This is a genomic window from Microbacterium resistens, from assembly GCF_021172025.1.
Taxonomy (GTDB): Bacteria; Actinomycetota; Actinomycetes; order Actinomycetales; family Microbacteriaceae; genus Microbacterium; species Microbacterium resistens.
Window position 1 is genome coordinate 2,883,322 of record NZ_CP082781.1, and the last position, 111,840, is coordinate 2,995,161.

Below are 111,840 nucleotides of genomic sequence, written 5' to 3' on the forward strand. Positions count from 1 at the left end.
CGTTCTTCTTCGTCGTCCCGGAGGCACGGCGCGCGGGCATCGCCCGGGGGTTGATGACCCGGGCACTGCAGTGGCTGCGCGAGCAGGGCGTCTCCCGCGTCTTCTTCTCGTCGTACACGCCGAACTACTTCCTCCCGGGACTCGACGAGGAGCGGTACCCCGAGGCGGCCGCCTTCCTCCGCACGATGGGCTTCGAGACCCAGTACCGCGCCGTCGCCATGGACCGGACGCTCAACGACTACGCGATGCCGGAGAGCGTGCGGGAGCGGATCGAGCGCCTGCGCGGCGAGGGGTGGCGGTTCTTCTCGCCCGAGGGCGACGACCTCGTCGACCTCATCGACATCGCCGGCTCCCGATTCAACGCCGACTGGTCGCGCGGCATCCGCGAGGGCGTCCTCGGCGGACAGGCCCTCGAACGGATCATGGTGTGCCGCGATCCCGAGGGCACGATGCTCGGCTGGGCCATGCACGGCACCTACGAGAACGTCCTCGAGCGTTTCGGGCCGTTCGGGGTGCTCCCGGAGAGCCGGGGGAACGGTCTCGGCGAGATCCTCCTGCACCTGACGCTGGAGCGCATGCGCGCGCTCGGCGCACACAGCGCGTGGTTCCTCTGGACCGACGAGGAATCCCCGGCCGGTCGCCTCTACCTCAAGACCGGATTCTCCGTGACCCGGACGTTCACGATCATGCACACGACCCTGGACGCCTGAGTCCCCCGCACTGCACCCCTGAGAGGAATACCCATGAAGACGAAGGCCTTTCGCCGGCTCGGACGAACGACGAAGACCGTCGCGATCGTCGGTGCGGCGGCCGTGGCGCTCGCCGGATGCACCGGCGCGGGCGGGGGAGACTCCGCCGACGGCGTCGTGAAGCTCACGTTCCTGAGCCACTACGGCAGCGAGCCGTTCAAGAGCGGCATCGGAGCGCTCATCGACCAGTGGAACGAGGAGAACCCGAAGATCCAGGTCGTCTCGCAGGCGGTGAACTTCGACGAGCTGCTCACGACGCTCAACGTCCGCCAGACCGGCGGCCGCGGGGCGGACGTCTTCAGCTCCTACTCGCTGTGGGGAGGCCAGCTGGCGAAGAACAACGTGCTCGCGGAGCCCCCGGCGGACGTGGCGAAGGACATCGAGACGAACTACAGCCAGGCCGCCCTGGACTCCGTCACGACCGGCGACGGCGAGATCCTCGGCTATCCGACGGAGTTCAACACATACGCGCTCTTCTACAATAAGAAGCTCCTGCAGGAGGCCGGCTACGACGCGCCTCCGGCGTCCTGGGACGAGCTGAAGGCGGCGGCCGAGGCCACCACCAAGAAGGACGGGTCCGGCAACGTGACGGTCCAGGGGCTCTCGGTGATCCAGGACGGTGACAACCACACCGTGCATCCCTTCCTCTCGCTGCTGGACGCGGCCGGAGGGGAGTTCCTCGCGGCCGACGGCTCCTCGGCCATGGACGACACCGCCGAGCAGACGATGGCCCTCGAGGCGGAGCTGGCCGCGTCGGGCGCCACGGACACGTCGATCATGCCGACGAAGGCCTTCCCGACCGGCGGCGTGGCGATGGCGATCCAGGCGGGATGGTGGATCGGAAGCCTCAAGAACTCCATGGGCGACGACTACGCCAACGTCGGGGTCGCTCCCGTGCCCGGGCCGAAGGCCGGCGACACCGGCTCCCTCGCCTACAGCTTCTTCACCGGCGTGAACTCCGGCAGCAAGCACCAGAAGGAGGCGTGGGAGTTCCTGTCCTGGCTGAACTCGCACCAGACCGACGCCGGCGTCACCGGGCTCGGGACATTCCTCGCCGACCAGGGCCTGATCCCGCCGCGCAAGGACGACGCGGCCACCCTCGGGCCGGAGTTCCTCGCGAAGGACCCGAACCTGAAGGCCGTGTACGACGCGGCCGACTACGCGATGGCCGAGTCCAACGCGCCGAACGCGTACGAGGCGAAGACGTCGACCAACGTGGCCCTCAACGAGATCCTCGTGAACGGAGCCGATGCGGCGAAGACCTTCTCGAAGCTCGTCGCGGAGATCGACGCGCAGGTCAAGTGACCCCTCGGTGGCGGGGGCAGCGGCCCCCGCCACCGGCACGACCCACGGAGAGACCCGATGGCCAACACCACCCTGATGGTGCCGACGCCGGCGGCGGCTGAGCGCGAGCTCGCCGGGCCCGGCGGCGCACCTTCCCGCCGCTCTCGGCGGTTCCGGCGGGAGGCGCGCGCCGGCTACCTGTTCCTGGCGCCCTCCCTGCTGTTCTTCACCGTCTTCCTGATCCTGCCGACGTTCTTCGCGATCTTCCTGTCGGTGTCGAACTGGGGCGGGTTCGACCTCACGACGATCGAGTTCATCGGGCTCCAGAACTACGCCGACATCCTGAACCTCGACGGCACGTTCGTGATGCCGATCCTCGTCAACACGTTCGTGTTCGCGTTCCTCGCCGTGATCCTGGCCGTGGGCGGCTCCCTCGTCGTGGCCCAGTTGATCGAACGGCTCAAGCTCCAGGGGTTCTGGCGGTTCCTCTACTTCCTCCCGGTCGTGGCGACCGTCGTCGCGATCGGCAACGTCTGGAAGATGCTGTACCAGCCGGCCGGGCTCATCAACGCGGTGCTCAACGCCCTCGGCGTCAACTCGATCGGCTTCCTGTCGGATCCGTCGATCGCCCTTCCCGCCGTGGCGGTCGTGCAGGCGTGGGCCTCGATCGGATCGGCCGTGCTGATCCTCACCGCCGGCATCAAGGCGATCGACCGCAACATGTACGAGGCCGCCGAGCTCGACGGCGCGGGCAGCTGGCGGACGTTCTGGAGCATCACCCTGCCGCTGCTGCGGCCCTCGCTGGTGTTCGTGTTCATCACGCAGTGCATCGCGGGGCTCCAGTCCTTCGCGCTCATCATCGTGATGACCAAGGACGGCGGACCGGCCAACGCCACCAACGTCGCCGCGTTCGAGATGTACCAGCAGGCGTTCAAGTTCGGCGCCTGGGGGACGGCCAGCGCCATGGCGATGGTGCTGTTCCTCATCATCTTCATCATCACGCTGCTCCAGCTCTGGATCAGCCGTCGCGGCGGAGGAGACGACGAATGAGCCGATCGCGCAGCAGGCGGCACCCGTTCCCCTGGATCTCGTACCTCGTCGTCGCCATCGGCGGCGTGCTCATGGTCATCCCGTTCCTGGACACGGTGTTCAGCTCGCTCAAGGGGCCGGGTGAGTACGGGATCTTCCCCTACCGCTTCCTCCCGGAGGTCTGGACGTGGGACAACTACGCCAGCGCGGTGGAGCAGCTCCAGCTCGGCAAGCTCTTCCTCAACAGCGTCGTGGTGACGCTGGTGGTCACCGTCTCCGTGCTCATCACCTCGGCGATGGCCGGCTACGCCCTCGCCAAGCTGCGCTTCCGCGGGCGGGACGTCATCTTCCGGTTCGTGCTGGCGACGATGATGCTGCCGCCGTTCCTCCTGCTGATCCCGGACTTCCTCATCATGCTGAACTGGCCGCTCGTCGGCGGGAACAACATCCTCGGGCAGGGCGGCGAGGGCGGCATGACGAACAACATCGTCTCCCTGATGCTGCCGTTCCTCGTCAGCGGCTTCGGCATCTTCCTCATGCGCCAGTTCATGCTGAGCGTGCCCAACGAGATGCTGGAGGCGGCCCGGATCGACGGCGCGGGGGAGTGGCGGCTGTTCGCGAGCATCATCCTGCCGCAGACGAAGCCGGTCGCGATCACGCTCGGCCTCATCACGTTCGTCGGCCAGTGGAACGAGTACATCTGGTCCTCGCTGATCGCGTCGAGCAACCCGGACCTGATGACGCTCCCGGTCGGCATCCAGATGCTGCAGAGCTTCATCGACCCGAACCGGACGATGCCCATCGTGATGGCGGGCATCGTGATCAGCACCCTCCCGGTGCTGGTGGTGTTCCTCTTCCTGCAGAAGTACTACGTCCGCGGCATCATGCTCAGCGGCCTGAAGTGACGACCCCCGACCACGGAGAAACGGAGCAGAACATGGGCAGGACGGTGCTGGCGATCGGCGGGCACATCGGCGACATGGACCTGACGGCGGGACCCACCCTCGCCAAGATGGTCCAGGAGGGGGATCGGGCGATCATCCTGGCGTGCACGTACGGAGAGCGCGGGCACCCGACCGTCGCCCCGGAGGAGTATCGGACGCAAAAGGTCGCCGAGGGCGAGGCGTTCGCGGCCGGCATCGGCGCGGAGTTCCGGGTCCTGGACTACTCGGACGGGTTCCTCCCCGACGACGACAGCGCCGCCGAGCAGATCGCCGACATCATCCGTCAGGAGAAGCCGGAGATCGTCATCACGCACTGGAAGCACTCGATCCACCGCGACCACGAGCGCGCGGCGATCCTCGCCGAGCGCGCCCGGTTCCTGGCCTCGCTCCCGGTGGGGAGCCCCTACGGCCGGCACGGGGTGTCGCAGATCCTGCACGCCGACAACTGGGAGGACGCCGAGGGGTTCGTCCCGAACCTGTACGTCGACATCCCGGACGCGGCCTACGAGGCGTGGCGCGCGGCGATCCAGGGCCAGGCCTTCGCGCGGGGCGAGACCTACGGGTTCCGCTACATCGACTACTACAGCGCGCTGATGCTCGCGAAGGGGTGCCTGGCGGGGACGACCCGTGCCTGCGGTTTCGTCCGCGCGAACGACCACGCGGAGCTGGCCGGGCCCTGACCCCCGCCGAACGCCGAAGGGTCCCGTCTCCACGGAGACGGGACCCTTCGGACGTGGCGGCCCGGAGGCCGACGCGGATCAGGCCAGGAAGTCGGCCAGGTCCTTCTCCAGCGCGAACTTCGGCTTCGCGCCGATGATGGTCGTCTTGACCTCGCCGCCGTGGAAGACCTTCATCGCCGGGATCGAGGTGATCTGGTACTTCATCGCCAGCTCCGGGTTCTCGTCCACGTTGAGCTTGAGGATGGTGATCTTCTCGGGGTTCTCGGCCTGGATCTCGTCGAGGACGGGCGCGACCATGCGGCACGGCCCGCACCACGCGGCCCAGAAGTCGACGAGGACGGGGCCTTCGGCCTGAAGCACGTCCTGCTCCCAGGTCGCCTGGCTGGTTGCCTTGGCACTCATGGTTTCTCCTTGTTCGAGGTTCGCTCGGTTGCTGAGTCCTGTCGAAAGATCCCAACAGCCGTCGGGGGGAACTTGTTCCCCGGGGTCAGGCGACGATGATCTCCGCGGCCTCGGCGGCGGGCACCTCGACCGAGGCGTCGTCCAGGTCGGCGAGGAAGTGCTCGGCGTCCAGCGCGGAGACCGTCCCCGAGCCGGCGGCGGTGGCCGCCTGGCGGTAGGTGGGGTCGATCACGTCGCCGGCCGCGAAGACACCGGGAACGGACGTGCGCGAGGAGCGTCCGTCCACCCAGATCGTCCCCTCGGGGGTGAGCTCGAGCTTGCCGTGCACGAGGTGCGTGCGGGGGTCGTTGCCGATCGCGATGAACAGGCCGTCCAGCTCCAGCTCGCTCGTGGTGCCGTCGACCGTGTTGCGCAGCCGCACCCCGGTGGTCTCCGTCTCGCCGAGGATCTGCTCGACCTCGCTGTTCCAGATGAACTCGATCTTCTCGTTCGCGAACGCGCGCTCCTGCATGATCTTCGAGGCGCGCAGGGTGTCCTTGCGGTGGATCACGTAGACCTTGTCGGCGAAGCGGGTGAGGAACGTCGCCTCCTCCATCGCCGAGTCGCCGCCGCCGACCACGGCGATGGTCTTCTGGCGGAAGAAGAAGCCGTCGCAGGTGGCGCACCAGGACACACCGTGCCCGGACAGGCGCTCCTCGCCCTCGACGCCGAGCTTGCGGTAGGCGGATCCGGTCGCGTAGATGACGGTGCGGGCCTCGTGCGTCGTGCCGCTGCCGAGCACGACCTTCTTCACCGGGCCGTCCAGCTCCAGCTCCACGACGTCGTCGTAGACGACCTCGGTGCCGAACTTCTCCGCCTGCTCCTGCAGCTTGGCCATCAGGTCCGGACCCTGGATCCCCTCGGGGAAGCCGGGGAAGTTCTCGACCTCGGTGGTCTTCATCAGCTCGCCGCCGACCTCGACGGTGCTGGCGATCAGCAGGGGCTTCAGATCCGCCCTCGCGGCGTAGATGGCGGCCGTGAACCCGGCGGGGCCGGAGCCGATGATGATGACCTGGCGCATTGCTTCTCCTCGTGTTCACTGAGCCTGAACACATGGTAGCCGCGCGGCATTCCAGACCGCTGTGGACGCCGGGCGCGTACCCGAGCAGAGGGGCCGGCGGGGCTCAGCCGGCGGGGACGTCGACCACCCGGTCCTCGCCGAGCACGGGGGTCAGGGCGCCCGCCGAGGCGGCGGCGAGGTCGGCGGCGAGCAGCCCCAGGTGCTCCGGCGGCACCCACAGCTCGAAGCGGGCCGCCGCGGCGTAGGCGGGGTCGGCGAGGGCGGCGCCGTGCGCGCCCGCCCAGTCCCGGAGCAGGTTGTCGATCCGGCCCGCATCGGCGTGCGGGACCTCGATCACCGCCTGGCGGAGGAGCCGGCGATGGACCAGGCGCGCCTCGTCGAGCGCAGCCGAGACCGCGGACGAGTAGGCGCGCACGAGTCCGCCCGCCCCGAGCTTGACCCCGCCGAAGTACCGGGTGACGATCGCCACCACGTCGGTCAGGCCGCGGCGACGGAGCACCTCCATCATCGGCACCCCGGCCGTGCCCGAGGGCTCGCCGTCGTCCGTCGAGCGGGCCTGGTCGCCGAGCACGCCGATCACCATCGCGACGCAGTGGTGACGAGCGTCCCAGTGGCGACGGCGGACGCCGGCGATCACCTCCTCCGCCTCCGGCACGGAGCCGATCGGCGCGACGTGGGCGAGGAAGCGCGACTTCCTCTCCACCAGCTCGCGGGTCACCGGAGCCGCGATGGTGTCGGGGTAGGCGCGATCGGACATCGCCGATCAGCGACCGGGGAGGAACCGCGAGACGAGACCGCGGGCGGCGGCCAGTTCCGGGGCGCGCATCACGGCGAGGACGACGACGTAGACCGCGAGGACGACGATGCCCACGATCCCCGCGCCGATGGCGCCGAGAAGCTTCTCCGCGGTCGTCCAGCCGTCGGCGCCGCCGAGGGCGAGGAAGACCCCCCACCCTGCGGCCGCGGCGGGGACGGCGGCGAGGAGGAATCGCAGGAGCGCAAGCATCCAATTCGCGGTGCCGACACCGCCGAGGCGGCGATGCAACAGCCACGTCGCCACGATCGTCTGCAGTGTTCCCGCAACGGACTGGCCCAGCGCGATCGTCGCGGCCAAGGCGGACAGCGGGATAATGCCCGTCTCGTACAGCAGCTGCGCACCGAAGGCCGTTCCCACGATCAGCACGCACTGGAAGAGGGTGAAGAAGAACGGCGTCCTGGTGTCGCCGTAGGCATAGAACGTGCGCTGGATGATGAACAGCACGGCGAGGGAGAGCAGTCCGGCGAGATAGCCGACGAGCACGAGGGCGGCGGCCCGTGCCTCGCCGGCGGAGTTCGTGAAGATCCGCGACGCCGGGATGGCCGCGGCGAGGACGGCGGCGAGGGCGCCGACGAGGAAGAACCCGAGGGTGCGGATGCTGCGGGTGATGTCCGCCCGAACGTCGGCGTCTCGCCCCTGGTGCGCATGCTCGCTCAACTGCGTGAAGTAGGGCGTCCCGATCGAGTGCACGATCACCGAGTACGGGAGCATGAAGATGAGCCAGGCGTTCATCATGACGGTGATCGACGGGTCGTCTCCAGACGCGTCGATCGCGATCCGGTGCTGGTAGAAGCCCGCCGCCAGGCTGGTGATCGCCATGAGCAGGGTCCATCCGGCGAGGCGCCCGATGTTGCCCAGCCCGACGCCGCGCCAGCGGAAGTCCGGGCGCAGGGCGAGACGGGTCTTGGGCCAGAAGACCAGGAGCACGAGCGCCTGTACGACGATCCCCAGGGTGGCGACGCCTCCGAGCCACGCCACACGATCCGGCGTCCAGTCGGAGATCTCGGTCAACGAGCCGCCGAACATGGCGCCGATGAGGAGGAATCCGGCGATCGAGATGATGTTGTTCGCGACCGGGGCCCAGGTGAACGGACCGAAGATCCGGCGGGCGTTCAGCGTCTCGCCGATCAACGCGTAGAGGCCGTAGAAGAAGATCTGCGGCAGGCACCAGTATGCGAAGGCCACGGCAAGCGCCTGCTGGGCCGGGGACTTGTCACCGGCGATCAGCCATACCAGCCACGGCGCGACGAGCATGGCCGCGGCGGTCGCGGCAAGCAGCACCACGGTGCCGGCGGTGAACAGCTTGGACAGGAACTCGCTGCCGCCGTCCTTGTGGGCGGCGGCTTGGACGATCTGGGGGACGAGGACGGCCGTGAGAACCCCGACCGAGATCAGGGAGAAGACGTCGTTGGGTAGCTGGTTCGCGATCGAGAAGGCGTCGGGTGCCTTGCCGATCGCGCCGATGACGCCGACGAGGACGATGGTGCGCAGCAGCCCCGTGACGCGCGACACGATCGTGCCCGCGGCCAGGACGGCGCTCGCGCGGCCGAGGCTACTCATTGTTCTCCGTGTCGTCCTTCTCCGTGTCGTCCTTCTCGTTCTCCGGGGCTTCGGCCTGCGGGACGCCGTCCGGGCCGTCCGATCCGGTGCCCCCCTCGGCCGCGTCCTCCGAGGAGGCGACCGCGGCCTTGCGTCGCCGCAGCACGGTGCGGACGATCCCGCCGCCGATGAGCAGCACGGCGACGGCGCCGAGGATCACGAGGCCGATGTTCTCCCACTCGGCGCGCACCGTGAGCCGGGCCACCTGGGCGTCGCCGATCGGGACCCCGGTCGGGCTCGTCAGCGTCATCCGGAGGTCGACCTCGCCGCTCGCCACCCGCGCCTCGACGGGGATGGTGAGCCGGGTCGTCCCGTCGGGCTGGCCGGTCACGTCCGTGAAGCGCTGCACGTCGAGGCGGGCGTCGCTGGGCTCGGCCTCCAAGCGGACCGACACGGGGTACGGCAGGTCGTTGCGCAGCCACACGGGGACGTCGACGGCGGCGCTGATGAGGATGGGGTTGGACGGCTGCAGCCCGACCGCGTCGAGGGTGTCCCGGGTGTCGTCGCGCTGGGCGGCCAGGGCGTCGGCGAAGTCGGCCTCGCCGCGGTTCCTGCCGACGGCGAGCAGGCGCAGCACTGAGATCCGCTGCCGGACCGTGAGCTGGCGGGGATCCTCCAGCACGGTGGCGAACGCCGCGACGCGCTCCTCGTCCTCCAGCAGGGTGCTCACCGCGCCGGCGCGGTCGGCGGCCGGGGCGGAGACGACGGTCAGCGCCGCGGCGGGACTCGCGAGCAGTTCTCCCAGCGACGCCGGGCGCCCGCCGGACAGGGTCGTCACCGCGTCGCGCAGGCCCTCGGCAGATCGCCGGTCCGCCCGGTCCAGGCCCGCGAGCACCGGCGAGGCCGGGTCCGCGAACCAGAGCAGCGCGACGGCCTCGGTGAGCGGCGCATCGCGGCGGAGGGCATCCGCCTCGCCCGCGGCGCGGCTCAGGGCGTCCGCGACGGCGGCGTCCGACACCAGGACGGGGGCGCCGTCCACCTCGCCACGGGCGGGGACGGGGGCCTGCGCCTCCCCCTGCCCGAACGAGGTGGACGGAAGGATGCTGACGGTCGGGTCATCGGTCGCCGCCGCGGAGGTCCGGTACCGCGACAGCGTCGCCACGTCCGCGGCGGAGACCTCGCCGCGGGGCCAGAGCAGGTCGTCGCGGGTCGCGCCCACGTCGACGAGCTCCGCGAGGTCGGGCAGCTCCGGCGTCGCGGCGGTCGGGGTGGGGTCCGGCGTGGGCGACGGGGTCGGGGTCGGGGTGGCGGTGGCGTCCGTCCCGGGGCCGGTGGGCGCGAAGTCCTGGGGGCGGAGGAGGGGCTCGAGCGTGTCGACGCCGAGCGGGGCCTCCAGCCCCGCGGAGGCCTGCGCCGCGGTGTCCGCATCCCCGAACCGGAGCGGGAAGCGCTCGTTGGGCAGTGTCTCCAGGCGCGTCAGCCACGCCGTCGCGGTGGCCGGCGCGGTCGAGCCGAGGGCGCGGATCGAGGCCGGGATCGCGGGATCCACCGCGAGGATCGCCGAGGTGCCGGCGACCCCGTCCAGGAGCGTGGACAGCGCGCCGTCCGGAGCCGTGAGGGCGGTCAGCTCCTCCGCGTTCAGCAGCGCGCCCCGGGCCGAGGCGGTGACCGGCACGGCGACCGCGACGGAGGGGGCGGGGCCGCGTGGGACGACGAGGACGCTGACGGCCGACACCGGAGCGGGAGAGGGGGCGTCCGCCGCTGCGGCCGGTGCGGAGAACGTGGCGCGGATGGGGTACACGCCGGGTGCCAGGGCGCCGACGTCGGCGGCCGGGACGACGACCGTGACCGTGCTCGTCTCCTCGGCGTCCACCGGGGTGGTGGCGCCCTCGCCGAGCGGCGAGAGCGCCGCCGCGGCGTCCTCGCCGGACAGCCAGGACTGCACGGCGGACCGATCGCCGAGCGCGGTGCGCCCGATCTCCAGGCGGACGCGTCCGGCGCCGAGCGCCGTGTCGTCGGCGTTGTCGATCGCGATCGTCGCGCCCAACGGCGCCCCGGGTCCGTACGTGCCGTGCGCCTCGGGGACGAGCGTGATGCCCAGGCCGGCGGGCTCGGGCGTCGGGGTGGGCGTCGGCGTCGCGAACGCCGCATCGGGCGCGGTCACGGCGACGGCCGCTCCGACGATCAGGGCCACCGCCGTCGCCACGGCGCGGGTCGCCCGGCGCACCCGTGACGCCGGCATGGCGCGCGGGGGCGTCGGGGAGGGTGTGGAGGTCATGGGGTGTCCGTCGGGCGTCCGGGGAGGACGCGGTGAGTCCTGGCCCTGTGATTCTAGGCGGCGAGGCGGAGCGATCCCTGGAACCGGTGATCGCCGGGAGCGCCCGACCCGATCCGCACACCCGGTCCCGTTCTGCACAGGTCCTCGGCGGATTCGTGTGCGGATCGGGGCGACGTGTGCGGATCGGGGTCATCGGGTCCCACCGACCACCCGGGACCATCCGCGTAGAGTGACGCCGTGCCTCCCCACCTCGACCCGCGACCCGACGCCCGGCTGTGCGCGGCGCTCGCCGCCGACCTCGACGCCGCCGACCTGCGCTCCGAGTCCCTCCGGGCCGCCTGGGGCGACGACGCCGACGACGCCCTGGCCCGTGGCATCCGATCCCCGCTGCTGCACGCGATCGCGCACCGGAAGGATCCGCTCGCCACCCTCGGGCGCCTCTTCGTCGTCGGTCTGCCGCAGCCCGTCGCGGACGTGGCAGCGGCCCTCCCGACGGTCGGGATCGAGGGGATCGAGGCGCTCGGGCTCGCCGCCCGCGACGGCGACGTCGTCGCACCGGCGGCCCTGATCCGACCCCAGTCCTTCGTCGACGCCGACGGCGTGGGGGAGTGGTGGATCGCGAGCGACCTGGACGAGGTCGCGCTGGGCGGGCCCCTTCCGCCCGACCACGTGCTGGGGGTCGGCGGGGCGTCCCGGACGCTCGCGGCGCTCGTCATGCCGGAGCAGGTCGACCGTGCGCTCGACCTCGGCACGGGCTGCGGGATCCAGGCCCTTCTCGTATCGCGCCACGCCGGGCACGTCGTCGCCACGGACATCTCCGCGCGGGCGCTGGCCTACGCGGAGCTGAACGCCCGGCTGGCGGGCGTCGAGAACATCGAGTTCCGCTTCGGCAGCATGTTCGCCCCGGTCGCCGGGGAGTCCTTCGGGCTCATCGTCTCGAACCCGCCGTTCGTCATCACGCCCCGGGCCGAGGGCGTCCCCGCCTACGAGTACCGGGACGGCGGGCTCGTCGGCGACGCGCTGGTGGAGGGCTTCATCCGTGAGGCGCCGGCCCATCTGGCCCCCGGCGGCGCGGCGCAGCTCCTCGGGAACTGGGAGACCCGCTCCGGCGTGGACGGCCTCGAGCGTGTCCGCTCCTGGATCCCCGACGACCTCGACGCGTGGGTGATCGAGCGCGAGCGGCTGACGCCCCTCGGCTACGCCGAGCTGTGGATCCGAGACGGCGGCACCACCCCGCGCGATGCCGGGTTCGAGCCGCTGCTGGAGGCGTGGCTGGACGACTTCGCCGGGCGCGACGTCACGGCGGTGGGCTTCGGCTACGTCCTGCTCCGCCGGCCGTCCGGGCTCGATCTGCCGACCCCGGAGCGGGAGTCGTCCGGCGCCGGGGTTCCGCGCGGGGAGCCGGATCCGGAGTCGACCCGCACGGCGTCGACCGTCGCGGAACGCGGTGGCGAGGGGAGTGACGATGGCGGCGGCCGGCTGCGCCGGTTCGAGCGGATCGAGCAGGCGGTCTCGGGCGTCGGCACGGCGCTGCGGCAGGGCCTGCGCGCCCACGACCTCCTGGCCGGCGGGATCCCGCCCCGGCTCGTCGCGGCGCCCGACGTCACCGAGGCGCGCCACCATCTTCCGGGGCAGGAGGCGCCCAGCGTCATCGAGCTGCGCCAGGGCGGCGGCTTCGGGCGGACCGTGGCGGTGGACCCCGCGCTCGCGGGATTCGTCGGGGCGTGCGACGGAGAGCTGACGGTCGGTCAGATCGTCCAGGCGCTCGCGGACCTCTTCGAGGTGCCGCTGGACGCCCTGTGGGCCGACATGCGCCCCCGCATCCGCGACCTCGTCGTCGACGGCTTCCTCATCCCCGCCCTCACCTGACCCTCACCCGGTTTCGCCCGGTTTCGGGGCCCCTCGCCGGGTTCGGGGCCCGTCGCCGGGTTTCGGGGTCCGTTCTGGGGAGATCCGGCCCCACCGACCGCCCCAATCCCCCGGACCCCGCCCCAATCCCGGGGGCAAGGGGGAGAGGGGGAATGCGGGGGTGGATCCATACGTTCGCATAGATCATGAAGGCTTTCGGATTCCTCTCGTTCGGGCACTACGCGAACGTGCCCGGATCGGTCACCCGCACGGCCGGCGAGATGCTGAAGCAGACCATCGAGATCGCGCAGGGGGCCGACGAGATCGGCGTCAACGGGGCCTACGTCCGCGTGCATCACTTCGCGCGACAGGCGGCGTCCCCGATGCCGCTGCTGTCGGCCATGGCCGCGACGACTTCACGCATCGAGGTCGGCACGGGGGTCATCGACATGCGCTACGAGAACCCGCTGCAGTTCGCGGAGGAGGCGGCGGCGCTGGACCTCATCGCCGACGGGCGGATCGCGCTGGGGGTCAGCCGGGGGTCACCCGAGACCGCGCTGCGCGGCTACGAGGCGTTCGGCTACACCGGGGCGGAGGACCCGCGTGGAGCGGATCTGGCGCGCGAGAAGTTCGACCTGTTCGTGGAGGCGATCGACGGCGCCGGTGTGGCTCCGGGTGATCCGCGCATGGTGGGCGAGGGGCGGTACCTGCCGGTCGAGCCGCGATCGGCGACGCTCCGGGACCACATCTGGTGGGGATCGGGATCCCGCGCCACCGCGGAGGACACCGGCCGACGCGGCCTGAACATGATGAGCTCGACCCTCCTGACCGAGGCGACCGGCGTGCCGTTCCACGAGCTGCAGCGCGAGCAGATCGACCTGTTCCGCGCGGCGTATCGCGAGGCCGGGCACACCGGCGCGCCGCGGGTGTCGGTGAGCCGCAGCGTCTTCCCGCTCGTGGACGACCGCGACCGCGCCTACTTCGGCCTGCGGTCGGAGGAGAACCACGATCAGATCGGGATCATCGACGGCTATCGGTCGACCTTCGGAAAGACCTACGCGGCCGAGCCGGACGTCCTGATCTCGCAGCTGAAGCAGGACGAGGCCGTGATGTCCGCGGACACGCTGATGCTCACGATCCCGAACCAGCTCGGTCCCGAGTACAACCTGCACGTGCTGCAGGCCTTCGCCGAGCACGTCGCGCCGGCACTGGGCTGGAAGCCGAACACCGAGGGTCCGGTCCAGGGCGACCCGATCACCTGACGCACACCGATTCGGGGCTCATTTCGCGCGTTCGGGGCGCGTCCCGGAGGCCGTAAGCCCCGGAACGCGCCCCGAACCGTGGAGCTGTCGGATCAGCGGGCGCCGGTGCGGCGGCGGACGGCCACCAGGACCAGGCCGCCGAGCAGGAGCAGCGCGCCGACGGCGAGGAACGGCGTGCTGTCTGCGCCGGTGGCGGGCAGACCGGTCGACGGCCGGGATCCGGATCCCGTGCCGCCGGACGATCCGCCCGACGCGGTGGCGGATGCTCCCGTGCCGGAGCCCGAGCCAGATGCATCGGATCCGGTGCCGACGTTCGCGGACGCCGAGCCCGTCGCCGCCGCGTCCGCGTTGGACGAAGCGGCGGCGCCTGCGCTCGCCGAGGCGGCGGACCCCGCGCTTGCGTCCGCCGTGCCCGCGGCTGAGGCGGATCCGGCCGATCCCGCGTCGGCCGTGGCGCCGGCGTCGGCCGTTCCCGTGGCCCCCGTGTCGGCGGTGCCCGTGGCGTCGGAGTCCGCCGTGCCCGTGGCGCCGGAGTCGGCCGTGCCGGTCGCCCCCGCGTCCGCGGATCCGGTCGAGCCGGCATCGGAAGTGCTGGACGAGTCGGCACTGGACCCCGCGTCCGCCGTACCCGAGGCACTCGCCCCCGCGTCCGCCGTGCCGGACGACCCGGCGTCGGCGGTCCCGGCAGCCCCCGCGTCCGCCGTGCCCGTGGCGCCGGAGTCGGCCGTGCCGCTCGCCCCCGCGTCGGCCGTTCCCGAAGCGTCGGCTGTACCCGCCGCGCCCGAGTCCGCGGTGCCCGAGGCGTCGGACCCGGCGTCCGGACCGGTCTCCGCCGGGGTGACGGTCAGGTCTGCGGACACCTGCGTGCCGTCCGCGCGCACCGCGACGAGCGCGTGCGTCCCGGGCGTCACGTCAGCGGGGATCGTCACCTCGGCGTCGAAGGCCCCGTCGGCGTCGGCGGTCACCGTGCCCAGCGGGATCGGGTCGGAGTGCAGTTCGAGCGCGAGCTGCTCGTTCGCCGCGAACCCGGTGCCCCGCAGCGCGAGGACGGATCCGGCCGCCGCCTCCGAGGTGATCGGGGCGAGCGCGGGCGGGTCCGCCGGGATCGGCGGCTCCATGCCCGCCTCGGTGACCCACTTCTCGCCCGCATCGGTCTTCGTGACCGTGAACTCGTCGTACACGGCGCCGACGGGGAGGTCGGTGGTGGCCGATCCCGTCTTCTCCGCGAGGTAGGACCGGTAGACGAGCGCGTCGTGGGTGACGTCGATGACCTGGTAGGTCGTCACCCCCTGGCCGCGCAGGACCTGGGTGGCGCCGTTGCGCGTCCATACGTTGTCGTCGGCGGGGGCGAGGTCGTAGTGTTTGGCCCCGGAGTTCGAGACGACGTAGACCGGCCCGGTCGTCAGGCCCGGGGTGTCCGTGGCGTCCGTGTTCACGTATCCGCGGGAGTACACGTGGTCGTGGCCCATGAGGACCAGGTCGATGTCGTTGTCCTGGAAGACCGGCAGCCACTCGGAGCGCAGGACCGGTTCGTCCCGCCCGGAGGAGGCCGAGAACACCGGCTGGTGGAAGGTCACGACGTTCCACTTCGACGGGCTGTCCTTCAGCACGAGGTCGAGCCAGGCGGCCTGGAACTTGGTCCAGATCCGGTCCACCTGCAGGCTCGGGCAGTCCGTGCCGACGCACAGCGGCAGACCGGACGGCGTGAGGAAGGTGGTGTCGCGGGTCGCGTTCAGGGTGATGAAGCGCACGTCCTGGTAGTCGGTGAAGTACACCGTCTCCTGGGCGAACCGCGCCCAGTGGTCGAAGTACGCCCGGTACTGTCGCGCGACCTGGTCGTCGCCCTGCGCGAGCGCGGCGAGCTCGCCGATCGTGTCGTCGGTCGGGTTGTTGTGCGGGTACTCGAAGTTCGCCTTCCATGCCGCGAGGAGCTTGTCCCCGGAGTACTCGTGGTTGCCCGGCGCGGCCATGACGTTCGTGCGCACGGCGGCGTCCTTCATGCCCTTGAACCAGTTCAGCCACTCATTCTCGTTCGACGAGGTGTTGATGAGGTCGCCGGCGTGCACCGATCCGATCGATCGGGGTGCCTTCTGCTCCGCCTGCGCGACGACGGACGGCCAGGTGGTGTCCAGGCCGATCTGCGCGTCGCCGTAGTACACGAACTGGAAGTCGGTGGCGCCCGGATCCTCGGTGCGGAACTCGAACCAGTCGCTCCAGCTCCCGGGGAGCCCCACGCGGTACCGGTAGTCGGTGGCGGGGGAGAGCCCGTCCACGGTGGCGGAGAAGTGGTGGTTCGGGTTTCCGTTGACGACCCCGGCGTCGTATGCGTCGACGACGCGGGTGTCGGAACCGCCGACGGTGCCGATCTCGACCTGGCCGACGGTGTGCGAGGCGTCTCCGGCGAGCCAGGAGAACGACTGCGACGTCGAGGGCGTCTCGGTCGGGGTGAGGATCACGCGGGTCGGCGGGGCGACGACGGGACCGGATCCGTCGGAGGCCGGGATGAGCCGCAGCTCCGGCATGTCGAAGAAGATGTCCGAGCTGGACGCGCGGTCCTGGTAGAGGGCGACGGCGATGGTGTTCTCGCCGTCCCGGAGCACGGCGCCCTCGGCGCTGAAGCTGCTGGTGAGCGGGTCGCCGTTGCTGTCGCCGGCGTACTCCAGGTTGGTCGTGCCGGTGATCCGACCGTCGACGAAGCTCGCCGCCTTGGTCCCGTTGATCCAGACGACCAGCGCGTCGTCGTACGTCACCGTGCTGGTCAGCGACGAGACCTGCTCGGCGACGCCCTCGTCGAGCGTGAACGTGGTGCGGAAGAAGTACGTGGGGATCGCGGTCTGCGTGCCCTCGACGTAGTGGGTGAGGAGGGTCCGCGGGGTCTGCGGGCCCACGGGGGCGAGCGCGCCGCGCTTGGCGCCGAAGGATCCGGTCGCCGTCTTCCAGTCCGCGTCGTCGTACGTCGGGGCGGTCCAGGCGCGCAGGTCCTCGGCGCCGCGGGCCGGGTCGGTGTTGTCGTCGAGGTAGCGCCAGGTGGTGTCGGTCGTGATGAGCGGCGCGGTCGGGACGTCGGGCGCGTCGTTCGCCGCGGCGAGAGCGGGCGCGGTGAAGACGCCGCCGAGCAGGGCGAGCACCGCGGCGGAGACGATTCCGCCGCGTCGCCACCGCGTCACACGGGTGGGGGAGGTCATGTGATTCCTTCGGTCGGGGACGGGTGCGCCCAGGGCGGCGCCCTCCCAGACCAGCAACCCCGGATGACCGGCTGCTGTCGTGCGGGCGACGCCGGGGTGAACGCCCGGTCGACCGACCGCGTGAGAACAGGCGAACGCGCGAGCTCAGGCAATCTCATGTGCTTTCTGCCTGAACTCGCGCGTCCGCCTGATCTGGCGACCCGGACCCGCGTCCGGACCGGGGTCAGCCGGCGTCGTCCTCCCCGGGGGGACCGAACAGTCCGCGCCCGTGCTTGTGCAGCAGGTTGTACGCGTCCATGAAGGTCTGCGGCGCCTCGTCGTCCGGCAGGCCGTACCGGGCCAGGAGCAGGCCGAGCAGCCCGTGCGCCGGCGGCGTCAGGGGCTTGTCCTTGTGGGCGTGCGCGGGGTGCGGCGGCGTCTCCTCCGGGTTCGGAGGGGTGAACGACGGACGGGTCTCCGGCCAGTCCGCCGGATGCCGGGGCTTGTCCAGATTGATGACGCTGAACAGGTCGTTCGCCGTCGCGTCGCGACGGGTCAGGGGCTTGAGCCCGTGCAGGCGATTGAGCGTGGCGATCACCGAGCCGTGGTGCATCTCGTCGTTGATGACCGTGCCGCGACGCGTGTAGGCCGAGACCGCGATCGCGGGCACGCGGCAGCCGAGCCGGTCGAACTCGAATCCCATCTCGCCCTTGCCGGAGTCGTCCGGCGGCGTGGCGGTCGGCGGGGCGACGTGGTCATAGGTACCGCCGTGCTCGTCGAACGTGATGAGCAGGAGGGTGTTGACGGCGTTGGATCCGTTCGGGGTCTTGCTCTCTTTGATCGCCGTGTAGATGTCGTGGATGAGCTCGTCCCCGGCGCGCACGTCCGAGTGCGCGCTGTTGATGATCTCCGACCCGTCGACCTCGCTCGCGTGCAGGTGGCCGAACGGCGGGTGGAAGTCGTTGTGGTTGTAGACCATCCGCGGCTCGATGAACGCGTAGGCGGGCAGCTCCCCGTGCTCGGCGTCGGCGTAGAAGTCGTCCATGGTCCCGAAGTGCTCGGTGCGCCAGAACTTCTCCAGGACCGGCGCGTGCAGCACGCCCGTGAACGAGACCATCTGCAGTTCGTCGAAGTAGATCTTCCAGCTGATCCCGGCGTCCTCCAGCCGGTTGAAGATCGTCGGTGCGGGATGGGCGTCGAGCCACTTGTTGTAGCCGCCGCCGTGCTTGTTCGTCACGAAGCCGTGCGAGGTCGATGCGTGGAAGAAGGAGCGGTTGCAGAACGTCTGGGAGGGCACCGCGCAGAACCAGGCGTCGAACACCGCGAACTCGCGCGCGAGGGTCGACAGGGTGGGGAGCATCTCGGGGGAGAAGGACCCCATGATGCGGGACACCTCCTCCAGAGACGGCGCCTTGCCCTTCTTCAGCCGCATGAAGTTGACGAGGTAGTCGGTGACGAAGCCGCTCATGGTCGGCTGCTGGCCGGCGTCGGGCGCGTTGTACGGCGCCTGCATGCTCTCGACGTACAGCTCCGCGTTGCCCGCGGGGTTGATCGTGTTGAAGATCTGCGTGTTGACGTGGGGGAACTCCTCGCCCGGATCCGGATCCGGGTAGGTCATGATGGTGTCCGTGGGCCCCTCGTAGACGTGCGCGTCGATGCGCTGCCCGTCGAGCTCGTTGTAGTACTCGCCGAACGCGAGGCCGTCGAACTGCTGCCCCTCGGGAAGGTTCTCTTTGGAGTAGAGGTAGCCGAGGAGGTTGTCGAACGAACGGTTCTCGCCCATCACCACGACGATGTGGTCGAAGCCGGGCGCATGCCGCGGAGCGAGGGCGCCGTAGTCGTTCGCCGCCTCCGCGAAGCCCTCCTTCTGCCCGAGGGCGAACCCGATGGATGCGCCGGCGCCGCCGCCGAGGATCGCGCCGGCGGCGGCGGTTCCGCCCAGGCGCAGGAAGTCGCGTCGGGAGGTCCGGGACCCGGACGCCTCCGACGCCCCGTCCGCGTCCCCGTCGCCGGTGCCCTCCGGATCGCTCCGCTTCCCGCCCCTGCGCGCCGATTCACCGGTATTTCGCCTCACCATGCCCTGATCCTAATGACGGTCGCGGCCACCGTTCGGTGATGCGCGACCGGGCCGGTCCCGCCCCCGGGGCCCGGCCGCGTCGCGGACCGGTGATCTACGGGGAATCCCCTAGGAGAAAGGCCGTACGAGCACGTCCGTAGCCCTGCACGGCGGAGCGCTCATAGAATCGCGGGAACCGCTGGGGGGCGGAAGGGGAACGAAGGGATGGATCGCGCCGTTCACGTGATCGACGCACTCCAGCGGATCGGGCGACCGGTCGCACCGCACGTCGCGGGGGCCATGGCCGAGCTCGGTGAGATGTCGGCGGGCGATGCCGCCGAGATGTCCGATGCGCTGACGCCGGGACAGCTGACGGGCATGGAGGCTCTACCGCTCGTGCTGCCCGCCCCCGCATCGGTGCGGGCACGGTATGCGCCGATGCTCGAGGCCGTGGGCGCGGCGGGACGACACCTGCTGCTGACGGCCGCGCTGTCCACGACGGATCGGATCGAGGTCGTCCTGGGGGCGTCGGGCATCGACGCCTCGGTGATGCTGGCACCGGGGATGAGCCGGCTCCTGGAATGGGACGACGGGCGGATGCGGTTCACCTCCGCCGGGGCGCGCGCCGCGGTGCTCGGCGTGGCACCGAACGCCGCAGAGGTCCACGCCGCCCTCGCTCGAGCGCTGCGACAGCGCGGCGAGCGGGGCCGGGCGGCCTGGCACGCGTGCCACTCGTCCTCCGCCGACGAGTCCACACAGCGCGAGCTCGCCCGCTTCGGCGAGCAGCTGCTCGCCGCGGGGTCGGTGCACGGCGCCCTGGAGTGCGGACGGCTGCTGACCCGACGCGGCGCCGGCGCCCTGCGTGCCCGGGGTCACCACCTCTTCGCGCGGGCGGCGCTGGCCCTCGGCTGCTTCGCGGACGCCCGCTCCGGTTTCGCCCGCGTTCTGCAAGATCCGTCCGCCGCGCCGCTGCACGCGGAGGCGACGGCGGGGCGCGCGGCCGCGGAGGACTTCCTGCACGGCGTCCGCGCGGACCCGCCGGTGCTCGCCCAGATCGGCGCCCAGGTGGTGGGCTTGCGCGCGGCCTCGGTCACCGCGTCCGACCACGTCATCATCTCCGGGATCGAGGAGATCGTCGCGGCCTGGACGACCGACCGCGACGAGGTCGACGCGATCCACACGCGGCTCATGCTCGCGGCGATGGGATCCCGCCCGGCCTGGCCGTGGCGGGTCGAGCCGGGTCCGTTGTCCCCGCTCGTGGACGCGTACCTGAGGGGGCAGCACACGGGGTTCCTGCTGCACACGGGCGACTTCGCCGGCGCCGCGGCGGCTCTGCGCGAGTCGCTCCGCCGCCTGCCGATGACCCATCTGGCGGGCGGCATCACGGCCAGCGCCGTCCGGCTGCTGCGGGATCACGCCCCGGATCTGTCGTCCGGCTTCGCCGAGGTGCTCGGCGAAGTGCGTCCCGCCACGGTCCTGGACTTCTCGATCCAGGACGACCTCCCTGGTCCGCGGACGAGTGCGGTGGCACGCAAGGAGCTGCTGATCCCGACGACCCCGTCGCTGCGGAGCGCCCTCACCCCGCGGCAGTGGGACGTGGCCGTCCTCGTGGCGGAAGGACGGACCAACCGCGCGATCGGTGACGCGCTGGGCATCTCGGACCGGACGGTGGAGGTGCACCTCGGGCGGGTGTACAACTCCCTCGGCGTGCGCTCCCGCGCCGAACTGGTCGCGCTTCTCCTGTCGCGCCGGACCCGCGAGAGCGTGTGATGCCCGTGGCCGCGGGACCTGTGGCGGACGGGACGGATCCGGCGGGGATCGGGCGACGCGCGTTCCTCTCCGCCACGGTCTCCGCCGCCGCGATGCTCGCCGCCGGGTGCGCACCGCGTCCGGTCCGTGCGACCCCGCCCGCGCCTGTCGACTCTTCGGCCCCGCCGTCACCCCAGCCGCCGGCGCCCCCGGTTCCCGCCCCGCCGCCCGCCCCGTCGGCTCCCGTGCTCGACCGCGTCCCGGCGCCGCACGAGGCCTTCACCGCGCTGCCCGGAGAGGGGAGTCTCCTCGCCTGGACGGTGGACGACGGATCCGACTCCGCGGTGGTGCGCGCCTACGCCGAGTTCGCTGCGACCACCGGCACCCGGCTCACCCTGTTCGTGACCGGTTCCTACGCGTCCTGGGCCGACAACGTCGACGTCCTCGCGCCCTTGGTGGGCACCGGCCAGGTGCAGCTGGCGAACCACACCTGGAGTCACCCCGACCTGCAGACCCTCTCCGATCAGGGCATCCGCGATGAGCTGCAACGCACGCACGACCGCATCGGCGAGCTGTACGGGGTGGACGCCCGCCCGTTCTACCGGCCGCCGTACGGCTTCCACGACGCGCGTGTCCGTGCGGCGGCGGCCTCGATCGGGTACACCGCTCCCGCCCTCTGGTACGGCTCCCTCGCGGACTCGGGGCTGATCCCGGCGGAGGAGATCGTCCGGCTCGCACACGAGTGGTTCCTGCCGCAGCACATCGTGATCGGCCACCTCAACCACGCGCCGGTGACGACCGTGTTCCCCCAGCTCGCGCAGGTCATCGCGGATCGAGGCCTCACGACCGTGACGCTGCACGACGTGTTCCACAGCGAGCAGCACCCCTGAGACCCGGCTCTCGTCGTCCGCGCGCCGGATCGATAGCCTGGGACGCATGACGGGCCCCACCGACTACTCCACCCAGGCGCGCGTGCAGCGGATCAACGAGGACTTCGCCCGCCGGCGGTCCCGGTTCTTCCTCGGCTTCGCGATCGTCGAAGGACTGCTGCTCGCCGCCGCGGTCGTGGTGGTGTACGTGCTGGAGGTCGTCGACCCGGATCAGGGGTTCTGGATCATCGCGGCGGTCGCGGCGCTCGGCGGCATGGTGATGGCGGGGTGGATCGTCTCCTCGACCCGCGCGCAGCAGCAGGCGATCCGCGACGTCGGGGGGACGATCGGGCCGCCCGCCGCCTAGTCCCCGCACCGGGGGCCGGGTCCCGCCCCGGTACCCTGGAACCCATGCTCAACATGGCCGAGGGACTCGCACGACTGGGCGCGCTCGCCGAGGATCCGGTCGTCCGCACCCTCGCCGCCGCGTTCGACGAGGCGGGCTTCGCGCTCGCCGTCGTGGGCGGTCCCGTGCGCGACGCGCTGCTCGGACGGGACACCCACGATCTGGACTTCACCACCGACGCACGACCGGACGAGATCCTGCGCATCGTCACCCCCGTCTCCACCGCGCAGTGGGACATCGGCCGCGAGTTCGGCACCATCGGCGCGCGGGTGCAGGGCGAGCAGGTGGAGATCACCACCTACCGCGCCGACAGCTACGACGGGGCCACGCGCAAGCCCGCCGTGGAGTTCGGCGACACGATCGAGGGCGACCTGGTCCGGCGCGACTTCACGGTGAACGCCATGGCCCTGCGCGTGCCGGCGGTCACGCTGGTCGATCCGACCGGAGGCGTCGAGGACCTCGTGGCCGGGGTTCTGCGCACGCCCAGCGATCCCGAGGTGAGCTTCGGCGACGATCCGCTCCGCATGCTCCGCGCGGCGCGGTTCTGCGCTCAGCTGGGCTTCGACATCGAGGAGGGCACGCTCGCCGCCGTCGCGCGGCTGCGGGAGAGCCTGCGCATCGTGAGCCCCGAGCGGATCCAGAGCGAGCTCATGCGCCTGCTGCAGACGGATGATCCCGTCCGCGGCATCCGTGTGCTCGTCGACACCGGGCTGATCGAGGAGTTCCTCCCGGAGGTGCCCGCGCTGCGGCTCGAGGTGGACGAGCACCACCACCACAAGGACGTCTACGAGCACTCGCTGACGGCGTTGAACCAGGCGATCGCCCTGGAGCGCTCGCGGCACCCGGGCGCGCCGGCCGACGCGACGCTGCGCCTGGCGGTGCTGCTGCACGACATCGGCAAGCCCCGCACGCGCAAGCTCGAGCCCGGCGGCGCCGTCACCTTCCACCACCACGACGTGGTCGGCGCGCGGATGGCGCGCAAGCGGCTCCAGGCGCTCCGCTTCGACAAGGAGACGACCGACGCGGTCGCTGCGCTCATCGAACTGCACCTGCGGTTCTTCGGGTACGCGGAGGGCGCGTGGACCGACTCGGCCGTGCGCCGCTACGTCCGCGACGCGGGCGCGCAGCTCGAGCGTCTGCACATCCTCACCCGCGCCGACGTGACCACGCGCAATCGGCGCAAGGCCGCCCGGCTCGCCGCCGCCTACGACGACATCGAGGCGCGGATCGTGGCCCTGCGCGAGCAGGAGGAGCTCGACGCCATCCGCCCCGAGCTCGACGGCAACGACATCCAACGCATCCTCGGCATCGCGCCGGGCCGTGAGGTGGGGGAGGCGTACCGCTTCCTCCTCGATCTGCGGCTGGACGAGGGTGTCGTCGGTCCCGAAGAGGCCGAGAGGCGCCTGCGCGAGTGGTGGGCTGCCCGGGGCTGATCCGCCGGGCCTCCGCTCAGCCCCGGCCGCTGCCGCCCCCTGCCGGCCGCTCCCCGGCGACCGGCCGGTCGGGGGCGAGGATCTCCACGTGCTCGGAGACGAGGGCGAAGTCGCGCGGATTGAGGGTCAGAAGGGCTGCCCCCAGCGCATAGGCGTGACCGGCGAGCATGATGTCCCTGCTGCGGGCGTGGGAGGGTCGTGTGGCCGCGACCACGGAGGCGAGGAACCCGGTACCGCTCGCGGCGCGATCCTCGAAGGGCATCCATTCATGACCCATGAGCTCGTCGATGGCGACGAGCTGGCGCAGCCGCTGCCGGCGCACTGCGGGCGTGCGGGCGCTGTCGACGCCGAAGCGCATCTCCGCCAGGGAGATCGCGCTGACGCAGATCTCGGCGTCGGGCAAGGTGATCTCTTTGAGTCTGATCAGCACGTTCGTGTCGAGCAGGATCATGCGCGGGGGTCTTCCCGGGCGGTCGGCTCCTGGTCCGTACGCCACTGCCGGACGTGTCGCTCCGCCCGCTCCCAAGGGTCCTCGAACTCGTCCTCGTCGGGCGGAATGCGCCGCCATTCGTCGAGATCCGTCTGCCAGTCGTCCATGAGCGCGCGCTCCTCGGCCGTGAGCGGGTTCGCGCGGATCCACGCGTTGAACCGGCTTCCGGGAACGGTCCATTGATGGGCGTTCACCTGTCGCCGGACGTCCTCCTCGGCTCGGCTGACGACCTCCTCGCCGGACGCGATACGGGTCAGCAGGTCTCGCACCTCCGCCTCCATCGAGCGCTCGTTGCGCCGCGCCCGCTCCTTGAGGGCGCCGACCACCTCATCGGAGAGTGAGCGGATCGTGATCGTGGCCATCGGAACCCCCGTGATCGTGCGTGCGGCGATGCTAGCACACTGCTGTCATCGACGAACGGCGGGGGAGCGCATCCGGGCCGTCACCCCTCGCCGGCGTCCTCCTCGTCGCCGTCGGGCCGGTGGTCCCCTGAGCGCAGGGCCTGCTCGACGAGGTAGGTGATGTCGATCGAGACGATCCGCTGCTCGCTCACGACTCCGGCTCCTCGTCGCCGGGTGCGCCGTCGGTCGGGGCCGGCGTCGGCTCGGCCGTCGTCCCGGGCGTCGGCGCCGCGGTCGTGGTCGGCGTGGGGACGGGCGTCGGGGCCGGGGAGAGGAGCCCTCGCTCCGGCGCGCGCAGGTACGGCGGCTGCGGCACGCTCGTGCGGTCGAGATCGGCCGTGCCCGTGCCCGGGTCGAACGGGGCGGTGTTCAGCGGGAACGCGTTCCAGACCGGTCTGCCCTGCGCGTCGAAGAAGGGGACGAGGACGTGGTCCTCGCCGGACCATCCCCAGAACGCGCTGTCGTTCATGTCCCTGCTCTGCTCGCCGAAGAGGTTCAGCGGCGTGCCCTTGTCGGTGTAGAGCTGGGCGCCGTCGACCAGGTTCCCGTCGCGGTCGTAGACGAAGACGTTGCCCACCTGGGTGCCGTCCAGGAGCAGGCCGCCGGGGACCTGGTACTCCGCGTCGCCCGCGAAGGCGTTGTTCTCGCCGTTGACCACCATCGTGGCGAGCTGTCCTGCGGCGAAGGGGAGGACGAGGACGGCGACGACGCTCGCGACGGTGCGCAGGTGCCGGAACGCGTTCCTCGGGAGCCAGCGCCCTCGCCCCCACTGGATGCTGAGCAGCACGACCCCGAGCAGCAGCAGCCAGCTCAGGACGTGGGAGCCGAACCCGCTCTGCCCGATGAGCGTGCGCGGGCCGAACTGCACGATCCCCGCGAGCAGGGCGTACAGGCCGATTCCACGGAGCACCCACCACACGGGCCGCAGCGCGATCAGCAGGTCAAGGAGCCAGGCGCCGAAGCGGGATCCGCGCACCGCGGCCGCCGTCGACTCCCGCCACGCCGTCGCGCGCTCGCGCAGCCCGGGCTTCAGGGGTGCGGTGGTCCGCTCCGGGAGGCCCGCCGCCGCGCGCAGCTCCTGCGCGTAGGCGACGGGGTCGCCGAGCTCGATCTCCCCGCCGCCGTCGGCGGCCTGCTCGGTGAGGTCGGCCACGAGGCCGCCGGCGAGGTCCTCGATCTCCTCCTCGCCGAGGTCGGAGAGCTCGGCGCGAACCCGCTCCGAGAAGGCGCGGATCCGGTCGGCGGCGGAGATGGTGGTGTCGTTCATCGCTGGGCTCCCGTGTCGATGCGGTCGGGATGATCGGCGCCGTCGCCGGCGCCGGGAACGGGGGGCCGCGGCTTCGTGATCGCCGGGGCCGTGGCGGACGGTGCCGCCGGAGGCATTGGCGCGTGCGGTGCGAGCAGGCCCGACATCGCGACGGCGAAGTGCGTCCACGTCGTGGTCTGCTCCTCGAGCATGCGCCGGCCCTGCGGGTTGATCGCGTAGTACTTCCGGTGCGGGCCGCCGTCGGAGGGGACCACGTAGCTCGACAGGGCGCCGCCCGCGTAGAGGCGGCGGAGCGTGCCGTAGACCGACGCGTCCCCGACGTCGCCGAGTCCCGCGTCGCGAAGGCGGCGCACGATGTCGTACCCGTAGCCGTCCTCGTCGCGGACCACCGCGAGCACCGCGAGGTCTAGGACGCCCTTGAGCAACTGCGTCGTATCCATCGCCCCTCCTTCTCCGCGCCGACGGCTGCGTTGCGAGGCACACTACCACGCATCCCGCAGTAGTACACGAAACGCGAGTCCGAGGTGTCGGCCCCGGTGCTCCGGGTGGGTCGTACCGGGGTACGACGCCCAAGATCGTGCCCTGGTCCGATGGATCGGAGGCGGCGAGCAGGAAACATGGAGTCATCGGGCGAAGATTGGTGCCCGTCTGCATGCTTCGGCGACCGGACGGCCGCCGAAGCCCGGTGGGGCCCCTTCTCATTCCCCCCAGCGGGGGTCCCACCGCGGAGAGAGCGCGACGTCGACGATGACTCTCCCTCCCGGCTCTCTCCCCGGTGCGCGAGACGGCGGTGACCGCCGCGCGCACCGGGGCGTTCCTCCACCTCGCCGGGCAGGCCGTGACGCCACGGATCGGACCGGGTATCGCAGGAAACGGAACCGCGTGCCTAAGATGGGGCGTCCGCGCCCCGACCCCGAACGGCGCGGATACTCGGCCGCGAGGACTGCGGTCATTGGAACAGATACAGAGGTGTATATGTCATTCCACAGCACGTCTCGGCTCGGCCGGCGAAGCCGCCTGGGCCTGGCCGTCGGGGCGCTCGGCGTCTCGGCCCTCGTCCTCGCCGGCTGCGCCACCAGCAGCACCGGTGGCGGCGGCGGATCCGAGGGGGGATCCGACGGCGGCGGGGGCGGCGAGATCATCGTCGGCACCACCGACAAGATCACGTCGCTGGACCCGGCCGGCTCCTACGACAACGGCTCCTTCGCCGTGATGAACCAGATCTACCCGTTCCTGCTCAACAGCGAGTACGGCACGGCCGAGGTCACCCCCGACATCGCGGAGAAGGCCGAGTTCACCTCGCCGACCGAGTACACGGTGACGCTGAAGAAGGGGCTGAAGTTCGCCAACGGCAACGACCTCACCTCCAGCGACGTGAAGTTCACGTTCGACCGCATGGTGAAGATCAACGACCCGAACGGCCCGGCGTCCCTGCTCGGCAACCTCGACAGCGTCGAGACCCCGGACGACACGACCGTCGTGTTCACGCTGAAGAACGGCGACGACCAGATCTGGCCGCTCATCCTCTCCAGCCCGGCGGGGCCCATCGTCGACGAGGACGTCTTCTCCGCCGACGCCGTGACCGCCGACGACGACATCGTCAAGGGCAAGGCGTTCGCGGGCCAGTACGAGATCACCAGCTACAAGGTCAACGAGCTCATCGCCTACAAGCCCTACGCGGACTACCAGGGCAACCTCGGCGCCGCGGAGAACTCGGCTGTGAGCGTCAAGTACTACGCCGACGCCTCGAACCTGAAGCTCGCGATCGGCAACGGCGACATCGACGTGGCGTTCCGCAGCCTCTCCGCCACGGATGTGGAGGACCTGGCCAAGAACGACAAGGTCAAGGTCGTGGACGGCCCCGGCGGCGAGAGCCGCTACATCGTGTTCAACTTCAACACGATGCCGTTCGGCGCGACCACGCCCGAGGCCGACCCGGCGAAGGCGCTCGCCGTCCGTCAGGCGGCCGCAAACCTCGTGGACCGCGCGGCTCTGGCCAAGGACGTCTACAAGGACACCTACAGCCCGCTGTACTCGCCGGTCGTGGAGGGCCTGCCGGGTGCGACGGAGCCGCTCAAGGAGCTCTACGGCGACGGCAACGGCGCTCCCTCGCTCGACAAGGCGAAGGAGGTGCTGACCGCCGCCGGCGTGCAGACCCCGGTGACCCTGAACCTGCAGTACAACGGCGACCACTACGGTCCGTCCTCGGGCGACGAGTACGCCGCCGTGAAGGCGCAGCTGGAGGAGGGCGGTCTGTTCACCGTCAACCTGCAGCAGACCGAGTGGGTCAAGTACAGCGAGGACCGCACCGCCGACGTCTACCCGGCGTACCAGCTCGGCTGGTTCCCGGACTACTCCGACGCCGACAACTACCTGTCGCCGTTCTTCCTCAAGGAGAACTTCCTCGGCAACCACTACGACAACCCGGAGGTCAACGACCTCATCGTGACGTCGCAGACGGAGACCGACGAGACCAAGCGCCTGGAGGAGCTCGGAAAGATCCAGGAGCTCGTCGCGAAGGACCTCTCCACCCTGCCGCTGCTGCAGGGCAAGCAGGTCGCGATCGTCGGAGCCGACGTCCAGGGCACCACCCTCGACGCCTCGTTCAAGTTCCGCTACGCGCCGCTGACCAAGTAGCGCACCGGTGATCGGGGCACCGCCCGCGCGGCGGTGCCCCGATCCGCTCTGCACTCGAACGAAGAGGTTCATCCCATGTCCGTCGACGCCCTCACCCCGGATCCGACGACGCTGACGCCCGCGACCCGACCCGCCTCACAGGGCGGCGGACTGTGGCGTTACGTGGTCGTCCGGCTCCTGCTCATCATCCCGACCGTGCTGATCCTGGTCACCATGGTCTTCTTCCTGATGCGGATCACCGGCGATCCCATCACCGCCGCCCTCGGCGGCCGGCTCCCCGCCGCCCAGCTCGCCGAGCGCGTGCACGAGGCGGGCTTCGACCGCCCGCTGATCCTGCAGTACTTCGAGTACCTCGCCGGCATCGCCCGCGGAGACTTCGGCACCACCATCACGGACCGGCGCCCGGTCACCGAGATCCTGCTGCAGTACGGGTCCGCGACGCTGGAGCTGGCGATCTACGCGCTGATCGTGGCCTTCGTCGTGAGCATCCCGCTCGGACTGGTGGCCGCGTACCGCCGCGACCGCTGGCAGGACGCGACGCTTCGGATCATGGCGATCCTCGCGTACGCGACCCCCATCTTCTTCGTGGGCCTCCTCCTGAAGCTCGTCTTCTCCGTCTGGCTCGGCTGGCTGCCCGTCTCGGGCCGCGCCGGCACCCGCACCGAGCTGCTGATGAGCGGCATCGACACCCCGACCGGAATTTACCTGCTCGACGCGATCCGGCTCGGCAACGGCCCCGCGATCGCCGACGTGCTCTGGCACGCGGTGCTCCCGGCGGTCGCCCTCGGGCTGCTCACCGCGGGCGTCTTCCTGCGTCTGGTGCGCACGAACGTGATCGGGACGCTCAGCCAGCAGTACGTCACCTCGGGCCGCTCGCGCGGGGTGCGCGAGTTCCGGCTGGTCACCAAGCACGCCTTCCGTCCGGCCCTCATCCCGATCATCACGGTGATGGGGCTGCAGATCGCGCTGCTGCTCGCGGGCGCCGTGCTCACCGAGACGACCTTCGAATGGAAGGGGATCGGCTTCATGCTCGCCGAGTACCTGAAGGCGCGCGATTTCGTGGCCGTGCAGGGCATCGTCGTGATGATCGCCGTGATCGTCGCCGTGACGAACTTCCTGGTCGACGTCATCGCGGCCTTCATCGACCCGAGGGTGAGGTACTGACATGGAGCGCGAACCGCTTCCCGCCCACCCGCCGACCGGCACGCCGGTGAACCGGGACCTCCCGACGCCGAAGACGGAGGCGCTCGCGGCCATGAAGCCGCGCAAGCGCCGCTGGACGGAGCGCGTGCCGGTGATCTCGCACCTGCGCCAGAGCGTCGGGCTCCAGCGCGGCATGCTCGTCACGGGCCTGGTCATCACCGCCTTCTTCGTGGTGGTCGCCGCCCTCGCCCCGGTCATCGCGCCGTACTCGTGGGCGCAGCAGGCCGTCGACGGGACCAAGTTCGGCACCCAGCAGCCGCCGAGCGCGACGAACATCCTCGGCACCACGGTCTCCGGCTTCGACGTTTTCTCCCGGGTGGTGTGGGGCGCGCAGACGGCTCTGCTGGTGATCCTCGCCGCGATCGTCTGCTCGATCTTCCTCGGAATCCTCCTCGGGCTCGTCTCCGGCTACTTCGGCGGGTGGCTCGATCGGGTGCTCGTGGTCGTCTGCGACGCGATCTACGCGTTCCCCTCGCTGCTGCTGGCGATCGTGATGTCGATCGTCATCAGCGGCGGCCGATCCACGCTGTGGTCCGGGATCTGGGCCACGGCGCTGTCGATCACCGTGGTGTACGTGCCGCAGTACTTCCGCGTCATCCGCGCGGAGGTCGTGCGGGTGCGGGCGGAGCCCTTCGTCGAGTCGGCGAAGGTGATCGGCGTCCCCATCGGACGGATCCTCGTCCGGCACGTGCTGCGCAACTCCACCCGGTCCCTGCCGGTGGTGATCACGCTGAACGCCTCGGAGGCCCTGCTGACCCTGGCCGGTCTCGGCTTCCTCGGGTTCGGCATCGAGGCGACCTCGGCGGCCGAGTGGGGGTACGACCTCAACCGCGCCGTGGCCGACGTCACGAGCGGCATCTGGTGGACGAGCATCTTCCCCGGCGTGGCGATCGTGCTCGTCGTGCTGGGCATCACCCTCGTCGGCGAGAGTCTGAACGATCTGAGCGATCCGCGACTGCGCACGCGCCGTCGCGCGGGAGGTGCGGCATGAGCGCCGTGGACGCTACGGGAGCGACCGGCTCCCTCCGGAACGACGCCGCGGTGATCCGGGACCTGCGGATCGCGTTCGCGACCGACGGCGACCCGGTCCAGGCGGTCAAGGGCATCGACCTGGAGGCGCACGCCGGCGAGGTGCTGGCGATCGTGGGCGAGTCGGGATCCGGGAAGACGGTCACCGCGAACGCGCTGCTCGGCCTGCTACCGGAGACGGCCACGATGTCCGGTGCGGTGCTCGTCCGCTCGCGCAGCGGCGAGGAGACCGATGTCGTGCACGCGTCGCCGGCGAAGCTGCGTGCGATGCGCGGGCGGGACGCCGCGATGGTCTTCCAGGAGCCGTCGACCGCGCTGAACCCCGTGTACCCGGTCGGCTGGCAGATCGCGGAAGGGCTCCGGGCGCACCGCTCGCCGAACCAGGGCGCGCTGTCCAAGCGGGACGCCCGCGCCCGCGCGGTGGAGATCCTGCGGAAGGTGGGGATCCCGGATCCGGAGAAGCGCGTCGACGACTACCCGCACCAGTTCTCCGGCGGGCAGAAGCAGCGCATCGTCATCGCGATGGCGCTCGTGCTCGACGCGGGCCTCATCATCGCGGACGAGCCGACGACGGCGCTCGACGTCACCGTGCAGGCGGAGATCCTGGATCTGCTGCGCACGTGCCGGGACGAGTTCGGCGCGACCATCGTGCTCATCACGCACAACATGGGCGTGGTGGCCGACCTCGCCGACCGCGTCGTCGTGATGTACCGCGGCGACATCGTCGAGCAGGCCCCCGTGCACGAGCTGTTCGCGTCCCCGCGGGAGGAGTACACGCGCGAGCTGCTCGCCGCCGTGCCGCACGTCGGCCAGGGCAAGTCCGCCTCGCCCGCGTCTTCTGCCTCTTCGGTCGCCCCGAGAGCGGAGCGAGACGCAACGTCGCCGGAGTCCCCGCGCCCGTCCGCCGGCCGCGCCCCGGTGATCGTCGCCGAGGCGTGCGAGATCGGCTACCCCGGCCGGTTCGGCCGCGGCGGCTTCGTGGCGGTGAAGGGCGTCGATTTCGAGGTCGGCCCCGGCGAGGTCGTCGGCCTGGTCGGCGAGTCCGGGTCCGGCAAGACCACCATCGGCCGCGCGGTCGTGGGGCTGACGACGGTCGTCGGCGGCTCGCTCCGGGTCCTCGGCCAGGAGATGCGCGGGGTCCGCTCGCGTCGGCTGGCGCCCCTGCGCCCGGAGATCGGATTCGTCTTCCAGGATCCGGCCACGAGCTTCAACCCGCTGCTGACCATCGCCGAGTGCATCGCGGAGCCGCTCATCGTGCACGGGCGGGCGGCGAGCCTCGCCGCCGCCCGGCCGCGCGTGGACGAGCTGCTGGACGCCGTGCGCCTCCCGGCGAACTTCGGCGACCGGTACCCGCACGAGCTCTCCGGCGGGCAGCGGCAGCGCGCGTCGCTGGCCCGGGCGCTGTCCCTCGACCCGACCCTGCTCATCGCCGACGAGCCGACGAGCGCGCTGGACGTGTCGGTGCAGGCGAAGGTGCTGGATCTGTTCGTGCAGCTGCAGCAGGAGCTCGGCTTCGCCTCCCTGTTCATCAGCCACGACCTGGCCGTGATCGACGCCGTATCCGATCGGATCATCGTGCTGCAGCGCGGCGTGATCCGCGAGCAGGGGACCACGGCGCAGGTGCTCAACGACCCGCAGGATCCCTACACCCGCGAGCTGCTGGCGGCGCTGCCCGTCCCGGACCCCGTCGCCCAGGCCGAGCGGCGGGCGCTGTGGCAGGAGGTCCGGCGCCGCTGATGCACGGTGCGGCGGCGGGACGCCCGTTCCCGCCGCCGCATCCTCGGCCTACACTGAGGTCACCCGGGACCGGACGCAGGTGGTCGCCGCAGGCGACGGAAACCGGGCACCACCGTCAGCGCTGATCGGAGGACTCGTGACCTCGGGCTGGTCCGCGTCGCACGGCGTCTCCCCGGAGGGGTCGCGGCTCCTCGTCGAGCGCGCCCACGAGGAGCTCGTCGCGGGCAACCTCGCCGACGACCGCCTGCAGCAGGTGCGCCCCCTGGTGCGCGCGTCGTGGGAGCGGGCGTGGCGCCGGCGAGTGGGCGCCGAGGGTCTGCCGCCCCTGGACCTCTCCGCCGAGGCGTTGGAGGCCTATCGCTCCGGGCACCCGCTCGCCGGGATGATGGACATGATCCGCGGGCTGCTGCTGCCCGGGTCGGCGGAGGACTCGGGGGTCATCGTGGCGGTGGGCGACCATGCGGGACGCCTGCTGTGGGTGGAGGGCGACCGGAGCCAGCGCCTGCTGTCGGCGGACATGGGGTTCGTGGAGGGGGCGAACTGGTCCGAGGACACCGTCGGCACCTCCGCTCCCGGGACCGCCCTCGCACTCGGGCATTCCGTGCAGATCCACCAGGCCGAGCACTACAACCGCCTCGTGCAGCCCTGGTCGTGCACCGCCGCCCCGGTCTTCGATCCGGAGACCCGGCGGATCCTCGGCGTGATCGACGTCACCGGAGGCGCGGAGACGGTGTCCCCGCAGGCGCGCATGCTCGTGGACGCGACCGCGCGGGCGGTGGAGGCCGAACTGCTGGTGGCACGGCTGCGCGCGGGGGAGGGCGCGGCCGTCCGTCGCCGCTCGGCCGCGGCCGACGCGCCGCGGCGCGCGCGGCTGCACGTCCTCGGCCGCGATCGCGCGCGCCTCGAGGTCGACGGCGCCCACCGCGAGGACGTGATCGAGCTCAGCGCGCGGCACGCCGAGATCCTCCTCATGCTGGCGGTGCACCGGCAGGGACTCTCCGCGGATCGTCTCGCCGCCCTCGTCTACGGCGAATCGGGGACTCCGGACACGCTGCGGCCGGAGATGGTGCGCCTGCGCAAGGTGTTGGAGCGCGTGAGCCCCGATCTCGTTCCGCAGTCCCGCCCGTACCGTCTGACGATCCCGTGGGAGACGGACGCGCAGGATCTGATGTCCCTGATCGACCGGGGCGCGCACCGCGTCGCGCTCTCCGCCTACCGAGGACCCGTGCTGCCCGAATCGACGGCGCCGGGCGTCGAGGAGATGCGCGAGGCGCTGCGCGCGACCCTTCGCGAGGCGATGCTCGCCGAGGCCAGCGTGGATGTCCTGCTCGCCTATGCCGAGATCCCGGAGGGCGCCGAGGACGCCGAGGTGCTGCGCCTGTGCCTGGAGATGCTCCCCGCGCGGTCGCCGCGGCGGGCGAGCCTGGTCAGCCGCATCGAGAAGCTCGAACGCGGCTGACCCGTCCCGGCGTCGCAACCCGATGCAACGTCGTGCACCGCGACGCAACGTCCCCCGGCCTACCGTCGTGTCCACCACCGCGGGCCGGCCGTTCACCGCCCGCGTCGTTCGGATCGAGTGTCGAAGGAGACATCATGACCATCGTCGAAGAGGGCGTCGTCGAGACGAGCGCCCCGACCGCCTACGCCGCCCCCGGCCAGCCAGGGGCGGTCGCCGCCTACCGCTCCCGTTACGGCCACTACATCGGCGGGGAGTTCGTCGATCCGGTGAAGGGGCAGTACTTCGAGAACGTGAGCCCCGTCAACGGCAAGCCCTTCACCGAGGTGGGGCGCGGCACGGCCGAGGACATCGACCGTGCCGTCGACGCGGCCTGGCGGGCGTTCGCCTCCTGGAAGCGCACCACCCCCGCCGAGCGCGCCGTCATCCTCAATCGCATCGCCGACCGGATCGAGGAGAACCTCGAGGCCATCGCCGTGGCGGAGACCTGGGAGAACGGCAAGCCCGTGCGCGAGACGCTCGCCGCCGACATCCCGCTCGCCGTCGACCACTTCCGCTATTTCGCGGGCGTGCTCCGGGCGCAGGAGGGCTCGCTCAGCCAGCTCGACGAGAACACCGTGGCCTATCACTTCCACGAGCCGTTGGGCGTGGTCGGTCAGATCATCCCGTGGAACTTCCCGATCCTCATGGCGACGTGGAAGCTCGCTCCGGCGCTCGCCGCGGGCAACTGCGTGGTCCTCAAGCCCGCCGAGCAGACGCCCGCGTCGATCCTGTTCCTCTTCGAGATCATCGGGGACCTCCTCCCGGCCGGCGTGGTGAACATCGTCAACGGGTTCGGGATCGAGGCCGGGGCGCCGCTCGCGTCGCACAAGCGGATCCGCAAGGTGGCCTTCACCGGGGAGACGACGACGGGGCGGCTGATCATGCAGTACGCCTCGCAGAACCTGATCCCCGTCACGCTGGAGCTCGGCGGGAAGTCTCCGAACCTCTTCTTCGAGGACGTCGCTCGGGACACGACCGACCCGTTCTACGACAAGGCGCTGGAGGGCTTCACCCTCTTCGCGCTGAACCAGGGCGAGGTCTGCACGTGCCCCTCCCGGTCGCTGATCCAGCGCTCCATCTACGACGGCTTCCTCGCCGACGGCCTGGAGCGGGTCGGGAGGATCGTCCAGGGGAACCCGCTGGATCCGGCGACCATGATCGGCGCCCAGGCGTCCAACGACCAGCTGGAGAAGATCCTCAGCTACATCGACATCGGCCGGCAGGGCGGGGCGAAGCTCCTCACCGGAGGGGAGCGGGTGGACCTCGGCGGCGACCTCAGCGAGGGCTACTACGTCGCCCCCACGGTGTTCGAGGGGACCAACGACATGCGGATCTTCCAGGAGGAGATCTTCGGTCCGGTGCTCTCCGTCACGAGCTTCGACGACTTCGACGATGCGATCTCGATCGCGAACGACACGCTGTACGGCCTGGGCGCGGGCGTCTGGAGCCGCAGCGGGGACACGGCCTACCGGGCAGGACGCGCCATCGAGGCGGGTCGGGTCTGGACGAACACCTATCACCAGTACCCGGCGCACGCCGCGTTCGGCGGGTACAAGCAGTCCGGGATTGGTCGGGAGAACCATCTGAAGATGCTCGACCACTACCAGCAAACGAAGAACCTCCTCGTCTCGTACGCGGAAGGCCCCATGGGGTTCTTCTGAGCCGCGCTGCAGGATCCGGGCGGGTGCCGACGGCGCCCGCCCGGGCCGATCGGAAGGGGAAGCCATGTCGCATCGGGTCGACGTCTCGTCCGCTGCCGCCGCGCTGCTGCGGGAGCTCGCGGAGCGGCACGGTCCGCTCATGTTCCACCAGTCAGGCGGCTGCTGCGACGGGTCGTCGCCCATGTGCTATCCGGTCGGGATGTTCCTGACCGGTCCGGGAGATGTGCTCCTCGGGGTTCTCGACGTGCCGGGGATCGATCCCGTCGAGGTCTACATGTCGGAGGCGCAGTTCGAGTACTGGAAGTACACGCACCTGACGATCGACGTGGTGCCGGGGCGCGGCGCCGGGTTCAGCGTCGAGGCGCCGACGGGGATGCGGTTCCTGATCCGTTCGCGCATGCTCGAGCCGGCGGAGCTCGTGCGGCTCGGCCTGGCCTGACGCGGAGGGGGCGTCAGAGCGCGATGAGGAGGGGGACGACGAGCAGCAGCAGCGGGCCGAGGAGCGTGAGTGCGAGGACGCCGAGCACGATCGCGATCGCCACCCACGGCCCGGTCCGCCGCAGGCGCTGACCGGGCGGAGCCACGCCGGGCGGAGGGGGTGTGAGCAGGTCGGGCGGCGGCGTGAACGGGAGGGCGGGAGCGGCGAACGTCCCCGGGCCGCCCGCGGCCGGCAGCGGTGCGGACGCGCCCGCCGCCGCGGGTGCGCCGGAGGGAAGAGGGCCGGGCGCCGCGGCCGGGGGAACGGCCGGAAGCCCGCGAAGGCGGTCGTCGCGCCACCGCGCCCACTGGTCGAGCTTGGTGAGGAGCGCGCCCACGGCGCCGAACAGCCACGCCCACGTCGCCGGATCCAGCGTCGAGGCCGGTCGAGGCGTGTAGAGGAACAGCCAGTCGTCCACGATCTCGACGTCGAGCTGCGCGGCGTGGTCGATGAAGCGCACCATCACGTCCGGGGTGAACAGGTACAGCGCGTCCGTCTCGTAGCCGGTGGGGCAGTAGAGGGAGAAGTAGCGGTCGAAGTCGCCCTCCAGCGAGAGCCGCTGCTCCTTCCGGAAGGAGGCGGGCAGGTTGCTGCCCAGCGTGTTGTTGCCGAGCGCGTCGAGCACGATGTGCGGCAGCGGGACGTCCAGCTTCACGGCGACGTAGCCCCAGTGGTGGGTGGTCTGGTTCTTCCCGGACCCGGTCGTGTACTGGTGGTTGCCGAACTCGACGAACCGCGGCTGCAGCCCGCGGATCGCGTTCGACGCCGCGCGGCCCGATCCCTGGTGGAAGATCATCCCGGGCAGCGGCGGGTTCGGCACCGTGCCGATGTACGCCATGCCGTTCGCCGCAGCGAAGTGGGCGATCCGGTACTGGGCGATGCGTCGGTTGCGGATCGACCGGGAGATCGCGATCCCGATGCCGGCGCCCGCGCCGCCCACGAGCAGGAACATGACGGCCCCGCCGATGAGCGCCCCGACCCCGGCACCCGGGCCGAGCCCGCCGTCCGGAGCACTGCCCGCGGTCGCGCCGAGGGTCACGCCGAGACCCATGGCCATGAGGAACAGGACCGGGACGACGAAGATCGCCACCGCGACGATCGCGATCACGATCCCGGCGATCTGCCCGCCCGACGTCGGGTTCTGCGCCCGCTGTGCCCGGGCGAACGCCGCGACCGCCGCGGGGTCGACGGGGTCGACGAGGGGCCGATGGTCGAAATAGCCGGGCGGCAGGGGCGTGCTCACGCCCCCACGCTAACCTGCCCGCGCCGTCGGGGACGTCAGCTAGCTCCCGGTGACGCGGAGCCAGAGCCAGACCGCGCCGACGACGACGAACACGACGATCCCGATCCACGAGCCGCTGCGCCGCAGGCGCCTCCCCGCGGGTGCGACCCCCGGAGGCGGGGCGAACGGCACGGAGAGCGGCGCGACCGGGCCGGGCACCGCCGCGGTGGAGGCGGGTGCGTCGGCGGGTGCGTCGGCCGGTGCCGAAGGATCCGGGGACGCCGGCGTCGTCGTGGTCCGCAGCCGGTCGTCCCGCCACCGGGACCACTGGTCGAGCTTTGTGAGCACGGCCGCGACCGCGGAGAACGCGGCCCGCCAGACCGGTGTCTCCAGCGTCGCGACCGGCCGCTGCGTGTACAGGAACATCCAGTCGTCCACGATCTCGACGTCGAAGTGCGCCGCGTGGTCCAGGAAGCGGACCATCACGTCCGGGGTGAACAGGTACAGCGCGTCGCGTTCGTAGCCGGCGGGGCAGTAGAGGGAGAAGTGCCGGTCGAAGTCGCCCTCCAGGGACAGCCGCTGATCCTTCGTGAACCGCGCGGGGAGGTTGGATCCGAAGAGCCCGTCGTTGGAGGAGGCGTCCAGGACGATGTTCGGGAGCGGGACGTCGAGCTTGATCGCGATGTAGCCCCAGTGGTGGGTCTGAGCGTTCTTGCCCGAGCCCGTGGTGTACGTGTAGTTCCCGAACTCGACGAACCGCGGCCGGTCGCCCCGCACGAGATCCTCGGCGCGGCGGCTGTGGCCGAGGGAGAAGATCATCCCGGGCAGCGGCGGATCCGTGACGAGCGTCTCGTACGTCATGCCGTTCGCGAGGGCGAACGTGTGCAGGCGGTACCGACGGACCCACCGGGCGCGGCGCGTGGCGAGGAAGCCGATGATCGCGACGGCCGCGACGACGACGAACACCGGCACCAGCCAGCTCCCGCCGTGCGATCCGCCGAGCACGAGAGCGAGCACCGTGGACCCGACGGCGACCACGAACCCGATGGCGATCACCGCGACGACCCACGCGAACACCCGGCCGAGCGGCACCTCCTTCTGGGCGTCGAGCGCCTTCTGCGTGCGTCGGAACTCCGCGAACGCGGCGCGATCGATCGGCGCGGTGAGCGCCCGCGCATCGAACGGGGCCGACGAGGCGGCGGAGGGATCGGTCACCGGTCCACGGTAACCGGGGCCGCGCAGGGACGGAGGGGAACCCGCCGCCCTGCCGCCTCAGCGGTTGACGTCGTCGGCGTCCCAGCGCAGGTCCGCCCCCTCGCGGATCGCCAGGGCCTCGATCGCCGGGTCCGTGCACAGGGCCCGGACCAGCTCCGGGCTCCCGGCGACGACGGTGGAGTCGAAGTCGATCTCGCTCACCATCACCCAGGCGCGGTCTGCGGGCCAGAGGAGGTTCGGGTGGTGCGCCGAGGGCGGGAAGCCGTGCGCCTCGGCGATCCGGTCGCGCCACGGCACGTCGAGGATCCAGTCCGGGTCGGAGAAGGAGCGCGGTGACGCGGTGAACAGCACGTACTCCCGCCCGGGAAGCTCCAGCCGCGGTCCTTCCGAGATCTCGCGGGACAGGATCCCCTCCCGCCACTGCGCCTTGCGGAAGGGGTTGTTGAACGGGTCGTGCGTGCTCTCGGCGAGCATCGCGGCGTGCGCGTTCTCCGCGGGGTCGTCCGAGAACGTGAGGAACGATCGGCCGTTGCTGCCGTACGCGCCCAAGAGTCCGCCGTAGCCTGCCCACACGCCGACGACGCCCTCCTCCGGGGTCGTCGTGTGCGCGGCCAGGTGCGCCGCCACCGGGGCGAGGTCCTCGGGAGACAGCTCACCCTCGGCCGGTGCCGTGAACTCGCGTCCGTCCGGCGCGTGCCGGGTGCGCCAGTCCTCACCTTCCGGGGTCTGTACGAGACGCTGCCACTGCGCGAGCGGGTGCACTGTGGTCCCGAACGCCGCGGCGGTCTCCGTCCAGGTCGCGCGTCGGTCCTCCGTCAGGCCGAACAGCCGCTGGCGCTCGTCCTCGGTCGTCGCGTCCCACTCCTCCGCGGTGGGGACCGGGCGATCGGGCAGGGTACGGACGGCGGCGGGATGGAGGATCCGCGCGTAGGCGGGATATCCGCGGGGCACCACGCCGTGCATCGTCGCGTGCCCGTCGTCGAGCCGTTCGCGGAGCCAGCCTCCCGCGGCGGCGGGATCGGGGATCCAGGCGGACGCGGGGCCGTGGCCATCCCAGGATCGGTCGGCGGAGCGGTCGGATCCGGTCGCGGGCGAACTCATGCCCCCACGCTACGCAGGCCTGGCCCGGCGCGCACGCGTCATCCGCCGTTCACCTCGCCGTCTCCGGCCCGTCAGCCGTCCGCGTCATGATCGACGCCGTCCCGTCCCCGTCGTTCTGGAGCCCTGTGCGCGCACCGCTGGTCACCGTCGTGCTCCCCGCTAAGGACGCGGGGGCGTACATCGGCACCGCGCTGGAGACGCTGACCCGTCAGTTCGACGATCCTCGCGATCTTCAGCTCGTCGCGATCGACGACGGCTCCGCGGACGACACCGGCGCGCTCATGGCGCATTATGCCGAGCGGTTCCCGCACGCCGAGGTGATCCGCAACGACCATCCGCTCGGCCTCGCGACCGCCCGGAACCAGGGGCTCGACCGCGTGGCCGCGGACGCGTTCTGCTTCCTGGACGGCGACGACTGGATGCAGCCGCGCCGGCTGCCCGTACTCCATGCGGCGCTGCGCATGCAGGAGTGCGACTTCGTCCGCACCGATCACGTGACGGTCACGGAGGGGGAGAGGGCTCTCGTGCGCGCGCCCTTTACGCGTCGCGGAGTACCCGCTGATCCGCGGGACGGCGTCCTCCCCGAGGACGACACGACCATGGTCGACTATCCGTATGCCTGGGCGGGCATGTTCCACCGGCGGCTCATCGACTCCGGTGTCGCCCGGTTCCGGGACGGGCTCTTCACCGCGGAGGACCGGCCGTGGATCTGGAGGCTCCACCTGGAGGCGACCTCGTTCGCGGTGGTGGACGCGCCCCACCTCCTGTACCGCCGCGGCATGGACGGCTCGCTGTCGCGCACGACCGACCGGCGTCAGCTCGACGTGGTTCCCGCGCTCGCCGAGGTGATCGACCTCGTCCGCACCGACAGGGATGCCGAGCGCCTGCTTCCGAAGGCGGTGGTCACCGTGCTCGCACTCAGCTCGCACCACCTGGTCCGCGCCCGGCGGATGGAGGCGGGCCTGCGCCGTGAGCTCCGCGCGGGAATCCGCGGGCTGCTGGCGCGCCTCCCCGCGGAGGAGGTCCGCGCCGCGATCCCGAGGATCGGCGGCCCCCGCCGACGGGTGCTGGCGCGCCTCCTGCGAGAGGCGGAGCACGGATGATCGACGTCTTCGCGCTGCACAGCCCGTACGGCCTCATGACGGCCGTCGCCGCCATCGACGCGGGGCTGGTCCCTCCGACGGCCGTCGCTGACGGCGCGGTCGTCGCTCCCCGACGGGTGCTCCTCGCCGTGGGGTCGTCGGCGGTGCCGGAGACCGCGCCCGACCTCGCCGCGGATCCCGCGTGGCGCACGCTCCGGGACCGATTCGATCGCGTCGAGTCGCTGAACGCGCTCGTGGACCCGCACCACCCGCGCGACTGGACCCCCGCGGAGCAGGATCATCCGATGCTCGGCCGCCTGCTGCGGCGTGCGTGGGACGCGGAGACGCAGCGGATCCGCCTGTTCGTGCAGAGCCCCCAGGTGGCGCCGGCGCGCACGCTGATGGCCCTCTTCGACCAGGCCGAGATCCTCGTCGTGGGCGACGGGCTGATGACCTACTCTCCGATCCGCGACCGGCTGCCTCGTCAGGTCACGGAGCGGATCGCCGGCGTGATCCATGCCGACGTGGTCCCCGGGGTCGTGCCGCTGGTGTTCGTCGAGACCGGGGCTCCGCGGATCCCCGTGCCCTCGTCCGCCCTGCGCGCGGTGATCGACGAGGTGGACGCCGGATCCGACGCGCCCGTCCGTCCTGCCGGGGGAGAACCGGTCGCCCTCGTGCTCGGGCAGTACCTGGCCGCGCTCGGCCTCGCCACTGAGGCGGAGGAGCACGAGATGCAGGCGCAGATGGTCGATCGCGCCGCCGAGTGGGGTGTCGCGGGGATCGTCTTCAAGCCCCACCCCGCCGCGACGGCGGGTCTGGTCTCGCACGTGCGAGAGCGCGCCGCCGCGCACGGCCTGACCTTCGCCGTCCACGAGGGCGATGAACCGGCCGAGCTCGTCGCCCTCCGGATCGGCGCCGAGGGGGTCGTCGCGGGCTTCTCCACCGCGCTGCCCACCGTGCAGACGCTCTTCGGCGTCCGGATCGCGTCCGCCGGCACGCGGACGGTGCTGCGCGGGCTGACCCCGTATGAGAACAGCAACCGCATCCCGGCCACGATCGTCGACGCGCTCACACGGCGGCGGTCGCCGTACGCGCGCCCGGAGGACCTGCAGCTCCTCGTCGACGCCGTCGGGTACTGCATGCAGCCACGGATCCTCGCGGCGCTGCGTCCTCGGGCTGAGGAACTGCTGCGGCGACTCGGCCGCGTGGAGATCGCGCGGTACTTCGATCCCGAGCGCCTTGCCGCGCTCGATCTTCCCGGCGCCCCGGCGCCGACGTGGCGCGATCGGGCCCGCCGCCGGGTCGGGCTCGGCCCCGCGCTCGTGGACACGGGGGGCGTCTCGCGGCTGGAGCAGGTGGGGCTGACGATCCAGGGCGCGCGCCGGCGCGCGGCCCGCGTATGGAGGACGGTGCGAGGGCGATGACGACGGGGCGCCCCACGGGGCGGATGCCGGGGGTACGGGTGCGCGCGGGCCGATCGACGAGCGGGGCTCTCTCGTGAGTGCGGGGAGCGCGGACACGCCGCCGCGGGGTCTCACGGCCGCGATCATCCCGGCGCGCGGCGGGTCCCGCGGCATCCCGCGCAAGAACCTGCAGCGCGTGGGAGGTCTGACGCTCGTGGAACGCGCCGTCCGCGCCGCGGCCGCGGCGGAGGGCGTCGACCTCGTCGTCGTCTCGACGGACGATCCGGAGATCGCCGCGGTCGGACGCGCCGCCGGCGCCCGCGTGGTGGATCGCCCGGCCGACCTCGCGAGCGACACGGCGTCGTCGGAGAGCGCGCTCCTGCACGCTCTGGACGAGCTGGAGGCTGCGGGGCTCGGGATCGAGGTCGTGGTGTTCGTCCAGGCGACCTCGCCGTTCCTCCCCGTGGACGGGATCGCCCGTGCCGTGGCGGATATCCGCTCCGGCCGTTTCGACAGCGTCTTCGCCGCGCACGAGACGTACGGGTTCCTCTGGCGGCGCGGGCCGGACGGCACGGCTGAAGCCGTGAACCACGACGCCGCCTTCCGACCGCGCCGGCAGGATCGCGCGCCGGACCACCTCGAGACCGGCGCCTTCTACGCCTTCCGTGCCGACGGCTTCCGCGCCGCGCAGCATCGCTTCTTCGGGCGGATCGGGGTCGTCGTCGTGCCCGAGAGCACGGCGATCGAGATCGACGTCCCCGCCCAGCTCGCGGCGGCCGACGCGCTGGCCGGCGTCCTGGCTCCCGCGTCTCCGGGAGGAGGATCGCCCGATCCGATCGGCGGCGAGCCGGTTCCTGCCCGTGCGCTGGTGACGGACTTCGACGGGGTCCACACCGACGACACCACCTGGGTGGACCAGGACGGGCGGGAGAGCGTCCGGGTGAGCCGGGAGGACGGCATGGGCGTGGCCCGGCTGCGGGCGGCGGGTGTGCCGGTTCTCATTCTCTCCACCGAGGTCAATCCGGTCGTGTCCCGGCGTGCGGAGAAGCTCGGGGTCCCCGTCCTTCAGGCGGTGGGCGACAAGGGGGCCGCGCTCGCCGCGTGGGCGCGGGAGCAGGGGGTGGATCTCGCGGACGTGGCGTACGTCGGCAACGACGTGAACGATCTCGGCGCCCTCCGGATCGCGGGATGGCCGGTCGCGGTCGCGAACGCGCATCCCGACGTGCGGGCGGCGGCCCGGGTCGTCCTCGCCCGCTCCGGCGGGTCCGGCGCGGTCCGCGAGATCGCCGAGCGCATCCTCGCGTCCGGTCGTTGAGCGAGCGCAGCGAGACGAAACGCCCCCGCCCTGCGCACCGCTCCGGACCCGACACGCACGCGTCGCCGCGGAGACACGCCGGCGTCGCTCGGTGTTCACCCCCGGTGCGTAAGCCGGAGGGGAGCGAACGGAGACGCACATGACCGTCAGCATCGGATCGCGCGTGGTGGGCGGGGGGAACCCGGTCTACGTGATCGCCGAGATCGGCCTGAACCACAACGGCGACGTCGAGCTCGCCAAGAAGCTCATCGACGTCGCGGCCGCCGCGGGAGCGGACGCCGTGAAGTTCCAGAAGCGCACCCCGGAGATCGCCACGCCCGAGCACATGCGCGACACCCTGCGCGAGACGCCGTGGGGCACCATGACCTACCTGGACTACCGCCGGAGGGTGGAGTTCGGCCGGGACGAGTACATCGAGATCGGCGACCACGCGACGCTCGCGGGTCTGCACTGGTTCGCCTCGCCGTGGGACGTCCCGAGCGTCCGCTTCCTGGAGGAGCTCGGCGTGGTGGCGCACAAGGTCGCGTCGGCGAGCCTCACCGACCTCGAGCTGCTCGCGGCCCTGCGAGACACCGGCAAGCCCGTCATCCTCTCGACCGGGATGTCCACCATCCCGCAGATCGATCGTGCGCTGGAAGTGCTCGGCACCGACCGGCTCGTCCTGATGCACGCGACCTCGACCTATCCGATGGAGCCGGAGGAGGCCAACCTCAAGGTCATCCCCGCACTGCGCGACCGCTACGCCGGCGTCCCCGTGGGGTATTCCGGTCATGAGCGGGGCCTGCAGATCTCGCTGGCGGCGGTCGCCCTCGGCGCCGTGGCGGTGGAGCGACACATCACGCTGGACCGGGCGATGTGGGGATCCGATCACGCCGCATCACTGGAGCCGACCGGATTGGAGCGCCTCGTGCGGGACATCCGCGTCATCGAGACGGCGCTCGGCGACGGGGTCAAGCGCGTGTTCCCGGGAGAGCACGCGCCGATGGCGAAGCTGCGCCGGGTCCCGGCATGAGCCTGACCGAGCTCGTCGCGCAGGTGGCGCGTCCGGTGATCACGGGCATGTCGCGACCGGATCCGGTGCGTCCGCCCGCCGGCACGGCGGTGCGGCGCGTGGTCGTGATCGCGGACGCCGACTCGTTCGTGAAGTGGGGCGCGGCGCTCGTCGACGAGGTGCGCGGGATCAGCGCGCACCTGCTCCTCGTGCGCACGCCGCTGCGTGTGAGCGGCGACCAGGAGCGCGCGGCGGTCGCCGGGACCCGATTCGCGGCCCCCGGCGCCCGGACGCGGATCGACCTCCGGGAACTGCGCGGCTGGTTGGACTGGGATCGCCCGGACGTCGTTGTGCTCGCGGGCCGCGGCCCGCTCATCCGTCTGCTCCAGCGCGAGATCGACCGGCTCGTCGAGCGCCCCGTGGTCGTCACCGGGCTTCCCGGGGCGTCGGTGCCGGCGCTGCGCGGCGCGCTGTCCTATCGCGCGCACAGCGATCTGGTCGTGGTGCACTCGCATCGCGAGCGCCGCGCCTACCGCGAGCTCGCGCGACGGATCCGCGTCGACGTGCCCATCGCCCTCGCCACGCTGCCCTTCGCCCGGACGGCTGGCGGCCTCGGCGCGTCGGGGGCCGAGCCGGCGACGGACCTCGTCTTCGCCGCGCAGGCGCTCGTTCCCTCCTCCCGAGAAGACCGTGCACGGATCGCGGGGATCCTGCGGCGGGCGGCCCTGGCCGAGCCCTCCCGGCGCGTGGTCGTCAAGCTCCGTGCCCGGCCGGGGGAGGCGCAGACCCACGCCGAGCGCGACGGCTATCCGGAGCTGATCGCCGCCATCGGTCCGGTGCCGCCGAACCTGGTGTTCTCGTACGGCTCGATGCGGGAGGCCCTCGCGCGGGCCGAGGGCCTCGTGACGATCGGATCGACCGCGGCCATCGAGGCGATCGCGGCCGGGGTCCCCGTGATCGCCCTGGATCTGTTCGGCTTCGACAAGGCGCTGCTGAACACTGTCTTCGCGGACTCCGGACTGCGCGGAGGGGAGGAGGACGTGGTCGCCCGCCGATTCCGTCGCCCGGATCCGCGCTGGCTCACGCAGAACTACTTCCACGACCCGGCGGAGTCGGATTGGTGGGCGACGACCCGACGGCTGGTCGCGCAGCGTCGTCGCGGCGCGCTGGCTCCGCGGACGGCACCCGCGCCGCGCGGTGGGCCGCTCCACGCGGCGTGGCAGCGCAAGAGCGTGCTCGGCGCCGAGGACCGCACGCTCTCCGGAGCCGTCGCCCTCGTGCTCGGCACTCCGGTCGTGCGTGCGATCGTCGCCGTGCGGCGGTGGCGCGGGCGTCGCGGGATCGGAGCCTGGACGCACGCCGCGAGCGACTTCACCCTCTCGCCCTCTCCGCACCGCGACCGCGTCCGCCCTGCCCGCTGATCCCCTGCTCCCCGCCTGCCCCCTCTCGTCCTGCGGAGATCGCCTGCGGAGTTCACATGGATCTGCGGAGAACCCGCGGATCAGCGGGGGTTCTCGGTGAGTTCCTCCGCAGGTACGGTCCCTCTCCGCGGTAAGGAAAGGAGCCGATCCACATCGCCGGAGATCCGCCGCATCGACGGAGTTCGCACGGAGCTGCGGAGATCCCCGGCGGATTCGTCCGCAAAGGTGGGGGTTCTCCGTGAGAGCCCGACGGGCGCGGTCAGCAGGGCGGGGGGATCTCCGCTAGACTGTTGTGGTTGTCTGCCCGGGAGTCATCGACTCTGAACGGCGGACACGTGCAACACACCCTCCTGCTTCCGGGAAAGTCCCGGGAGCCGTTCTAGTCCGAAGGAGGTGGGTAAGTGACGCACCAGTACGAGCTCATGGTCATTCTGACCCCTGAGCTGGACGAGCGCCAGGTTGCCCCCAACCTCGACAAGTTCCTGAAGGTCATCACGAACGATGGTGGCTCGATCGACAAGGTCGACGTCTGGGGCAAGCGCCGTTTCGCCTACGAGATCAACAAGAAGAGCGAAGGCATCTACGCCGTCGTCAACTTCACCGCGACGAGCGAGGCCACGCAGGAGCTCGACCGCCAGCTCAAGCTGAGCGAGCTCGTGTTCCGCACCAAGGTCCTGCGCGCCGAGGAGGCCCAGGCCATGGTCGCCGCCGAGGCGAAGCGCGCCGAGGAGAAGGCCGCCCGCAAGCCCAAGGTCGCGAAGGCGTAATCCCCATGGCCGGCGAAACCGTCATCACCGTGGTGGGCAACCTCACCGCCGACCCCGAGCTGCGCTACACGCAGAACGGGCTGCCGGTGGCGAACTTCACCATCGCGTCGACGCCGCGCACCTTCGATCGTCAGGCGAACGAGTGGAAGGACGGCGAAGCGCTGTTCCTCCGCGCGTCGGTCTGGCGCGAGTTCGCCGAGCACGTGGCGGGTTCGCTGACGAAGGGCATGCGCGTCGTGGCCCAGGGTCGTCTGCGCCAGCGCTCCTACCAGGACCGCGAGGGCAACAACCGCACCGCGATCGAGCTGGAGGTCGACGAGATCGGCCCCTCGCTCCGCTACGCGACGGCGCAGGTCACCCGCGCCGCCTCGGGAGGAGCCGGTGGCGGCGGCGGTCAGCGCCCGCAGCAGCAGCAGGTGTCGGAGGAGCCGTGGTCGACGCCCGGCTCGTCCAGCGCCGATGCATGGTCGACGCCCGGCAGCTTCGGCGACGACACGCCCTTCTGATCCCAAACTTCTGAGTCCGGTCCTGAGCCCGTCGAGGGGCCGGAGTCTTCATCACCTAAGGAAATCTCATGGCTGGAAAGTCGAGCGGCGACCGCCGCAAGCCGCGGAAGGGCGCGAAGAACGCCGCTCCCGCGAAGTCCATCCGCGTGGGTGTCATCGACTACAAGGACGTCGCGACCCTCCGCAAGTTCATCTCGGAGCGCGGCAAGATCCGCGCCCGTCGCATCACCGGAGTCTCGGTGCAGGAGCAGCGTCTGATCGCCAAGGCGATCAAGAACGCGCGCGAGATGGCGCTCCTGCCCTACGCCGGCGCCGGCCGCTAAGGGGTACCGACAATGGCAAAGCTGATTCTCACGAACGAGGTCGCCGGGCTCGGTAGCGCTGGCGACGTCATCGAGGTCAAGAACGGGTACGCCCGCAACTACCTCATCCCGCAGGGCTTCGCCGTCGCGTGGACGCGCGGTGGCGAGAAGCAGGTCGAGCAGATCCGCTCGGCTCGCCAGGCCCGTGCGATCCACGACCGCGAAGAGGCCGTGGCGCTCAAGGACAAGCTGCAGGCCGCCAAGGTCCGCCTCGCCGTCAAGGCGGGCGCCGAGGGTCGTCTGTTCGGTTCCGTCAAGACCGGCGACGTCGCGGACGCCGTCGAGGCCGCCGGCATCGGCGCGATCGACAAGCGCAAGGTGCACATCACCTCGCCGATCAAGTCGGTCGGCGAGCACGAGGCCACCGTCCGTCTCCACGAGGACGTGACCGCGGTCATCACCCTTCAGGTCGTCGCCGCCAAGTAAGCGCGACGCCGTACGACAGCCCCCGGGTCCGAGGACCCGGGGGCTTCGTCGTGTCGGCTGCCCACGAGACGCGCCAGGGTCTGACGGGCGCCGCCGTGCGTGACTAGGATCCGGCCAGGCGTCGATCGACCTGCCCGGCCGTCCCGGGGCTCGTCGCCGTCCTCGGCGTGTGCTCGGCGGCGCTCTCGCCGGATGCTCCGCCATGGCCCCGGAGCCGCCGCTGAGCGAGGCCGTGCTCGACGTGCCCGCCGGGGTGCTCTGACGACGTCTCCGGCCTGAAGGATCGGCGGGATGCGATGCGTTCGGCCGTGCTCCTCGCCGCGGAGCTTGCCGACGGCGTGACGGGCGTCTCCGCGGCGCCGTGAGCGTCGCAGCGCCGAGACGATCGGTATCCTGCCCCGGCGTGTCGCGGCGTCTTCCGCATGATCACGCGGGAGACGCGCCCGGTGTGGATCCGAGCTTGACAAGAGGGCCCGCCATCCCCTTGTTCTCCCCAGGTTGTGCACATGGCGACCGGTGTCGCGACAACCTTCAATCCCCGCTTTAAGCAGGAATCCATCCACAGGCTGGGGAAAGCACTAATCCCTGGTCACGCCCAATTAAAGAGTCCGGACTCACCGACATCCACCGCGTTGTCCACAGGCGCTGTTCACAGACACACCCAAGTTCTTCGCAACCTCTCCACAGAGTTATCCACAGGGTGTGTTGCGGGTGTGGAATCGCCCTCCTAGCCTGAGTCACACGCGATGTCGGTGGTCCGTGATCTGCTGTGCGGAGTCCGGTCCACATCACGCGTTCGGGATCCCGGGTCGGACACCGAGCGCAACCGCGCCCCAGCGCGGGCGAGGCGTTCGCGAGCGTTCGAGGCGTGCATGATGCGCGCAGAAGGGGGAGCGGTTTGTCGATCGCCGACATCTCTGAGGAGCGACTCGGACGAGGGCGCGAGCCGGAGCGCACCCCGCCGCACGATCTCATCGCCGAGCAGAGCGCCCTGGGCGGCATGCTGCTGTCGAAGGACGCCGTCGCCGACGTGATCGAGACCCTGCGCGGCACCGACTTCTACATCCCCAAGCACGAGCTGATCTTCGAGGCGATCCTCTCGCTGTACTCGCACGGCGAGCCCACCGACGTGATCGCCGTCGGCGACGAGCTCGTCAAGACGGGCAACCTGCAGCGCGCCGGCGGCATCGACTACCTGCACACCCTCACCTCGATCGTCCCCACCGCGGCCAATGCGGGCTACTACGCGGGGATCGTGTCCGAGCGCGCCATCCTGCGCAAGCTCGTCGACGCCGGAACCCGTATCGTGCAGATGGGCTACGACGGGCAGGGCGACGCGACCGACCTCGTCAACACGGCGCAGGCCGAGATCTACTCCGTGACCGGCACCGAGACGACCGAGGACTACGTGCCGCTCACCGTGGCGGTCGACGCCGCCGTGGAGGAGATCGAGGCCGCGAACGGCCGCGACGGGACCATGACCGGCGTCCCGACCGGCTTCCGTGAGCTGGACGAGCTCACCAACGGGCTGCACGGCGGCCAGATGATCGTCGTGGCGGCGCGTCCGGCCATGGGTAAGTCGACGCTCGCGCTGGACTTCGCACGCGCGGCGTCGATCGGCCACAACATGCCCTCCATCTTCTTCTCGCTGGAGATGGGCAAGAGCGAGATCGCCATGCGTCTGCTCAGCGCCGAGGGCGCCGTGCCGCTGCAGAACATGCGCAAGGGCACGCTCGACCAGCGCGACTGGACGACGGTGGCGGCGACCCGCGGGCGGATCAACGACGCCCCCCTGTACATCGACGACAGCCCCAACATGACCCTGGTCGAGATCCGCGCGAAGTGCCGCCGGCTCAAGCAGCGCGCCGGTCTCAAGATGGTCATCATCGACTATCTGCAGCTCATGACGAGCGGCAAGCGCGTCGAGTCGCGTCAGCAGGAGGTCTCCGAGTTCTCGCGTGCGCTCAAGCTGCTCGCGAAGGAGCTCCAGGTGCCGGTGATCGCGCTCAGCCAGCTGAACCGTGGTCCCGAGCAGCGGCAGGACAAGAAGCCCGCGATCAGCGACCTGCGAGAGTCGGGATCGATCGAGCAGGACGCCGACATGGTGATCCTGCTGCACCGTGACTCCGTCTACGACAAGGACGTCCGTCCTGGCGAGGCGGACCTGATCGTGGCGAAGCACCGTAACGGCCCCACGGCGACGATCCAGGTCGCCTTCCAGGGCCACTTCTCCCGCTTCGCCGACATGGCCCCCGACTTCAACGGCGGTGGCGGCGGCGACTTCGGCTGAGCCGAGCGCCGCCGTGCGCGGTCAGCGCGGTTCCCGTGCCCAGGCGTCCGCGAGCCGCTGGCGCAGGGCCGGGAGCTCGATGCCGGGGTCGGTCACGAGGGGGTTCAGGACCGCGGCACCGCCGATGTAGGCGCGAGGGCGCGGCGGAGGCAGGGGAGTGCGGAGCCCGTCCAGGTACGTGCGTTCCCCAGCGCTGAGGACCTCGTCCGGCAGGGGCAGGCCCCGGCGCAGGGCGGCGGCGCACAGGCCGAGGGTGAGGATGGGCACGTCGGAGAGCCCCTTGTAGCGGTCACGGATCCACCTGCTGCGCCGGGCGTGCGAGCGGAAGGCGCGGATGGCCTCGCGGAAGGCCGGGGCGTCCTCCCGGAGCAGCGCCTGCAGCGCCTGCACCAGCGCCGCGGTCGCGCGGGGGAGGTTCTCCGCCGGAAGGTCGCGGGCGGGCGCCTCGCCCGTGAGCACGGCGTGGACGAGGTTCTGGAGGATCGGGACGTCGGGGTCGCCGGTCCAGCTGCCGGCGTCGATCGGCGCCGAGCGGGCGGCGTCGTAACGGATCATCGCCTCGTCGTCGGCGGCGAAGCCGAGGAGCGGATCCGTGAGGCCCACGCCGCCCCCGAACGGAGGGACCGCCACCCGGCTCACTGCGCGAAGGCGGAGGTAGTCGACGGCGTGATCGCGGAACCGCGCCGGGTCGTGGCGGAGGCTCGCGGCGAGGACCGGTCCGAGGTGCTGCTCCGGCGACTGCAGGTTCAGGACCACGAGCGCCTGCGGGTCGAGGGCGGCGACGAATGCCGGACGCGACGCGGCGAACCGGGTCCCGGCACGATCCGGTCCGGTCACCCTCCGGAGCACCTCGTCGACCTCGGCCTCGATCGCCGACACCGCGTCCGCCGCTGATCCCGCGTCCATCCCGCGCTTCCCTCCTGCTCGGCGGGCGAGGGAGCTGCGGCCGCCGGGTGCGGACATCAGCTTGCCAGAAGCTCCGGCACAGAAGCTCCGGCACAGGGGATCCCGCTCAGCGCGGTCGGCTCAGTCCCACGGCACGGTGTGGTTGTAGAGATGGTTGTTGCGGGTGTCGCGCATCGCGCCGCGGAGGAACAGGGGCAGCAGAGCGTCGCGCAACAGGATCGCGAGGCGTGACGACGTCACCTTCTTCTGCTTGCTGATCGCGCTCGCGTACGCGACGACCTCCTCGGCCCGCGGCTGACGCAGCGCCTGGTACCGCGCGAACGCCCGGGCGTGATCCGGGTCGTCGCGCAGGCACAGGGCGAGCGTCGCCGCGTCCTCCAGGGCGAGGGAGGCGCCTTGGCCGGCGCTGGGCGAGGTGGCGTGCACCGCGTCGCCGATCGCGACCACGCGCCCCCGATGCCAGTGCGCCACATGGGGGAGCTCGTAGATGCCGTAGGCGCCGACGGGCCCGGTGACGGCGTCGAGGATCTGCGGGACGGGGAACGGATCATCGGCGTGCAGGGCGCGGAGCTCGTCGATCCACCCCTCGACCGGCCTCGTCCGGAGCGCCTCGCGGTCGATCTCCGCATGGGTCGGGTTCGCGAACCAGTACACGGTGCCGTCGTCCCGGACGAGGTAGCCGAAGAACCCGCGGGCGCCGAACACCATCGTCTGTGTGAGCGGGGTCGGGGCGAGGCCGTCGACCCGTGCGAACCCGCCGATGCTCATGAGTCCCGTGTACGCCGGTTCGGGCGCGTGCGGATCGATCCATCGTCGCGTCGGGGACCCGATGCCGTCGGCTCCGACGAGGATGTCGCCGGTCGCCCGGCGGCCGTCCGCGAAATGGGCCGTCACACCGTCCGCGTCCTCGACGATCCGTTCGAGCCGGGCATCCCACGTGGTCGGGACGCCCGCGGCCTCGGTGCCCTCGCGGAGCACGGCGTTGAGCCATTCGCGCCGGACGACGGCGCTGCCGCGCCCCGGCTCGCCCGCGGGCCCGTTCGGGACGACGCCGAGCGTGCGTCCTCGCCCGCTGCGCATCTGCATGTAGGGGCAGGGGTGCGCGTCGGTGAGGAGCCGGTCGCGCAGGCCGAGCGTGTCGAGCACGGCGAGCCCGTTGGTCGCGACGTTGAGGAAGAGCCCGCCGAACGCATCCGGGGCGGGACGGGCTTCGAAGATCTCGGCCTCCCATCCTGCGCGTCGGAGGAACAGGGCGGCGGCGGGCCCCGCGACGCCGCCGCCGATGATGAGCGCCTTGGGCATCGGATCTGCCTTTCGATAGTCTGGTAGGGAGAGCGAGAGTCTCCAAGAGAGAGTCTCTCGATATTAGAGAGGTTATCAGATGGGGGAGCCGTCTGCACGGCGTGCCGCGGCGATCGCGCGTCAGGGCGAGGCGATGCAGGAGTTCATGGCGCGAGCGGTGCTGTTCCAGGACGCGGTCGCGCGCTCGGCGGGGCTGAACAGCACGGACCTGCAGGCGGTCGGGATCCTCCTGCGCAACGGGCCCGCGACGCCGGGCGAGCTGGCCGCGCGGACCGGGCTCACCGCGGGCGGCGCCGTCACCGCGATGATCGATCGGCTGGAGCGCGCGGGATACGTCCGGCGGACGCGGGACGAGAACGACCGGCGGCGCGTGATCGTGACCGCCGACCCGGCCGCCGTGCAGACCGGCGTCGGCCCGGTCTACGGGCGGGTCGCGGAGAGGTGGAACGCCTATCTCGACACGCTCGACGACGAGCGGATCGAGTTCGCCGCCGACCTGCTCGCCCGGGCCGCCGAGCTCAACCGCGTGGAGACGGACCTGCTCCGGCAGGGCGGCGAGCCCGGGTGAGCCCGGCGCAGGGCTCGTCCCGGGGTCGCAGGCGGCATCAGAGGAGCGGACCTGCGTATGCGGCAGGAGTGGCGTCGCGGAGCGTCCCCGTCGTCGAGCCCTGCCACCCCGGTGGGCTGAAGCCGCGATAGAGCGCCGGAAGGGCCTCCTGCAGGGCGGCCTCGTACTCCGCCGGATCCTCGCGACGGAAGACGAGCACGTCGTCGTCGCCCGCGTCGTCCGGTTCGAACGTGTAGAGCCCGGAGGGATGGGTCCGCACGCGGGCGGGGATCAGCTCGTTGGGGATCACGCGGTCGCCCGGTCGGACCTCCTCGGACCCGACGATGCGGTGGGTGCCGTCGGAGCGCCGCACGAGCGACGACGAGGAGGCGATCATCCAGGCAGCGGTCTCCCACACCGCGTGCCGGCGGCCGTACACCCGCGCCGCGGCGTCGGCGGGAGGGTCCTCGTCGAGCGCGCGGAGGAAGTCGATCCGCGGCTCGCCGCCGAGGCCGTACAGGAGATAGCGCCGGAGCACGGGGTGCATCCCCTCGATCCAGGCCAGGTCCTCGAGCCACCACACCGTGTTGTGGACGTCCGGCGTGTAGCAGTCGACGGCGGACGCGCACGGGTACAGCGCGATGGGGAGGCCGGAGTCGACGAGTCGCCGAGCGGCGAGGGGATCCAGGTACACGTTCCACTCGAGGTAGTCGAGCGTCGTGGACCCGGCTGAGAAGTGCACGCGTGCGACCTTCTCCCGCATCAGGTCGGGATCGCGGTTGAACGCCACCGCGATCGGGCGCGCCGAGCCGAAGGACATCAGATGGACCGGCTCCGCGGCCCGACGGAGCGTGTCGAGGATGAGCTCGGGCCCCTCCTGCTGGAACGCCGGGACGTCCCGCATCTCGTCGTCGGGCCGGCGCATCCGGGCGAACGGCGAGACGGCGGCCAGGACGCGCGTTCCGAAGAGGGCGTTGAGCTGCGCCACGGGGATCAGTCCGGGGTCCCTGGGGCCCGGATATCCGATCACGCCCTCGCGGACGGACTCGCGCTTCTCGATGGAGACGTCGAGGATCACGGCGCGCAGGTCGATCCGACCCGAACCGAACGGGAACAGCAGATCGAAGTTGTCCCCGGGGTCCTCCGGCGGCAGGTAGAGGTCGGTCACGACGACGACGGGAGTCGGCATGGCATCAATCTACTCGAATAGACTCGGGGAGCGCAGCAATACTTGAGACGAGCCCGACGAACGAGGGGGAGCACGGTGACGGACGAAGAGGGAACCGTCGCGCCGACGCACGCCGCGACGCGCAGCGACGTCGCCCGGCTGGCCGGGGTGAGCACGGCGGTGGTGAGCTACGTCGTCAACAACGGTCCGCGCCCGGTCGCCGCCGCGACCCGCGCTCGCGTTCTCGACGCCATGGAGCAGCTCGGCTACCGCCCGAACGCGGTCGCTCGTGCCCTGCGCCTGCGCAGCGCGCAGGCGATCGGCCTGGTGGTCCCCGACGTCAGCAACACGTACTTCGGAGCTTTGGCCCGGGAGCTCTCGGACCAGGCGTTCGCCGCCGGCTACGCCCTGCTCCTCGGTGACGCCGACAATGACATCGACCGGGAGCGCGCCCAGGTGGAGTCCCTCGTCAGCCATCAGATCGACGGTCTCGTCATCGTGAGCCTGGATCCGGCGTCGGTGGCCGAGACGGGATCCACTCCCACCGTCTTCCTGGACCAGCGGTCGCGGCCGGGTCAGCTGTCGGTGATGGTCGACGATCGTGGCGGGGCGATGCAGGCGGTCTCGCACCTCATCGGTCACGGACGCACGCGGATCGCCCTGCTGAGCGGCCCCCGCGGTGCCCCGGGGGTGGAACGACGGCAGCAGGGATGGCGGGACGCGCTGCAGGCGGAGGGCCTTCCGAACGGCGACGAGCTGATCGTGCGCAGCGAGTTCTCCCGGGCGGGGGGCTTCGAGGCGGGGCGCGAGCTCCTCCGCCGCGCGGATCGACCGGATGCCGTGTTCGTCACCTCCGACGTGCAGGCGCTCGGCCTCCTCGCGGCGGCCCGGCGCGAGGGGATCGGCGTCCCCGATGAGCTCGCGGTGATCTCCTTCGACGGCACCGAGGACGCCGTGTACAGCGATCCGCCGCTGACGGCGATCGAGCAGCCGATCCGGCTCATCGCCGAGGCGGCGTTCACCGCCGTGCTGCAGAAGGGCCTCGAGCGGTCGCCGCTGCTGATCCCGGTCGAGCTCGTCGCCCGGGAGTCGTGCGGGTGCGCGGCGACCGCCCGATAGCTCAGCCGATCGCGCCGGTCACGCTGTGCAGCCGATACTGCCACAGGGAGCCCGTGCACCCGCCGCATGAGGTGGTGAACAGGACCGTGAGGCTCTGCGCGTCGATCAGCGTGCCGTACTCCGAGCGGAGGAGTCCGGCGTTGTGGTTCCGGGCGTATCCGGTCAGACCGGGATCGATCTCCGCCTCGACCGTCCAGGTCCCGCCCCCTCCCCAGACGCTCGCCCCCGAGATGCTGGCGACCTGCACCGACGAGCCGATGTAGTCCGGGGAGTCGGCCGGGTACGGGTGCTGCTCGCGCACCACGTAGAACCGGTCGCGGGACGGGTCGTAGGCGAAGTCCGCGTTGTTCAGCCAGTCCGTTCCGCCGGTGGTGCTCGTCAGACCGCTCGTCGTGACGGGGAGACGGGGACCGACGACGGGTCCGCCCGGCTCGTCCAGGTCGACGAGGGCCCGATAGGTGATCGTGTCCCCGTAGCCCTCCGTCCAGAAGAGCACAGCGGTGCCCGCCTCCGGGTCGACGGTGGTGGCGCTCGGCTGACCCGCACCCCACGCGCCGGTGTCGGAGCCGGAGAAGGCGATCACGGGGGTCGGGTTCTTCACCCACGGCCCGTCCAGGCTCGTGGCGTAGGCGACGCCGACCTGGTTGTGCGCGCTGGCGTCCTGGTCGTTGCCCAGGTAGAACATCGCGTAGCGGTAGGCGGTCCCGCCGTAGGTCGCGTCGACACGGATCACCGACGGATCGCAGATGTGGAAGGAGTCCCAGCCGCTGGCGCTCCGGGTGAGGACGGAGGCGTCGGAGACGACCGACCCGCCGGAGAGGGTCGCGGCGAAGATGTCGTCCTCGATCACGCCGGAGACGGAGTTGTGGCACGTCCACACCCGGGTCTCGGACCCGCTGCGGATCGCGCTCGGCGCGTAGGCGTAGTAGAGACGCTGGCCGTCCGCGTCCGGCGGGCCCGTCGGGACGTACTCGGTCGTGAGCGACTCAGGGTCCCAGCTCACCGCGGCGGCCGCGGGCGCGGTCCCCGAGCCGAGGGCCAGCGCGCCGGCCAGGGCGATGCCGGCCGAAAGGCGTGCGTACGTCTTCATCCTGTCTCCTTCGTCAGGTGCTTCGGCGGGCCGGGTGCCCGCGTGTGGGTCAGGTCATCCCTTGAGCCCCGTGGTGGAGAGGGACTCGGTGTACTGCCGCTGGAAGAACAGCAGCAGGATCATGGGGATGATGCTCAGCACGAAGGAACCGGCGAGGATCTGCCCGAGGTCCACGGTGAAGGCGGTGCTGAGGTTCGCGAGCACGATCGGGGCCAGCTGCCGCTCCGGCGAGGTGCCGATGAGCAGCGGCCACAGGTAGGCCTGCCACTGCGAGAGGAACAGCATCATCCCGGCCCCGATCAGCGAAGGCTTCGACAGCGGGAGGATGATCCGCCACAGCGTGCCCAGGCGCCCGAGACCGTCCACCTCGGCGGCGTCGATGAGCTCGCGCGGCACGCCCATGAAGAACTGCCGCAGCACGAAGATCGCGAAGCCGTTGGCGAGCGCGGGCAGGACCAGCCCGGCGTACGAGTCGCTCAGGCCCCACCCCTGGAACAGGGAGGACAGGGGGATCGCGATCGCGTCGAAGGGGATCATCGCGACGATGATGATGAAGCTGAAGACGATCCCGCGCCCGCGGAACTCCATCGTCGCGAGCGCATAGGCGGCGGGGATCGCGATCGCGAGCCCGAGGACGATCGTCAGGCCGGCGACGAGGAAGCTGTTGAAGAGCCCGAGGAGGAAGGCTCCGGACCCCAGCGCGGCGTAGTTGGTGACGTCGCCGCCGAGCGGGACGAAGGCCAGCCAGGAGAGCGGAGTCATGTGCTCGACGTACGAGTTGCCGGGGCGCATGGACGAGGCGAAGACCCACCAGAGCGGCAGGAACACGGACACGGCGACCAGTGCCGAGGCCGCCGTCAGGACGACGGTGGCGCCGCGGGAGCGTCTCATGCTCGGTCCTCCTTCAGCAGCCGGAACTGGACCAGGACGATGAGGGAGAGCAGGAGCATCAGCACCACGACCTCCGCCTGACCGACGCCGAGGTCGCCGAGCAGGTACGCGCGGTTGTAGATGTCGTACATGATCAGGTTCGTCGAGCCGTTCGGGCCGCCCTTGGTGAGGATCTGCACGGGCGCGAACAACAGGAACGACCCGACCGTGCAGGCGATGAGGACGAATGCCATGGGCCGCTTCAGCAGGGGCAGCGTGATCGAGAAGAGCCGCCGCCACCACCCGGCGCCGTCGAGCGCGGCCGCCTCGTAGAGCGAGCCCGGGATGTCCTTGAGGCCGGCGATGATGAAGATCATCCAGTAGCCCAGCGCCCCCCAGGTGACCATGATCCCGATCGAGAACGCGGCCTGGTTCGCCGAGGTGAGGAAGGGCTGTGCCGGCAGGCCGACGGCACCGAGGATGCCGTTCACGAGGCCGTCGGGCTGCAGCGCCGTGCTCCAGATCAGCGCCACGACGGCGCCGGGAACCGCGGCCGGCACGAAGATCATGGATCGCCACAGGCCCACGAGCGGGATGTTCTGCACGAGGAGCAGCGCGAGCGCCGTGGACAGGACGACGATGACCGGGTTGAGCACGAGGTTGAACACGAGCGTCACGATGAGCACGGAATGGAAGTTGGGGTCGCTGAACAGGTACACGTAGTTCGCCCAGCCGTCGAACGTGGTCTCGCCCGTGGCGAGGGAGACGTGCTGGAAGCTCATGCCGACGGCGCTGAGCAGGGGGACGACCCGCATCAGGATCAGCGTGAGCAGCGCCGGGGTCAGCATCGCGAACGCGATGAGCGTGACGCGCAGCGCCGTGGTCCGGCGGCGGGCGGGTGCTCGGCCCGTGACGGGCCGGGCCGAACCCGGACCCGCCACGGACGTCGGTGCTGTGGTGTCGGTCATGTCACTTCAGTCGCGCGATCTGCGCTTCGATGTCCTTGTCGGCTTGCGCGGCCCGCTCACGGGGATCCGATCCGTTACGGATGTCGGAGAACATCTGGTTCGCCCCGGGCTCGAACACGCTGTAGCCGACCACCGCGGGACGGTGCACGGCGTTGTTCTCCAGTTGGAACTGCATGATCGCGCCGAACTCCGCGGTCGCCTCCCCGCCCAGCGCGGACATGCTCTCGGCATACGCCGCGTAGGCCTCCTTGTTCGTCGGTGCGATGCCGGCGACCTCGGCGGACTGGGCGTTGCCGGTCGGGTCGATCGTCAGGTACTCGAGGAATGCACGAGCCGCGTCCTGCTTCTTCGACTTCGCCGAGATGCCCACCGACCAGGAGTCGGTGGAGGTGGCCTGCTCGCCGCCGTCGAAGTACGGCGCGGGGGCGACGCCGTACGGGATGTCGCCCTCTTCGGCGACGTTCACGCCCCAGGGGCCGGACACGATGAATCCGGCCTTGCCTGTCTGGAACAGCGCGCCGTTCTTGTCGTTGGTGACGCCGCGGGGCGACAGTCCCTCCTCGAACAGGTCGTGGTACCAGGTGAGGGCCCGCTGCCAGCCGGAGTTGGAGAAGTCCACGTTCCCGTCGGCGTCGATGCCGTCCCCGCCGCCGGCCGAGACCCCGACCATCTGCAACTGGTAGTACGAGTCCCACTGGTCGAAGAGGAACGGGTACTGGGCCGCGCCCGCATCCTTGATCTTTCGGGCTGCGTCGGTGAGCTGTTCGTAGGTCCACGGCTGCTGCGGGTCGCTGCTCGGGGGCTCGACGCCCGCGGCGGCGAGGATCTCGGGGTTGTAGTACAGGAACTGCGAGGTCGTCCAGGTCTCCAAGGCGTAGAGCTTGCCGTCCGCTTCGCGTGCGGTGACCATGTCCTCGCTCACTGCCGCGTCGACCGCGGCGTCCTTGAGGTCGGAGATGTCGGCGAGGAATCCGCGGTTGGCCCAGTCGAGCACGGCCCCGCCGGCGTCCACGACCATGAGGTCGATGTCGCCGCCCCCGCCCGTCATGCGCTGGTTGATCGTGCTCGTGTACTGCGCGTAGGGGATGTTGAGCTGCTTGACGGTGATCCCGGGGTTGGCCTTCTGGAACGCGTCGATGACGACCGCCCAGGTGTCGGCCGGATCCGCGTTGGCGAACGTGAGCGTCACCTCGCCGTCGGGCGCGGCGTCGCCCCCTCCGGCGGGGGCGCAGGCGGCCAGCCCGGCGCTGCCGATGGCCAGCGTGGCGGCGGCGGCGCCGAGCCGCAGTGCCGTGGACTTCATGATCTCTCCTCGTCGAGTGGTTCGGGTGGGCAACGGGTCGTTCGGGGACTCAGGGGGTGGAGGGGTGCGGCGGCAGCGAGCACGCGCGGACGATGCGGGCGAGCACCTCGTCCGCGACGGCGCCGACGTCCATGCCGGTGACGATGGCGTGCGGTCCGTCCGGCGTCGCGGTGAAGCGCGTCACGCCCTCGTCGGGTCCGACCGCCTCCAGCTCGATCGTGCCGCGGGTGATCTCGAAGAGGTCGGGCCGGGCGAGGGAGAGGACGGCGAGCGGATCGTGCGGGACGTTGTAGTCCTGGTCGGCGAACTCCCAGAACCGCCGCATCTCGGCGCCGATGAGCGCCCCGAGGGGGCCGGACCGCCCGATGCGGTCGAGGTCGTCGTGCCGGAGGCGGATGCGCTCGGTCTGCTCCAGCCCGATGGCGAGGATCGGGACGCCGCTGCGGAACACGACGTCCGCCGCCGTCACATCGCAGCGGATGTTGTGCTCGACCACTCCTGCCGCGAACTCGCCGCCCATCATCACGATGCGCTCGATGCCGTGCCCGGCCCGCTCCACGGCGGTCGCGACATTGGTCAGCGGGCCGATCGCGACCACGGTGCGCGCGGAGGCGAGCTCCGACACGGCGTCGCGTGCGGAGGAGTAGGTCTGTGCGTCCAGGTCCGCGATGGTCTCGCCCTCGTGGCCGGGCCACCAGACCTCGCGACCGGATCGGGTGGCGCGCTCGCCGACGGCGATCGAGGGGGCGGGCGCGCCGGCCGTGCGGAAGACCTTCGCCACGATGCGGGCCCGGAGCTCGACGTCGCCGTAGACCGTGGTCACGGCGCGAAGGTCGAGGTCGTCGCTGCCGAGGATGAGAGCGATCGCGAGGAGGTCGTCGACGTCCGTGCCGATGTCGGTGTCGAGGACGAAGGCGGGAGAACCGGTCTGCATGCTCCGGACTCTACTCGTGTAGATTCTGATTGCGCAACCCATGATCCGTTCGTCCGGCCCGGCTGATTGACTCGCCACGACCCGGATGCTCCACTGGAAGCCTCGACGATCGTATGGGGGGACTGAGATGCGCACACGCAAGGTCGTGATCCTGACGCAGGGAACAGGAGGAGAGGCGACGGCGCGCCGCATCGAGCCGTTCACCTTCGGGCTGGTCGGCGCCCTGGGCGTCCTCGTGGCGCTGCTGATCGGGACGATCGTGGGGCAGCTCTCCACCGTCCTGGTCTACATCGGGCTGGCGCTGTTCCTCGCGCTCGGGCTGGATCCGATCGTCGCGTGGATCGAGAAGAAGCTCCCGCGCGGGGCCGCCGTGGCGATCGTCGTCGTGGTGGTCATCCTCGCCTTCGCCGGCATCGTGCTGGCCATCGTGCCGATCCTCGTGCAGCAGATCTCCAACCTCATCACCGACGCTCCCGAGATCATCGACAACGTCACGCACACGGAGTGGTACGAGCACCTCGCGGCGCAGTACGGCGACTCCTTCAACGATGCCGTGCAGGGCATCGTCACGTTCCTCCAGGATCCGGGCAACCTCGGCCAGATCGGCGGCGGGCTGCTCGCCGTCGGGGCCGGGATCGCCGGAGGGATCACGGGCGTCACGATCGTCCTCATCCTGACCCTGTACTTCATGGCGTCGCTGCGCAGCATGAAGCGGGTCGCGGCGCGTTTCGTCCCCGCGTACCGCCGGGACCGGTTCCGGGAGATCCTCGAGGACGTGTCGGGAGCCGTCGGGCGGTACGTCATCGGGCAGGCGAGCCTCGCGCTCATCAACGGCGTGCTGAGCCTGATCTTCCTCACCATCATCCAGGCGCCGCTTCCGGCCCTGCTCGCCCTCATCGCGTTCATCGGCTCGCTGATCCCGCTCGTCGGAACGCTGTCCGGGTCGATCATCATCTCGCTGATCTGCCTGTTCACCTCGCCGACGACGGCGCTCATCGCGGCCATCTACTACCTGATCTACATGCAGATCGAGGCATACGTGATCAGCCCGCGGATCATGAGCCGGGCCGTCGCGGTCCCCGGGGCGATCGTGGTGATCGCCGCCGTCGGCGGCGGCGCGCTGGGCGGGATCCTCGGAGCACTGGTCGCGATCCCCGTCGCCGCGAGCATCATCATCATCGTGCAGAAGGTCCTCTTCCCCGCGCAGGACGCGAAGAAGACGCCCCCGGCGGATCGCGCGGCCGCGGCGCCCCTCGCCTGACGCGCGCGCCGGTTCGGGGCGCGGTATGGGCGCGGGGTGCCCCGCGGGCAGCCCCCAACCTCTGACGGGAGCCCCAAACCGGCGGCGTGCCCCGAGCCGACGGAGGCCGCGGAGAGGGAACGGACGGCTCGCTGTCAGGTGCGCTCGGTAGCGTGGCGGGAAGCAGTCGAGGAAAGGAGCCAGAAATGGGAATCTTCGAGAATGCCAAGGAGACCGTCAGCGAGGCCGCGAAGCAGGCCGGACGCGCGGTCGAGGACGCGGTCGACCGCGTCAAGGACAAGGCCGATGAGGTCAAGGCCGACGCCGAGGTGAAGAAGGCGGAGGCAGAGCGCGACGCCGTCAAGGCGCGCAACGAGGCCAAGGAGGACCTGCGCGACTGAGTCCGCAGGCCCGGACGCCGCCCCGTCACCGATCCCCGGTGGCGGGGCGTCGTCGTCTCCGGACCTTCTCGCGGGTTGGGGCGCCGTATGGGGAAAATGTGCCCCGGGGCGGGCCCCGAGCCCCCGAGGAGGACCACAAACCGGGGAAGCGCGGGGGAAGCACGGGGAGGGGCGGGAGGGGTTCCGTCGGCCGGCGGCGATGCGTAGGCTCCGGCGCAGGGGAGGACCCGAGACGGCGGGCGACGACGCGCGCCGGGCGCGAAGGAGAACGGCATGCAGCCCCTCACGATCGACTTCATCATCTCCCTCGACGGATACGGCGCCGCCGAGGGATGGCCGGGATGGTGGGGCCTGGAGGGCCCCGAGTACCTCGGCTGGCTCGACGGGCTCCCGGACAAGGACCATCCGATCCTCATGGGAGCCAACACCTATCGGGTCATGTCGGGGTTCGCCGCCTCCGGGGAGGAGGGTGTGGACAGCCTCGACGCCGTGCCGAAGTACGTGTTCTCCTCGACCCTGGACGAGCCGCTGACCTGGGCGAACTCGACGCTCGTGCGGGAGGACGCCGTGGCGTTCGTGCGCAGGCTGAAGGAGGAGTCGGATCGGCCGCTGCGCACGCTCGGCAGCGTGTCGCTGTGCCGATCCCTCCTCCGTGCCGGGCTCGCCGACCGCTACCGCGTCGTCATCTTCCCCGTCATCACGGGCGCGACGGGGCAGGAGCGGATCTTCGACGGCTATCCCGACGTCCGCCTGGACCTCGTGGAGTCCCGGACCTTCGACGGGCGCAGCCAGCTCCTCGAGTACGTCCCGACGGTCCTCGGCACCTGACTCCTCCTCGCCGGTTTGGGGCGCCGTATGGGGCAAACGTGCCCCAGGGCGCGCCCCGAAACCCCGAGGAGGACCCCAAACCGGGGAGAGACGGGGAGGGAGGGGGGAGGGGCGGGTCAGACGAAGCGGACGGACTGCTGCAGGCGCGAGCGGATGTCGAACAGCTCGTTCCCGCCGATCACGCGCGCGCCGGGAACCCCGGAGCGCAGCACGGTGCGCAGGGCGCTGCGGCGCACGATCACGACCGGCACCCCGCGGAGGGATCCGAGCGGCACCGCCGCCTGGGCCAGGTCGTCGTCCGGGACCACCACGACACCCCCGCCGAACCTCACCCGCGCGGTGCGGGCGAGGATCCGCATGCGGCCGAGCATCGCCGTCACGGGGGCGCGGTCGCCGGCGTCCGGGCCGATGACCTCCCCGCCGCGGAGCCGGACCACGCCGCCGAAGTCCTCGGACGACACGGCGTAGAGTCCCGACGGGCTGAGCACCACGTGGTCGAGCTTCCCGGACGGATCCCGCTCGCTCCTCGCATCCACGTCATGCCAGGCCGTGAAGCCCATGCCGAGATCGCGGACGGTCCGGGCGGTGTCCTCCTCGGCCAGGGCGTCGGCGAGGAGGCGTCGTAGCTCCCGCGGGACCGTGCGGACGAAGGCGGGGTCGTACGGATCGGCCGGCGCCGGATCCCCGGCCCACACCGCCACCCGGGCGAGGTACTCTCGGCGATGCCATCCCCCGGCCGTTCCATGGCTCTTCGCCCGCGGCCGGGTGTCGGCGGGCGCGTCGGGCTCGTGCCATCCGCCCCACGGCGCGTCGTCGGCGAAGCCGTGTCCGCGGTCGTAGGCGGCGCGGCCCTCCGGCGTCCCAACGAGCTCCCATGCGCGCTGCACGAGGATGAAGACGGCCGCATCTCCGCCCGCGTCCGGGTGGGTCCGGCGCAGCTGCAGACGGTAGGCGCGACGGAGTCCCTCGTCGTCGATCGTCGGCGCGACGTCGAGGATCTCGTACGCCGACGCGGACAGGGGGCTGTCGAACACGGCCTCAGTGCCGTGCGGCGGTCGGCGACTCGCCGCCCTCGCTGAACGTCGGCGTCCTGCCGCGCAGGCGTCCGATGAGCAGCACGACACCCACGATGACGAGGCCGACGATGATGCCGCCGATCGCGGAGACGACGGTGTCGCCGAGCCAGACGACGAAACCGCCGAGGGGCTCCAGGGCGTGCTCCACCCCGTGCAGCAGGTCGGCGGTGAACGCGACCCCGACCTCGCCGAGGTTCGCGAGGACGAGGTGCCCGCCGACCCACAGCATCGCGACGGTGCCGACGACGCTGATGACGCGGAAGACCGCGGGCATCGAACGGACGATCCGGGTGCCGGTGTGCCGCACGCGGCGGTCCGGGTTCTTCGCCATCTTCAGCCCGACGTCGTCGATCTTGACGAGCAGCGCGACCGCTCCGTAGACGACGCCGGTCATCACGACGGCGATCACCGCGAGCACCGCGAGGGTCATCCAGATCCCCATGTCGGGGTCGAGGCCGGCGAGGGAGATGAGCATGATCTCGGTCGAGAGGATGAGATCGGTCCGCACGGCGCCGAGCACGAGCCGCTTCTCGTCCCGCGCCCCCTCCTCACCGTGGCCGTGCGTGACGCCGAACCACTCGAGGACCTTCTCGGCGCCCTCGAAGCAGAGATAGGTGCCGCCGAGGATCAGCAGATACGGCAGCACCCACGGGGCGAAGGCGGTCAGCAGCAGCGCCAGGGGGATGATGATGAGGAACTTGTTCGCCAGCGATCCCAGCGCGATCTTCGCGACGACCGGCAGCTCGCGGGCCGGAGTGATCCCCTGCACGTACTGGGGTGTCACGGCGGCGTCGTCGATGACGACGCCCGCGGCCTTCGCGGAGGCCTTCATCGCGGCGCTCAGGATGTCGTCGACGACGGCGAGCAGTCCAACCGACATGTGTGTCGTCCCCCCGAAGTAGGTGCGTGTCGGAGAGCAACTTTATCCGCCGCGGCGCGGATCCGCGGCGACGGGGGCGGTCACGGGCCCGCGAGGAACTCCAGGGCGGACCGGCGGAAGTCCCGGGATCCGGGGGCGTTGAAGTGGTTGCGGCCGGGGATCTCCACGAACCGGCCCTGCGGCGCGGCCGCGGCGAGGCTGCGGGATCCTTCGATGATCGCGTCCTGGGAGCCGGTGGCGAACAGGATCGGGTTCGCCGGGGCGTCGGCGGGATCCGGATCGATCGTGCCGGACCGGCGCATGCCCTCGGCGAGGGCGAGGAGCGCGCGCAGGTCGTTGCCCTTCACCCGTTCCGCGAGCGTCACGTAGTTCTGCGTCGTGCGGTCCTGGACGGGGGTGCCGTGCTCCGCGTAGTCCTGGATCTGGCCGAGGTCGAGGCGCGCGAGGGGGATCCCGTCCGGCACACCGCCGAGCACCGCCCGCCCGATCCGCTGCGGAAGGTCGCGGACGACCTCCCACCCCACGCGCGCGCCGAGCGAGTAGCCCACGTAGAAGGCGTCGTCCACGAGGTAGGTGTCCATCACGGCCTCGACGTCCTGCGCCAGCGCTCGGACCGCATACCCCGCCGGATCATGCGGCTTCTCGCTGCGTCCGTGCCCGCGCTGGTCCAGGGCGAGGACGCGGTAGCCGGCGTGGGTCAGATCGCGGACCCACCCCGTCAGCACCCAGTTGTCCCGGGCGTGCGAGGCGAAGCCGTGCACGAGGACCACGACCGGCGCATCCGGCTCGCCCCACGTGTAGGTCGCCAGCCGCACGCCGTCCGGCGCGTACACCTGCTGCGGCTCGGGCATCTGCGTGAGCTCGGAGAGGGCCATGGCACGACGCTACCGCCCCGTCGTCGCCCCAGGGCCGCAGTGGCGACGGCTCAGAGGCAGCCGACGATCCGGGTGGCCGCGGGATCGTCCAGGAGGTCGTCCTCGGACGCGGGGAACGTCGAGAGGGAGCGGGCGAGCTCGTCGACGGAGTAGACCTCCGCGGTGAAGGGGGTGCGGCGCGGATCGTCGTCGGTGTAGAGAACGACCATGCTCGCGTCGTCGAGGCGAACGGCGAGGTAGTACCCGAGGCCGTCGTCAGAGGCCATGCCGGCGACGTCGTCGATCGGCGCGGTGAAGCCGTCGTCGAGGAGGTCCTCCAGCTCGTCGGGCAGCGCCAGGCAGCCGGGAGGCAGCGCGTCACCCCTGTCGTCGTCCTTCAGATCGGGATCGTCGTCTTTGAGGTCGTCGTCATCCTTGAAGTCCGAATCGTCGTCGTCCTTGAGGTCCGGATCGTCGTCGTCGAGGTCGTCATCGTCATCGAGGTCGTCGTCGTCGAGGTCGTCGTCATCGAAGTCGTCGTCATCATCGAAGTCATCGTCGACGTCGTCTGCCGCGCTCGTGGCGGACGGCTTCGCCGAGGAGCTCGCGTGCGGGGTGGAGGACGCGGCATGGGGGCTGGGGTGGGCCGCCGCGCCGCCACCACAGCCGGCGAGGAGGAGCGCGGTCGCCGCCAGTGCGGGCAGCGCCCAGCGGGCGGAGGGACGGTGTTTCCGGATGCTCATCGACGGCTCCTTCGAGATGTGCGGCCCGGCGGCGAGTGCCGCGGCCGGCCTCGGGCACCGTCACGGTATCGACGGGCGAAGGAACAGGGGGCTTGTGGTCCGGGATACCCCGTAGAGCTCGTCGTCTTCGCCCTCGCGCCTCGGCGATGACGACGGCCGTGGACGCCCCGGGCACCCGCGCGGAGGCTGCCCGCCGGAGGAGCGCGATAGCGTCGTCGCATGAGCGACGTCGTCTGGTCCGAGGGCCGCTGGACCCATCCGCCCGTTCACGTTCGCGCCGGCTCCGACGGGGCCGGGATCGAGGTCACGGCGGCGGAGGGCAGCGACGCCTGGCGGCTGACCTCGTACGGCTTCGTGCACGATTCCGAGCACGCCCTCGTCGCGCCGTTCGCGGACCGCTCGGCCATGGAGGTCGAGTTCACGGCGGCGTTCTCCGCGCAGTTCGACCAGGCCGGGATCTTCGTGCGGGTCTCGGCGGAGCGCTGGATCAAGGCGGGCGTGGAGTTCGCCGACGGTGCGGCCCAGCTCGGCGCCGTCGTCACGGACGGCCGATCGGACTGGTCGCTGGCGCCCGTGCCGGAGTGGACGGGGCGGCGCGTGCTCGTCCGGGTGAGCCGGGACGGCGACGCCATCACGGTGCGCGCGGCCGTCGTCGGCGAGCCCACCCGGCTCGTGCGGGTCGTGCCCTTCGCCGCGGACCTCGTGGCCGAGGCCGGCCCCTTCGTGTGCGCGCCCACTCGGTCCGGGCTCGTCGTGCCGCTCCACGCCTGGCGCCGCACGCCGCCCGACGCCGCCCTGCACCCGTAGCCCGCGGCCGAGCGTCGGAGCCGACGTGGCCAGGACGCCGTATCGGACGGATCCGAGCGGGAGTAGCATTCCGTCGCATGCCGATCATCTTCGAGAACGTCGGCATCGCGGTGCGCGATGTGGACGAGGCCGTCTCCTTCTTCACCGATCTGGGGCTCACCGTTCTGGACCGCAGCGAGGTGAGCGGCGAATGGGCGTCCACGGCCGTCGGGCTCGATGGCAACCACGCCAAGGTCGTCATGCTGCAGACGCCCGACGGGAACGGTCGGCTCGAGCTTTTCGAGTACCTCCATCCGGAGGCGATCGAGACCGAGCCCACCCTGCCGAACGAGATCGGGATGCATCGGGTGGCGTTCCGCGTCGACGACCTCGATGCCTCCCTGGCGATCGCCGCGCGCCACGGGTGTCATCCACTGCGCGGCGTCGCGAACTACCAGGACGTGTATCTCCTCACGTATCTGCGAGGCCCGAGCGGCATCCTCGTCATGCTCGCTCAGGATCTCACCAAGAGCCGCGGGTCGTCCCTCTAGGCGTCGAGGTCTCGCGGCGGGGCGCGGCTTCTCGAATATCGTTGTCGGATGCGCGCGATCGCCGTCGACGAGCGGGACTCATCATGGGAGTCGAATGAGCCGCGCTATCGGATCTACGTCTTCGGCGGTCCTCAGTCGTCGGTGGCCACTGTCGATGTGGTCGACGCGTCGTTCCAGGAGGCCGAGCAGTCTGCGATGACCCTCGCCGGTGACGACGCACTGTGGTCGATCGCCCTGGTGGTCGATGACTCCGCCCGCGGTCGCGGCCTGATCTGGTTGGTGGGCGGCGACTATCACTCGCGACCCGCGTCGCCCCGCGAGTGGCGGATGCGGGCGGAGATGCAGGACCGGCTGCTCTCGCACCGGAAACGCAGAGATCTTCCGCTGACCCTTCCGGACGGACGGCGGGTGATCCGTCTGTTCCCGGACTGGGGCCGAGAGTGGCCGCTCTGGGAGTCGTTCAGCGAGCAGTACGCGCTCGACGCCGAAGACCTGCCGTTGAGCCGCGAGCTCGCCACCGCGCTGAAGGAGTGGAACGCCGCCTGGCAAGCCCGAGACGAGACCGCGCCCGTGCCGGACGGCTGGATCGAGCATGGACGGCAGCTGCACGCACGACTTCAGAAGGAACTCGGAACGGTCGCCGAGGTGCGTCCCGACTTCGACCTGTCGTGACGGGACGACGCCTAGCGCGTGGGCGGGCCGCGCGGAACCCCCTTCCCCGCACGGCGGCGACGCGGCCTACCCTGCCCGCATGTCCGCTCTCACCGCACTGATGCTGAACTGCACGCTCAAGCCCTCGCCGGAGCCCTCCAGCACGGAGGTGCTCGGGCAGCAGGTGATGGAGGCGCTCGGCGAGCAGGGGGTGAGCGGGGACGCGCTGCGCGTGGTGGACCACCGGGTGCTCCCCGGGGTCCTCACCGACATGGGCGACGACGACGAATGGCCGACGATCCGCGCCGCGGTCCTGGCCGCCGACATCCTGGTGCTCGCCACGCCCACCTGGCTCGGCCAGCACTCCTCGGTCGCGCAGCGGGTCCTGGAACGCCTGGACGCCGAGCTGAGCGAGACCGACGACGCGGGCCGCCCGACGCTCTTCGGGACCGTGGCGATCCCCGTGGTCGTCGGCAACGAGGACGGCGCCCACCACATCTCCGCGATCCTGGGCCAGGCCCTCGGCGACGTCGGCTGCACCCTCGCCGCGCAGCCCGCGGTGTACTGGAACGGCGAGGCGATGAGCGGCGTCGACTACAAGGATCTGACCGAGGTGCCGGAGGCCGTGGCGGCGGCGACCCGGACCGCCGCGGCCAACGCTGTGCACCTGGCGGGTCTGCTGGCGGCGTCGCCGTACCCCTCGCCCTGATCTGCGGCGCCCGCCGGCGATCAGCGGAGCGCCGCGACCGGCTCGCGCACCGCCCGGTCGCGGCGCGCCTCGTCCTCCGCGGGCTCGTCCCGGTCGTCGAGCAGGACCTCGGCACCGCTCAGCACGGCGGCGCGGGCGAGCGCTTCGCCGGCCGGCACGTCGTCGAGCACGGGCACGTCGTACGCGTCCTGCTCGGTGCGCGCGACCCACGGCTCGTCGCGCAGGGCCGCCAGCCGCGCGTCGAGGTCCCCGATCCGGACGTCGAGGACGAGCGTTCCGGCGCGGGCCCGCTGCAGCGCCTCGACGACGGGACCCATGCCCTCGGCGCCGTTCTGCGCGGCGGCACCCGTCGCGTCGTCGAGCCGGGCGCGCCGGCGCGCGTCGAGGGCGGCGGCGATCGACGCGTCCAGCGCGGTGTCGTCCGCGCCGTCCGCACGGGTGTCCGCGTCCACGACCACCACGCGGGCCGCGGCCGCCCCGCCGAGCTTGTCGAGCAGGAGCCCTCGGGCGCGGACGTCACCGGTGACGAAGACGTGCACGGGATCGAACGTGCGGACGAGGTCGTCGACGACGCCCGCCACCTCCGCCTGGTTGTGCTTCCACACCTCCTCCGCGTGCCGGTGCAGACGCGGTTGCGACAGGCGTCCCGCGCCGACCTTGGTCATGCCCTCGGTCTCTCCCTCGACCTCCCGCACATCGCCGACGCCGCGGCCGACGTGCTCCTGACGGATCCTCGCTCCGGAGCGCTCGGTCTCCACCACGAGGATGCGAGCGTCGTCCTGGTGGTGCCGCAGCAGCGGCAGGAGCTGCGGCACCGCGCCGTGCGCGATCACCTCGGGACCCTTCCGGGGGCCATGGAACGCCTCGTCCGCGACGAGGGAACCGCCCCGGACCAGGATCCAGCGCGACGACGGTGCGGGCGGCCCCGATCCCGGCGCGAGGGCACGGTCGATCGCCTCGGCGTCCTGGTCCGGAGCCCCGGCGGCGCGGAGCCGCTCCCTCAACGAGCGCGACCGGCTCTCGGCCGCCCCCTCCGGCTCACCGCTCGGGCCGTCGACGTACGCCGTGGTCCACGGCCCCTCCTGGCGCAGCGCCTCGCGCACCGCATCCGATACCGTCATCGTCCCTCCCCGTCGTCGGTGTCGTCGGCGTCCGTGTCCTCCGTCGCCGGGTCCGCGGAGGCCGGGGCGTCCCCGGCCCGGGCGCCGTCTCCGCGGAAGGCCTCCCGGGTCTCCTCCGCGTCGGTGTCATCGGGCAGCGGCTCGCTCTCCCGGAACGGCTCGGCGTGCGCGGCGCCGTGCCCCTGCACCATGCCGCGCGTCTCCTGCTTCATCTGGTCGTCGAGCTGCGGACCGTGGGTGGTGTTCCCTCGCTGCGATTCGTCCATGGCGTCCTCCTCGCGCGCCCGTCCGGGCGTCTCATCGTGTGTCGTGTCGACAAGGGCCAGCCACGCTAGGCGCTCGTTGTCCGCGGGTCGACCGGGTTGACGCCGTGGATCCGTGTGGTTAGCTTCGTGCCCATCACCGCCCGGGCCGTTCGGCCCGGATCCGACGGGCGGCGCGGCCAGACGCCGCGCGAGAAGGGAGCGACATGTCCCCCCGCACACCCCAGGACGACGATCAGGACCTCCGGGCGACGGAGGCGGATCGGCTGGAGCAGGAGCGCCCCTCGACCGAGGACGCCGGCGATCCCGAGGCCCCCGCCCACGAGGAGGAGCCGCCCAGGACCCGGCCGGACGCGAGCGAGGCGGACCTCCTCGAGCAGCGGACGGCCGTCCCGGAGGACGACGAGGACGAGGACCGGGGCTGACCCGTGTCCGAGGAGGAGCCGACGCAGGAGGACGAGGACGACCTGCCGCGCTGCGGCAGCCTCGACGAACTGGCGCGCCTGGTCTCCGAGCACGGCGCCCTGCACGTCCGCTACAGCGAGGGCCCCGCGCACGATCGGCGCGAGCGCAGCGTCGACACGGAGAGCGGGCTCGAGCTCCCCGGGCTCTCCGTCAATCCGCTCAGTCCCGAGGCGTGGTGGACGCGGCCTCTCACGCACTGGTTGTCGCGTCAGCTCTGCCAGTACCGCCACCTGCAGGAGAGGATGCCGGAGCGCTACGCCTGGGTGCTGACCGGCGAGGAGGTCGGGCGCGGGCCGGACTGTGAGCCGCTGCTGTCCGAGGTGGTGCCCGTGGCGGTGATCGCCGAGAGCGCCCTGGACGAGGCCGAGCGGCTGTACGCGCGGGTGTTCGACCGCGGGCGCGGCCCGGGCGAGTGACGGGGAGCGCTCACGCGCGGGGAGCGACGGCGCCCAGCAGCGCGCGCACCTGCTCGTCCGGCGTCTGGTCGAAGAGCTCGTACGCCTGGCCCACCGACATCAGCTCATCCGAGGTCCAGGGCAGGACGAGGTCGTCGGCCGCGTCGTGCAGGAGCCGGGGCGTGTCTCCGAGCGCGATCGGGGCAGCGATGAGCGTCCGCACCGCCCCGCGGTCCCGGACCACGGCGGCGGCCGCGCGCATGGTCGCTCCCGTGGCGATCCCGTCGTCGGCGAGGACGAGCGTGCGACCGCGCACGTCCAGCGGGGCGCGGTCGCCCCGGTAGGCGCGTTCCCGACGACGCAGCTCGGGCTCCTCGAGGGCGACGGCGCGCTCGAAGGCCTCGTCCGCCCCCGCGCCCAGGTGCGCGAGGACCTCCGGGTTGCGGACGGACACGAGCCGCCCGGCGAGGGACGCGATCGCCCCCATCGCGACCTCGGGGTTTCCGGGGAACCCCAGCTTCCGCACGACGACGACGTCCAGATCGCCCCCGGTGGCCTGCGCGATCTCCGCCGCGACGGGGACGCCGCCGCGCGGCAGCCCGAGCACGAGCGGTGCGTCGTGGCCGAGCCGGCGGACCGCGGCGGCGAGCACGCGCCCCGCCTCGGCGCGGTCGCGGTATCGACGGGAGCCGGTCATGCCGCCGACCTTAGGCATCTCCGCATCTTCACCGGAGGGGGTTGACGCGGAGCGGCACAGAGGCGGACGCACATCGGGGAATACCCCCTCGGGGTACTATGTTGTCCTGAGCGCCGGGCCTGTCACGGCCCCGAATCCACGGAGGAGAGAGACATGATCACGACCGAGTACCGGGTCACCGGCATGACCTGCGGGCACTGCGAGCTGTCGGTGCGCGAAGAGGTCGAGCAGATCGACGGTGTGGAGGAGATCGCGGTCAGCGCGGCCGACGGCTCGCTGCGCGTCACCTCCGCCGGCGCCCTCGATGACGCGGCCGTCCTCGAGGCGGTCAGCGAGGCCGGATACGCCGCGGTGCGCGTCTGAGCCGCGACGGAACACGAGAGAACAGGATCGGGAGACGATGAACGGGCAGGCGATGGCGCACGGCGCGCACGGGGGAAGCGGGACGATGACGACGGGCGCGCATGCGGAAGGGCACGGCGCGCACGGCGGTTCGGCGCCCGAGGGGCTGTCCCTCTCGGCGCAGGGGCTCGTGCTCGGGCCGGTGGGGGCCCCGGCCGCTGTGGGGGAGCCGGGGGAACTCGTCTTCCGGATCCTCGGGGAGGACGGCGAGGCGCTGACGGCGTTCGAGCAGTCCCACGAGAAGGAGCTGCACCTGATCGTGGTCCGCACCGACGGCACGGGGTTCCGCCACGTACACCCGGCGCTCGACGCCGGCACCGGCACCTGGACCGCCCCGTGGGTCTGGGACGCGGCGGGCACGTACCGCGTCTACGCGGACTTCGCCCCCGCGGGCGCGGACAAGGTCACGCTGTCGCGCACGGTGGACGTCACGGGGGAGTTCACCCCTCGGGCGGCCATGCCGGCCGCCGCCTCGGACGTGGCCGGGTTCCAGGCGACCGTCGAGGGCGCGCTCGTCGCGGGTCAGGCCTCGGCGCTGACGGTGCGGATCCACCGTGACGGGCAGCCGGTGACGACGCTGGAGCCCTACCTCGGCGCCTTCGGCCACCTCGTCGCCCTCCGGGAGGGGGACCTCGCGTACCTCCACGTGCACGCCGAGGGCCAGGCCCCGTCGGACGGTGCCCTCTCCGGCCCGGAGATCGCGTTCATGGCCCAGGCGCCCACGGCGGGCCGCTACCTGCTTTACCTGGACTTCCAGGTCGCGGGCGTCGTGCACACCGCATCCTTCGTGCTCGACGCGCACCCGGCGGCGCACGCCGGCTGAGCACCGCACCGTCGCTCGGCGGCCCCGTGTCCGCGGACACGGGGCCGCCGGCATTCCCGGGCGGACGTAGCGCGCTCTCGAATCGATTCGATACACTGATCGGATCGCTTCTCGCGAGCCTTCCCCCGATCCGTCTCCTTCCGCCCTGGGACCGCTATGTCCACCACCCTCATCACGGGCCGCCCGTGGCGCGTCATCCTCGCGTTCTCCATCCCGCTGCTCATCGGCAACGTGGTGCAGCAGCTGTACCAGTTCGTCGACGCCATCGTCGTCGGCCGCCATCTCGGCGTGAACTCGCTGGCGGCCGTGGGCGCGACGGGAAGCCTGATCTTCCTGCTGATCGGGTTCGCCTGGGGCATGTCGAGCGGGTTCGCGATCCCCACGGCGCAGGCGTTCGGAGCGTCGGACAACGCCGCGGTGCGGCGTTCGGTCGCCACGGGCACCATCCTCACCGGGGCGACGAGCCTGCTGCTCACGGTGGCGGCGCCGCTCATCTCCGGCCCGGCGCTCGCCCTCCTGCAGACCCCGCCGGAGCTCATGGCCGAGGCGACGGTGTTCACCCAGGTGACCTTCCTCGGCGGCAGCACCATCATGTTCTTCAACTACCTGTCCGCGATCATCCGCGCGATCGGCGACTCCCGGACGCCGCTGGTGTTCCTCACCGTCTCGTGCGCGCTGAACGTCGTGCTCGTGATCCTCATGGTCGGGACGCTCGAATGGGGCGTCGCGGGGGCGGCCCTGGCGACGGTCGTCGCCCAGGCGGTCTCGGTGATCCTCTGCCTCGTCTACGTCTGGCGTCGGCTCCCGGTCCTGCACGTGCGCCGCGCCGACTGGCGGGTGAGCCGCGCCGACCTCGCCGAGCACCTGCGTCTGGGCCTTCCGATGGGCTTCCAGGCCTCGATCATCGCCATCGGCACGCTCACCGTGCAGGTCGCCCTGAACACCCTCGGCTCCGAGGCGGTCGCCGCCTACACGACCGCCAGCCGCGTGGACAGCCTCGCCGTCGCGTTCCTGTCCTCGCTGGGGCTCGCCGCCTCCATGTACACGGCGCAGAACCTCGGTGCGCGCCGGCCCGACCGGATCCGCAAGGGCGTCGTCCAGGCGACGTGGATGGCGATCATCACGGCCGTCGTGCTCGGCGCGCTGCTGGTCGCGTTCGGCACGGCGATGGTGCGCGTGTTCATCGGCGAGGGCTCGGACGAGGTCGTGCACGACGCGAACCTCATGCTCATCATCAACGGTCTGAGCTACTCGTTCCTCGGCGTCCTGTTCGTGCTCCGAGGAGCGCTGCAGGGCCTCGGTCACACCCTCATCCCGACGGTCACCGGCGTCATCGAGCTCGTGATGCGCGTCGCGGCGGCCGTCGTGCTCGGCGCGCTCATCGGCTTCGTCGGCGTCGCGCTGAGCAACCCGCTGGCATGGATCGGGGCGGCCGCCCTGCTCATCCCGGCCTACGTGAAGGCGAACCGCGAGCTGGCGAAGCTCCCGGTCGACCCCGTGGAGGTGACCCCCACGACGGCGATCCCCGTGGTCGGGCCCACCGACGGGTCCATGGTCGTCGACGCGGTCATCACCGCGCCGGTGCCGATCGTCTCGGCGCGTCGGCGGCTCTTCCGCTCGCGCCGCTGACCGCTCGACCAAGCGGAGGCCGCGCGGATCATCCTTCCGACGGATGCCGGATGGCACCTGCGGCGGATGCCCGGGGCGCCGGCCGCTTCGTAGCGTGGAAGCACGGCGCCATTTCGGGAAGAGCGCCGAAGGAGGATCCATGACCTCGCTTGCGGTAGCGGGCGCGTTGTCCACGATCTTCGTCCCGATCGGTTTCGCCGGGGCGACGTGGGCGGTGATCTGCGCGCTGGTGGCCGGCTTCGCCCTGGCCCGCGGGTCGGCGGGCCTCTGCGGCGGGGCCGCGGGTCTGTGGATCGTCGGGGCGCTGTTGAGCGTAGCGTCGGCGTTCACGAGTGATTGGTCCCCCCTGCTCGTGTCGCTGGCCGCGCTCGCCGCAGCCCTGACCGTAGGCGGCCTCGTCCGCGCCGGCATCGCCGCGCGCCGGGCCGCCTCGGGTGAGGAGCGCGCCTTCGGGTAGGCGCCCTCCTCACCCGTCCTCCCCGCGCGGGCTTGTGCGGTGCGATCCGGCGGGATCACCATGGACCCGGGGGAGTGATCGAGGAGGCGGCATGGCCGGTCAGCGCATCATTCCGAACATCTGGTGCCACCGCGTGGCGGAGCAGGCGGGCGCGTTCTACGCCTCCGCGCTGCCCGGGACGACCGCGGAGGTCACGGCACGGTATCCGGACGAGGGGCTGCGCGAGCCGCAGCGGGGCTTCGCCGGTCTGCCGGTCACGGTCGACGTCCGGATCGGCGAGTACCGGATCACGCTCATCAACGCGGGAGACCAGTTCCGGCCGCAGCCGTCGATCTCGTTCCTGCTCGCCTTCGACCCGCGCGACGACGACGGGGACGCGTCGGCGACGAGGCGGCGGGTCACCGCGGTGTGGGACGCGCTGAGCGAAGGCGGCACGGAGCTCATCGCGCTCGGCGCGCATCCGTTCAGCCCCTGGTACGGCTGGATCGAGGACCGGTACGGGGTGAGCTGGCAGCCGATGATCGTCCCGCCGGAGGGCGAGCGGCGCCCGTTCGTCACCCCGCTGCTGACGTTCGGCGGCGCCGTGCAGAACCGCGCGCGCGAGGCGATGGATTTCTACACCGGCCTGCTCCCGGACTCCGGGATCCTCTCCGTCGTCCCCCACACCGAGCCGCGGGGCCCGGCCCGACCCGGCGACGTCCTCTTCGCACGGTTCCGGCTGGTGGGGCAGGATTTCGCGGCGATGGACTCCGGCACCTCGCGGACCGTGCCGTTCGACGGCGGTGTCTCCCTGGAGGTCCGCTGCGACGGGCAGGCGGAGATCGACCGGCTGTGGCGTGCGCTGTCGGCCGTGCCCGAGACCGAGGCATGCGGATGGTGCACGGACCGGTTCGGGGTGAGCTGGCAGGTGGTCCCGTCCGACATCGGGGAGCTCCTGCAGCGCCCGGACGCGTTCGCGCACCTCATGTCGATGAAGAGGATCGTCATCGACGAGCTCTGACGTCGCGGTGCCGGCTCCGTTCCCCTCCCTGAGCCGACCGGTTCTCAGCGATGGTCGCGGTCGTGGTGCTGACCGGAATCCTCGCCCGACGCGACCCGCTCGGCCTCCCGCGCCCGCAGCTCCACCCGGCGGATCTTGCCGGAGATCGTCTTCGGCAGCTCCGGCACGAACTCGATGATCCGCACCCACAGATGCGGGGAGAGGTGTGCGCGGGCGTGCGCGAAGATCGATCCCGCCGTGCGCACCGGATCCTCCGCGCCCGCCGCGGTCAGGCACACGTAGGCCTTCGGCACGGCCAGCCGGGTGGGATCGGGGCTCGGCACGACGGCCGCCTCCACGACGTCGTCGTGCTCGAGGAGCACGGACTCCAGCTCGAACGGCGACACCTTGTAGTCCGACGCCTTGAACACGTCGTCCGCCCGCCCGACGTAGGTGAGGTACCCCTCCTCGTCCCGGGTCGCGATGTCGCCGGTGTGGTGGAAGCCGCCCGCGCGGGACGCGGCGGTGGCGTCCGGGTCCGCGTAGTACCCGGCCATGAGCCCCAGGGGCGCCGCGGACAGGTCGAGGGCGATCTCCCCCTCCCGCTCGGCGGGCTCGCCGGTGGCCGGATCCAGCAGCACCACGGGATACCCCGGCAGCGGGCGCCCCATCGATCCGTCCTTCACCGGCTGGCCGGGGGAGTTCCCGACGCAGCAGGTCATCTCGGTCTGGCCGAAGCCGTCTCGGATCGTGCCGCCCCAGGCGGTGCGCACGCGGGTGATGACCTCCGGGTTCAGGGGCTCTCCCGCTCCGACGAGCTCGCGCGGCGGGCGGGTGAGCCGTGTGAGGTCGGCCTGGATGAGCATGCGCCACACCGTCGGCGGCGCGCAGAACGTGCTCACGTGGTGGGTGTCCATCACCCGCATGAGCGTGTCGGCGTCGAAGCGGTCGTAGTCGTAGACGAAGACGGTCGCCTCGGCGAGGAACGGGGAGTAGAAGCTCGACCAGGCGTGCTTGGCCCATCCGGGCGAGGAGATGTTCAGGTGCACGTCGTCCGGTCGCAGGCCCAGCCACCACATGGTCGACAGGTGACCGACGGGGTACGACACGTGCGTGTGCTGGACGAGCTTGGGCCGGTTGGTCGTGCCGGACGTGAAGTACAGCAGCGCCGTGTCGCCGGCCGGCGTCGGCGCGTCGGGCACGAACTCCGCCGCCGCGGCGTCGGCGGTCTCCGCGAACGCGAGCCAGCCGTCGGGGACGACCTCGCCCACGGCGATGCGGAGGACGTCCGGCCCGATCCCCGCCAGACGGTCGGCCAGCTCCCCCCGGGTGACGATCGCGCGAGCGCGTCCGTGCTCGGCGCGGTACGCGAGGTCCGCCGCGGACAGGAGCGTCGAGGTCGGGACGGCCACGGCGCCGATCTTGGTGAGGCCGAGCATGGTCTCCCACAGCTCGATGGTGTTCCCCAGCATCACGATCACGTGATCGCCGCGTCCGATCCCCGCCGTGCGCAGCCCGTTCGCGGCCTGATCCGAGCGTGCGGACAGTTCGCCGTAGGTCCATGTGCGGGCGCGGAGATCGGCGGAGACGATCTGCACCGCGGGGCGGTCGGGCTTCTCGCCGGCGATGACGTCGAACCATTCGAGCGCGAAGTTGAACTCCGTGAGCTCGGGCCAGCGGAAGGCGGCGCGGGCGCCCTCGTAGTCGGTGGCGTGCGCGAACAGCAGATCGCGCGCCGCGCGGATCGCGGCGGTGGCGGCGGTGGCGGACCGGGTCATCTCAGCTCCTTCGGGGACGGCCCTTCCATCCTGGCCCTCGCGCCCCGGGGTGTCGGCGTTTCGGGGCGCGTCGCGGGTGTTCGGGGTCCGTCCTCCTACCCCGATCCCCCGGATCACACCCCGAAACGGAGGGCTCAGCGCGCGAGCTGATCGGCGAGGAAGGCCGTCTGGCGCTGCCACTGCACGCCCAGCCCGCCCTCGTGCTCGTTGAACGGGTACTCGACGATCTCGGAATGACCGCCCCAGTGGTTGTGCGCCGCGTAGACCGTGGACGGCGGGCACACCGGATCCATCAGCGCCGCGGAGAACAGGGAGGGCGCGGTGGCGCGGCGCGCGAAGTTCACGGCGTCGAAGTAGGACAACGTCTCGAACACCGTCGAGGCGGCGCCGCGGTGGACGGACAGATACCGCACGATCTCGTCGTAGGGATCCCGATCGGTCAGCCCCACGGCGCGCTCGAAGTGCGAGAGGAACGGGACGTCCGGCATGGCGGCGACGAGCCCGGTGCACAGGCCGGCGGCGGCGATGGCGATGCCGCCGCCCTGGCTGATGCCGGTGACGGCGACACGGGCGGGATCCACGCGATCCAGTGTGCGGATCGCGTCCACGGCGAGTACCGCGTCGGTGAACACCCGCCGGTAGTAGTAGTCGCGCGGATCCTCGATGCCCCGCGTCACGAAGCCCGGGACGGACGGCCCGGTGCCGTGCGGATCCGGGGTGCTGCCGCCGGTGCCCGAACGGCTGCCCTGACCGCGGGTGTCCATGATGAGGTGCGCGTAGCCGGAGGCGGACCATCCCAGGCGCTCGTGGGGGAGGCCCCGACCGCCGTTGTACCCGATGAACTCGACGACCGCGGGCAGCGGCTCGACCGCGTCGGCGGGCAGGAGCAGCCAGGCGCACACCGGATCCCCGTCGAAGCCGGAGAAGGTCACATCCCATGCCTCGACGACCTGCAGCGGCGAGTCCACCCGGCGAAGGCGCGGCGCGGACGCCTGGGCCCGGGCCTCGGTCAGGGTCTGGTCCCAGAAGTCGTCGAAGTCGGCGGGCTCGGCGACGTCGGGGCGATAGGCGCGCAGCTGCTCGGGCGGCAGGTCGAAACGGGGCATGTCGGATCCTTCGCGTGGGTGTGAGCGGCAGACTACCGGGCGGCGCGCCGCGGCTCCGGATGCATCGCGGCCGGATGAGCGGTGACCCGGAGCGGGCGGGGCGCCGCGGGCCGCGGCGGGCGCCGCGGTCTAGGATTCCCCTGACCGGCGAGGACGCCGGATCGGGGGGGGGGTGGAACATGCGTGGGATCCGTGCGCTGGCGGTGCTCGCCGCCGTCGTCATGCTGAGCGGCTGCGGGGTGCTGCCGACCCTGACCGGTCCCGAGCCGACGCCGACGCCGCTCACGATCGAGCCGGTGCTCAACGACGACCGGGACGCCGACGCCGTCGCGCAGGCGATGGCGTCGCTGGATCCGTGCGCGCTCCTGGATCCGGCGCTGGTCGCCGGGCGGGAGCGGGTGCCGGAACTGCACCACTGCCGGATCCCGGGGGTGCTGAAGGTCGACACGTGGGCGTCCGCGCCGGCGTCGCAGCGGTTCTGGGAGGAGCGCGCGGACCTGGCCGGGGCCGCCGCCTACCGGAAAACGGCGCTGTGGGAGTGGTGCGAGATCCGGCTTCCGGTCGACTTCGCGCACGCGATCGTGTTCGCCCAGGACCCGTCGCAGGGCGCCTACGACTGCGCCGAGCCGATCGCGTTCGCCGAGGCGGCGGTGAAGGCGCTGGCGACGGATCCGTCCTCGCTGCGTCACGCCGATCCTCGCGACGGCCTCGTCGTCTGCGACGTCTTCGAGCAGGTCGTCGGACCCGCCGCCGACGGCACCGTCCTCGCCCCGCGCAGCGGCCTGGACGAGGGCCTCGGCGACTGCGGGATCTGGAAGGATTCCGGCGGGGTCGGCTTCACGAGCGTCACGCCCGAGTCCGGACTCAACCTGCGCCGCAGCCCGGACCTCGCGGATCTGCGTGCGAACTACGGGTGGGCGGAGTATCCGACCGAGACGCTCGCGAACCGGGAGGTCCTGATCTGGTACGCCGAGGGCGACGAGGACTGCCGGATCATGTGGGATGCGTGGGCGTCGCCGGCGGCGGCGGGGACCCGTCAGCCGGTCGTCGGCGCGACCGCGTCCGCGCGCACGTGCGACGAGGCCAGAGAGCTCGTCGCGGAGCTCGCCCCGGCTCTCGACCACGCGAAACCGGCCGATGCCGACCTCGACGGCCTGCTGTACGCGGCGGACGAGCCGGACACCGCGGCGACCGGCGTGTGCGTCGACGTCGAGCCCGGGTCGCCGTGCGCGGAGGCGGTCGAGGCCACGGTGCCCGACTCCGCCGCGGCGGTCGTCGTCTGGGGGGAGAGGGATCCGAACGTCCTCTGCACGGCGGCGTTCGACGCGGTGCGGGAGGCGCTGGGCGAGGACCTGAGACCGGCCGTGGTCGCCGAGCGCGACGGTACGGACGATCCGGCGCCGATCTGCATGTACGTGCGTCCTCGACATGACCTCGTCGTGCGGATCCAGACCACCGACGAGGAGCTCGCGTACACGTTCGGGGACGGCGAGGAGACGACGATCGCGGGCCGTGCGGCGACCGTCAAGAGCGAGGCGGAGTTCTCCCGGGCCGTGATCGCGGTGGGGGAGCCGGAGGAGCCCGGAGTCCTGCGGATCACGGTCACCACGCTGCCCGACCGCGCCGACGGCCGCTGGGACACGGCGCCGGTCGACACGGCGCCGCTGAACGACTTCGAGGACGACGCCGCGGCGATCACGGAGGCGGTGCTCGGCGCGGCGGGACGCTGAACCGCGGACCGCTCCCACCGCCCGTCCAGCGCGCACGGAGGCGGCATTCAGGAACACTGATGCAGAATCGTTACCTTGTGCGCCTGACCCGAGGGCGCCGGCCGCTCCCGAGCGGCGAGGAACACCCGAAGGATCATCACGCCTCCCATGCCCGAGACCCTGTCGCCCACCCCTGCCCTCCGCCGGACCGAGACCGCGCGCCGCCGCGCGCACAGCCGCGCCCACCGCACCACGGCCGCACTGACCGTCGCGTTCGGAGTCGCCCTCGGCACGGCCGCCTCCCTCGGCCTGTCCGCCGTCGCACCGGCGGCCGCCGCCGACCCCTTGTCCCGCGCCGCGGCCGCGTCGCCGTCCTTCGACACGGCACGTCAGGAACTGCGCGCCGCCCTCGCAGAATCGGACGCCGTCCTCACGGACGCGACCACCGCCGTGATCGAGGTCCAGAACTCCGGACTCGACCTCGCCGCCCAGAGCGCTGCGGTGGACATCGACGGACTCAAGTCCGTCCGCTCCGCGGCGGAGGAGGCCGACGCCTCGTCCACGCGCGGCGGCACCGTCACCGCCTCCCTCCGCGACCGGGCGCAGGCCGTGGCCGCGCAGGCCGCGACGCTGCGGACCCAGCTCGCCACCGCCGTCTCCGAGAAGCAGGCCGCGGAGGCCGCAGCAGCCGCGCTCGCCGAGGCGAACACCCCGGACGGCGCCCGCGCGGCCGCGCAGCAGATCGCGGCGGACGAGTACGGCTGGGGCGGCGACCAGTTCCAGTGCCTGAGCTCCCTCTGGCAGAAGGAGTCGGGCTGGGACTACCAGGCCTACAACCCGTCGGGCGCGACCGGGATCCCCCAGTCGCTTCCTGGGGACAAGATGGCCAGCGCCGGTGACGACTGGGAGACCAACGCCGTCACCCAGATCCGCTGGGGCCTCGGCTACATCCAGAGCGTGTACGGCACCCCGTGCGCCGCGTGGGGCCACTCCCAGGCCACGAACTGGTACTGATGGAACCGGCCCGCGTCCCCGGGCCGCGGGGCGAGCGGAGCGGATCCGGCCCCGGAGAGGAACCGTCATGGCACTGGACCCGAACAGCTCTCTCGGAGACTGGCTCGGCCACCCGCGCGCAGGGGCGTACATCCGCGAGCTGCTGAGCGACGCGGGGGTTCCGGAGGACGCCCTCGGGCCCGTGCTCGGCATGCCCCTGCAGCAGCTCGTCGTCCTGAGCGACGGCGCCATCCCGCCCGCGCTCGTCGAGCATCTGACCGCGCTCGTCGCGGACGACGCCGAGGCCGGTGCGACCGGGGGAGGCCCCGCCGACGGCGCCGGAGAGGACGAGGACGCGGGGCGGCCGCCGGCCTGAGCGCGGGCCGACCCGCCGCGATCCCCCGCGTAGACTGGGGAGGTCACCCCCGCAGAGGATCGATCCATGACCGCTTCCGCAAGCCCGACGTTCAGCGTGCGTCACGTGCAGCTCGTTCGCGCCCTTTTCGCGGCCGTCGCGGCGCTCATGATCACGTTCTCCCCGGACCACTCCGCCGCCGTCGGCCTCTCCGTCTTCAGCGGGTTCGCGCTGGCGACGGGGCTGGTGCTCGCGCTGGCCGCCTGGCTCGTCGCCCGGCCGGGCTGGCGCTGGCCCTACGTCCTGCTCGCGGCGTTCTCCTTCCTCGCGGGCATGGCCGGCGGGATCCCGGCGTGGCGCTCCACGCCCCTCTTCTTCGTGCTGGTGATCGCCTGGGGCGCCCTCACCGGACTGGTCGAGCTGATCGCGGGGATCCGCGCGCGCACGGCCGCGCAGCGCGGGGAGCCGGTGATCGACGGCGCCCGGGACCACCTCCTCGTCGGGGTGCTCGGCCTGCTGCTGGCCGTGGCCCTCCTCCTGGTCCCGATGCAGTACGCGTGGACGTACTCGATCGAGGACGCCGGCGACTTCATCCTGACCGGGATCACCCTCGCGGTGGGGATCTTCGGAGCCTATGCGGCCATCGTGGCCGTGCTGCTCGGCATCGCCGGGTTCTCGCCGCGGCCCGCCACCGAGCACGGAGGAACTGCGTGACCGACGACAAGCCCACCCGCCGCGAGCTGCTGCGCCCCCTCCACCTGCTGGGGATCGCCCTGGGCTGCGGCGTCTTCGCCGCCGTCGTCACGCTCGTGTCCACCGGGGCGTTCACCACCCGGGTCATCGACGCCGTCGCGCGCGGCGCCTATGACGGGCTGACGCCGTGGGGGCTCGCCCTGGTGATCGGGGGCAGCGCCTTCATCGTCACGCTGCTGATCCTCGCCATGCTGATTCTCGCGGTCGACCCGGCACAGGTGACGAAGACCGTCGATCGCCCCGTGCTGCTCGACCCTCCCGCCGAGGGCGCCCCTGCCGAGGACGCCGCTGCCGAGGAGACGCCCGAGACGGGCGCCGACGAGTCGGCGGGTGCGGCGCAGCGTGAGGCTGCGACGGACGAGGACCCTCCCGCCGACCGCTGACCGTCGCGTCGGGTCGGGCGCGTTTCGTCTCGTCGCTGCGCTGGCCCTTCCCGGTCGTTGAGCGAGCCGAGCGAGTCAAAACGCGCCGAGCCGCGCCCGTTCCCGGTCGTTGAGCGAGCGCAGCGAGACGAAACGCGCCGAGCCCCGGGTTCCCCCCGGTCGTTGAGCGAGCGCAGCGAGACGAAACGCGCTGCGCCGGGGACGACACCGGTAACGTCATCACGACGGCGTGCAGAACGGGGTATGACGTGAATCCGCTTGTTCCGGACCTCCTCGACGTCGTCCTCGCGACGGCGGCGACGATCGTCGCGGTCTCCGCGTTCGCGGCGTTCCTGTCGTTGAGCTTCGCGAAGCGGGTGAGCGTGCGTCGCTTCCTTGTATGGGCGGCCGTCATCCTGTTCATCCCCGTCGCGGGGGCGGCCCTGTGGTTCGCGATCGGACGGCCTCAGCACAGGTCGACGGCTGTCGCCGAGCCCTGATCCGACAGAGCGCCGACCGTCGCGGAGTGGCGCGTTTCGTCTCGTCGCTGCGCTCCTCGCTCAACGACCGGTGGGGGACTCCCGTCCTTTCCCGGTCGTTGAGCGAGCGCAGCGAGTCGAAACGCGCCGCGCTGAGCCGCGCCCGTTCCCGGTCGTTGAGCGAGCGGAGCGAGTCGAAACGCGCTGAGCCGCGCCCGTTCCCGGTCGTTGAGCGAGCGGAGCGAGACGAAACGCGCCGAGCCCCGCCCGTTCCCGGTCGTTGAGCGAGCGGAGCGAGACGAAACGCGCTGAGCCCCGCCCGACCGCGGCCGTCAGCGCGCGAGAACCTCCGCGAGACCGATGTACCCGGCCGGGGTGAGCGCGAGCAGGCGCTGCTTGGCCTCCTCGCCGATCTCCAGCCCCTGCACGAACTCGGCGAGCTCCGCCGCGCCGACGCGGTGCCCGCGGGTGAGCTCCTTCAGCAGCGCGTACGGGTCGGCGATCGTGGAGCGCCCGGCGACCACCTCGGCGCGGATGACCGTCTGGATCGCCTCGCCGAGCACCTCCCAGTTCGCGTCGAGGTCGGCGAGCAGCACGTCCCGCGCGAGCGAGATCTCGCCGAGGCCCCGGCGGAGGTTGTCGAGAGCGAGCAGGGAGTGCCCGAACGCGACGCCGATGTTGCGCTGCGTCGTGGAGTCGGTGAGGTCGCGCTGGAGGCGCGAGGTCACGAGCGTCTGCGACAGGGACCCGAGCAGGGCGGCGGAGAGCTCTAGGTTCGCCTCCGCGTTCTCGAACCGGATCGGGTTGATCTTGTGCGGCATGGTCGACGAGCCGGTCGCGCCGGCCACCGGGATCTGGGCGAAGTACCCCAGGGAGATGTACGTCCAGACGTCGGTCGCGAGGTTGTGCAGGATCCCGCCGGCGTGCCGGACTCGGTCGTATAGCTCCACCTGCCAGTCGTGGGACTCGATCTGCGTGGTCAGGCCGTTGAAGCCGATCCCGAGGCCCTCGATGTAGGCGCGGGTGACCGCGGGCCAGTCGGTGTCCGGATCGGCGGCGAGATGTGCCGACCACGTGCCCGTGGCGCCGGAGAACTTCGCCAGGTACTCCGATCCGGCGATCTGCTCCGCGACCCGCTCCAGCCGCGCGGCGAACACCGCGAGCTCCTTGCCCATGGTCGTGGGGGTGGCGGGCTGGCCGTGCGTGCGCGAGAGCATCGCGGCGTCCGCGTGCTCGACGGCGAGCTCGCGCAGCGTGGCGATGACGGCGCGGAGCGCGGGCAGCCACACCTGCTCGACCGCGCGCTTGACGGTGAGCGCGTACGCCGTGGAGTTGATGTCCTCGCTCGTGCAGGCGAAGTGGGTGAGCTCGGCCACGGCGTCCAGCCCGAGGGCGGACAGACGGTCGCGCACGAGGTACTCGACGGCCTTGACGTCGTGCCGGGTCACGGCCTCCTTCTGGGCCAGCCAGGCGATCTCCTCGGCGTCGAACTCGCGGTAGAGGCTGCGCAGGCGATCCTTGTCGGCGTCCGCGAGCGGGGAGGTGCCGAACAGCGAGCGGTCGGTGAGCGCGATCAGCCACTCCACCTCGACCTCGACGCGCGCCCGGTTGAGCCCGGCCTCGGACAGGTAGTCGGCGAGCGGCGCGACGGCGGCGTGGTAGCGGCCGTCGAGGGGGCTCAGCGACGCGGACGGGTGGGCGGGCTGCGCAGTCAGGGGAGACCTCCTGATCGAGGCGCCCGGGGGATCCCTCGGAAAGCTCAGGGACCGAGGCGGACCCGGGACGCCGGTGGCCGGATGGCGGGTTCGAGCTGACGGAACAGGCCGCGGCTCGCGCTCTCGATCATACCGAGCACGCTGTCGAACATCGCGGCGTCGGCGTAGTACGGGTCGGGGACGTCGAGCACGCTCGCCTCACGGTCGAAGGACATCAGCAGCACCACCTTGCCCTCCTCCGACTCGTCGCGCGACCATTGCCGCAGGCTCCGTTCGTGGGTGCGGTCCAGTGCGACGACGAGGTCGCTGTCGGCGAAGGACTCGTAGGTGAACTGCTTGGCGCGATGGAGGGATCCGTCGTAGCCGCGACGCGCCAGGGCCGCAATGGTCCGTTCGTCGGCGCGTTCGCCGACGTGCCAGTCGCCGGTGCCGGCGCTGCGGGAGAGGATGCGGTCGCCCAGCCCCTGCTTCTCCGCCAGATCGCGGAACACGACCTCCGCCATCGGCGACCGGCAGATGTTCCCCGTGCAGACGAACACGACGCGGAACGGATCCGGCTCGGTCATGCGTCCATCATGCCGCACCCTCCCGTTCCTGCCGAGGGGCGGGCGCCGGTCGACGGCGAGGAGCACCGTCCGAGCGGCGACTCGTCCTGCACCGATCAGAAAGACGCCGGGTTGTCCACCGATCCTGTGGACGCGGGCGTGCGCCGCCGTCCGGTCCCGGAGAGTGGAGCGCATGAAGGCATGGACGGGCTCCTTCCTCGCGGGGATCGAGGCGGAACGCGCGCTCGGCGAGGCGGCGGCGCTGCTGCGCGGCGTCCTCGAGGACGCGGAGTCGGCGGGTGGGGAGCTGCGCGGCCTCACCGCGGAGACGGCGTGGCACTCGGAGGGGATCTGCGCACTGGGGGAGCGGGTGGCGACGTTGGCGGCGGACCTGTCCGGCGCGACCGTGGCCGCACGGACGGCCGCGTCCGAACTGGGGATCGGATGACGGCCGTTCGCGCATCCGTCGCGGGGTGGGGCCGCGCGCCGGGTGCAGGTGTGGGGCCGCGCGCCGGGCAGGGGCGGTCCGATGGGGATGCGGGCCGGGCTGGGGACGACACCCGCGTGGGGAGGAGGGTGGGCTGAGGGAAGCGGGCCGGACTGTGGGGGTCCGGCCCGCACGAGGGGTGAGGCCGAGGGCTGGCGGGCGTGCGCGGCATCGGAGACGGGCAGGGACCAGGGGATCGATCGGGGAGGACGGACGGGTGGGGGACGAGCTGGACATCTCCCGCGGTGGGGCGCTCGCCGTGGACACGGAGCAGCTGCGGGGCATCGGCCGACGTCTGCGCGCGCTGGGGGACCTGCTGGCGCGGGTGGCCGCGGAGCTGCGCCTCGTCCGCACGCTCGCGGACGGGGCGGGTGCGGACGCGTCCGGACTGGAGGGGCCGGCGCAGCGCATCGCCGGCGTCGCGGAGCTGCTGGTGCCTACGGCGCAGGGCGTCGAGCTCATGGCCGAGGCATACGAGATCGTGGAGCTGCGTGCCCGGGCCGAGCTGGAGGCAGCCTCGGACCCGGGCGAGGCCGCGGCGTTGCGCCGGGATGCCGAGCTGCTCTCCGAACGCAATCCCGCCGCGGCCGCTGCTGCGGCCTCCCTCCTCGCTCAGGGGGAGCGGCGTCGGTTCGATGGCTTCGCCGACCAGACCTGGTGGGCGCAGCACCTGTCGCCCGCGGGCGCACACCCGGCGCAGCTCGCCGCGGGGCTGTGGCTCACGGGCGTCGGGATGGTCGGCAAGGGAGTGCGCCCCGCGGATCGGCCGCTGCATCCGTCGGACACCTCCGTCGCGATCGCTCCGACCAGGGTGCCGGGGCCGTCCGCGGCGCCTCGCGGGCTCGCAGACCTCACGGACCGGTTCCCGGCCACCACCGGCGCGCAGGTGCGGGTCGAGACCTACACGATGCCCGGCGGCCGTCGGGAGTACATCGCCTATGTGGCGGGCACACAGCTGTCCGCCGACTCCCGGGAACCGTGGGGGATGGGCGCGAACCTGGATCTGTACCTGCACGACCGGGAGACCGCCTCGTACCAGGCGGTGGTCGACGCGCTCCATGACGCAGGGGCCGGCGAAGGAGACGCCGTCACCATCGTCGGGCACTCCCAGGGCGCGATGATCGGCGGTCTCGTGGCCCAGAGCGGCGAGTTCCCGGTGCACACGCTGGTCGGCTTCGGCTCCCCGATCGACCCGGTGCTTCCCGAGTCCACGACGAGCGTGATGGTCCGCCACACGGACGACCCGGTGTCCAGCCTCGCCCAGGGAGGCACCGTCGCGGGCACCGGGTCGCCGGACAGCGTCGTGGTCTCGAGGATCGGCGACCCGGCGCAGGGTCTGCAGGACGCCGTGCTGACGACCCATCACCTGTCGACGTACGCCGAGACCGCGGCGCTCGCCGACGCCGCCGGGGACCCGCGGCTCATCGCGCTCGGGGAGCGCCTCGCGGCACTGGACGAGGCCGTGGAGATCCTCGCGACCGACTACGTCGCGAGGATCGAGCCGCCGACGAGGGAGCTGGCCCCGGGCGCCGACGCTCCGGCGGACGATCGGTTCTGACCGCGACGACGTGTTCGCGAGAGCCGTCGGCCCGTTCGAGGGAGCCGTGGTCCCGTTCGCGGGACCCGTCAGGCGGAGGGATCAGTCGCGGCGGCGGTCGCGCTGCGGGCGGAGGATCCCGGCGAAGACGGCGTTGATGATCGAGATGATCAGCGCCGCGACGACGCCCCACCAGAAGTTGCCGACGTTCAGACCCCAGCCGAACATCCCGGTGATGACGGCGGTCAGCCACAGCAGGAACCCGTTGATGATCAGCGAGATGAGCCCGAGGGTCAGGATGTACAGCGGGATCGCCACGATGCGGACGACGGTGCCGATGATCGTGTTGACCAGGGCGAAGATCAGCGCCACGACGAGCAGGGTCAGCACGAGCTGCAGCGTCTCCCCGGGGGCGAACGGGGTCACCGTCACCTGCAGGAAGGGCATGAGCGTCACCACCCAGATGGCGAACGCGTTCACGATGATGCGGATCAAGAATCGCATGCCTCGAGTCTGCCAGGCCCGCGTCCACTGCCACAGGCCCTTGCCCTCTCCACCCTCCCCGTGCTCGCCCTTCCGTCCTCGTCCCTCCCCATCGCCGAAACCCCCTCGCGCCGCCGAAACCCCCTCGCAGACGCGCGTTTCAGAGGGGGTCTCGGCGGGAAAGGGGGGTTTCGGCAGCCTTTGGCCGGGGAGAGAGGAGACCGCGAGGGAGAGGGAGGAGAGGGCGGTTCTAGACTCGACAGGGTGAGCGAGCCCATCCTGCCCCGCATCCGGCCCGAGATCGCGGCGCTTCCGCCGTACCGCCAGGGCAAGCAGGCGTCCGCCGACGCGTTCAAGCTCTCCAGCAACGAGAACCCCTTCGATCCCCTGCCCCAGGTGCAGGCCGCCCTGGAGCGGGCCACACCCATGAACCGCTACCCGGACGCGACCGCCGGGGCCCTGCGCGCGCGGCTCGCCGAGCGGTACGGGGTCCAGCCCGATGCCGTGCACGTCGCCTCGGGGAGCGTCGCGATCCTGTACCAGTTCGTGCAGGCCGCGGCATCCGTGGGCGACGAGGTCGTCTACGCCTGGCGGTCGTTCGAGGCCTATCCGGGCATCCCGCTCATCGCCGGGGCGACGGGGATCCCCGTGCCTCTCGCCGAGGGCGGACGACACGACCTGGACGCGATGGCCGCGGCGATCACGGACCGCACGCGGGTCGTGCTCGTCTGCACGCCGAACAACCCGACCGGCCCGATCGTCACGAGCGCCGAGTTCGCCGCCTTCCTCGACGCGGTGCCTCGCGACGTTCTCGTCCTGCTCGACGAGGCCTACGCGGAGTTCGTCACCGCGCCCGACGCCGTGGACGGTCTCGCCGAACGCGTCTTCGAGACCCACCCCAACGTCGTGGTCCTCCGCACCTTCTCCAAGGCGTACGGGCTGGCCGGACTCCGCGTCGGCTACGCCATCGGGGATCCGCGCGTCCTCGACGCGGCGCGCAGCACCGCCGTGCCGCTGTCCGTGACCGCCGCCGCCGAGGTCGCCGCCATCGCGAGCCTGGACGCCGAGGACGAGCTGCGCGTGCGCGTCGCCGAGCTCGTCGCCCGACGCACGACGCTCGCGGAGGGGCTCCGGGCCCAGGGCTGGGCGGTGCCCGACGCACAGGGCAACTTCGTCTGGCTCCCGACCGGGGATGAGACGACGGCCGCCGCGGACGCCTTCGCCGAGGCCGGGATCGTCGTGCGCGCGTTCGCCGGAGACGGCATCCGGATCTCGGTCGGCGAGGAGGAGTCGCTGCCGCGCATCCTCGACGCCGCCGCTGCGCTTCGCCACTGACCGCCTCCGGTCGGTGCCGAGACCCCCTCGCAACGCCGAAACCCCCTTGCAGGTGCGCATCTCAGAGGGGGGTGTGGATGGCGTGAGGGCGTCTCGGCGGCCTGGCGGCGCGGGCGGGGAGGGCGCTGGGCTCGCCCCGGCAGGGGAGGCGTCGGCAGACGGACGGACGGCATATCCCGCGGGCGGCATGAATCGGTGGAGAAGGTCCTACGGATCCGGAGAACCGTTGTGCGGACTCTCCACGCCCGAGCCGTGAGGCTCGGTTAGCGTAGAACCGTGACCGCCGCTGACCCCGCTCTGATCCGCGTCCTGGACGCCGACGGAGCCTTCGCACCGAGTCCCGCCGCCGAAGAGTTCCTCCCGCTGATCGACGCCCTCACCGACGCCGAGCTCGAGCAGTTCTACCGCGACATGGTCGTCATCCGGGCGATCGACACCCAGGCCACGAACCTGCAGCGGCAGGGACAGCTGGCGCTGTGGCCGCCGAGCCGCGGCCAGGAGGCCGCGCAGGTCGGCTCCGCCCGTGCCGCGCGCCCGCAGGACACCCTCTTCCCCTCCTACCGCGAGCACGTCGTGGCGCGGATCCGGGGCGTCGACCCGGTCGACATCATCCGGCTCATGCGCGGCGTCTCGCACGGCGGGTGGAACCCGACGGATCCGAAGAACGGCAACACCCGGCTCTACACGCTGGTCCTCGGCTCGCAGGTGCTGCACGCCACGGGGTTCGCCATGGGCCTGGTGTTCGACGGGAAGTGCGGAACCGGCGACCCCGATCGCGACGAGGCCGTCATGGTCTATTACGGCGACGGGGCCTCCAGCCAGGGCGACGTGCACGAGGCGATGGTCTTCGCCGCGAGCTACCGGACCCCTGAGGTCTTCTTCCTGCAGAACAACCACTGGGCCATCTCCGTGCCGGTCACGACCCAGTCGCCGGTCCCGCTGGTCCAGCGAGGGCCGGGCTACGGGATGCCCAGCATGCGCGTGGACGGCAACGACGTCCTCGCCAGCTACGCCGTCACCCGGCACGCGCTGGAGGGCGCCCGCTCCGGCGGCGGACCCCGCGCGATCGAGGCCGTGACCTACCGGATGGGTGCGCACACGACCAGCGACGACCCGACCAAGTACCGCGGCGACGCGGAGGAGGCCGAGTGGGCCCGGCGGGATCCGATCACCCGGATGCGGGCGTACCTGGAGTCCCGCGGCGCCGCGTCCGCGCTCTTCGAGGACGCGGAGGCGGAGGCGGCGTCCGCCGCGGAGGATCTGCGCGCGCGCACCGTCGCCCTCCCGCCCCCCGACCCGGCGATGGTGTTCGAGCACATCTACAGCGAGCCGCACCCGCTGGTGGAGGAGCAGCGCGCCTGGCGCGCACAGTACGAGGCGTCCTTCGACGCCGACGCCGCCACGGAAGGGGGCCGGGCATGACCATCGAGACGATGCCGTTCAGCAAGGCCCTCAACGCCGGGATGCGCAAGGCCATGGAGGACGACCCGCGCGTCCTCCTCATGGGCGAGGACATCGGCCGCCTCGGAGGAGTCTTCCGCGTCACCGAGCACCTCCAGCGGGACTTCGGCGAACAGCGCGTGCTGGACACCCCCCTGGCCGAGTCGGGCATCGTCGGCACCGCGATCGGCCTCGCCATGGCCGGCTTCCGCCCGGTGTGCGAGATCCAGTTCGACGGGTTCGTCTTCCCCGCCTTCGACCAGATCACCTCGCAGCTCGCCAAGCTCACCTACCGCCACGAGGGCGCGATCTCGATGCCGATCGTGATCCGGATCCCCTACGGCGGGCACATCGGAGCGGTCGAGCACCATCAGGAGAGCCCCGAGGCGTACTTCACGCACACGCCCGGGCTGCGGGTCGTGTCGCCGTCCACGGCGAACGACGCCTACTGGATGATCCAGGAGGCTATCCGCTCGAACGACCCCGTGATCTTCATGGAGCCCAAGAGCCGCTACTGGCCCAAGGGCGAGGTGGAGCTGGAGGCCTCGGCGCTGCCGCTGCACGCGTCGCGCATCGTCCGCCGCGGCACCGACGTCACCCTCGTCGGGCACGGCGCCATGGTCACCACCCTCCTCCAGGCGGCCGCGCTCGCCGAGGCGGAGGGCACGAGCTGCGAGGTCGTGGACCTGCGCTCGCTCTCGCCCGTGGACTACGGGCCCATCCTGGACTCGGTGCGATCCACCGGGCGGATGGTCTACGCGCAGGAGGCGCCCGGGTTCACCAGCCTGGGCAGCGAGATCGCCGCGACGGTGATGGAGCGCGCCTTCTACGCCCTCGAGGCGCCGGTGCTGCGGGTGTCCGGGTACGACACCCCGTTCCCCCCGGCCAAGCTCGAGGGGGAGTACCTGCCGGATGCCGACCGCATCCTCGAGGCCGTCGACCGGTCCCTCGCCTACTGAGGCCGGTGCTCCCGCCCGCTCGACGACCGGGACGAGCCGCTCGTGCACCGACCGGAATGAGTAAGGATCAATCATGAGCACCCAGACCTTCACCCTGCCGGACGTCGGCGAGGGCCTCACCGAGGCGGAGATCGTGTCGTGGCGCGTGGCGCCCGGGGACACGGTGGCCGTCAACGACGTCATCTGCGAGATCGAGACCGCCAAGTCGCTCGTCGAGCTGCCGTCGCCGCACGCCGGCACCGTCGGCGAGCTCCTCGCGGAGGAGGGCGCGACGATCGACGTCGGCACGCCGATCATCACCTTCGTGCAGGACGACGGATCCGCGCCCGCGCCCGTCGCCGAGCCCTCGACCCCTGCCGCGGACGAGGGATCGGGGTCGGTGCTCGTCGGCTACGGCTCCGGCTCCGGCGCGTCCTCGCGACGGCGTCGCCCGGCCGCCCGCCCCGTCCGCAGCTCCGTGGGCGTGATCGCGAAGCCGCCGATCCGCAAGCTCGCCCGCGACCTCGGCGTGGACCTGGCCGCCGTCACCCCGACCGGGGCGGACGGGGAGGTCACCCGTGAGGACGTGATGACGCAGGCGCAGCAGGCGTCGGTGTTCCGCAACATCCGCACGCCCGAGTGGGGCGACGTGCGCGAGGAGACCGTGCCCGCCCCAGCTCCGGCGCCGGTCGGGCTGGCGCGCGGCGTCGCCGCCCCGGCGCACCCGGCGCCGGCGGGCGCCGCCCCGGAGCGCCCCGAGTCGGCGCCCGACGAGCGGACCGAGTCGATCCCGGTGAAGGGCGTGCGCAAGGCCAGCGCCAATGCGATGGTGCAGAGCGCGTACACCGCTCCGCACGTGACGGTGTGGAAGGAGGTGGACGCCTCCCGCACGATGGAGCTCGTCAAGCGCCTCAAGGCGTCGCCGGACTTCGCCGACGTCAAGGTCTCGCCGCTGCTGATCATGGCGCGCGCCGTGATCTGGGCGGTGCGTCGCACGCCCATGGTCAATGCCGCCTGGGTCCAGGGCGAGAACGGTGCGGACATCCTGGTCCGCCACTACGTGAACCTGGGCATCGCCGCCGCCACTCCGCGGGGACTGATCGTCCCGAACATCAAGGACGCCCAGAACCTCGGCATGCGCGACCTGGCCCGTGCTCTGAACCGTCTGACCCTCACGGCCCGCGAGGGCAAGTCGACCCCCGCCGACCAGCAGGGCGGGACGATCACGATCACGAACATCGGGGTCTTCGGGATGGACGCCGGCACCCCGATCATCAACCCGGGCGAGTCCGGGATCGTCGCGATGGGGACGATCAGCCAGAAGCCGTGGGTCGTGGACGGCGAGGTGCGCCCGCGCTGGGTGACGACGGTGGCCGGCTCGTTCGACCACCGCGTGATCGACGGCGACGAGATGAGCCGCTTCATCGCCGACGTCGCCGCGGTGCTGGAGGAGCCCGCCCTCCTCGTCGACTGACCCCCGCCGCGACCCCTCGCCGCGTCGTGCCGCGCCGTGGACGGTGCCGTACACCGCGCCCGCGTCGTGCTCCCGCGCCGCGCCATGCGCCCGCGCCGCGCCCCCGCCGTCCGGGCGAGCCAGGACGCCGAGTGGTCAGAAATTGTGGGTTGACGCCCCGCGAGGCCACAATTTCTGACCACTCGACCGAAGAAGTTGGGAGAGGGCGACGTGGCGCCCCGTTGTTTGAGAACGATTCTCATTTCGTTTAGAGTGAGCGGGTGAAGAAGCCCGTGATCGCCGTCTCGCTCGTGTCCGTCGCCGCCCTCGCCCTCGCGGGGTGCTCGTCCGCCGGATCGGCGGGCGGGGCGAGCCCTGATGACGGGAGGATCGCGGTCGTCGCCTCCACGAACGTGTACGGCGACCTGGCCGCGGCGGTCGGCGGGGACCGCGTCGACGTGACCTCGATCATCCGTTCCGCGACGCAGGACCCGCACTCTTACGAGGCCTCCGCCCGGGACCGGCTCACGGTCGAGGGGGCCGATCTCGTCATCGAGAACGGCGGCGGGTACGACGCCTTCATCGACGATCTGCTCGACGGATCGGACGTGCCCGTCCTCACCGCCGTCGAGTTCTCGCACGACTACCCGGGCAACGCCGGTCACGACGAGGCGGAGCACTCCGACCACGCCGGAGCCGAGGACGACCACGCCGAGCACGACCACGGCGACGAGCACGGCGAGGAGGGCCACGAGGGTCACGACCACATCGAGGGCTTCAACGAGCACGTCTGGTTCGACCCGCACACCATGCGCCACCTCGTCGAGGACATCGCCGCGCACCTCACCGAGCTCGACCCCGAGGGGAAGGCCGACTTCGAGGCGGGCGCGGCGACGCTGACCGCCGAGCTCGAGGACGCGGAGACGCAGCTCGCCGACCTCAAGGAGAAGGCCGCCGGGGCGAACGTCATCCTGACGGAGCCGGTGCCCGGCTACCTCGCCGCGGCGGCCGGCCTGACGGATGTCACACCGGACGGGTTCGCCGAAGCGGTGGAGGAGGGGCGCGACGTGCCCCCGGCCACGCTTCTCGCCGCGCTCCAGGCGATCGAGGGCGGGGGCGTCCGCGCGGTGCTGACCAACGCCCAGACCGGCGGGCCGGAGACGCAGCGGGTCGAGGACGCCGCGACCGGGGCGGACGTGCCGGTCGTCGCGTTCACGGAGATCCTGCCCGAGGGGAAGACGTACGCTGAGTGGATGCATGACGCGATCGCATCCCTCGCCACGGCGCTGGGCGCGTGAGCCCGGCCACCGACGGCGGCTCGGCCGCGCCCGTCCTGCAGATCCGCGGCGCGGCCCTGCGGCGTCCCGGCGGGCGCAGCGGCGACCGTGAGCTGTGGTCGGGGTTGGATCTGGACGTCCGGCCCGGCGAGTTCATCGCCGTGCTCGGGCCGAGCGGTTCCGGCAAGACGACGCTCCTGCGCAGCATCCTCGGACTCCAGGCGTTGAGCGCGGGCCGGATCCTCGTCGGCGGGGAGCCCGTCCGGCGCGGGAACCGCCGCATCGGGTACATCCCGCAGCAGCGTCCGTACGCTCCCGACACCGCGCTGCGCGGCCGGGACGTGGTGGCCCTCGGCATCCAGGGCCCGCGGTTCGGCCCGCCGATCCCGCGGCGCACCGACCGCGCGCGGGTCGACGACGTGCTGGCGGACGTGGGGGCGTCGGCCTTCGCCGACCGGCGGGTCGGAGAGCTCTCCGGCGGCGAGCAGCAGCGGCTGCGGGTCGGCCAGGCGCTCGTGGACCACCCGAGCCTGCTCCTGTGCGACGAGCCGCTCTCGAACCTCGACCTCGCGAACCAGCAGGGCGTGACGGACATCATCGATCGCCAGCGCCGCGAGCACGGCGCCGCCGTGCTGTTCGTCACCCACGACATCAATCCGATCCTGGGCAAGGTGGACCGCATCCTCTACATCGCCGGCGGCCGGTTCATGCTCGGGACCCCGGACGAGGTGCTGCAGAGCCGCGTGCTGACGGATCTCTACGGCGCCCCGGTGTTCGTGCTGCGGGCGGGCGACCGCCTCGTCGTCGTCGGGATCCCGGACGCCGAGCCGCATCATGCGCACGACGACGACCAGCACCCGCGGAGCGTCGCGTGAGCGCGGCCGGAGCGGTGGCGGCGGCCGTGCCCGCGGTCGACTGGGGCGACGTGTTCTCGTTCCAGGACTACGGGGCGCTCGTGGCGCTGCTCGCGAACTCGATCGCCGCGGGGGCGGTGCTCGGGATCGTCGGCGGCCTCGTCGGGGTGTTCGTGATGCAGCGCGACCTCGCGTTCGCCGTGCACGGGGTCAGCGAGCTGTCGTTCGCCGGTGCTGCGGCGGCCCTGCTGTTCGGCGGCAGCGTTGTGGCCGGATCGATCGGCGGCGCGCTGGTCGCGGCCGTGCTGATCGGGCTCCTCGGCGCCCGGGCTCGCGAGCGCAACTCGATCGTCGGCGTGCTCATGCCGTTCGGGCTCGGGCTCGGGATCCTGTTCCTGTCGCTGTACGAGGGGCGGAGCGCCAATCGCTTCAGCCTGCTGACCGGGCAGATCGTGTCGGTGTCCAGCCCGGACCTCGGGTGGCTCATCGGGATCAGCGCGGTCGTCCTCGTCGTCCTGGTCCTGATCTGGAACCCGTTGCGGTTCGACTCGCTGGATCCCGTCTCCGCGCAGGCGCGGGGTCTTCCCACGGGCGTCCTCGGGATCGTGTTCATGGTGCTGCTGGGGCTCGTGGTCGCCGTCGCGGTGCATATCATCGGCGCTCTGCTCGTGATGGCGCTGCTCGTCACGCCTGCCGCGGCCGCGATGCGGGTCGCTGCCGGGCCCCTGTCCGTTCCACTGCTGGCGGCGCTGTTCGGGTTCGTCGCCGCCGTGGGCGGGATCCTCCTGGCGCTCGCCGGTCCGCTGCCGGTCAGCCCCTACATCACGACGATCTCGTTCGCGATCTACCTCGGCTGCTGGGTCGTGCAGCGCTCGCGCGAGCGGGTCCGCCCCGCCTGACCGGCGTCACGGACCCGCTCGCACGTCCGCTCAGGCGGTCGGATCCCCGTAGAGCTCGGCGACGTCCTTCGCGTCCAGCCAGTGCGAATAGGTGGGGCCCTGCGGCCACCCCTCCGGGACGTCCTGCCACTGCTCCTGGCGCCCGTACGGGAGAACGTCGTAGAGGGAGAAGAGGAGGCCGAACTGCTCCGCGCCGCGATCGGACGTGTGCCAGGTGCGGTAGACGTCGTCGCCGTCGCGGAGGAAGACGTTGATCGCGAACCCCTCGCCCGGCCCGGCGTCGACGTCCGCCCCGAAGGGGCTGCCGGCCGACGAGTACCAGGTCATCAGGTTCCCGACGCGCTTCTTGTAGGCGAGGATCTCGTCCATCGGGCCGTTCGTGACGATCACGAAGCGCGCGTCCACGTTGGCGAGCCCGCCGGTCCGGCCCCACTGCGAGGTCAGGCCGGTGCATCCCCCGCACTGCCACCGGGCGCCGTCCGTCCACATGTGGTGGTAGGTGATGAGCTGGCTGTGCCCCTCGAACACGTCGGCCAGCGTCACGGTCGACCCGTCCTCCGCGGTGAGCGTGTATCTCGGGAGCTTCACCGCGGGGAGCCGCCGGCGCTCGGCGGCGATGGCGTCGAGCTCGCGGGTCGCGGCCTTCTCGCGGACGCGTAGGCGGGCGAGCTCCTCGCGCCAGGTCTCCTCGTCGACGACCGGGGGGAGCGGAGTGGTGGGTGCGGGCATGAGGCCTCCGATGTTCACGCTGTACACATCTGGTATGTTCACACCGTACACATCGAGCGTCGGGAGGACAAGAGGTGGCCTATCATCACGGCGATCTCGCCGCGGCGCTCGTGGAGGCCGCGGTCGAGCTGACCCGCGAGGGCGGACCGGACGCGCTCACCGTTCGGGAGGCCACGCGCCGCGTCGGCGTCTCGCCGAACGCCGCCTACCGGCACTTCCCCCACCGGGACGCCCTCCTCGAGGCGACGGCCGACGCGATCCAGGTCCGGCTCGCCGCCGCGATGGCCGCGCAGGAGGGGGCGACCCCGGTGGCGCGGCTGCGGCGCATCGGCCGCGCGTACGTGGACTTCGCGCTCGCCGAGCCGGGATGGTTCGCCGTGGCCTTCTTCGGCGGCCGCCCGCCCGGCCCCGCCCAGCTCGCCCAGTCGCCTGCCTACGGGGCGCTGATCGACGCGCTCGACGCCCTGGTGGCCGAGGGCGCGGTGGCTCCGGCGTCCCGCGACGACGCCGCCTGGGCGTGCTGGGCGACGGTCCACGGCTTCGCCGAGCTCGCCCTGCACGGGCCCCTCGTCGACACCGCGCCTCCGGAGCTGCGCCGTCGGGCGGCGGTCGCCATCGATGCCATCATCGCCGGCGTGCAGAGCCGGCCGGGTGAGCGCGGCGTCGGCTGAGCCGGTTCCCAGTCCGGCGTCAGTCCCGCGGAATAGACTCGGGGGCATGGCTCAGCGCAATACGTGGCAGCGTGAGCGGGTGCGGGACGCGCTCGCGGATGCGCGCGGCTTCGTGAGCGCGCAGTCGCTGTTCGCGACGCTGCGCGAGGAGAAGACCGGGATCGGCCTGGCGACGGTGTACCGCGCTCTCGCCGGGCTCGCGGCCTCGGGCGAGGCCGACTCCCTGCAGAGCCCCGAGGGCGAGGCGCTCTACCGCGCCTGCAGCAGCGAGGGGCACCACCATCACCTCATCTGTCGCTCGTGCGGCCTGACGGTCGAGATCGAGGCGTCCGACGTCGAGCAGTGGGCACGCCGCACCGCCGCGCTGCACGGGTTCCGCGACGCCGAGCACGTGGTCGACATCTTCGGCCTCTGCGCCACGTGCGCCAACGCCGGCGCGCGTGACGACGCGACCGCCGTCCAGGAAGCGTGAGCGCGGCGTGACGACCACGGCACCGCCCCGTCGCACGGCGCCCGCAGGACCCCCGTCGCGGCGACGCGAGCCGATGTCGGCGCGCGCGAAGGCGCTCGGCGCCGCGGTGGGCGTCGCCGTCGTCGTGGCGCTCGTCCTCATCGACGTGTTCGCGCCGACGCTGTTCCCCGCCACCCTCCCCACCCGCCTGCAGGACGGCCTGACGCTGTCGCTCAGCGTGCTGTTCGAGGCGCTGCCGTTCGTCGTGCTGGGCGTGCTCCTGTCGATCCTCGTGCAGGTATGGCTGCCCTCCGGCGTGATCGAGCGCATCCTTCCCCGACGCGCCTGGGCGCGCCGCGCGGTGCTGTCGCTGCTGGGCATGCTCATCCCCGTGTGCGAGTGCGGCAACGTGCCGTTCGCGCGCGGGCTCATGATGCGCGGGCTCGCCCCGGCGGAGGCGCTGACGTTCCTCATGGCGGCGCCGATCGTGAACCCGATCGTCATCCTGACCACGCACGCGGCGTTCGGATGGGACGGCGGCATCCTCGTGGCGCGCCTGGTCGGCGGCTACGTGATCGCGAACCTCATCGGGTGGATCTACAGCCGGCATCCCTCGCCGGACGCCCTCCTGACGTCCCACTTCCTCGACACCTGCGACCGCGCGGCTCACGAGCCGGGAACGCCGGTGCGGCGGAGCCTCGTGCAGTTCCTCGTGGAGCTGCGCGCCGTCATGCCCGCCCTCGTGATCGGCTCGGCGCTGGCCGGGGCCGTGCAGGTGCTCGTCCCGCGGGACGCGCTGCTGGCGATCGGATCCAACCCGGTGCTCTCGATCGTCGCGATGATCGCGCTCGCGGTGACGGTGGCGATCTGCTCCAACGTCGACTCGTTCTTCGCGCTGTCCTTCGCCTCCACGTTCTCCTCCGGCGCGATCATCGCGTTCCTGCTCGTCGGCCCGCTGGTCGACATCAAGATGATCGCGCTGCTGCGCACCACCTTCACCGCGCGGACCATCGCGGGCATCGTGGCGGTCGTCGTCCTGGCGGCGTTCGGGATCGGGATCGGGGTGAACGTCTTTGTCTGACGCCGTGCTCACCGCCCCCGCCGCCGAGCGCTCCCCGCGCAGCCGCCGGCTGCGCGGCCTCGGCACCCGCTGGCTGGGGGTCGGCCTCGCCGCCGTGATCTCGGTCGTGACGCTCGTGCTGGGGGTCACCGGTCGGCTCACGCTCTACATCAGCCCGGAGACGGTCTGGTTCGCCTGCGCGGCGGCGGTGGTGACGCTGATCGGCGCAGTGTGGTCGTGCACCCTGCCGCTCGGCACCGAGGACGACCACGGCCACGATCACGGCCAGGCCCACGATCACGGCCACGCCGACGATCACAGCCACGACGCCGCGGAGGCGGGCGCCGGGCACCGCCGGGGACCGGTGCGCCGTGCGGCCGGGACCGCGGCGGTCGTCACCGGGGGCGTGCTCGCGACCGGCGTCGCCGCCGGCGCTCTGCTCCTGCCGCCGGCCTCGCTCTCGGTGGATCTCGCCATGTCGCGCGCACCGGGATCGGACGTCCTCTTCGCCGGCGCCGACACCGTCACCCTGGGGGCGGCGACCGACACCAGCGTCTTCGGGATCGGCGACTGGGCGAGCGTGTTCGCGACCGCCGCGCGGCCCGAGACGTACGACGGCGCCGAGGTGACGCTGACCGGGTTCCTCACCCCGGCCGGCGACGAGGGGGACGAGGCTCGACTCACCCGCATGGTGATCACGCACTGCGTGATCGACGCGCAGCCCGCCGCGGTGCCCGTGCAGATCGACGCCTGGCAGAGCGACTACGCGGTCGGAGACTGGGTCGAGGTGACCGGGACGGTGCGGGCGCTGGAGGACGGCACCCTGCGCGTGGAGCCCTCGGGCGTGACCCGCGTCGACGAGCCGGGGGATCCGTATGAGCACTGAGGACCCCCGCGGCACGGATCCGACGCACGTGGGTCCCGGAGCGGCCGGCGCCGACGCGCCCCGCCCGCTGACCCGTGCGGAGGCGCGGGCCCGCCGCGAGGCGGAGGCGGCGAGGGCGGCGGCGACCTCCCCGGAGCCGGCCGCGCCCGTGGAGCCGACCGAGCCTGCACCGACGGCCGAGCCTGCACCGGCCGCCGAAACGGCCGACCCCGCGGAGCCCGCTGCACCCGACGAGCCTATGGACCCCGCGCCGACGGCCGAGCCCGCCGAGCAGGGGCCGCACATCGACACGGCGCCGGTGTGGCACATCGATCCCGCCCCGGGTGCTCGGCGCGACCCCGCGCGCACCTATCCGGGGTACGAGGGCGCGCCCGTTGCCGGCGAGGCGGGGGCCGCGACCGACGGCGCCGCGGCCGCCTCGTCGGGTCGCGGGCGCCGACCACGGTTCGCGCTGCTGCTGGGCGGCGTGCTGGGGGCCCTCGTGCTGCTCGTCGGGGGGCTGAGCGCGGTGAGCCTGATCCAGGGGCCTCGCGTGAGCAGCGTGTCGGTGGACCCGCGCGCGGCGATCGAGTCGTCCGGCACCCGGCTCATCCTCCGGGCCAACGAGCCGCTGGCCGAGGTCGCCCCCGAGCAGGTGACGATCGAGCCCGCCGTGCCCTTCACCCTCGACACCGCCGGCCGAGCACTCGGGATCCGCTTCACCGTGCCGCTGGACGACGACACCGAGTACGCCGTCACCGTGGCGGACGTCACCGGCACCGGCGGCGGTCCGGCCGGGGCGCTGCACACGACCTTCCGCACCCCCGAGTCGCAGATCTTCCTCCTCCAGCGCGACGCGGAGGGCGACGACACCATCTTCCGGACGGACCTGGGCGGAGAGCGCGCCGTGCCGGTGTACAGCGCCGCGCAGATCCAGGACTTCCGCGCGACCGCCGATCGGCTGGTGGTCGCGGTGGAGAAGGGCGGCCTGTCGTCGTTGCGGGTGATGGACCTCGACGGCACGCACGAGGAGGAGCTGCCGCTCCCGGGCGACGGCTACCTGTCCATGCTGCAGGTCTCCGATCGGGGCGGCCTGGTCGGCTACACCTTCACGGACGAGAAGATCTCCGCCACGAGCGGGCGTGCGAGCGTGCTCGTGACGCAGTCGGTCCGCGGCGGAGACCCCCGCATCGTCGAGGTGGGCGGATCCACGCCCAGCGTCGCGGAGTGGCAGTTCGTCCCGGACACGTCGTCGGCGCTGTTCGTGGACTTCACCGGGACCCTGTGGGTGGACGACCGCTCGGCGGAGGCCGGGGCGACCAACCTCGGACTGGCGCAGTCGATCCTCGGGATCTCGCGGGGCACGTACACCGCGATCATCGAGCGCTCCAACACGCTGCTGGAGCTCGATCTCGCCGACGGATCGGAGAAGCCGCTGGCACCGTCGAACCCGGACTACGGACTGTCCACGTCGATCACGCCGTTCCCCGGCGGCACTCTGCGCCACACGGTGGACCGCGACGCCTCGGGCCTGCCGACGGGTCAGGGCATCGCGCGCGTGGACGACGACGGCACGGCGCAGATGCTGCTGTCCGTCACCGGATCGGATGCGATCATGCAGGCGTGCCCCTCGCCGAGCGGCCAGTACTCCGCGATCGTGGTGGCGCCGAACCTCGTCGAGAACCCGTACGACCGCTCCCTGCTGCCGCTGCCGAAGACGCTGCAGACGCACATCCTGGACACCCGCACCGGCGAGGAGAAGGTCGTCCTCGCCGGGTTCGACGCGTCGTGGTGCGCCGTGGGGCCCCGCCGATGACGCGGACGCCCGGCGCGGCGTCCCGGCATCACCGTGCGACGCGCGCCGAGCTGGCCGATCTCCCGGTGGAGGTCGCCCCGCGTCTGCTCGGATCGAGACTGCGCACGGTGCTCGACGGCGAGGAGACGGTCCTGCGCATCACCGAGGTCGAGGCGTACCACGGCAAGGGGACCGGGGAGACCGCGGATCCCGGCTCCCATGCGCGGATGGGGCGGACGGCCCGCAACGCCACGATGTGGGGCGAGCCGGGTCATCTGTACGTGTACCTCAGTCACGGGATCCACTCCTGCGTCAACGTCGTCTGCGGCCCCGAGGGGTCGGCCGGCGGGATCCTCCTGCGCGCAGGCGAGGTCGTCGAGGGCGTCGAGACCGCCGCGCGGCGCCGTGGCGCCGCGACGCCTCTCACCCCCGTCGCCGCCCGGGATCTCGCGCGCGGCCCCGGCCGGTTCGGACAGGCCTCGGGCCTTCGCCATCCGGCGCACGACGGGATCGACGCGGTCACCGGCGCCGAGCGCGCCGGCGCCGTCGCCGAGCTGTGGCTCGCGGACGTCGACGCGGATCCGCTCCCGATCGCGCGGGGCCCCCGCGTCGGGGTGGCAGGGCTCGCGGGCACCGCGGCGTTCCCGTGGCGGTTCTGGATCGAGGGCGACCGCACCGTCTCTCCCTTCCGCTGGGGGCGAGGGGCAGCCGAGGCGGCTGCGGCGCTCTAGCCGGACGTGTCACGCCCGGAGTCGCGCCGTGCTAGACTGACTCTTTGTCTGCGCACGCTCCTGTGCGTAGTTCGTATGCCTCCCCGTTCCGAATGTGCGGACGAGGCGTGCAGACAAGGGATCTTGGGTGGGGCCGTCCGGCCTCACGGTAATGAAGGAGTCACCATCATGGCAGCAGTGTGCCAGGTGACCGGTGCTGTTCCCGGCTTCGGTCACAACGTCTCGCACTCGCACCGCCGGACGAAGCGCCGCTTCGACCCGAACGTGCAGAAGAAGACCTACTACGTCCCGTCCCTCGGCCGTAAGGTCACCCTGAACGTGTCCGCCAAGGGCATCAAGGTGATCGACGCGCGCGGCATCGAGAACGTGGTCAAGGACCTCCTTGCGAAGGGTGTGAAGCTCTAATGGCGAAGAAGGCTCAGGACGTCCGTCCGATCATCAAGCTGCGCTCGACGGCGGGCACGGGGTACACCTACGTGACCAAGAAGAACCGCCGCAACACCCCCGACCGCCTCGTGCTGAAGAAGTACGACCCGGTGGTTCGCAAGCACGTCGAATTCCGCGAGGAGCGTTAATCATGGCCAAGAAGAGCAAGATCGCTCGCAACGAGCAGCGCAAGGCGGTCGTCGACCGCTACGCCGAGCGTCGTCTGGAGCTCAAGAAGGCTCTGGTCGACCCGAACTCGACCGACGAGCAGCGCGAGGCCGCCCGCGTCGGCCTGCAGAAGCTTCCCCGCAACGCGTCGCCGGTGCGTCTGCGCTCGCGCGACGTCATCGACGGCCGTCCGCGCGGTGTCCTCACGAAGTTCGGCATCTCGCGCGTCCGCTTCCGTGACATGGCGCACCGCGGGGAGCTCCCCGGCGTGACCAAGTCGAGCTGGTAAGCACGACGCCTTCAGAAGGGGCGAGGATCTTCGGATCCTCGCCCCTTCTGCGTCCCTGCCCGTCTCCCTTGCCCTGCCGCGCCGCCGCGCTCCCTGCCCTGCCGCGCTGCCGCGTCGGAGAACCCGCGCATCGGCGGTGGATCCGACGTGCGGCCTCCGCCGGAGTGGCAGTCGTCTGCTGTTGTGGCCGCTGCACGGGAAGGGGCGCGGGCACGTCTGGGGATCACGGGTGTGACTGGTGTGACGCATGAGGCGCGACACGCCGCCCCAATACGTGGAAACCCGCGAAATGACGCGGAAAAACGGGGCGGAGTTGATACATTCGAGGCGGTCATTCGACCAACGGGGGGCGTCCGCCCCGCGGAACTTCGAAAAACAAGCGACGAGCCTTTCGTCGCTGGAGGATGACATGGCTGACAAGTCCATCACCAAGACCGAGCTCGTCGCGAGCATCGCCAGCGCCACCGGTCAGAGCCAGGCTGCTGTCTCGGGCGTGCTCGACGCTCTGTTCGCCACGGTCTCGGACGCCGTTGCCAAGGGCAGCAAGGTCTCGATCCCGGGCTGGATCTCCTTCGAGCAGGTCGCGACCGCCGCGCGCACCGGCCGCAACCCGCAGACCGGCGCCGAGATCAAGATCCCGGCCGGCAAGCGCGTCAAGGTGACCGCCGGCTCCAAGCTCAAGGCCGCCGTCAAGTAAGACGTCTCGCCTCGAAGGCCGTCCCGCAGTCGCTGCGGGACGGCCTTCAGCGTCCCCACCGGGCTGCGCCGGGGGCGCATAGGTGACGCGCCTAGGCTGGAGGGGTGAACCGCCCGTCCAGCCCGCCCCCGACGAAGGGCGTCGTGTCGACGCAGGCCGCCGTCTCGCGCATCGCGGGACCCGTGATCCTCGTGGTGGCCGCCGTCGTCGCCGCGCTCGTCGGACTGGCCCTCGGCGGGGGCGCGGCTCCGGCCGTGATCGCCGACTCGGGACCGGTGGTGCGCTGGGGGCTCCCGCTGGTGAAGCTGCTCAGCAACCTCAGCGGCGCCGTCATGCTGGGCTCGCTCGTGCTCGCGCTGTTCGGGCTGCAGAGCGGGAAGCGGTCGTTCGACGTGGCGCTGGACGCCGCATCCATCGGCGCCGCGGTGTTCACGGTCTCGTCCGCGGGGGCGGCCTTCCTCACGTTCATGAACGTGTTCCCGGTCAAGCTCGACTCGGGGCCCGAGTTCGGTGCGCAGTTCGGGCGGTTCCTCGTCGAGACCAACCTCGGTCGCGCCTGGCTGATCACCGTCCTCGCCGCGGCCGTGATCACGATCTCCGCGTTCGCCTTCCGCAGCTGGCTCGCGGCCCTCCTCACCGCGATCCTCGCGGCGGCGGCCTTCATCCCGCTCGCCACCGAGGGACACGCGGGCGACCTCGCCGGGCACACCGCCGCGGTGAACTCGATCCTGCTCCACACGCTGGGCGCGGCCGTCTGGCTCGGCGGCCTGGTGCTGCTGGTGATCCTGCACGGCACGCGCACCGAGCTCACCCGCTTCGGCCCGCTCCTGCGCCGATACTCCGCGATCGCCCTGGCGGCGTACGCCGTGGTCGCCGTCTCGGGCGTGGCCCGCGCCATCGTCGCCGTCGGCACCTGGGAAGCGCTGTGGTCCTCCGGATACGGCGCGCTCGTCATCGCGAAGGCGGTGCTGCTGCTCCTGCTGGGCGCGTTCGGCGCCTGGTACCGCACGCGGCTGATCCCCCGCATCGAGACCACCGGGAACGCGACCCGCTGGTTCTGGACCCTGGTGCTCGCCGAGCTCGCGCTCATGGGACTGGCCTCGGGAGCGGCGGCGGCCCTGGCCCGCACGCCCCCGCCGACCGGGACCGAGCCGGCGTCGTCCCGGACACCGGCGGAGATCCTCACCGGATCGCCCCTTCCGCCCGAGTTCACCCTCGACCGCTGGTTCACCCAGTGGAACATCGACCTGATCTGGCTGACCGCGGCGGCGTTCGGGATCGTCTTCTACCTGGCCGGCGTCCGCCGGCTGCGGGCCCGCGGCGACTCCTGGCCCGTGCACCGCACCGTCCTCTGGATCCTCGGCATGCTGCTGCTCGTCTGGGTGACCGGTGGGCCGATCAACGCCTATCAGGAGTTCCTCTTCAGCATCCACATGATGGGGCACATGATGCTGTCGATGGCGATCCCGTTGCTGCTCGTGTCCGGCGCGCCGGTCACCCTGGCGCTGCGTGCGATCGACAAGCGCGAGGACGGAACGCGCGGCGGGCGGGAGTGGATCCTCTGGGCCGTGCACTCGCCGTTCTCGAAGGTCGTCACGAACCCGTTCGCGGCCGCGGCGATCTTCATCGTGTCGCTGTGGGCGTTCTACTTCACGGACCTCGTGCGCTGGGCGATGAAGGACCACATCGGGCACCAGTGGATGACGATCCACTTCCTCATCTCCGGCTACCTCTTCGTGCTCTCCCTGATCGGCGCCGATCCCGTGCCCAAGCGCCTGCCCTACCCCGGCCGGCTGATCACGCTCATCGCGGTCATGGCCATGCACGCCTTCTTCGGGATGGCGATCATGATGCAGTCCGGGCTCATGGTGGCGGAGTGGTTCGGATCGATGGGGCGGACCTGGGGGCCGACGCCGATGGAGGACCAGTACATCGGCGGCGGCATCGCGTGGTCGATCGGCGAGATCCCCACGCTCATCCTCGCCATCACCGTCGCGATCCAGTGGAGCCGCAGCGACGCCCGCGCGGAGAAGCGGGCCGACCGTCACGCGGACCGCACCGGCGACGCGGAGCTGGCCGAGTACAACGCGCGCCTGGCCGAGCTCGCGGAGAAGGACCGCCGCGCGGCGGAGCGGGAGGCGCGGCAGGCGCCCCCCCGGCGCTGACCGTCACAGTGATCGGGCGGCCGATCAGTCGCCGTCGTCGATGGGAAGGTCCGGGGAGCCGACGACGATGGAGGCGGCGCCGTCCGGGAGCACCTGGATCGTGGCATCGATCCGGAACCGCACGTCCTCGTCCACCTCGCGGATGCTGCCGTCGTACAGCGACTGGACGTCGACGACGATGTGCGCGACCGCGTCCGTCGGCGGGATCCGCCAGTTCGCGCCGTCGGGCTCCACGGAGACCTTCGGCATCTCCACGATCGACCAGTGCGGGTCGGAGGCGAGCTTGTTCTGCACCGTCATCCCGAACGGGCATCCCGCCGGCATGAGCACCTGCTGCGTGGCGCACTGAGTGAGGAACTCGTCCACCCGCTCCTGCACGACCTGCACGAACTGGTCCGTCGGCTGGGCCTGGACGTCGACCGGGACGGTCGCACCGGGCGCGTCCGCGAGGACCCCGATCCCGGGCGTGGCCGACATCGGGGTGTCCACGCTCACGGAGTACAGGCCAGGGGAGAAGACGAGGAGCGGCACCGGCTCCAGCGGCGGCGCGTCCACGCCCCCGGCCGCGACCTGACGCCGGTCGAGCTCGAATCCGTTCACCGTGAACTGCTCGGCGCCGCGCACCGTCAGCGACACGACCGCGAGGGGGCTCTGCGAGAACCGCCACGTCGGCGCGACCCCGAGCCAGCCCTCCCGGGCGACGTGGAAGGTCGTCCGTCCGGCGTGCCCGCCCGCGCGGTACTCCACGGTGACGAGGGTCTCGTCCCCGTCCACGCGCTCGTCGGCGACGGTGTAGTCGGTCAGGGGAGCGAGAGCCGTTCCGCGCAGAAGCGCGTCCGAGGCGGCGGCCGCATCCCCGTCCAGCGCCTCGCGATCCAGGGCCACCCCGGGGAGGCGCAGGGCGTCAGAGGCGCGGTGCTGCGCGAGGAGGTCGAGGTAGCGCGTGACGAACGCCGAGGGGCTGTAGAACTCGCGGTACAGGGTGACGCCGCCGGCGCCCAGCGCGGCGACGAGAACGAGCGCGACCACGCCCAGCAGCGCGAGATCCGACGACAGGCGAGCCGGACGACGGCGCGTCGGGACGTCGCTCGGCTGCTCCATGGGCGCCAGTCTAGGCAGTGGGACTGTGCCGAGCCCGAATGCCCTCGGAGAGGTGCGCCGCGCCCGGAGGAGGGCGCCGTACCATGGTGTGCGCATCCCCTGTCCGAGAGCCTGAGCATCCGTGAGCATCCCCACCCTGTCCGACGAGCAGCACGAGCTGTTCCGCCTCATCGAGGACACCAGGGACCACGTGTTCGTCACCGGCCGCGCCGGGACGGGGAAGTCCACGCTCCTGCAGCACTTCGCCTGGAACACGAGCAAGCAGATCGCGGTGTGCGCGCCCACCGGGGTGGCCGCGCTGAACGTCGAGGGGCAGACGATCCACTCGCTCTTCCGCCTCCCCATCGGGCTCATCGCCGACACCGAGCTGGATCAGTCCGACGCCACGCGGCGGATCCTGAACGCGATCGACACGCTCGTGATCGACGAGGTCTCGATGGTCAACGCGGACCTCATGGACGGGATCGATCGATCCCTGCGCCAGGCTCGCGGGCGCCGGGGAGAGCCGTTCGGCGGCGTGCAGGTCGTGATGTTCGGCGACCCGTACCAGCTGGCGCCGGTGCCCCCGCGCGGCGACGAGCTGCGCTACATCCAGGACCACTACCGCTCGTTCTGGTTCTTCGACGCGAAGGTCTGGACCGGGGGCGCCGCCGACGAGGCGGGCATGCTGGACGTCGGCGAGCACGGGGCGCCGCTGCACGTGCGCGAGCTCGTCCGCATCCACCGGCAGGCCGACGACGGGTTCAAGGCGATGCTGAACGCCGTCCGGTACGGCCGGGTGACGGCGGAGATCGCGGGCGCGCTGAACGCCGCCGGCGCGCGGACGCCCCCGGAGCCGGAGCCGGGGGAGCCGCCCATCATCACGCTCGCGACCCGCAACGACATCGTCAACAGCATCAATCGGCGTCACCTCGCGGCGCTCCCGGGCCGCGAGCAGACCGCGAAGGCCGAGGTGTCGGGCGACTTCGGCCGCGGGGAGGCGAACTACCCCGCGGACGCCGAGCTCAAGCTGAAGGTCGGGGCGCAGGTGATGTTCCTGCGCAACGACGCCGGCGTGCAGGGGGAGCCGCCCCGCTGGGTGAACGGCACGATCGGCACGGTCACGCGGATCCTGGGCGACACGGTGCGGGTCGAGATCGACGGGGAGGAGGTGGACGTCGAGCCCGCCGTGTGGGAGAGGTTCCGCTACGCCTACAACCCGGGGACCAAGACGCTGTCGCGCGAGGTCGTGGCCGAGTTCACGCAGTTCCCGCTCCGTCTCGCGTGGGCCGTGACGATCCACAAGTCGCAGGGCAAGACGTACGACCGCGCGATCGTGGATCTGGGCTCCGGCGCATTCGCGCCCGGGCAGACGTACGTAGCGCTGTCCCGGCTCACCTCCCTCGACGGGCTGTACCTGTCCCGCCCGCTGCGTCCGAGCGACATCCGCGTGGACGAGGACGTGCGCCGCTTCATGCGCGCGGCCTGGGAGGCGCGGCAGGGCTCGACCCCGGTCCTTCCCGCCTGAGCCTCCCGGCGGGGCGTTTCGTCTCGCTGCGCTCGCTCAACGACCGGGGCGGGCGGGCGTCAGGCGGCGAGGCGCTGCGCCTCGAGCTCCTCGAACAGCTCGGTGTTGAAACGGTAGGCGAGCAGCACCTCGTCGATCACCCGCTCGCGCTCGGCCTCGTCCCACGGAGCGGCGTCCAGCTGCTCGCGGTAGACGTCCTTGAAGGCGGCGGGGTCGGCGATGGCGTCGAAGAGGTAGAACCCGATCCCGTTCGTCTCGAAGCCGAATCGCCGGGCCATGACCCGGCCGATGAACAGGCCGCCGGACAGGTCGCCGAGGTAGCGGGTGTAGTGGTGGGCGACGAAACCGCCGGGCCAGGTCGCGCCGACCTGGCGGATGCGCTCCACGTAGCGGGCGGTCGCCGGCAGCGGCGCGATGCGCTCTCGCCATTCGGGGCCGACGAGGAAGTCCAGGTCCGCTTCGAGGGCGGGCAGCCGGGTGAGCGCGTCGCTGAGGAAGACGGACGCGACGGGATCCTTCCGCATCCGTTCGCCCACCTCTTCGAGCGCCTCGTAGATGAAGTAGTGCTGAGCGACGAGGGAGACGTAGTCCTCCCGGGACGCCTCGCCGCTCAGGAGCGAGGCCATGAAACCGGCGTGCTCACTGCGCGAGTGCGACCCGGAGGAGCGCTCGCGCAGCGCCGCGGAGAAGGAGACGATCTCGGCCATGGCACGAGTGTAAGGCACACCTAACTTCCGCACCCAGCGAAAGACGGGGATTCCGAGCCGGCGGATCGGGATCGCTCAGCCGGCTCGCAGGTCAGTCGTGTGGGCGAGCATCCACGCCGAGGGCGGCGCACGCGGCGTCATACAGGGCCACGACCTCGCGACGCACCTCGGGTCGCTCCTGGATGGGACCGCCCGGCCAGGGCACGCGCAGCGTCTCCGGAGCCCCGGACGCGCGGCTGACGGTCCACTCGCCGGCGTCCCCGTCGAAGCCGCGCATCGATGCCGAGACGATGTCGGCGCCGCCGAACGCGCGCGCGATGAGCAGGTTGTCGTCCTGATGATCGCCGTTCATGTGGCGGAGGACCGCCGCGACGACCTCGTCGGAGAAGGGGCTGGGCATGGCCCCACTCTACGCAGGAGGGGACGTCCCGGACCCGGCCCGCCGGCCGTCCGCGCACGGGCGGGATCGGGATCATCCGTAGGGATGACGAGGACGCGGAGGCCCGGCCCTTAGACTCTCCTCAGACATCCAGGGGGGTTTCTGTGCACGGACGGACCATGCGTCGTACGCGCATCGCGGCAGCGGGAGCGGTGATCGTCGCGCTCGCGCTGACGGGGTGCGCCCCTGAGTCGAGCCCCGCGTACACGCCGGCTCCGCAGGTCGAGGGCGCGCTGCCGGAGGACCTCCAGACGCAGCTGCACGACGCCGTGGCCCACGCGATGGCTGCCAGCGGTTCCACGGGCGCGGTCGTCGGCGTCTGGGCGCCGTGGAGCGGCTCGTGGGTCACCGGGATCGGGACCGCGGGCCCCGGGGACGAGACTCCCGCCAGCACGGACATGGCCTTCCGCATCGGCGACGTCACGCGGCTCATGACGTGCGACGTGCTTTATGCGCTGGCGGACCGCGGCACCGTGGCGCTGGAGGACTCCGTGACGACGTGGGTCGCCGGCGTCCCCGATCTGGCCGACGTGACGCTCCTGGACCTCTGCAACGGCACGTCCGGCCTGGGGCTGAGCTCGTCGATCGCGGAGTCGAACTGGCTCTCGAACCCCACGCGCATGTGGAACCCGAAGGAGCTCGCGAGCTACGGGATGGAGCAGCAGCGCACGGCCCCGGGCGGCGGTTTCCGGGACTCCGACGCGGCGTACCTTCTCCTCGGCCAGGCGCTCGAGCGGGCGAGCGGCCAGAGCGCCGCGTCCCTGATCCGCACCTACGTCACGGGTCCTCTGGGCCTGAACAGCACGAGCCTCCCCTCGGCGCGGCCGGCCGCGCCGAGCGACGGGCCCGTGCTCGCGGGCACGTACGCGCCGCGGACGCCGGAGGGCGGCTACGACTGCGCCGCTCCGGTGGACGTCACGGTGAGCTCCGCGAGCATCGGGTTCACCGACTCGGGCGTGGTCTCGACGATCGAGGACCTCGGCCGCTACGCGCAGGCCGAGGCGAAGCAGGCGCTGCGCACCAAGGACGAGCCCGCCCGCTTCGGCGCGCCCCTGCCGGCCTATGACGGCGCGCCGTCCTGGTTCCAGGCGACGGGAGGCGGGTACCTCGTGGGGACGATGGTGGGACAGCAGGGCTGGGCGCCCGGCTACCTCACCGCCGCGTACTCGGACCCGGCGAGCGGCTTCACGGTCGCCGTCGTGCTCAACGGCTCCTCGGGCGGCGGTGCGCTGATCTCGGCGCTCGCCTTCGAGCTCGCCGCGATCGGGTCGAAGGCCCCCGCCGCCAAGGGCGCCGCCGCCCCCGAGTTCGGG

Annotated in this window: 109 protein-coding genes and 1 pseudogene (2 of these 110 cut by a window edge); 72 read left to right on the forward strand and 38 right to left on the reverse strand. The window is 71.8% G+C overall.

The window, feature by feature from the left end; genetic code table 11:
* The 5 genes in view from K8F61_RS13645 to K8F61_RS13665 are tightly spaced (at most 57 nt apart) and all read left to right on the forward strand, a layout consistent with a single transcriptional unit that may run on beyond the window.
* Positions 1-710, forward strand: partial view of a GNAT family N-acetyltransferase gene (locus K8F61_RS13645; RefSeq protein WP_231819503.1) — the 3' portion only. It extends 250 nt beyond the left edge of the window; 710 of the gene's 960 nt are visible here — the last part of the coding sequence; its start codon lies beyond the left edge, outside the window; its stop codon occupies positions 708-710.
* A gap of 33 nt (positions 711-743) precedes the next feature.
* Complete coding sequence (locus K8F61_RS13650) at positions 744-2,054, forward strand: extracellular solute-binding protein (RefSeq protein ID WP_067246200.1); 1,311 nt, start codon at positions 744-746, stop codon at positions 2,052-2,054.
* Positions 2,055-2,111: 57 nt separating this feature from the next.
* On the forward strand, positions 2,112-3,083 hold the full coding sequence (locus K8F61_RS13655; RefSeq protein WP_084344538.1) for a carbohydrate ABC transporter permease: 972 nt from the start codon (positions 2,112-2,114) through the stop codon (positions 3,081-3,083).
* On the forward strand, positions 3,080-3,967 hold the full coding sequence (locus K8F61_RS13660; protein WP_067246197.1) for a carbohydrate ABC transporter permease: 888 nt from the start codon (positions 3,080-3,082) through the stop codon (positions 3,965-3,967). The genes K8F61_RS13655 and K8F61_RS13660 overlap by 4 nt, the downstream gene beginning before the upstream one ends.
* Before the next feature lie 32 nt (positions 3,968-3,999).
* On the forward strand, positions 4,000-4,686 hold the full coding sequence (locus K8F61_RS13665) for a PIG-L deacetylase family protein (RefSeq protein ID WP_231819504.1): 687 nt from the start codon (positions 4,000-4,002) through the stop codon (positions 4,684-4,686).
* A gap of 78 nt (positions 4,687-4,764) precedes the next feature.
* On the opposite strand, the gene trxA is transcribed toward K8F61_RS13665, so the two are convergent.
* The 5 genes from trxA to K8F61_RS13690 form a co-directional block, all read right to left on the reverse strand.
* Positions 4,765-5,088, reverse strand: coding sequence for a thioredoxin (gene trxA / locus K8F61_RS13670; RefSeq protein ID WP_067246191.1), 324 nt, complete (start codon positions 5,086-5,088; stop codon positions 4,765-4,767).
* Between the two features lie 85 nt (positions 5,089-5,173).
* Positions 5,174-6,148, reverse strand: a complete 975-nt coding sequence (gene trxB / locus K8F61_RS13675) for a thioredoxin-disulfide reductase (protein WP_067246187.1) — start codon at positions 6,146-6,148, stop codon at positions 5,174-5,176.
* 103 nt (positions 6,149-6,251) lie between these two features.
* On the reverse strand, positions 6,252-6,905 hold the full coding sequence (locus tag K8F61_RS13680) for an IMPACT family protein (RefSeq protein WP_231819505.1): 654 nt from the start codon (positions 6,903-6,905) through the stop codon (positions 6,252-6,254).
* A 6-nt stretch (positions 6,906-6,911) separates the two neighbouring features.
* Positions 6,912-8,525, reverse strand: a complete 1,614-nt coding sequence (gene murJ / locus K8F61_RS13685; protein ID WP_231819506.1) for a murein biosynthesis integral membrane protein MurJ — start codon at positions 8,523-8,525, stop codon at positions 6,912-6,914.
* Entirely contained in the window at positions 8,518-10,782 is a 2,265-nt protein-coding gene (locus K8F61_RS13690; protein WP_231819507.1) for a DUF6049 family protein, read from the reverse strand. Before K8F61_RS13690 ends, murJ begins: the two co-directional genes overlap by 8 nt.
* A gap of 237 nt (positions 10,783-11,019) precedes the next feature.
* On the opposite strand from K8F61_RS13690, the gene K8F61_RS13695 reads away from it, so the two are divergent.
* The gene (locus K8F61_RS13695; protein ID WP_231819508.1) at positions 11,020-12,651 is read left to right on the forward strand and encodes a N5-glutamine methyltransferase family protein; all 1,632 of its coding nucleotides are present in this window, start codon (positions 11,020-11,022) and stop codon (positions 12,649-12,651) included.
* A gap of 185 nt (positions 12,652-12,836) precedes the next feature.
* Positions 12,837-13,892, forward strand: coding sequence for an LLM class flavin-dependent oxidoreductase (locus tag K8F61_RS13700; protein ID WP_231819509.1), 1,056 nt, complete (start codon positions 12,837-12,839; stop codon positions 13,890-13,892).
* Positions 13,893-13,984: 92 nt separating this feature from the next.
* Here K8F61_RS13700 and K8F61_RS13705 read toward each other — a convergent pair whose 3' ends face one another.
* On the reverse strand, positions 13,985-17,077 hold the full coding sequence (locus K8F61_RS13705) for a purple acid phosphatase family protein (protein ID WP_231819510.1): 3,093 nt from the start codon (positions 17,075-17,077) through the stop codon (positions 13,985-13,987).
* Between the two features lie 223 nt (positions 17,078-17,300).
* Positions 17,301-19,133 (reverse strand): alkaline phosphatase family protein, encoded by a 1,833-nt coding sequence (locus K8F61_RS13710; protein ID WP_231819511.1) that lies wholly within the window; start codon positions 19,131-19,133, stop codon positions 17,301-17,303.
* Between the two features lie 204 nt (positions 19,134-19,337).
* On the opposite strand from K8F61_RS13710, the gene K8F61_RS13715 reads away from it, so the two are divergent.
* The 4 genes from K8F61_RS13715 to K8F61_RS13730 are packed head-to-tail and all read left to right on the forward strand — an operon-like array spanning position 19,338 to position 23,569.
* Positions 19,338-20,882 (forward strand): helix-turn-helix transcriptional regulator, encoded by a 1,545-nt coding sequence (locus K8F61_RS13715; RefSeq protein ID WP_231819512.1) that lies wholly within the window; start codon positions 19,338-19,340, stop codon positions 20,880-20,882.
* A gap of 5 nt (positions 20,883-20,887) precedes the next feature.
* Complete coding sequence (locus K8F61_RS13720) at positions 20,888-21,751, forward strand: polysaccharide deacetylase family protein (protein WP_231819513.1); 864 nt, start codon at positions 20,888-20,890, stop codon at positions 21,749-21,751.
* Positions 21,752-21,797: 46 nt separating this feature from the next.
* The gene (locus K8F61_RS13725; protein ID WP_067249152.1) at positions 21,798-22,097 is read left to right on the forward strand and encodes a hypothetical protein; all 300 of its coding nucleotides are present in this window, start codon (positions 21,798-21,800) and stop codon (positions 22,095-22,097) included.
* A gap of 44 nt (positions 22,098-22,141) precedes the next feature.
* Positions 22,142-23,569 carry a CCA tRNA nucleotidyltransferase gene (locus K8F61_RS13730; RefSeq protein ID WP_231819514.1) on the forward strand — a complete coding sequence of 476 codons (1,428 nt, stop codon included), beginning with the start codon at positions 22,142-22,144 and terminating at the stop codon, positions 23,567-23,569.
* A gap of 16 nt (positions 23,570-23,585) precedes the next feature.
* Here the strand turns inward: K8F61_RS13730 and K8F61_RS13735 are convergent, their stop codons facing one another.
* From K8F61_RS13735 to K8F61_RS13750, 4 genes and pseudogenes are all read right to left on the reverse strand, one after another.
* Positions 23,586-24,020, reverse strand: coding sequence for a PIN domain-containing protein (locus K8F61_RS13735; protein WP_231819515.1), 435 nt, complete (start codon positions 24,018-24,020; stop codon positions 23,586-23,588).
* Complete coding sequence (locus K8F61_RS13740) at positions 24,017-24,421, reverse strand: FitA-like ribbon-helix-helix domain-containing protein (RefSeq protein ID WP_231819516.1); 405 nt, start codon at positions 24,419-24,421, stop codon at positions 24,017-24,019. The genes K8F61_RS13735 and K8F61_RS13740 overlap by 4 nt, the downstream gene beginning before the upstream one ends.
* A gap of 187 nt (positions 24,422-24,608) precedes the next feature.
* Positions 24,609-25,727: a hypothetical protein gene (locus tag K8F61_RS13745; protein WP_231819517.1), complete on the reverse strand. Its 1,119-nt coding sequence runs from the start codon at positions 25,725-25,727 to the stop codon at positions 24,609-24,611.
* A gap of 131 nt (positions 25,728-25,858) precedes the next feature.
* Positions 25,859-26,167 (reverse strand): annotated as a pseudogene (locus K8F61_RS13750) (PadR family transcriptional regulator); the annotation flags it as partial.
* Positions 26,168-26,702: 535 nt separating this feature from the next.
* On the opposite strand from K8F61_RS13750, the gene K8F61_RS13755 reads away from it, so the two are divergent.
* The 7 genes from K8F61_RS13755 to K8F61_RS13785 all read left to right on the forward strand — a co-directional run bounded on the left by K8F61_RS13755 (position 26,703) and on the right by K8F61_RS13785 (position 35,931).
* Positions 26,703-28,364, forward strand: a complete 1,662-nt coding sequence (locus K8F61_RS13755; protein ID WP_231819518.1) for an ABC transporter substrate-binding protein — start codon at positions 26,703-26,705, stop codon at positions 28,362-28,364.
* A 75-nt stretch (positions 28,365-28,439) separates the two neighbouring features.
* Entirely contained in the window at positions 28,440-29,528 is a 1,089-nt protein-coding gene (locus K8F61_RS13760; RefSeq protein ID WP_231819519.1) for an ABC transporter permease, read from the forward strand.
* 91 nt (positions 29,529-29,619) lie between these two features.
* Positions 29,620-30,558, forward strand: coding sequence for an ABC transporter permease (locus K8F61_RS13765; protein WP_231821561.1), 939 nt, complete (start codon positions 29,620-29,622; stop codon positions 30,556-30,558).
* Entirely contained in the window at positions 30,555-32,333 is a 1,779-nt protein-coding gene (locus K8F61_RS13770) for a dipeptide ABC transporter ATP-binding protein (RefSeq protein ID WP_231819520.1), read from the forward strand. The genes K8F61_RS13765 and K8F61_RS13770 overlap by 4 nt, the downstream gene beginning before the upstream one ends.
* A gap of 136 nt (positions 32,334-32,469) precedes the next feature.
* Positions 32,470-33,792 carry a helix-turn-helix domain-containing protein gene (locus K8F61_RS13775; RefSeq protein WP_231819521.1) on the forward strand — a complete coding sequence of 441 codons (1,323 nt, stop codon included), beginning with the start codon at positions 32,470-32,472 and terminating at the stop codon, positions 33,790-33,792.
* Positions 33,793-33,926: 134 nt separating this feature from the next.
* Positions 33,927-35,492: an acetaldehyde dehydrogenase ExaC gene (exaC, locus tag K8F61_RS13780; protein WP_067249132.1), complete on the forward strand. Its 1,566-nt coding sequence runs from the start codon at positions 33,927-33,929 to the stop codon at positions 35,490-35,492.
* Positions 35,493-35,556: 64 nt separating this feature from the next.
* Positions 35,557-35,931 (forward strand): DUF779 domain-containing protein, encoded by a 375-nt coding sequence (locus tag K8F61_RS13785; protein WP_067249129.1) that lies wholly within the window; start codon positions 35,557-35,559, stop codon positions 35,929-35,931.
* A gap of 13 nt (positions 35,932-35,944) precedes the next feature.
* On the opposite strand, the gene K8F61_RS13790 is transcribed toward K8F61_RS13785, so the two are convergent.
* Genes K8F61_RS13790 through K8F61_RS13800 form a run of 3 tightly spaced genes read right to left on the reverse strand, consistent with a single transcriptional unit; the run spans position 35,945 to position 39,508 of the window.
* Positions 35,945-37,213 carry a hypothetical protein gene (locus K8F61_RS13790; protein WP_231819522.1) on the reverse strand — a complete coding sequence of 423 codons (1,269 nt, stop codon included), beginning with the start codon at positions 37,211-37,213 and terminating at the stop codon, positions 35,945-35,947.
* Positions 37,214-37,252: 39 nt separating this feature from the next.
* On the reverse strand, positions 37,253-38,407 hold the full coding sequence (locus tag K8F61_RS13795; protein ID WP_231819523.1) for a DUF3137 domain-containing protein: 1,155 nt from the start codon (positions 38,405-38,407) through the stop codon (positions 37,253-37,255).
* Positions 38,408-38,464: 57 nt separating this feature from the next.
* The gene (locus K8F61_RS13800; RefSeq protein ID WP_231819524.1) at positions 38,465-39,508 is read right to left on the reverse strand and encodes a hypothetical protein; all 1,044 of its coding nucleotides are present in this window, start codon (positions 39,506-39,508) and stop codon (positions 38,465-38,467) included.
* Positions 39,509-39,594: 86 nt separating this feature from the next.
* On the opposite strand from K8F61_RS13800, the gene K8F61_RS13805 reads away from it, so the two are divergent.
* The 10 genes from K8F61_RS13805 (at position 39,595) to dnaB (ending at position 50,071) form a co-directional block, all read left to right on the forward strand.
* Positions 39,595-40,611 (forward strand): glycosyltransferase family 2 protein, encoded by a 1,017-nt coding sequence (locus K8F61_RS13805; protein WP_231819525.1) that lies wholly within the window; start codon positions 39,595-39,597, stop codon positions 40,609-40,611.
* Positions 40,608-42,014, forward strand: a complete 1,407-nt coding sequence (locus K8F61_RS13810) for an alpha-2,8-polysialyltransferase family protein (RefSeq protein ID WP_231819526.1) — start codon at positions 40,608-40,610, stop codon at positions 42,012-42,014. The genes K8F61_RS13805 and K8F61_RS13810 overlap by 4 nt, the downstream gene beginning before the upstream one ends.
* A 73-nt stretch (positions 42,015-42,087) precedes the next feature.
* Complete coding sequence (locus K8F61_RS13815; protein ID WP_231819527.1) at positions 42,088-43,308, forward strand: acylneuraminate cytidylyltransferase; 1,221 nt, start codon at positions 42,088-42,090, stop codon at positions 43,306-43,308.
* A gap of 139 nt (positions 43,309-43,447) precedes the next feature.
* A complete protein-coding gene (locus K8F61_RS13820; protein ID WP_231819528.1) occupies positions 43,448-44,320 on the forward strand; it encodes an N-acetylneuraminate synthase family protein in 873 nt (290 codons plus the stop codon).
* A complete protein-coding gene (locus K8F61_RS13825; RefSeq protein WP_231819529.1) occupies positions 44,317-45,720 on the forward strand; it encodes a DUF6716 putative glycosyltransferase in 1,404 nt (467 codons plus the stop codon). Before K8F61_RS13820 ends, K8F61_RS13825 begins: the two co-directional genes overlap by 4 nt.
* A gap of 401 nt (positions 45,721-46,121) precedes the next feature.
* Complete coding sequence (gene rpsF / locus K8F61_RS13830; protein ID WP_067245610.1) at positions 46,122-46,487, forward strand: 30S ribosomal protein S6; 366 nt, start codon at positions 46,122-46,124, stop codon at positions 46,485-46,487.
* A gap of 5 nt (positions 46,488-46,492) precedes the next feature.
* Positions 46,493-46,993, forward strand: a complete 501-nt coding sequence (locus K8F61_RS13835; protein ID WP_067245612.1) for a single-stranded DNA-binding protein — start codon at positions 46,493-46,495, stop codon at positions 46,991-46,993.
* 68 nt (positions 46,994-47,061) lie between these two features.
* Entirely contained in the window at positions 47,062-47,316 is a 255-nt protein-coding gene (gene rpsR, locus K8F61_RS13840) for a 30S ribosomal protein S18 (RefSeq protein ID WP_040168021.1), read from the forward strand.
* 12 nt (positions 47,317-47,328) lie between these two features.
* Positions 47,329-47,781 carry a 50S ribosomal protein L9 gene (rplI, locus tag K8F61_RS13845; protein ID WP_067245615.1) on the forward strand — a complete coding sequence of 151 codons (453 nt, stop codon included), beginning with the start codon at positions 47,329-47,331 and terminating at the stop codon, positions 47,779-47,781.
* Between the two features lie 898 nt (positions 47,782-48,679).
* Positions 48,680-50,071 carry a replicative DNA helicase gene (gene dnaB, locus K8F61_RS13850; protein WP_231819530.1) on the forward strand — a complete coding sequence of 464 codons (1,392 nt, stop codon included), beginning with the start codon at positions 48,680-48,682 and terminating at the stop codon, positions 50,069-50,071.
* Positions 50,072-50,092: 21 nt separating this feature from the next.
* Here the strand turns inward: dnaB and K8F61_RS13855 are convergent, their stop codons facing one another.
* Positions 50,093-50,977, reverse strand: a complete 885-nt coding sequence (locus K8F61_RS13855) for an immunity 49 family protein (protein ID WP_231819531.1) — start codon at positions 50,975-50,977, stop codon at positions 50,093-50,095.
* Positions 50,978-51,097: 120 nt separating this feature from the next.
* Positions 51,098-52,279, reverse strand: a complete 1,182-nt coding sequence (locus K8F61_RS13860) for an FAD-dependent oxidoreductase (protein ID WP_231819532.1) — start codon at positions 52,277-52,279, stop codon at positions 51,098-51,100.
* Between the two features lie 79 nt (positions 52,280-52,358).
* Between K8F61_RS13860 and K8F61_RS13865 the strand changes: the two genes are divergently transcribed.
* Positions 52,359-52,847, forward strand: coding sequence for a MarR family winged helix-turn-helix transcriptional regulator (locus K8F61_RS13865; protein ID WP_231819533.1), 489 nt, complete (start codon positions 52,359-52,361; stop codon positions 52,845-52,847).
* A 37-nt stretch (positions 52,848-52,884) separates the two neighbouring features.
* Here the strand turns inward: K8F61_RS13865 and K8F61_RS13870 are convergent, their stop codons facing one another.
* Complete coding sequence (locus K8F61_RS13870) at positions 52,885-54,015, reverse strand: nucleoside hydrolase (RefSeq protein WP_231819534.1); 1,131 nt, start codon at positions 54,013-54,015, stop codon at positions 52,885-52,887.
* A gap of 75 nt (positions 54,016-54,090) precedes the next feature.
* Here K8F61_RS13870 and K8F61_RS13875 point away from each other — a divergent pair, with 75 nt between their 5' ends.
* Positions 54,091-55,113, forward strand: coding sequence for a LacI family DNA-binding transcriptional regulator (locus tag K8F61_RS13875; RefSeq protein ID WP_067245635.1), 1,023 nt, complete (start codon positions 54,091-54,093; stop codon positions 55,111-55,113).
* 1 nt (position 55,114) lies between these two features.
* On the opposite strand, the gene K8F61_RS13880 is transcribed toward K8F61_RS13875, so the two are convergent.
* From K8F61_RS13880 to K8F61_RS13900, 5 genes are read right to left on the reverse strand one after another with little or no spacing between them, the layout of a single operon-like run.
* Positions 55,115-56,203, reverse strand: a complete 1,089-nt coding sequence (locus tag K8F61_RS13880) for a glycoside hydrolase family protein (protein ID WP_231819535.1) — start codon at positions 56,201-56,203, stop codon at positions 55,115-55,117.
* Positions 56,204-56,257: 54 nt separating this feature from the next.
* Positions 56,258-57,094 (reverse strand): carbohydrate ABC transporter permease, encoded by an 837-nt coding sequence (locus K8F61_RS13885; protein WP_067245642.1) that lies wholly within the window; start codon positions 57,092-57,094, stop codon positions 56,258-56,260.
* Entirely contained in the window at positions 57,091-58,041 is a 951-nt protein-coding gene (locus K8F61_RS13890; RefSeq protein ID WP_084344509.1) for a carbohydrate ABC transporter permease, read from the reverse strand. Before K8F61_RS13890 ends, K8F61_RS13885 begins: the two co-directional genes overlap by 4 nt.
* A gap of 1 nt (position 58,042) precedes the next feature.
* Positions 58,043-59,344, reverse strand: coding sequence for an ABC transporter substrate-binding protein (locus tag K8F61_RS13895; protein ID WP_231819536.1), 1,302 nt, complete (start codon positions 59,342-59,344; stop codon positions 58,043-58,045).
* 49 nt (positions 59,345-59,393) lie between these two features.
* On the reverse strand, positions 59,394-60,278 hold the full coding sequence (locus K8F61_RS13900; RefSeq protein WP_231819537.1) for a nucleoside hydrolase: 885 nt from the start codon (positions 60,276-60,278) through the stop codon (positions 59,394-59,396).
* A 127-nt stretch (positions 60,279-60,405) separates the two neighbouring features.
* Here K8F61_RS13900 and K8F61_RS13905 point away from each other — a divergent pair, with 127 nt between their 5' ends.
* From K8F61_RS13905 to K8F61_RS13915, 3 genes are all read left to right on the forward strand, one after another.
* The gene (locus K8F61_RS13905; RefSeq protein WP_219085922.1) at positions 60,406-61,539 is read left to right on the forward strand and encodes an AI-2E family transporter; all 1,134 of its coding nucleotides are present in this window, start codon (positions 60,406-60,408) and stop codon (positions 61,537-61,539) included.
* Positions 61,540-61,724: 185 nt separating this feature from the next.
* The gene (locus K8F61_RS13910) at positions 61,725-61,919 is read left to right on the forward strand and encodes a hypothetical protein (RefSeq protein WP_231819538.1); all 195 of its coding nucleotides are present in this window, start codon (positions 61,725-61,727) and stop codon (positions 61,917-61,919) included.
* A gap of 273 nt (positions 61,920-62,192) precedes the next feature.
* The gene (locus K8F61_RS13915; protein WP_067245674.1) at positions 62,193-62,747 is read left to right on the forward strand and encodes a dihydrofolate reductase family protein; all 555 of its coding nucleotides are present in this window, start codon (positions 62,193-62,195) and stop codon (positions 62,745-62,747) included.
* Positions 62,748-62,863: 116 nt separating this feature from the next.
* On the opposite strand, the gene K8F61_RS13920 is transcribed toward K8F61_RS13915, so the two are convergent.
* The 4 genes from K8F61_RS13920 to K8F61_RS13935 all read right to left on the reverse strand — a co-directional run bounded on the left by K8F61_RS13920 (position 62,864) and on the right by K8F61_RS13935 (position 66,300).
* Complete coding sequence (locus K8F61_RS13920) at positions 62,864-63,781, reverse strand: J domain-containing protein (RefSeq protein WP_231819539.1); 918 nt, start codon at positions 63,779-63,781, stop codon at positions 62,864-62,866.
* Positions 63,782-63,785: 4 nt separating this feature from the next.
* The gene (locus tag K8F61_RS13925; protein WP_231819540.1) at positions 63,786-64,703 is read right to left on the reverse strand and encodes a DUF808 family protein; all 918 of its coding nucleotides are present in this window, start codon (positions 64,701-64,703) and stop codon (positions 63,786-63,788) included.
* 80 nt (positions 64,704-64,783) lie between these two features.
* A complete protein-coding gene (locus K8F61_RS13930) occupies positions 64,784-65,578 on the reverse strand; it encodes an alpha/beta fold hydrolase (RefSeq protein WP_219086967.1) in 795 nt (264 codons plus the stop codon).
* Between the two features lie 50 nt (positions 65,579-65,628).
* Positions 65,629-66,300, reverse strand: a complete 672-nt coding sequence (locus K8F61_RS13935; RefSeq protein ID WP_231819541.1) for a hypothetical protein — start codon at positions 66,298-66,300, stop codon at positions 65,629-65,631.
* 219 nt (positions 66,301-66,519) lie between these two features.
* On the opposite strand from K8F61_RS13935, the gene K8F61_RS13940 reads away from it, so the two are divergent.
* The 4 genes from K8F61_RS13940 (at position 66,520) to K8F61_RS13955 (ending at position 68,997) form a co-directional block, all read left to right on the forward strand.
* Positions 66,520-67,107 carry a DUF1349 domain-containing protein gene (locus tag K8F61_RS13940; RefSeq protein ID WP_231819542.1) on the forward strand — a complete coding sequence of 196 codons (588 nt, stop codon included), beginning with the start codon at positions 66,520-66,522 and terminating at the stop codon, positions 67,105-67,107.
* 77 nt (positions 67,108-67,184) lie between these two features.
* Positions 67,185-67,637 (forward strand): VOC family protein, encoded by a 453-nt coding sequence (locus K8F61_RS13945; protein WP_219086964.1) that lies wholly within the window; start codon positions 67,185-67,187, stop codon positions 67,635-67,637.
* Between the two features lie 48 nt (positions 67,638-67,685).
* Positions 67,686-68,309, forward strand: coding sequence for a hypothetical protein (locus K8F61_RS13950; RefSeq protein ID WP_231819543.1), 624 nt, complete (start codon positions 67,686-67,688; stop codon positions 68,307-68,309).
* Positions 68,310-68,388: 79 nt separating this feature from the next.
* Positions 68,389-68,997, forward strand: a complete 609-nt coding sequence (locus K8F61_RS13955) for a flavodoxin family protein (RefSeq protein WP_231819544.1) — start codon at positions 68,389-68,391, stop codon at positions 68,995-68,997.
* Between the two features lie 20 nt (positions 68,998-69,017).
* On the opposite strand, the gene K8F61_RS13960 is transcribed toward K8F61_RS13955, so the two are convergent.
* A complete protein-coding gene (locus K8F61_RS13960) occupies positions 69,018-70,118 on the reverse strand; it encodes a baeRF2 domain-containing protein (protein WP_231819545.1) in 1,101 nt (366 codons plus the stop codon).
* Positions 70,115-70,384, reverse strand: coding sequence for a hypothetical protein (locus K8F61_RS13965; RefSeq protein WP_067249642.1), 270 nt, complete (start codon positions 70,382-70,384; stop codon positions 70,115-70,117). The genes K8F61_RS13960 and K8F61_RS13965 overlap by 4 nt, the downstream gene beginning before the upstream one ends.
* A 203-nt stretch (positions 70,385-70,587) precedes the next feature.
* On the opposite strand from K8F61_RS13965, the gene K8F61_RS13970 reads away from it, so the two are divergent.
* Together K8F61_RS13970 and K8F61_RS13975 are read left to right on the forward strand one after the other, a co-directional pair.
* Positions 70,588-70,806, forward strand: coding sequence for a hypothetical protein (locus tag K8F61_RS13970; RefSeq protein ID WP_231819546.1), 219 nt, complete (start codon positions 70,588-70,590; stop codon positions 70,804-70,806).
* Between the two features lie 3 nt (positions 70,807-70,809).
* Positions 70,810-71,262, forward strand: a complete 453-nt coding sequence (locus K8F61_RS13975) for a DUF6098 family protein (RefSeq protein WP_067249637.1) — start codon at positions 70,810-70,812, stop codon at positions 71,260-71,262.
* 10 nt (positions 71,263-71,272) lie between these two features.
* Here K8F61_RS13975 and K8F61_RS13980 read toward each other — a convergent pair whose 3' ends face one another.
* Positions 71,273-71,956, reverse strand: a complete 684-nt coding sequence (locus K8F61_RS13980; RefSeq protein WP_231819547.1) for a phosphoribosyltransferase — start codon at positions 71,954-71,956, stop codon at positions 71,273-71,275.
* A 135-nt stretch (positions 71,957-72,091) separates the two neighbouring features.
* Between K8F61_RS13980 and K8F61_RS13985 the strand changes: the two genes are divergently transcribed.
* From K8F61_RS13985 to K8F61_RS14005, 5 genes are all read left to right on the forward strand, one after another.
* Positions 72,092-72,301, forward strand: coding sequence for a heavy-metal-associated domain-containing protein (locus tag K8F61_RS13985; RefSeq protein ID WP_067249631.1), 210 nt, complete (start codon positions 72,092-72,094; stop codon positions 72,299-72,301).
* Positions 72,302-72,338: 37 nt separating this feature from the next.
* The gene (locus K8F61_RS13990) at positions 72,339-73,163 is read left to right on the forward strand and encodes a hypothetical protein (protein WP_231819548.1); all 825 of its coding nucleotides are present in this window, start codon (positions 72,339-72,341) and stop codon (positions 73,161-73,163) included.
* 156 nt (positions 73,164-73,319) lie between these two features.
* Positions 73,320-74,792, forward strand: coding sequence for an MATE family efflux transporter (locus K8F61_RS13995; RefSeq protein ID WP_219086960.1), 1,473 nt, complete (start codon positions 73,320-73,322; stop codon positions 74,790-74,792).
* A gap of 139 nt (positions 74,793-74,931) precedes the next feature.
* Positions 74,932-75,249, forward strand: a complete 318-nt coding sequence (locus tag K8F61_RS14000; RefSeq protein WP_219086959.1) for a hypothetical protein — start codon at positions 74,932-74,934, stop codon at positions 75,247-75,249.
* 91 nt (positions 75,250-75,340) lie between these two features.
* Positions 75,341-76,249 (forward strand): VOC family protein, encoded by a 909-nt coding sequence (locus tag K8F61_RS14005; protein ID WP_231819549.1) that lies wholly within the window; start codon positions 75,341-75,343, stop codon positions 76,247-76,249.
* Positions 76,250-76,293: 44 nt separating this feature from the next.
* Here the strand turns inward: K8F61_RS14005 and K8F61_RS14010 are convergent, their stop codons facing one another.
* A complete protein-coding gene (locus tag K8F61_RS14010) occupies positions 76,294-78,006 on the reverse strand; it encodes an AMP-binding protein (protein ID WP_231819550.1) in 1,713 nt (570 codons plus the stop codon).
* Between the two features lie 134 nt (positions 78,007-78,140).
* Positions 78,141-79,112: an acetylxylan esterase gene (locus tag K8F61_RS14015; protein WP_231819551.1), complete on the reverse strand. Its 972-nt coding sequence runs from the start codon at positions 79,110-79,112 to the stop codon at positions 78,141-78,143.
* Between the two features lie 179 nt (positions 79,113-79,291).
* Between K8F61_RS14015 and K8F61_RS14020 the strand changes: the two genes are divergently transcribed.
* The 6 genes from K8F61_RS14020 (at position 79,292) to K8F61_RS14045 (ending at position 83,784) form a co-directional block, all read left to right on the forward strand.
* Positions 79,292-80,842, forward strand: a complete 1,551-nt coding sequence (locus K8F61_RS14020; RefSeq protein WP_231819552.1) for a hypothetical protein — start codon at positions 79,292-79,294, stop codon at positions 80,840-80,842.
* 147 nt (positions 80,843-80,989) lie between these two features.
* Entirely contained in the window at positions 80,990-81,835 is an 846-nt protein-coding gene (locus K8F61_RS14025) for an aggregation-promoting factor C-terminal-like domain-containing protein (protein WP_231819553.1), read from the forward strand.
* Positions 81,836-81,902: 67 nt separating this feature from the next.
* Positions 81,903-82,190 (forward strand): hypothetical protein, encoded by a 288-nt coding sequence (locus tag K8F61_RS14030; RefSeq protein WP_231819554.1) that lies wholly within the window; start codon positions 81,903-81,905, stop codon positions 82,188-82,190.
* 66 nt (positions 82,191-82,256) lie between these two features.
* Complete coding sequence (locus K8F61_RS14035) at positions 82,257-82,883, forward strand: acyl-CoA synthetase (RefSeq protein ID WP_231819555.1); 627 nt, start codon at positions 82,257-82,259, stop codon at positions 82,881-82,883.
* Positions 82,880-83,305 carry a hypothetical protein gene (locus K8F61_RS14040; protein WP_084344839.1) on the forward strand — a complete coding sequence of 142 codons (426 nt, stop codon included), beginning with the start codon at positions 82,880-82,882 and terminating at the stop codon, positions 83,303-83,305. Before K8F61_RS14035 ends, K8F61_RS14040 begins: the two co-directional genes overlap by 4 nt.
* 248 nt (positions 83,306-83,553) lie before the next feature.
* A complete protein-coding gene (locus tag K8F61_RS14045) occupies positions 83,554-83,784 on the forward strand; it encodes a PLDc N-terminal domain-containing protein (RefSeq protein ID WP_231819556.1) in 231 nt (76 codons plus the stop codon).
* Between the two features lie 311 nt (positions 83,785-84,095).
* Here the strand turns inward: K8F61_RS14045 and purB are convergent, their stop codons facing one another.
* Both purB and K8F61_RS14055 read right to left on the reverse strand, forming a co-directional pair.
* Positions 84,096-85,478 carry an adenylosuccinate lyase gene (purB, locus tag K8F61_RS14050; protein ID WP_231821562.1) on the reverse strand — a complete coding sequence of 461 codons (1,383 nt, stop codon included), beginning with the start codon at positions 85,476-85,478 and terminating at the stop codon, positions 84,096-84,098.
* Positions 85,479-85,522: 44 nt separating this feature from the next.
* Complete coding sequence (locus K8F61_RS14055) at positions 85,523-86,044, reverse strand: low molecular weight protein-tyrosine-phosphatase (protein WP_067249600.1); 522 nt, start codon at positions 86,042-86,044, stop codon at positions 85,523-85,525.
* A 172-nt stretch (positions 86,045-86,216) separates the two neighbouring features.
* On the opposite strand from K8F61_RS14055, the gene K8F61_RS14060 reads away from it, so the two are divergent.
* Together K8F61_RS14060 and K8F61_RS14065 are read left to right on the forward strand one after the other, a co-directional pair.
* Positions 86,217-86,471, forward strand: a complete 255-nt coding sequence (locus K8F61_RS14060; protein ID WP_231819557.1) for a hypothetical protein — start codon at positions 86,217-86,219, stop codon at positions 86,469-86,471.
* A 256-nt stretch (positions 86,472-86,727) separates the two neighbouring features.
* A complete protein-coding gene (locus tag K8F61_RS14065) occupies positions 86,728-88,068 on the forward strand; it encodes a hypothetical protein (RefSeq protein WP_231819558.1) in 1,341 nt (446 codons plus the stop codon).
* An 81-nt stretch (positions 88,069-88,149) separates the two neighbouring features.
* Here K8F61_RS14065 and K8F61_RS14070 read toward each other — a convergent pair whose 3' ends face one another.
* Positions 88,150-88,551, reverse strand: coding sequence for a phage holin family protein (locus K8F61_RS14070; protein WP_067249591.1), 402 nt, complete (start codon positions 88,549-88,551; stop codon positions 88,150-88,152).
* A gap of 243 nt (positions 88,552-88,794) precedes the next feature.
* Between K8F61_RS14070 and K8F61_RS14075 the strand changes: the two genes are divergently transcribed.
* The 7 genes from K8F61_RS14075 to K8F61_RS14105 all read left to right on the forward strand — a co-directional run bounded on the left by K8F61_RS14075 (position 88,795) and on the right by K8F61_RS14105 (position 96,726).
* Entirely contained in the window at positions 88,795-89,865 is a 1,071-nt protein-coding gene (locus tag K8F61_RS14075; RefSeq protein WP_231819559.1) for a histidinol-phosphate transaminase, read from the forward strand.
* Positions 89,866-90,141: 276 nt separating this feature from the next.
* Complete coding sequence (locus tag K8F61_RS14080) at positions 90,142-91,287, forward strand: thiamine pyrophosphate-dependent dehydrogenase E1 component subunit alpha (protein WP_067249586.1); 1,146 nt, start codon at positions 90,142-90,144, stop codon at positions 91,285-91,287.
* A complete protein-coding gene (locus K8F61_RS14085; RefSeq protein ID WP_067249584.1) occupies positions 91,284-92,264 on the forward strand; it encodes an alpha-ketoacid dehydrogenase subunit beta in 981 nt (326 codons plus the stop codon). Before K8F61_RS14080 ends, K8F61_RS14085 begins: the two co-directional genes overlap by 4 nt.
* A 73-nt stretch (positions 92,265-92,337) precedes the next feature.
* Positions 92,338-93,717, forward strand: a complete 1,380-nt coding sequence (locus tag K8F61_RS14090; RefSeq protein WP_231819560.1) for a dihydrolipoamide acetyltransferase family protein — start codon at positions 92,338-92,340, stop codon at positions 93,715-93,717.
* 260 nt (positions 93,718-93,977) lie between these two features.
* Positions 93,978-94,994: a metal ABC transporter solute-binding protein, Zn/Mn family gene (locus tag K8F61_RS14095; RefSeq protein ID WP_231819561.1), complete on the forward strand. Its 1,017-nt coding sequence runs from the start codon at positions 93,978-93,980 to the stop codon at positions 94,992-94,994.
* Positions 94,991-95,848, forward strand: coding sequence for a metal ABC transporter ATP-binding protein (locus K8F61_RS14100; RefSeq protein ID WP_231819562.1), 858 nt, complete (start codon positions 94,991-94,993; stop codon positions 95,846-95,848). The genes K8F61_RS14095 and K8F61_RS14100 overlap by 4 nt, the downstream gene beginning before the upstream one ends.
* 26 nt (positions 95,849-95,874) lie before the next feature.
* Positions 95,875-96,726, forward strand: coding sequence for a metal ABC transporter permease (locus tag K8F61_RS14105; RefSeq protein ID WP_231821563.1), 852 nt, complete (start codon positions 95,875-95,877; stop codon positions 96,724-96,726).
* Positions 96,727-96,756: 30 nt separating this feature from the next.
* On the opposite strand, the gene K8F61_RS14110 is transcribed toward K8F61_RS14105, so the two are convergent.
* Positions 96,757-97,455 (reverse strand): DUF899 family protein, encoded by a 699-nt coding sequence (locus tag K8F61_RS14110; protein ID WP_231819563.1) that lies wholly within the window; start codon positions 97,453-97,455, stop codon positions 96,757-96,759.
* Positions 97,456-97,529: 74 nt separating this feature from the next.
* Here K8F61_RS14110 and K8F61_RS14115 point away from each other — a divergent pair, with 74 nt between their 5' ends.
* The 11 genes from K8F61_RS14115 to K8F61_RS14165 all read left to right on the forward strand — a co-directional run bounded on the left by K8F61_RS14115 (position 97,530) and on the right by K8F61_RS14165 (position 106,773).
* Complete coding sequence (locus K8F61_RS14115) at positions 97,530-98,126, forward strand: TetR/AcrR family transcriptional regulator (protein ID WP_219085223.1); 597 nt, start codon at positions 97,530-97,532, stop codon at positions 98,124-98,126.
* 46 nt (positions 98,127-98,172) lie between these two features.
* Entirely contained in the window at positions 98,173-98,598 is a 426-nt protein-coding gene (locus K8F61_RS14120) for a Fur family transcriptional regulator (RefSeq protein WP_219085224.1), read from the forward strand.
* A 73-nt stretch (positions 98,599-98,671) separates the two neighbouring features.
* Complete coding sequence (locus tag K8F61_RS14125; protein ID WP_219085225.1) at positions 98,672-99,658, forward strand: permease; 987 nt, start codon at positions 98,672-98,674, stop codon at positions 99,656-99,658.
* A 4-nt stretch (positions 99,659-99,662) separates the two neighbouring features.
* A complete protein-coding gene (locus K8F61_RS14130) occupies positions 99,663-100,523 on the forward strand; it encodes a TIGR03943 family putative permease subunit (protein ID WP_231819564.1) in 861 nt (286 codons plus the stop codon).
* Positions 100,513-102,318, forward strand: a complete 1,806-nt coding sequence (locus K8F61_RS14135; RefSeq protein WP_231819565.1) for a hypothetical protein — start codon at positions 100,513-100,515, stop codon at positions 102,316-102,318. Before K8F61_RS14130 ends, K8F61_RS14135 begins: the two co-directional genes overlap by 11 nt.
* Positions 102,315-103,028, forward strand: coding sequence for a DNA-3-methyladenine glycosylase (locus K8F61_RS14140; protein WP_067245472.1), 714 nt, complete (start codon positions 102,315-102,317; stop codon positions 103,026-103,028). The genes K8F61_RS14135 and K8F61_RS14140 overlap by 4 nt, the downstream gene beginning before the upstream one ends.
* A 168-nt stretch (positions 103,029-103,196) precedes the next feature.
* Complete coding sequence (gene rpmB / locus K8F61_RS14145) at positions 103,197-103,433, forward strand: 50S ribosomal protein L28 (protein WP_067245377.1); 237 nt, start codon at positions 103,197-103,199, stop codon at positions 103,431-103,433.
* Complete coding sequence (gene rpmG / locus K8F61_RS14150) at positions 103,433-103,603, forward strand: 50S ribosomal protein L33 (protein WP_046014935.1); 171 nt, start codon at positions 103,433-103,435, stop codon at positions 103,601-103,603. Before rpmB ends, rpmG begins: the two co-directional genes overlap by 1 nt.
* A gap of 2 nt (positions 103,604-103,605) precedes the next feature.
* Positions 103,606-103,911 carry a 30S ribosomal protein S14 gene (gene rpsN / locus K8F61_RS14155; RefSeq protein ID WP_067245380.1) on the forward strand — a complete coding sequence of 102 codons (306 nt, stop codon included), beginning with the start codon at positions 103,606-103,608 and terminating at the stop codon, positions 103,909-103,911.
* A gap of 409 nt (positions 103,912-104,320) precedes the next feature.
* On the forward strand, positions 104,321-104,608 hold the full coding sequence (locus K8F61_RS14160; protein ID WP_045250850.1) for an HU family DNA-binding protein: 288 nt from the start codon (positions 104,321-104,323) through the stop codon (positions 104,606-104,608).
* Between the two features lie 143 nt (positions 104,609-104,751).
* Positions 104,752-106,773 carry a bifunctional copper resistance protein CopD/cytochrome c oxidase assembly protein gene (locus tag K8F61_RS14165; RefSeq protein ID WP_231821564.1) on the forward strand — a complete coding sequence of 674 codons (2,022 nt, stop codon included), beginning with the start codon at positions 104,752-104,754 and terminating at the stop codon, positions 106,771-106,773.
* Positions 106,774-106,797: 24 nt separating this feature from the next.
* Here the strand turns inward: K8F61_RS14165 and K8F61_RS14170 are convergent, their stop codons facing one another.
* Positions 106,798-107,874, reverse strand: coding sequence for a hypothetical protein (locus K8F61_RS14170; protein ID WP_231819566.1), 1,077 nt, complete (start codon positions 107,872-107,874; stop codon positions 106,798-106,800).
* A gap of 121 nt (positions 107,875-107,995) precedes the next feature.
* Here K8F61_RS14170 and K8F61_RS14175 point away from each other — a divergent pair, with 121 nt between their 5' ends.
* Positions 107,996-109,381: an ATP-dependent DNA helicase gene (locus K8F61_RS14175; RefSeq protein WP_219085228.1), complete on the forward strand. Its 1,386-nt coding sequence runs from the start codon at positions 107,996-107,998 to the stop codon at positions 109,379-109,381.
* 59 nt (positions 109,382-109,440) lie between these two features.
* Here K8F61_RS14175 and K8F61_RS14180 read toward each other — a convergent pair whose 3' ends face one another.
* Together K8F61_RS14180 and K8F61_RS14185 are read right to left on the reverse strand one after the other, a co-directional pair.
* Positions 109,441-110,088: a biliverdin-producing heme oxygenase gene (locus tag K8F61_RS14180; RefSeq protein ID WP_067245390.1), complete on the reverse strand. Its 648-nt coding sequence runs from the start codon at positions 110,086-110,088 to the stop codon at positions 109,441-109,443.
* 91 nt (positions 110,089-110,179) lie between these two features.
* Positions 110,180-110,488 (reverse strand): DUF2470 domain-containing protein, encoded by a 309-nt coding sequence (locus K8F61_RS14185; protein ID WP_231819567.1) that lies wholly within the window; start codon positions 110,486-110,488, stop codon positions 110,180-110,182.
* A gap of 158 nt (positions 110,489-110,646) precedes the next feature.
* Here K8F61_RS14185 and K8F61_RS14190 point away from each other — a divergent pair, with 158 nt between their 5' ends.
* Positions 110,647-111,840, forward strand: the 5' portion of a protein-coding gene (locus tag K8F61_RS14190) for a serine hydrolase domain-containing protein (protein ID WP_231819568.1). Its footprint extends 120 nt past the window's final position; only the first 1,194 of its 1,314 coding nucleotides appear in the window; its start codon is at positions 110,647-110,649; the stop codon falls past the right edge of the window.

Excerpts from the sequence above, each read along its gene's own strand:
- K8F61_RS14020 (WP_231819552.1), top strand. The coding sequence starts at position 79,292 with ATGCGTGGGATCCGTGCGCTGGCGGTGCTCGCCGCCGTCGTCATGCTG.
- K8F61_RS13930 (WP_219086967.1), bottom strand. The coding sequence starts at position 65,578 with ATGGCCCTCTCCGAGCTCACGCAGATGCCCGAGCCGCAGCAGGTGTAC.
- K8F61_RS13910 (WP_231819538.1), top strand. The coding sequence starts at position 61,725 with ATGGGAATCTTCGAGAATGCCAAGGAGACCGTCAGCGAGGCCGCGAAG.
- K8F61_RS13825 (WP_231819529.1), top strand. The coding sequence starts at position 44,317 with ATGAGCCTGACCGAGCTCGTCGCGCAGGTGGCGCGTCCGGTGATCACG.
- K8F61_RS13995 (WP_219086960.1), top strand. The coding sequence starts at position 73,320 with ATGTCCACCACCCTCATCACGGGCCGCCCGTGGCGCGTCATCCTCGCG.
- rpmB (WP_067245377.1), top strand. The coding sequence starts at position 103,197 with ATGGCAGCAGTGTGCCAGGTGACCGGTGCTGTTCCCGGCTTCGGTCAC.
- K8F61_RS13855 (WP_231819531.1), bottom strand. The coding sequence starts at position 50,977 with ATGGACGCGGGATCAGCGGCGGACGCGGTGTCGGCGATCGAGGCCGAG.
- K8F61_RS13935 (WP_231819541.1), bottom strand. The coding sequence starts at position 66,300 with ATGAGCATCCGGAAACACCGTCCCTCCGCCCGCTGGGCGCTGCCCGCA.
- K8F61_RS13870 (WP_231819534.1), bottom strand. The coding sequence starts at position 54,015 with ATGCCGACTCCCGTCGTCGTCGTGACCGACCTCTACCTGCCGCCGGAG.
- K8F61_RS13955 (WP_231819544.1), top strand. The coding sequence starts at position 68,389 with ATGTCCGCTCTCACCGCACTGATGCTGAACTGCACGCTCAAGCCCTCG.
- K8F61_RS14090 (WP_231819560.1), top strand. The coding sequence starts at position 92,338 with ATGAGCACCCAGACCTTCACCCTGCCGGACGTCGGCGAGGGCCTCACC.
- K8F61_RS14070 (WP_067249591.1), bottom strand. The coding sequence starts at position 88,551 with ATGCGATTCTTGATCCGCATCATCGTGAACGCGTTCGCCATCTGGGTG.
- K8F61_RS13970 (WP_231819546.1), top strand. The coding sequence starts at position 70,588 with ATGTCCCCCCGCACACCCCAGGACGACGATCAGGACCTCCGGGCGACG.
- K8F61_RS13805 (WP_231819525.1), top strand. The coding sequence starts at position 39,595 with ATGATCGACGCCGTCCCGTCCCCGTCGTTCTGGAGCCCTGTGCGCGCA.
- K8F61_RS13800 (WP_231819524.1), bottom strand. The coding sequence starts at position 39,508 with ATGAGTTCGCCCGCGACCGGATCCGACCGCTCCGCCGACCGATCCTGG.
- K8F61_RS14000 (WP_219086959.1), top strand. The coding sequence starts at position 74,932 with ATGACCTCGCTTGCGGTAGCGGGCGCGTTGTCCACGATCTTCGTCCCG.
- rpsR (WP_040168021.1), top strand. The coding sequence starts at position 47,062 with ATGGCTGGAAAGTCGAGCGGCGACCGCCGCAAGCCGCGGAAGGGCGCG.
- K8F61_RS13705 (WP_231819510.1), bottom strand. The coding sequence starts at position 17,077 with ATGACCTCCCCCACCCGTGTGACGCGGTGGCGACGCGGCGGAATCGTC.
- K8F61_RS14180 (WP_067245390.1), bottom strand. The coding sequence starts at position 110,088 with ATGGCCGAGATCGTCTCCTTCTCCGCGGCGCTGCGCGAGCGCTCCTCC.
- K8F61_RS13730 (WP_231819514.1), top strand. The coding sequence starts at position 22,142 with ATGCTCAACATGGCCGAGGGACTCGCACGACTGGGCGCGCTCGCCGAG.
- K8F61_RS14120 (WP_219085224.1), top strand. The coding sequence starts at position 98,173 with ATGGCTCAGCGCAATACGTGGCAGCGTGAGCGGGTGCGGGACGCGCTC.
- K8F61_RS14055 (WP_067249600.1), bottom strand. The coding sequence starts at position 86,044 with ATGACCGAGCCGGATCCGTTCCGCGTCGTGTTCGTCTGCACGGGGAAC.
- K8F61_RS13940 (WP_231819542.1), top strand. The coding sequence starts at position 66,520 with ATGAGCGACGTCGTCTGGTCCGAGGGCCGCTGGACCCATCCGCCCGTT.
- K8F61_RS13990 (WP_231819548.1), top strand. The coding sequence starts at position 72,339 with ATGAACGGGCAGGCGATGGCGCACGGCGCGCACGGGGGAAGCGGGACG.
- K8F61_RS13810 (WP_231819526.1), top strand. The coding sequence starts at position 40,608 with ATGATCGACGTCTTCGCGCTGCACAGCCCGTACGGCCTCATGACGGCC.
- exaC (WP_067249132.1), top strand. The coding sequence starts at position 33,927 with ATGACCATCGTCGAAGAGGGCGTCGTCGAGACGAGCGCCCCGACCGCC.
- K8F61_RS14010 (WP_231819550.1), bottom strand. The coding sequence starts at position 78,006 with ATGACCCGGTCCGCCACCGCCGCCACCGCCGCGATCCGCGCGGCGCGC.
- trxA (WP_067246191.1), bottom strand. The coding sequence starts at position 5,088 with ATGAGTGCCAAGGCAACCAGCCAGGCGACCTGGGAGCAGGACGTGCTT.
- K8F61_RS13905 (WP_219085922.1), top strand. The coding sequence starts at position 60,406 with ATGCGCACACGCAAGGTCGTGATCCTGACGCAGGGAACAGGAGGAGAG.
- K8F61_RS13835 (WP_067245612.1), top strand. The coding sequence starts at position 46,493 with ATGGCCGGCGAAACCGTCATCACCGTGGTGGGCAACCTCACCGCCGAC.
- K8F61_RS14140 (WP_067245472.1), top strand. The coding sequence starts at position 102,315 with ATGACGCGGACGCCCGGCGCGGCGTCCCGGCATCACCGTGCGACGCGC.
- K8F61_RS13950 (WP_231819543.1), top strand. The coding sequence starts at position 67,686 with ATGCGCGCGATCGCCGTCGACGAGCGGGACTCATCATGGGAGTCGAAT.
- K8F61_RS13765 (WP_231821561.1), top strand. The coding sequence starts at position 29,620 with ATGAAGCCGCGCAAGCGCCGCTGGACGGAGCGCGTGCCGGTGATCTCG.
- K8F61_RS13900 (WP_231819537.1), bottom strand. The coding sequence starts at position 60,278 with ATGCAGACCGGTTCTCCCGCCTTCGTCCTCGACACCGACATCGGCACG.
- K8F61_RS13860 (WP_231819532.1), bottom strand. The coding sequence starts at position 52,279 with ATGCCCAAGGCGCTCATCATCGGCGGCGGCGTCGCGGGGCCCGCCGCC.
- K8F61_RS13865 (WP_231819533.1), top strand. The coding sequence starts at position 52,359 with ATGGGGGAGCCGTCTGCACGGCGTGCCGCGGCGATCGCGCGTCAGGGC.
- K8F61_RS13655 (WP_084344538.1), top strand. The coding sequence starts at position 2,112 with ATGGCCAACACCACCCTGATGGTGCCGACGCCGGCGGCGGCTGAGCGC.
- K8F61_RS14060 (WP_231819557.1), top strand. The coding sequence starts at position 86,217 with ATGAAGGCATGGACGGGCTCCTTCCTCGCGGGGATCGAGGCGGAACGC.
- rplI (WP_067245615.1), top strand. The coding sequence starts at position 47,329 with ATGGCAAAGCTGATTCTCACGAACGAGGTCGCCGGGCTCGGTAGCGCT.
- K8F61_RS14170 (WP_231819566.1), bottom strand. The coding sequence starts at position 107,874 with ATGGAGCAGCCGAGCGACGTCCCGACGCGCCGTCGTCCGGCTCGCCTG.
- K8F61_RS13980 (WP_231819547.1), bottom strand. The coding sequence starts at position 71,956 with ATGCCTAAGGTCGGCGGCATGACCGGCTCCCGTCGATACCGCGACCGC.
- K8F61_RS14135 (WP_231819565.1), top strand. The coding sequence starts at position 100,513 with ATGAGCACTGAGGACCCCCGCGGCACGGATCCGACGCACGTGGGTCCC.
- K8F61_RS14015 (WP_231819551.1), bottom strand. The coding sequence starts at position 79,112 with ATGCCCCGTTTCGACCTGCCGCCCGAGCAGCTGCGCGCCTATCGCCCC.
- rpsN (WP_067245380.1), top strand. The coding sequence starts at position 103,606 with ATGGCCAAGAAGAGCAAGATCGCTCGCAACGAGCAGCGCAAGGCGGTC.
- K8F61_RS14125 (WP_219085225.1), top strand. The coding sequence starts at position 98,672 with ATGTCGGCGCGCGCGAAGGCGCTCGGCGCCGCGGTGGGCGTCGCCGTC.
- K8F61_RS14085 (WP_067249584.1), top strand. The coding sequence starts at position 91,284 with ATGACCATCGAGACGATGCCGTTCAGCAAGGCCCTCAACGCCGGGATG.
- K8F61_RS14110 (WP_231819563.1), bottom strand. The coding sequence starts at position 97,455 with ATGCCCGCACCCACCACTCCGCTCCCCCCGGTCGTCGACGAGGAGACC.
- K8F61_RS13880 (WP_231819535.1), bottom strand. The coding sequence starts at position 56,203 with ATGAAGACGTACGCACGCCTTTCGGCCGGCATCGCCCTGGCCGGCGCG.
- K8F61_RS13785 (WP_067249129.1), top strand. The coding sequence starts at position 35,557 with ATGTCGCATCGGGTCGACGTCTCGTCCGCTGCCGCCGCGCTGCTGCGG.
- K8F61_RS13945 (WP_219086964.1), top strand. The coding sequence starts at position 67,185 with ATGCCGATCATCTTCGAGAACGTCGGCATCGCGGTGCGCGATGTGGAC.
- rpmG (WP_046014935.1), top strand. The coding sequence starts at position 103,433 with ATGGCGAAGAAGGCTCAGGACGTCCGTCCGATCATCAAGCTGCGCTCG.
- K8F61_RS13820 (WP_231819528.1), top strand. The coding sequence starts at position 43,448 with ATGACCGTCAGCATCGGATCGCGCGTGGTGGGCGGGGGGAACCCGGTC.
- K8F61_RS14035 (WP_231819555.1), top strand. The coding sequence starts at position 82,257 with ATGACCGCTTCCGCAAGCCCGACGTTCAGCGTGCGTCACGTGCAGCTC.
- K8F61_RS13680 (WP_231819505.1), bottom strand. The coding sequence starts at position 6,905 with ATGTCCGATCGCGCCTACCCCGACACCATCGCGGCTCCGGTGACCCGC.
- K8F61_RS13915 (WP_067245674.1), top strand. The coding sequence starts at position 62,193 with ATGCAGCCCCTCACGATCGACTTCATCATCTCCCTCGACGGATACGGC.
- K8F61_RS13770 (WP_231819520.1), top strand. The coding sequence starts at position 30,555 with ATGAGCGCCGTGGACGCTACGGGAGCGACCGGCTCCCTCCGGAACGAC.
- K8F61_RS13665 (WP_231819504.1), top strand. The coding sequence starts at position 4,000 with ATGGGCAGGACGGTGCTGGCGATCGGCGGGCACATCGGCGACATGGAC.
- K8F61_RS13740 (WP_231819516.1), bottom strand. The coding sequence starts at position 24,421 with ATGGCCACGATCACGATCCGCTCACTCTCCGATGAGGTGGTCGGCGCC.
- K8F61_RS13965 (WP_067249642.1), bottom strand. The coding sequence starts at position 70,384 with ATGGACGAATCGCAGCGAGGGAACACCACCCACGGTCCGCAGCTCGAC.
- K8F61_RS13650 (WP_067246200.1), top strand. The coding sequence starts at position 744 with ATGAAGACGAAGGCCTTTCGCCGGCTCGGACGAACGACGAAGACCGTC.
- K8F61_RS14025 (WP_231819553.1), top strand. The coding sequence starts at position 80,990 with ATGCCCGAGACCCTGTCGCCCACCCCTGCCCTCCGCCGGACCGAGACC.
- K8F61_RS13885 (WP_067245642.1), bottom strand. The coding sequence starts at position 57,094 with ATGAGACGCTCCCGCGGCGCCACCGTCGTCCTGACGGCGGCCTCGGCA.
- K8F61_RS13735 (WP_231819515.1), bottom strand. The coding sequence starts at position 24,020 with ATGATCCTGCTCGACACGAACGTGCTGATCAGACTCAAAGAGATCACC.
- murJ (WP_231819506.1), bottom strand. The coding sequence starts at position 8,525 with ATGAGTAGCCTCGGCCGCGCGAGCGCCGTCCTGGCCGCGGGCACGATC.
- trxB (WP_067246187.1), bottom strand. The coding sequence starts at position 6,148 with ATGCGCCAGGTCATCATCATCGGCTCCGGCCCCGCCGGGTTCACGGCC.
- K8F61_RS13890 (WP_084344509.1), bottom strand. The coding sequence starts at position 58,041 with ATGACCGACACCACAGCACCGACGTCCGTGGCGGGTCCGGGTTCGGCC.
- K8F61_RS13755 (WP_231819518.1), top strand. The coding sequence starts at position 26,703 with ATGTCATTCCACAGCACGTCTCGGCTCGGCCGGCGAAGCCGCCTGGGC.
- K8F61_RS13725 (WP_067249152.1), top strand. The coding sequence starts at position 21,798 with ATGACGGGCCCCACCGACTACTCCACCCAGGCGCGCGTGCAGCGGATC.
- K8F61_RS14160 (WP_045250850.1), top strand. The coding sequence starts at position 104,321 with ATGGCTGACAAGTCCATCACCAAGACCGAGCTCGTCGCGAGCATCGCC.
- K8F61_RS14005 (WP_231819549.1), top strand. The coding sequence starts at position 75,341 with ATGGCCGGTCAGCGCATCATTCCGAACATCTGGTGCCACCGCGTGGCG.
- K8F61_RS13760 (WP_231819519.1), top strand. The coding sequence starts at position 28,440 with ATGTCCGTCGACGCCCTCACCCCGGATCCGACGACGCTGACGCCCGCG.
- K8F61_RS13715 (WP_231819512.1), top strand. The coding sequence starts at position 19,338 with ATGGATCGCGCCGTTCACGTGATCGACGCACTCCAGCGGATCGGGCGA.
- K8F61_RS13925 (WP_231819540.1), bottom strand. The coding sequence starts at position 64,703 with ATGTCGGTTGGACTGCTCGCCGTCGTCGACGACATCCTGAGCGCCGCG.
- K8F61_RS13690 (WP_231819507.1), bottom strand. The coding sequence starts at position 10,782 with ATGACCTCCACACCCTCCCCGACGCCCCCGCGCGCCATGCCGGCGTCA.
- K8F61_RS13960 (WP_231819545.1), bottom strand. The coding sequence starts at position 70,118 with ATGACGGTATCGGATGCGGTGCGCGAGGCGCTGCGCCAGGAGGGGCCG.
- K8F61_RS14030 (WP_231819554.1), top strand. The coding sequence starts at position 81,903 with ATGGCACTGGACCCGAACAGCTCTCTCGGAGACTGGCTCGGCCACCCG.
- K8F61_RS13710 (WP_231819511.1), bottom strand. The coding sequence starts at position 19,133 with ATGGTGAGGCGAAATACCGGTGAATCGGCGCGCAGGGGCGGGAAGCGG.
- K8F61_RS14185 (WP_231819567.1), bottom strand. The coding sequence starts at position 110,488 with ATGCCCAGCCCCTTCTCCGACGAGGTCGTCGCGGCGGTCCTCCGCCAC.
- K8F61_RS13985 (WP_067249631.1), top strand. The coding sequence starts at position 72,092 with ATGATCACGACCGAGTACCGGGTCACCGGCATGACCTGCGGGCACTGC.
- K8F61_RS13660 (WP_067246197.1), top strand. The coding sequence starts at position 3,080 with ATGAGCCGATCGCGCAGCAGGCGGCACCCGTTCCCCTGGATCTCGTAC.
- K8F61_RS13745 (WP_231819517.1), bottom strand. The coding sequence starts at position 25,727 with ATGAACGACACCACCATCTCCGCCGCCGACCGGATCCGCGCCTTCTCG.
- K8F61_RS13700 (WP_231819509.1), top strand. The coding sequence starts at position 12,837 with ATGAAGGCTTTCGGATTCCTCTCGTTCGGGCACTACGCGAACGTGCCC.
- K8F61_RS13895 (WP_231819536.1), bottom strand. The coding sequence starts at position 59,344 with ATGAAGTCCACGGCACTGCGGCTCGGCGCCGCCGCCGCCACGCTGGCC.